Genomic DNA, 115343 nt, shown 5'->3' with positions numbered 1-115343 from the left:
ATCAGGAAAAACATTATCCAGAGCTAGTTGAAAAGCATAGCCCTTTGCATTTGCTGCCACAGCTCGCATCAGTTGAACAATCTGATCTGCATTCACAAACGATAAAGAACCACCGAATAGATCAACGCCACCACACCCAGCTTTCCAAGATGGAGGGACAAAGCTAACTAGGTTTTCATCAAAAATACGCGCTTTGGTGGTCACACGCCCACCCGCAATAACTCCACGGCGTTGTGTCTCATGAATACCCGGTCTGGTTGTATTACTCATTTCGTTGAATAGTCTATCCATCTCGGACTGAAGCCCTTCAGCCGAGGCATGAGTGGCGACGACAGAGAAGATGATTAAACAAGAGGCAGATAGTGTTCTAATGTAAGGGGGAGAGACTCTCATACTGTTGCTCCAATAGGTTTCGTGTCACCCGAAAGCCTACCGAGCAAATGAGTACAAACCGAACTCCCAAACTGTCCAATTTGGGCAGTCCAAATAAAACTTTCACATGTGAAAGTTAATCATTGAATAATGTCGGTAACTTTGTCACGTCAGTACAAACTTATGATTTTTAAAAAGTTTTACTTAACCCTTGTTGCATTTTCACAAACCAATGGCACTCTATTTCTAAAAGAGGAGCTTTAAATGAAAATGAATATGTCAACTTCCGTAAGTTCAGCTACAGCCCTGTTCGCCGCCATTATGCTCGCAGGCTGTGCTACAACCCCAAAATCCTATAATCCAGAGATGTCCAGAGCGCTAAACTTGGCAAGAGCTGGGGGTATTTATGACCAAGATCTGAGAGACTCAGAAGATGGGTGGAACTCATATAAACAGTCTCTATTGATGAAAGCGCTAAATGTCACAAGCCTGGCCTCATCGCTTGATGCACCATTAAGAGGATTGAACGGTCAGCAAACTCTCATGTTTAACACTGCAAGCATTCTTACATCACCGGATAACCCATCCGCTAGGCCAAGTTTGATGGCATGGATGCCTGCATCAATGGCTAAATCCTCAGAAGATGCTTATAGCAACTATATAAACCTAATTGATAATGCCGTTGCGGTAGCCGCGAAATCTATGAACCTGGATTTAACTAAAATAGTGGAAAGTACAGCGCCCAAGATTGATGGAAACCCCTTAATTATGTGGGCAGTAATGGCTCCACAATTTGGCTGTGATGGCTCAAACTGCGTAATTGCATACAACGTTACAATGCCGAATCCTTGGAAAACACCAGCCTTTGTGGGCAGTGGTAATATTGATAGCTTTAATCTGGCCGCTAATAACACAACCAAATATTCTCGATTGATTTTCACCCAGGTCAGCGACGTGAAATCATTTCCAATGGACGATTTTTACAAAAGTACGAGCCGAGCGCTGCCGGAATGGGCAGTCATGTATTTCCCGCCCAATAGTGTGTTCCAGGATGGCAAAGCTTTACCATATCCAGTTATCTATGAAAAAGGCCAGCAATTGCTATTTAGGAAGGCACAATGAGTCTGTGGCATGAAGAACTGGAACTGGCTTTGCTAAATCTGGAGGATTCAAAAGCCAGTTGTGATGTGATGACTTACGTGATCAGCAACATTCTAGCCAAATCAGACATTCCACATCAGTGCAGAGTAGGGTTTGTTGAAACAGTACATAGCAAGACACAAATCAATCCGCATTGCTGGATAGAGCTAAAGGATGGATGGGGTATAGATCTGACTTTACGCCGGTGGTTGGGTGACGAGGACCGATGGCCGCATGGAGTATTTAGGCTTTCAGACTATCCACAGGTTCAATTCTGGGGAACGCCCCTGTTTGCCCCGAAGCTAGACGATGAGGAAATTAACGCTATGTCCGATCATCTAATTGAGACAGTAAAAATACCAGTTTGTTGCTGAATTATTCAGCATTGATAACAGGGCCGTTTAATACACATATATTTATTGATCAGAGCGGTTTTGATTGTGTTTGTTGTATAAATACAAACTTCCGAACGTCACAATGGTAAAAAATGCGAGCAAACTTAACATTGCAATAGTAAAGGCATCCACGGAACTGAACCTCTCTTGTAAAACCTTATATACTTAGAGTCTAACTAAACTAGCGAGATTTACCAGTGGCAAAAACACTAGACCAGATCTTGGAGCAGGAGAAGCCAGAAATTGTAGCCGAGGCCAGACGCAAGGCATCAGAGATGCTCCGCCTCTTGGATGAGCAAGCAACGGCCAAGCAGGATAATGAAACCGACTCAGTAGATTCCTATCCCCATAAGTAGCAAAGGGCCAGACGAGCTGGCCCTTTGATTGTTCCGGTCGAACTAAAGTAGCTATTACGACAAACGTTGTATAGCGTCCTCAAGCTCCCGTTTAGCTTCTTGGATATTACTTACCACTAAGCTTGGTACAAGCTCCAAATCAACATCGGTAAAATTGTTAACAAGGGCGAGGATTGTGTCTTGTTGAACCTGATAATCAGAACGACGTTCCTGCAGGGCTGGGTTATCAGTAAACGACAGCAGGAAAGCATCTACCTCATTTAGCGCCGCAGCGACCAAAGTAGCATCATCCTTACAGGTGTAGACATCAAACGGCAAGCCATTACCAGTGCCAGGATTTCCGTTTTTATCAACAATGACACCAATATCAATAACATCTTCCGATTCAAGTGCTTGAACGACCTGTTCATCAATATCAGCATCAATTGCGCGGTCCAATGCTTGAACAGCTTTCTTCATGTTTTCAATATTAACATGATCACATTTAGTCATTTTCATTCTCCTTTCGAAGGGTTGTTAAATTGGATAAATAATATCAATCCAATTGGCTCTGCAAAGACGCTGGATCTGCCCATTTTGGACAACCCCAGCGTTCTGGTAGAGTTTTTACCGAGGTGCATATCCCGATTCAGCAAGACTCTTCTGCAATGCAGATAAAGCCTCTCTCATCAGATACGCATCGTCGTCATCCGCCGCATTGATCCGAACTTCGTTCCAGCCGATGCGCTTGACGAGTTGAGCCAAAGCCCAGGCATGGCGATCAGATAACTCAGTAGTGATTGTGGCTGTCTCTTCCATTTTTCCTCCATAAATAGCAGGAGGGGAAGCCCCCAGGGCTTCCCCTGAGGGTTTTGCGATTAATGGACCAAGAACGGTTCATCGCTATCACTTTCAGCAATCGTCAAATCGATAGTGAAAGTGATTTCGACGCGGTCCACGGTCAGGTTGAACTGACGTGCATGTTCAACGAGATTGTTTCGAAACACGGTTTCTGCCTCATCATGGGATAAGGCCTCCACCGTTTCTGCCACCAACTCGCCTTCTTTCCCGGTGTAATTAACCTCGCGGTAATACACTCGGCCACACACATCGAATTGATGGATATCAGTTTGATTTTGTCCCAACATTTTAATTCTCCAAGAGTTTAATAGCCGGGACTTAGCCCAACCGGGCGAAGCACCCGGTTGGGTTATTTAATTAGGGATTAGACTTCAGGCATGTTGCGTATAGTGAAGGACTCACAAACACCATGCCCATAAAGCACTGCATTTCCCTGGGGGTTTTGTTCCAAAAACTTGCGCGTGGCTTTGAGAGCTGCCCTATAACCAGCATCAGAAGGCTGATACTCTCGCGTTCGCTTTTTTTGGTTTGTTAGAATCAGTCGATACATCAAATCTCCCTCATCTTTGAGCTGACAATAATTTCCTGGTGGAACCTATTACAGCGCGTTCAGCAACCAGCTCACCCTCAAGCGGAGCGCATTCGACAGCATCGGAGACTCCGGGTTGATTGCTACCGGAGGTAGCTTTCAACCATTCACCACACAATGAACTGCTATTAGTTACCAATGGACTGACGACCCGTACGGGCCGCGTTTTTCTCAATGATCGATATGCAAGAATCGAAGCCTTATTTAGTAGTTTGGCGACAATGGTAGCCCCGAAAGCAATAACGCCCACGGTAACAATCATGATCAAAACGAACGTAGAAAAGTACATAAACACCTCCAATTAGTTGGAATTGAAGGGGTTACACCGCATAACCGGTGAACCCCGGTTACGGGATAAATTGATAAAATGCTGTTTGTTTTTGGCGACCAGCTATCGCACATACTCAGCACGGGGCTGAAGTTGATTCAAATTTAACAGCTCATTTCTGAATCGACACGCGCTGTATTGGCCCTTTTTGGGCACAATTAGACAATACTGGAGCTATTTTATTATGCAGAAGTCCCCATTCCACCTGCTTTTTATCGTAATTACGATAATTATGGTAATACGGTAATTACAAACGGTAATGCGGCGAACGGAAGGTCTGATTAAGGAATATGACATAGGCATAGATGGCTTTTAATCAGCAGAGCCGGTGTTTTTTGGGCGTGGAGGCTCTCCGGGACGGTTAAGTAATTCCCACAAGAGTCGGAACGCATAAAAATGATCCCGTAATGTCGTGGTACTCAATCCTTGATGCCTAGTGTAATACCGGTGGATATGAGCTCTTCCAATTTGCGATGGTGCGTTGACTCCTTTTTCATTGGCGGCAATATCGTTTAGAGCCGCAATTAGCCTTTTCACCATAGCTCGCCGAGCCGTTTTCCCTCCATGCCGCACATAAACATGGCTTCTTTCTCTTACCCATTTTTCCATCAATTACCCCAAATAACTATTGGTCACATCGATGCGACCGTGACCCAATTCCAAAGCCACTTCAGATCTGATTTCTTTATCCAGCATTTTGGCGTGAGCTACTGAGACTCCAAGTTCTTTGGCTAAATATTCATAGTGCTCTCGCCCATGTTTAACACCTGCTTTTACCGGGCAATCAGCACGCATTAAAGTTTTGTAGCGCGTTTGAGCGTAATGATGCCGTTCGCCATGGAAATTGACTGGCTGACGGCCAATCTCCCGGTAGGCTCCTTGCCGGAATTCGCGATAACTCTGCTCGGTAGGAATCATGCTGCGGCCATCCTGTATGGCGGCGGCTCGCTGGAGTGCCGTAATTTGAGCATCACTGGTGATCGGAACAGTGCGCGCCCGGCCCCCTTTGGTGCCATCTTTTATGATCACGGAGCCGGTTTTCTTGGCCTCTTTTAGTGCCCTCGCAGCATCCAGCTTGGCCGATTCCTCGAACCGAAGACCAAAATTACGCTGTAGTTCCAGTAAAGCCCCAAGGCGCTCGGAGGCTGCCTCCATTGCGGCATTATGGGAAGCTTCCGAAACACTTCGGTCGCCAGTGGCGATACCTGAGCGCTTTGGAAGTCCCCCCTCGGAGACAGGATCTACACGTACCTGTCGGTCGCCACGCGCAATCTCCATCACCCGATTCACTGCGCTCAGGTAGTTCTGCGCAGTGGATGGCGCGATTTCTCCCCGCTCGTAGCGATCATTAAGATGCGCCGCATAAGCAACCAAATGAGCCTTTTCTATATCCCGCATATCCTTTATGCCCTGTTCTGACTTAATCCAGGCGCTAAAAACGCTCCATCGGTCATGAATAGTAGCTATGGATTGGAAGCTCCTCATACCTTCCTTCAGTGCGTTAAGGCCTGCCTTGCCCATATCGCGACTTTTGAGGCCGAAATTACGCGCTTCCGGATTGGCTCGCTCTGAGCGCATCGTGTGATCCTCATAATCGTGTTAATCAGTTTGTCGTTGGCCTTTTCGTAAACATTGGTAGGTGATACGCAGTTTTTTATTAGCTCCGCATGCTAAGGCCAACCCAACAACTCACCATAAATTGCTGGTTTCAGGATCTCGCCTGGTCATAGGACAGATAACCCGTTGCCCACGGTCATTTAGTACGAACAGCACCGCTATGGAGCGAAATTCTCGTTCCGTTGGCTGGTTTGTCCCGTCGGAACAAACTGCCAACAGATCCGGCTAGTGTCGTCGTGTCATTCTTTGGAAAGGAAAGCGCGAAGCGCGCCAACCGCCGAAGGCGGTATTGTTCGCGCACATTCGTGCGCGGTGCGAAAGCCTAGAGCCCTTGAGGCTCAAGGCTTCCGTCGGGGGCTCTACCCCCGTCTCTGTTTACGCCTACGGCGACAGAGACGGGGTGGAGCATCGAGCAAGTTGGGTATTCCAACACTCGTCCTGATGTTGAGGGTGGTCCTCTTTGGTTTGGCTGCTCGGAATCGAGTACCAAGGACACGACATTGCTTTGAGCAAAATCGCGGTATGGAAGCCTGTTAACTTGTGCAATACACAAGCACAGGCAGCAGCATAACGCTGCAAGCATAATGATGATAAACATCTGATTTTCCTCCGGGGAGATTGTTATAGACGGAGGAATGCCCATAGGGGGCAGTCCCCCTGAGGGTTAAGAAATGAAGGCAATCGCCTTAGTTTTGCAGAATGCTGTTTGAAGGCCAGCTACCAAAAACACTTTATATATTAATCAAACAGATAGAGGCGTCAAGTACATCGTAAAGTTGCTTTTGGGTTGCTTTTCAGTGCTTGTCTTTGGGGTGCGGTTTGTTCGTTGGGCTCGAATTTAACTCAACGGTCGCTTTTAGGTGGCTTTTCGGTAATGCTTAGAGCGATGACCAAATATTTAGTATCAATAGATTGCTTTTCGATGGGGTTTTAGTAGGTATATCAGATGTCAGTAAACTTTGAATTAGATGAATTGGAAAGTAGAGCAAAAATAATTGTTGAAGATTTCAGCGGTATTTTTTCTCCATACGACGCTTTTTATATACATTCGATAATTTATTCAGCTAGCCGATGTTTGGAAGCTTTTGAACACTACGAATTTGCAAAGGAAAAACAGGCTGATTCAGACTACTTAATTAGTTTGGTACAAGAGGCAATAGGGCATGCGGCGGCTTTATCTCGATACTTCTGGCCGGTTTGGTATCCGGGCAAGCTAAACAAAACCCATCCCTATCAAGCAGCTCTGAGAAAAAAACGAGGCGAAAAGTTAATATCTGCTTTTGGTATGGAAGAAGACTCACCTATTCATAACAGGGATCTACGGAACGCCTGGGAACATTTTGATGAAAACTTAGACGACTACCTTCTGAAAAATGATGCTGGACATTTTTTTCCTGACTCAGCAATTGGCAATCATACTCTTGCTGACGAACCGGCCTATCACTTGTTTAAACTTCTGGACCCAGAAGCAGAATGCCTTGTCCTAATGGGGAAAAAGTACTTTTTTGGTCCAATAAAATCTGAGGTCGCAAGAATTTATGATAGGGCCAATTACCTACAGCAAAATGGATATAACTTGAAACCGTTATAGACCCCTGAGCTATAGAGCAATCATAAAGCTGGCTTACCAAACCAGCTTTATGATTATTATGTCCTATAAAAGCTCTGACAAGATTATAGAACTGCCATCTCTTAGCTCAATTAAATTATCTGGTTCAGAACAAAACCACGCATAAGTTCCCCACGCGAGTTCTGACATTGCTTTTTTGAATGGAGCGGCTGAACGATCTTGAAATGCAGTTACAAAAGCAAGATTCTGGGCAGAGAAGCCAGCTTCAATAGCTATCTCAGTTAGCTTCTGTTTACGCATAGAGTTAATTGGACCATCTGAAGCAACAATTTCAATAAAAACAAATAACATGTCACTACCGTCAGTCTTGGTCCCAAGATCAACTAAAATAACGTCAGGTAACGTTTTTGAAGGGTCAATTTTGAGCTTTAACCTACTCGCAAGATCAATACCAACCTTTTCCCCTGACTGAGACAACCATAATACGGCTGGCGTCTTTAAAAACTTCCGAGCGAATTGTTCGATCACCGCCTTACCTATTACGCCTGACGGACCAGACTCAAGCATTACTAACCCAGAATTAGGTAATGTCGCGGTTATCTGATCTGATGCTGCGGCAGTGGCATGCGCACCAAGTAATCGAATTCGACTTAAAGCGGCAGCATTAAGGTGAGAGTTCTGCCAGCTACGAATTAAAGCCTCTAAATCATCCCCAATTAAATCTACATTGAACAGAGCTGCAAATGCTTTTGACATTGCGTATTTAGGAAGAGGAGTTGTCACAGGCAAACCAGTGCGTTCAATAACGGCACCAAGGGCTATAAACCCATATCGAATAGTCTCATCTCTGACAGGTTCTCGAGAATTTGGAGCATACCAGGTCGTAACAGGCCTATCTTTCTTACTAGATAGCGCCTGCTTAACCCAAGACTGACGCTCCTCGTCCGTCAAGAGAGCAGCCTGAACATCAGACATGTCGGTTACTTGGCTTGGCCGAATCCAACGATCAGCACCTTCGACAGCTCCTGCGTAGAACATAACATAGAGAGTTCTTGCAGCCATTTCTCGGATGACATAATTACGATTTTCTGTCCCTTCAGGGAATATTAGAGGTAAGCGTTCAGCAATCACCTCCAGACTTGGTACATGTGGCCAGCTCAAGTTTGCTCTCTCCATACAATCCTGCGATACACTTCTCGATGGAGAGTCTATCAGAACCTGCTGCAATGATCTTCTCCAGCTTTTTCATATCGTCCAAGCTCGGTAAAGGCACGGCCATAAGCTCATAAGCAGAAACAGCTACACTACCGCTTATGCAACGGTATATACGGTCAAAGACCTGAGAATTAAGTAATCCGTTGATAGTTTCTACGCTCAACTCCCGTATAAGTGTATCTGCGTATACGATATTTAAATGATTTTCTACAACGACACCACCATATCGATCAATAAAGTCTTGTGGTATGACAGCACCGAGAACTCTTCGATTTTGTTCTTTAGATGTGGTTCGCTGCACCAAAACACATGAATCAGTAGTTACAAGATGTCGCTGGTTTTTTTCAATTTGAATATAAGGAACATGGTTTCTCTTCACCGAAGAGAATTTAAAGCCATTTGAAGTTACCGATTCAGCCCAAACAAGAGGTAGTGCCCCTTTTGTTTTTTCAGTACGTAACTGGCTTTTATGTCTATTCCAAACAAGTTTCCCTGTCGAAACAACGTAGCCCAGATCAGGGAGACGGGTCTTCATCTTCTTGAGTCGATTTAACAATGCAGCGTCTTCAGCTACTCTAGGGATTAGCCACGGACCATCACCTTTAATAATTGATACCTTTCCAATAGGCTCTACTCTTGCTTCGTTAAGCCCCTCCGGTACTAACAATGAAACCTTTGCCGGTGTTTTTCTTGCTGACTTTTTGAATGTTGCAAGAAGAGTTTCTTGTAAAACATCGTCAAAAACACCCTCTCTATTTGATATAAAATCAAAAGCTCGTGGCGCAGATTCATCAATTAACAGCTCACGTAATGCCTTGAAATATTGCCCACCCAAAAATGATGTAGGTGTTAAGTAAGCTATTACCCCTTCAGGCTTGGCGAGTCTTAAAGCGAGGTCGGTGAAAAGACCATATAAATTGGCATGACCAAACAGTGAGCGACTAAACTTCTCTCTAACTTCTGTATCAAGAGAAACTTTACCGTATGGAGGATTGCCTATTACCAGATCAAAATCTACAGGTGACTGGTACGTTAGAGCGTCACAAATACTGATAACGCTTTTTGCAAGCCGCCTCCTGGCAATAATGCAATGTTCTATTAATACACACTCTAATAAGACATGCGTCATCCAGGCAGCAAATGGATCTATCTCAACCCCCTTGAGCCTCTTGCCTATTTGCGCAAGCTTCCATTCACTTGAAGCATGTTTGGAACGTTGGAGCATTCGCATAGCGACTGGCGCAAGGAAAGCACCTCCGCCGCATGCAGGATCAATTACCGACGCGGTACTGAAATCAACGCCTGCTTCTTCTGCCAAATCAAGAAGCCTAGATACCAAAGGTGGCGGAGTGTAATAAGCTCCTAAATCAGATCGATAAGCAGTAGGCAACATGGCTGTATATATTGATCCGATAAGATAGCCCGCATCAATATCAGGGAATTGTGCAATCACTTTACCGGTATTTTTAGCAACATCCTCTGCATCGAGAGTAATTTCGGCCAATTCAGAATCAGTTGGGATTGAAAAAATTTTAAGCTTGCTATTGTGCCTAGCGTTAATTTCGTCCCAATAAGATTTTATTAAAGCTGCGCAATAAGACCTGGCGATTTTAAGTCGATACTGGTCATCTATGACAGAGTTAGCATAACCACGAGCCATACCTTTGCAGGCCTCATAACGAACGAGAGGCTCTGCTGACTCACTTAAAAGATCCTGAAAGTGGAAAGCGTTCATATACTTGCCCCCTCACGGTCAGGTTTTATGACCCCGACACTGTTATAAATTGTTGTTCTAGATACACCAAATCGTTTAGCTACATCGGAAACGGGTATGCTTGGATCTTTTAGTAATACCTTAATCTCTCGAATATCCTTTGGTGCGAGCTTCGGCTTTCTGCCACCTTTACGTCCCCGAGCCCTAGCAGCATCAAGTCCAGCTTTAGTCCGTTCACTAATTAAATTACGCTCAAACTCAGCTAAAGCTGCAAATACATGAAAAATCAACTTTCCAGAAGCACTATTGGTTTCAATCTGCTCTTGTAAGCTCAGGAATCCAACTCCCCGTTCATCAATCAAATTAGTCACGACTTTAACCAAATCACCCAGGCTGCGACCGAGTCTATCGAGCCTCCAAACAACTAACGTATCACCTGGCCTGAGAGCCTTTAGACAGTTATCTAGTTCTGGCCGGGCAGTACTTTTACCGCTGGCTTTGTCCTCATAAATGATTTCACAACCGGCAGCAACCAACGCATCCCGCTGGAGATGCAGGTTCTGGTCATCAGTTGATACTCTGGCATAGCCGATTCTTTGATTCATGCACGTTTTATTTACATAGTTTTTTATACGAGTATTTTAACAGATTATTGATTAAAAAACCAATCCATAGGTAAGTGTTCTAACTGTTCAATAAACGGTGGTTTTATGGACATAGACAGTATTAATTGATAAGTTTCAAATTCTTAGATATTGCATATCAAGCTGGTCGCCAGAAAGCAGACTCTCCTGTACTTGCTGCAATCTCCTAGTTAAGGCAGACTAAGTTATTAAATTAGTAAAAATTTAAGGTAATCCTCTCAGCTCATTACATAGAAAGAGGATTCGTCAAAGCGAATTGTAGGCTCAGGGGAATGGGTTATGGAAAAGCTATCTATTAAGTTGAAAAATTGCTTTGGTATATCGGATTTTAATGAGACGTTCAGCTTTGAAAAATCAAACGCACACTTAATATATGCTCCTAATGGGGTAATGAAAACTTCTTTAGCTAAAACATTTGATTGCCTTAGTGTGGACGGCGGAAAGCCAAAGGAAGTTCTCTATAATCTTGAGCCTGAATGGAGCATCAAGATCGATGACCAAGAAATACTGCCAGATGAGATATTGGTAGTTAAGCCCTTTGATGCAGAGTTTGACTCAGACAATTTATCTACATTGCTTGTTAATAGCGAGCAAAAAGCCACTTATGATTCCATTTATAAAGAAATATTAAGCGCACGAAATCAACTTTCAAAAGAATTGAACAAGTTATCAAAAGTACCCCAAGACAAAGTAGAGAAGCAATTAATTGACGATTTCGAAGTTGATAATATTTTTGAAGCGATTGAAGCCGTCCAAAATTTTAACCAAAGAAACTCAGAACTTTCAAAAATTCCATATTCAAAGATATTCGACCCGAAAGTTATTGAGTTGCTAAATGACAAATCTATTCGAGATAATATAGATGAATACAGCACTCGCTATAATGAACTCATTGATAAATCTCCTTTATTTTCTAGGGGTAAATTTAACCCAATAAATGCCGCGTCAGTTTCGAAGTCTCTTAAGAAAGAGAATTTCTTCAATGCTGAGCATAAACTTTTGATGAAGGGGAATGATGAACCTATATGTGATCAGAAGAGTCTCGATGAGCTGCTAAAAAAAGAAAGTGAGTCTATTCTTGGCGACGGTCAACTACAAACCATATCAAATAAAATAATTTCTGGCGTCGCACCAGTTAAAGCATTTCAAGAGATCATTGAGAGTAGCCCATCAGTAACCGCGTATTTAGGAGACCTAGCACACCTTAAGAAACTGCTCTGGTCGTCTTATTATGCGACTGACACGTCAGGATTTGACGGCTTACTTAGCTTATTCCAAAGCAAAAAATCAGAGCTTGCAGAAATAGAAAGGCAGGCAAGCTTAGAAAACACATTGTGGCACGAATCAAAAGAAGTTTTTAAAAGGCGCTTTTACGTTCCCTTTGGAGTCGATATTGAAGATCATAAAAATGTAATTCTAGGAACATCAGCACCAAACATGGTATTCACATTTCCAAGGGAAAATGGTGAACCGGTGAGATTCGACAGAGGTCAACTAGATTCTCTTGATTGTCTCTCACTAGGTGAACGGAGAGCTATGTACTTGCTTTATGTGATTTTCGAGTTCAAAGCAAGATTAAAATCAGGTCAAAGGTCAGTAATCATTATTGACGATATTGCAGATTCGTTTGATTATAAAAATAAGTATGCGATTGTTGAGTATCTGAGGGAGATGGCCGGAGAGGATCTGTTCAGATTAATTATACTGACACATAACTTTGATTTTTACAGGACTGTTCAAGGACGAGTCCTTGATACAGCTCAATGGGATAACTCTTTCATAGCTCAAAAGAGCGAGGGGAAAATTTCACTTCTTAAAGGGGGAAATAAGGATGTATCCAGCCCATTTGATCTCTGGAAAAAGAGTTACGATTCAAATGCTGAAATGTTCATTTCAATGATACCCTTTATAAGAAATCTTATCGAGTACCGAGATGGGTTTTCACCAGATTACAAAAAGTTAACATCAATGCTTCATATTAAAGACAATGATGATGAGCCTGATTATAAAACACGATCATTAAAAGTAGAGGATTTAGAAAATATTATTGCCAAAGTCGTACAAAAAAGAGATGTTGGCCAAAACTTCAAAAAAGATGAGCCGATCCTAGATCTCATTTACAGAACCGCTGACGATTTAGCAAAACCTCCAATTCCTACAGACACAATAGCTTTAGAGCGTAAAATAGCGCTTTCCATAGCTATACGCCTAAAAGCAGAGGAGTTTATGTGGAATAATGTGAACAATAAAACTCCCATCAAGGGTTCACAAACCGGGCGCTTGTTCAATAGAATTGTGAACGAACAGTCAGGCAACGGTGATTTTGAGCAAGTAGAGAGGGTGCTATCTCAGGTTACATTAATGACACCTGAAAATATTCACCTTAATTCGTTTATGTACGAGCCCCTAATTGATTTAGCCATGGACCATCTAATTACCCTATTCAGAGATGTTAAATCGCTCACGTTCCCTGGTGCTTAAGGCTGAGTACTGTGAGCCCAGGCTCTTAACAAAACTTGATCCACATTTACTCCTCAATTAACATAAACTATTGTTTTATAATTATATTTCACTTTCTGTATCGGAAAATAACTAACCTTAATATTATTTCCAGATAAATCAGCCCATACAATATGGGCTGATTTTTTATCTACAACCGAATATTTCCACCCATCCTCATGATTCGACGTGGCGGTAATGATCTTGCATTTGATAGGATCTTGCATAAAGCGCAAACATCAATGCCGCCAAGATGGCAAAACCAGCAAAGAAAAACATCTGAAATGCGGTAATACTGATCCCCGTCTGGGCAATTTGCTCAGTCACAGCCGGACTTTTCACACTGACGTTCGCCAGTAACACCCATAAGTTACCTACGGTCACTGATAGGGTCCAAAAACTCATGATAGTGCCTTTCATGGCTTTAGGCGCTTGGCTGTAGGCAAACTCTAGCCCAGTGGCAGAGACTAATACTTCACCAAAGGTGAGCAAAGCATAGGGCACAATCTGCCAAAATATTGATAATACCGAGCCGCCATCCATCACCAATTGAATGCTACCAACGACTATCCAGCTCACGCCCGTGATGGCAATCCCAGCCCCCATTTTACGCAAAGCAGTTAACTTTATACCCATGCGCTCAATCGCCGGATATAACACAAAGTTATTAAATGGGATCAGTAACATAACTAATAATGGGTTTAAAGCTTGCATCATGGCGGGTTCAAACCAATCAGGTTTAGACATGTCATTGGCTTGCAGTATCCAAGTGGACGCTTTCTGATCGAACAAAGACCAAAAGGGAGTCACTAACGCAAATAAGATTAAGATCCGTAGTACTGAACGCACCCCATCAACGGCGATATCCGGATGGATCCCCCTAGCCCGTTCGAGTTGCAATGAAGCCCCTGCGCCAACAAATCCCATCACAAGCACTAACGCACAACACAAACCAGCAACGATACCTAAGGTTGGAATATTCACTAAAGCATACGCGGCAGAAATTATCCCAACTAAAGCTAACACTAAACCTATGTTGGCTTGACCAGCAATTTTAGTGAGCAATGCGGTACGAATAACGGGTAAAAAACCATGGGGATTTTTCGGTTCGGGTGGCATATGCACATAGCGTTTGCGGCCTAACCAGAAGAACACAGTTGCAATAAACATCAAGACACCAGGGATCCCAAATGCGACCGCAGCACCATAATATTTCAATAGTAATGGCATCGATAACGAGGCGAAGAAGGAGCCAAAGTTAATCGTAAAATAAAACAGATCAAACGCTTTCTGCGCCAATGTTTTATTGGTTTGATCAAATTGATCACCCATAAAGGAAGAAACCAAGGGCTTAATCCCACCCGATCCGAGCGCAATTAAAAATAATCCCGTATAAAACCCTTGAATACTGTGTTCAAAAATAGCGAGAAACGCATGACCAACACAATAAATTAAACTTAACCATAAGATAGTATTGTATTTACCGAAAAAACGATCGGCAATCCAACCACCGAGTAACGGGAAAAAGTACACTCCAATGACAAAGGAATGGAACACATCCTTAGCCATAGTTCCGCGCAGTTCTTCTGGAATAGACAACAAAAGTGCTGTCATCAAGAATGGGGTAAGAATATTCCGCATACCGTAAAAGCTAAAACGTTCACAAGCTTCACTGGCTATGATGTAAGGAATTTGCCGTGGCCACTGGGGCGCATTTACGGGTGTTGTCATGGATTATCCTATTATAATTATTTGATTTTAAATGAAATTAACTTTTTAAATATATTAATTATGTATCAAGAAGCTAAAGGTAACATGTAAGCGAAACCAACCTTATATAAAGGATGCAAAAACTGCAAAAATCACGTATTGCTTCTGTGGTCCTATCCACATTTCCTTTATGATGAACATAATAATAGCCATTCAGCTATCTATTTAATTGAAATTAGTTTTAAAAACAACAACACACAGAGAAATCATAATGGCAAAGATTGAAGTAATCGTTGGTACAACATTGGGCAGTGCAGAGTATGTTGCCGACGAAATGATGGCCCAATTAACGGAGCAAGGACACCAAGTTCAAGTTCATTTAACCCCAACATTGTGCGAAATAGACACCCATGCACTGTGGATTATCGTGTCATCAACTCATGGAGCTGGTGATCTTCCAGATAATATTCAGCCTTTTTTCAACGAAATTACCGAGCAAAAACCGGATCTCAGCCAAGTAAACTTTGCCTTATGTGCAATTGGTGACTCAAGTTACGATACCTTTTGCCAAGGCCCAGAAAAATTAATTTCGGCCATTCAAGACTGCGATGCAAAAGCCTTTGTGGATAAGATCCAGATCGATGTACAGCTTGATCCTGTGCCGGAAGACCCAGCCCTTGCATGGTTAGCACAATGGCAACAGGACATTTAAGATCGCTTATTGGATAAGGTCCCGATCTATGTACAGTTTAGATCCTATTTATCCACAATTTACTTATTTAAAGTATAAACATGTGGATAAGCTATTATTTAGATCTGATCAACCTCTGTACTATTCACAGTCCGATCTGCTTAATGATCCGCCTTGTGGATAAGTAGGCGATCTATCCCCATGTTTAATGACATTAGATCGCGATCAGATCACAGGATCAAGATCGCGCTAATTAATGATTTATATAATGAATTTGGGTTATGCACAGAAAAACGCGATCCTAATAGTAAACATAATAAGAAGATCTATATAAAGATCTTAAGATCTATTAGTCCGGATCATCTCGATCGAACAGCGTAAAATGATCATTCACCTAAGACGAAGCAAATGCTAAAATGCTCGGCTCGTACTGAGTCTCTTAGCAATTGAAGGTAGTGGCATGCATTTTCATGAACGGTTTGATGTTATTGTTGTTGGTGGTGGTCATGCCGGAACTGAAGCCGCGTTGGCAGCAGCAAGAATGGGATCAAAAACATTATTACTAACGCACAATATCGATACGTTAGGACAAATGTCATGTAATCCAGCGATCGGTGGCATAGGCAAAGGCCATTTAGTGAAAGAAATTGACGCCTTAGGTGGTGCAATGGCAATCGCAACCGATTATGCAGGGATCCAATTTAGAACCTTAAATTCAAGTAAAGGCCCAGCAGTACGAGCAACACGTGCACAAGCTGACCGTGCACTGTATCGTCAAAAAATCCAAAATATATTACAAAACCAACCTAACTTACGTATTTTCCAACAAGCCGTAGATGACTTAATTGTTGAAAATCATCAAGTAGTTGGTGTAGTTACCCAAATGGGTTTAGCTTTTGAATCTCCAGCTGTTGTATTAACAACAGGTACATTCTTAAGCGGCAAAATTCATATAGGCTTAGAAAACTACAGCGGTGGCCGTGCAGGCGATCCACCAGCGATTGCTTTAGCAAATCGATTACGTGAATTACCGATCCGAGTCGGCCGTTTAAAAACAGGTACACCGCCACGCATCGATGCAAACACGATCGATTTTTCTCAAATGGCTGAACAGAAAGGCGATTCTCCGTTACCTGTCATGTCATTTATGGGGGATGTCAGTCATCATCCAAAACAGATTTCTTGCTGGATCACTCACACCAATGAAAAAACCCATGAAATTATTCGTGGTGGTTTAGACAGAAGCCCTATGTATTCAGGCGTCATCGAAGGTATTGGTCCACGTTATTGCCCATCGATTGAAGACAAGATCCACCGCTTTGCGGATAAATCTTCGCATCAGATCTTCATCGAACCAGAAGGTTTAAATACCAATGAGATCTATCCTAATGGGATCTCTACTAGCTTACCTTTCGATGTACAGTTGAATTTAGTACGTTCGATCAAAGGCATGGAAAACGCAGAAATCATGCGTCCAGGTTATGCGATCGAATACGATTATTTCGATCCAAGAGATCTGAAAAACTCATTAGAAACCAAAGCGATCAACGGTTTATTCTTCGCAGGCCAAATAAACGGCACTACAGGTTATGAAGAAGCTGGTGCTCAAGGTTTGTTAGCAGGCATGAATGCCTCACTGCAAGTACAAGGCAAAGAAGCCTGGTGTCCACGCCGTGACGAAGCATATCTTGGAGTACTAGTTGACGATTTATCAACTCTAGGTACCAAAGAACCGTACCGCATGTTTACTAGCCGTGCCGAATACCGTTTGCTACTTCGTGAAGATAACGCTGATATTCGCTTAACGGCAAAAGGTCGCGAATTAGGTTTAGTTGACGACACTCGCTGGGCGGCATTTAGTGAGAAGTTAGAATCGATCGAACTTGAGTTACAACGTTTGCGCGCTCAATGGGTACATCCAAATTCACCTTTGATCCATGCGTTAAACCCACACTTGAATACGCCGATCTCTCGCGAAGCATCATTTGAAGAATTACTGCGTCGTCCAGAAATGGATTACAGTAAGTTGATGCAGATCGAAGGTTTTGGTCCAGGGCTTGAAGATCCACAGGCGGCTGAGCAAGTTCAGATCCAAGTTAAGTATTCTGGTTATATTCAACGTCAGCAGGAAGAGATCAACAAAGCTGTGCGTAATGAGAACACAGGTTTACCTTTGACGCTCGATTACAAAGAAGTACCAGGCTTGTCGAACGAAGTGATTGCTAAGTTAAATAACCACAAACCAGAAACCATAGGCCAAGCGTCACGGATCTCTGGTATTACGCCTGCGGCTATTTCAATTTTGTTAGTTCACCTCAAAAAGCGTGGCTTATTACGTAAGAGTGCGTAAAAGCTAGCTTAATCGCTGCTTAGGTCATAGAAGGGAAGCATTCAGGCTTCCCTTCATCGTTTTCGGGCTTCATAATAGCCTTCGCGTTCATAATCGTATCTTTGTTGAGGTTGCTCAGTGTTATCTGCCCAGTTAGAGGCTTATTTAGCCGAAATTAATTTGCCCGCCACCGCCGAGCAGAAAAAACAACTAATTGATTTTGTTGGCATGCTCAACAAATGGAATAAAGCCTATAACCTGACATCGGTGAGAGATCCCGAAGCTATGCTGATCCGTCATATCATGGACAGTTTAGTGGTTTCAAAACACCTGCAAGGTGAACGTTTTATCGATGTAGGCACTGGACCGGGTTTACCTGGGATCCCATTAGCCATTATGAATCCCGATAAACAATTTGTGTTATTGGATAGCTTAGGTAAACGTATTCGTTTTCAAAAACAAGTGTCCTTTGAATTAGGCATACATAACATCAGCTCAGTTGAAAGCCGTGTAGAAGCGTATCAACCGGAGGATAAATTCGACGGTGTATTAAGTCGTGCATTTGCCTCAATCCAAGATATGCTGACTTGGTGTCATCATCTCCCCGCTGAACACGGACAGTTTTATGCACTCAAAGGCCAGTTGAATGATGAAGAGATGCAACATATTCCAAGTGGATTTGTGGTGAAAGAAGTTATCGAGCTTAAGGTGCCTAAACTCGATGAAAAAAGACATTTATTGAAGATAATCAAAGAATAACAGGCTTAAAAGTGATAAATAAATCATTTATAAGCAAGGGCAATAAACCAGCATTTACATACAGGGTGATATTGTGGGTAAAGTGATTGCCGTGGCTAACCAGAAAGGTGGCGTAGGAAAAACAACTACTTGCGTTAACCTCGCCGCTTCGTTAGCAGCAACAAAACGTAAAGTATTATTGATCGATCTCGATCCTCAAGGTAATGCCACCATGGGGAGCGGTGTCGATAAGTATGACGTAGCTAATACAGCCTATGAATTATTGGTTGAAGAAAAATCCTTCGACGAGATCGTCATTAAAAACACTGCGGGTAAGTATGATCTGATCGCCAGTAATGGCGATGTCACTGCGGCAGAAATCAAATTGATGGAGTTTTTTGCCCGTGAGATTCGTTTGCGTAACGCACTCGCACCGATCAAAGATCAATATGATTATATCTTTATCGACTGCCCTCCTTCATTGAACATGTTGACCGTAAACGCTATGTCTGCGGCCGACTCTGTACTCGTGCCTATGCAGTGTGAATATTACGCCCTCGAAGGCTTAACAGCGCTGATTGATACCATCACTAAGCTTGCTGCTATGGTTAATCCTGGACTTGGCATCGAAGGCATTTTACGTACTATGTATGATCCGCGTAATCGTTTGTCTAATGATGTGTCCGATCAGCTAAAACAACATTTTGGTGACAAAGTCTATCGTACCGTTATCCCACGTAATGTGAGGCTGGCAGAAGCACCAAGTTTTGGAGCGCCTGCTATGTATTACGATAAATCGAGTGCTGGCGCTAAGGCGTATCTAGCGCTTGCGGGTGAAATGATCCGTCGTTCAGAACAACAAACTCAGGCTAAGCAAGCGTAAAGGATCACCATGACGTTGAAAAAAAGAGGATTAGGCAAAGGGTTAGATGCCCTACTGAGTAACAGCCATGCCGCCAGTAAAAAGCACACTGACGAAGCTGATGTTGTCGATAAAAAAGAAGAGCTTATCCATCTCGATTTAGACTTATTACAGCCAGGTAAGTATCAACCTCGTAAAGACATGTCCCCCGAAGCGTTGGAAGAACTGGCACACTCTATCCGCAATCAAGGCATTATTCAGCCTATCGTTGTGAGACAAGTGACGAATAACATGTATGAGATCATTGCGGGTGAACGTCGTTGGCGTGCTGCGCAACTTGCTGGCTTGAATAAAATCCCCTGCATTGTAAAGCAAGTAGCTGATGAAGCCGCTGTTGCTATTGCTTTGATTGAAAACATCCAGCGTGAAGACTTAAATGCCATGGAAGAAGCCATTGCATTGCAACGTTTAATGCAAGAGTTTGAACTGACTCACCAACAGGTTGCCGATGTTGTGGGAAAATCCAGAGCGAGTGTATCTAACTTGTTACGTTTAAACGGCTTAAATGAGCCTGTTAAGCGTCTACTTGAGTATGGCGACATTGATATGGGTCATGCTCGCGCTTTGTTGGCAATTGAGGGAGAAGAACAAACAAATCTTGCGAGATTAGTGGCCGCTAAGGAATTAACCGTTCGCGAAACTGAACGATTAATTAATCAAACCTTAAATCCGCCTAAACAAGCCGAAACTACGACTAAAGATCAAGATGTTTGTCGTTTAGAGCAGCAGTTAATTGAAAGATTAGGTGCCAAGGTTTCGATCGCTCATAGCAGTAAGGGCACGGGTAAAATTGTAATTAACTATCAGAATCTGGCTGAATTAGACGGAATTCTTAGTAAAATTCATTAATGTCTGTAGATTAACAGTTTTTAATGTAAATTTGTGACAGATGCTAATCTTACATTTTAACTCGTTTGGCGCGAGATCACGTTAAAAGTGTTGTTTTTCCTTATCTCAAAGTTGCAATGAAGGCGTGAAAAGGTATACTTTCGCAAGCTTTTTGTGCATCGACATAAATACGGGTATTTGTCATCCGGTCATCGAAACAAAAAGTATGAATGCGGAGAGGATGAATTGAGTAAGGTTTTAGCGCGTCGTGGCCGGTGGTCAGCCTATAAATTGGTGATGATGCAGGCGGCGGTCGCTGGGGGTGCTTCAATTCTCTTTTTCGCCGTGTGGGGAGTTCAGTTTGGCTATTCTGCATTAGCAGGTGGTTCAATCGCTGTGCTCCCTAATTTTGTATTCGCAACCCTCGCTTTCTCCCACACGGGAGCAAGTTCAGCTGCAAAAGTCATAAAGACTTTTTACTGGGGGGAAGCGGTAAAGTTGCTGTTAACCATCGCAATGTTTTCGTTTGTGTTTATCAATCTTAAGGTCGCTTTTATGCCGCTTTTTGTTTGTTATGTGCTGACGCTAATCGTGCATTGGACAGCTCCTTTATACTTCAAGCAAAGTTAAGTGGGATGAATCATGGCTGCAACTGGTGAAGCGTTAACACCGCAGGGCTATATCCAACATCACCTTACCAACTTAAGTGTTGGTGAAGGCTTTTGGACATGGCACATTGATTCGTTGTTCTTTTCGGTTGGTCTTGGTGTTCTGTTCCTGTGGATTTTCCGCAGCGTTGGTAAAAAAGCGACTTCCGGTGTTCCTGGCAAACTGCAATGTTTTGTTGAGATTATCGTCGAGTTCGTAAATAACAGCGTGAAAGAAAGTTTTCATGGCCGCAATGCTCTGATCGCGCCTTTAGCTCTGACCATTTTTGTATGGGTATTCATGATGAACTTCATGGATATGATCCCTGTAGATTGGCTGCCTCACGCAGCAAGTTTAATGGGTATTCCCTATCTAAAAGCGGTTCCGACGACTGACGTTAACATTACTTTTAGCTTAGCTATTGGTGTGTTCGTGCTGATTATTTTTTACAGCATTAAGGTCAAAGGTGTGTCTGGGTTTGTTAAAGAATTGACACTACAGCCCTTTAACCATAAGGCAATGATACCCGTCAACCTCCTATTAGAGACTGTTACTTTGATTGCTAAGCCAATTTCATTGGCATTGCGACTCTTTGGTAACTTGTACGCAGGTGAGTTGATCTTCATCCTTATTGCGCTGATGTATGGTACCAACTTGTTATTATCTACCCTAGGTGTGACTCTGCAACTGGGCTGGTTAATATTCCACATTTTGGTTATCACGCTGCAGGCGTTTATCTTCATGATGTTGACCATTGTTTATTTAAGCATGGCGCATGAAGATCATTAAGGATTGCTGAAGAAATTTTAAACTAAATCATCAACTAATATAGATTTAGATACTGGAGATACAGATGGAAACGATTTTAGGCATGACAGCTATCGCTGTTGCTCTGCTGATTGGTATGGGTGCTCTTGGTACTGCAATCGGTTTCGGCTTATTAGGCGGTAAGTTCTTGGAAGGCGCTGCGCGTCAACCAGAAATGGCTCCTATGCTACAAGTTAAAATGTTCATCGTAGCGGGTCTTCTTGACGCCGTAACTATGATCGGTGTTGGTATCGCATTATTTATGCTATTTACCAACCCACTGGGTGCAATGCTGTAAAAAACGCTTCTGTCTTAACTCTAAATAGGAGGCTGTTGTGAATTTCAACGCTACCCTAATCGGTCAGACGGTCGCCTTTATCATCTTCGTGTGGTTTTGCATGAAGTTTGTATGGCCCCCTTTGATGAATGCCATCGAAGAGCGCCAAAAAAGGATTGCTGACGGTCTAGCTGATGCTGATCGTGCGGTAAAAGACCTGGAGTTGGCACAAGCGAAAGCGACTGACCAACTAAAAGAAGCCAAGGTAACGGCTAATGAAATTATTGAGCAAGCTAACAAGCGTAAAGCTCAAATAGTTGAAGAAGCCAAAACCGAAGCAGACGCTGAGCGTGCTAAAATCATCGCTCAGGGTAAAGCAGAAATTGAAGCTGAACGTAATCGCGTCAAAGAGGATCTGCGTAAGCAGGTTGCTACTCTTGCCATCATGGGTGCTGAGAAGATCCTTGAGCGTTCTATTGATCCAGCCGCCCACAGTGACATAGTTAATAAACTAGTCGCTGAAATTTGATAAGGGAGTTGAGTTATGGCTGAATTAACCACCATCGCTCGCCCTTACGCAAAGGCAGCTTTTGACTTTGCTATTGAACAAGATGCAGTGGATTCTTGGGCTGAAATGCTCACGTTTGCCGCATTGGTGAGTGAAAACGAAACCATGCAACCACTGTTAGCTGGCTCTTTAGCCAGCACTAAGCTCGCAGCACTCTTTATTAGTGTGTGTGGTGAGCAAGTCAATGTGCAAGGTCAGAACCTGATAAAGGTAATGGCTGAAAACGGTCGCTTAAAGGTGCTACCTGCTGTATCTCAGTTATTTACTGAATACCGTAATGAGTGGGCAAAAGAAGTAGAAGCCGATGTGGTTTCTGCAACTGAGCTGAGCTCTGAACAACAACAGCAGATTAGTATTTCTTTAGAGAAACGTCTCGCACGCAAAGTTAAGCTGAATTGTAGCACTGACGCCGCGCTCATCGCCGGTGTAATCATTAAGACAGGAGACCTAGTCATCGATGGCTCGGTCCGCGGTAAGTTATCGCGTCTGTCTGATAAGCTGCAGTCGTAATTGGGAGTTTGAGCATGCAACTGAATTCCACTGAAATCAGCGATCTGATTAAGCAGCGGATCGAGCAGTTCGAAGTCGTTAGCGAATCTCGTAACGAAGGTACTATCGTTGCGGTAAGTGACGGCATCATCCGCATCCACGGCCTAGCCGACGTGATGCAAGGTGAGATGATCGAACTGCCTGGTAACCGTTTTGCAATCGCGTTGAACCTTGAACGTGATTCTGTCGGTGCCGTAGTAATGGGTCCTTATGCTGATTTAGCAGAAGGCGTAAAAGTGAAAACGACTGGCCGTATTCTGGAAGTTCCAGTTGGCCGCGGTCTTCTTGGCCGCGTTGTTAACACTCTAGGTGAGCCAATTGACGGTAAAGGACCTATCGATAACGATGGTTTCTCGCCAATTGAAGTTATCGCACCAGGTGTTATTGAACGTCAGTCTGTTGATCAACCAGTTCAAACTGGTTATAAAGCCGTTGATGCCATGATCCCTATCGGTCGTGGCCAGCGTGAATTGATCATTGGCGACCGTCAAACTGGTAAAACAGCAATGGCGATCGACGCAATTATCAACCAGAAAAATTCTGGCATTAAATGTGTGTACGTCGCGATTGGCCAAAAGGCTTCTACTATCGCTAACGTAGTACGCAAGCTAGAAGAACACGGTGCTTTAGCTAACACTATCGTTGTTGTTGCAACTGCTTCTGAAGCCGCTGCTCTACAATACTTAGCGCCATATTCTGGTTGTTCTATGGGTGAATACTTCCGTGACCGCGGTGAAGATTCTTTGATCGTATACGATGATTTGTCTAAGCAAGCAGTTGCTTATCGTCAAATTTCGTTACTGCTCAAGCGTCCACCAGGCCGTGAAGCTTACCCAGGTGACGTATTCTATCTACACTCACGTTTATTAGAGCGTGCATCACGCGTTAACGCGATTTATGTAGAAAAGTTCACTAAAGGTGCAGTAACTGGCAAAACTGGTTCTTTAACCGCGCTGCCGATTATTGAAACGCAAGCGGGTGACGTTTCTGCATTCGTACCGACCAACGTAATTTCTATTACCGATGGTCAGATCTTCCTTGAGACCGATCTGTTTAACTCTGGCCTACGTCCAGCGGTTAACCCAGGTATTTCTGTTTCTCGTGTTGGTGGTGCGGCTCAGACTAAGATCATCAAGAAACTGTCTGGTGGTATTCGTACCGCACTAGCACAGTATCGTGAGCTTGCTGCGTTCTCGCAATTTGCATCTGATCTTGACGATGCAACACGTGCTCAGCTTGAGCATGGTGTGCGTGTTACCGAACTGATGAAGCAAAAGCAATATGCTCCTATGAGCGTAGCCGCTCAAGCTGTGTCTATTTTCTCAGCTGAAAAAGGTTACCTGAAGAGTGTTGAGCTGAATAAGGTCGGTAATTTCGAAGCCGCTCTGCTCTCGTTCATGAACAGCGAGCATGCTCCTTTAATGAAGCTTATCAATGATACTGGCGATTATAGCGCTGATATCGAAGCTGAATTAAAAGCTGGCCTCGACAAGTTCGTAGCAACCCAAACCTGGTAACAATGATAGAGGTGTCTTAAGACACCTCAGGTCCAGATTGGAGAGTAGAGATGGCCGGCGCTAAAGAGATTAAAACCAAGATCGCGAGTGTGAAAAACACTCAGAAGATCACGTCCGCCATGGAAATGGTGGCAGCCAGCAAAATGCGCAGAGCGCAGGAACGCATGGCTGCGAGCCGTCCATATGCGGAAAGCATGCGTAAGGTGATCGGTCACGTCGCGCAAGGTTCTCTCGAGTATAAACACCCCTATTTGGAGGTGAGAGAGGCTAAGCGGGTTGGTTACATTGTTGTAGCAACCGACCGTGGCCTTTGTGGTGGTCTGAACGTTAACCTTTTCAAAAAGGTTATTGCAGACGTGAAAAGCTGGAAAGCCCAAGGTGCAGAATTTGAATTTTGCCCTATCGGTGCACGTAGTGTGCAGTTTTTCAAAAACTTCGGTGGACAAGTGTCTGCTCACGCTTCAGGTTTAGGCGATGCTCCAAAGCTCGCTGACTTGATCGGGACAGTCGGTGTCATGCTAGAAGCTTACAACGAAGGCAAGCTGGATCGTCTGTACGTGGTATTTAACAAATTTGTGAATACTATGACGCAGACTCCTGTGATCGAGCAGCTGCTACCTTTGCCTAAATCAGAAGATGATGAAACTGCTCATCGTTGGGATTATATCTACGAGCCAGATCCAAAAGCACTTTTGGATACTTTATTGGTCCGTTATGTAGAATCTCAGGTTTACCAAGGTGTTGTTGAAAACATTGCCTCTGAACAAGCTGCCCGTATGGTGGCAATGAAGTCGGCAACAGACAACGCGGGTGAGCTTATCAACGACTTGCAACTGGTCTATAACAAGGCCCGTCAGGCTGCGATTACGCAGGAACTGTCGGAAATTGTTTCTGGTGCCTCTGCGGTTTAGGTTAGGTAACGAATACAAGTTTTAGAGGATTAATCATGAGCACAGGTACTGTTGTCCAAGTGATTGGCGCGGTTGTGGACGTAGAGTTCCCACAAGATGCCGTACCTCAAGTATATGACGCTCTGAAAATCGTAGGTGAAGGCCCGTGTAATGGTTTGGTGCTGGAAGTTCAGCAACAGCTAGGTGGTGGTGTAGTTCGTACCATCGCTATGGGTTCTTCTGACGGTCTGCGTCGTGGTCTTGAAGTAGTAAACTCAGGTTCACCTATTACTGTTCCAGTTGGTACCGCCACTCTTGGCCGTATCATGAACGTATTAGGCGAGCCTATTGATGAAGCGGGTCCAATCGGTGAAGAAGAGCGTTATGTCATTCACCGTACAGCTCCTTCATACGAAGATCAATCAAGCTCTACTGAACTGTTAGAGACTGGCATCAAGGTTATCGACCTTGTTTGTCCATTCGCTAAAGGTGGTAAAGTCGGTTTGTTCGGTGGTGCGGGTGTTGGTAAAACAGTTAACATGATGGAACTGATTAACAATATCGCTAAAGCCCACTCGGGTCTTTCTGTATTCGCCGGTGTAGGTGAACGTACTCGTGAAGGTAACGACTTCTACTACGAGATGAAAGATTCTGGCGTTCTCGACAAAGTGGCCATGGTTTATGGTCAGATGAACGAGCCTCCAGGTAACCGTTTGCGTGTTGCACTGTCTGGTCTGACTATGGCAGAGAAGTTCCGTGACGAAGGTCGTGACGTACTGTTGTTCGTTGACAACATCTATCGTTATACCTTAGCCGGTACTGAAGTATCTGCACTGTTAGGTCGTATGCCTTCTGCGGTAGGTTATCAACCAACATTGGCTGAAGAGATGGGCGTTCTGCAAGAGCGTATCACTTCAACGAAGACGGGTTCTATTACTTCTGTACAAGCGGTATACGTACCTGCGGATGACTTGACCGATCCGTCACCAGCAACAACCTTCGCTCACTTAGATGCGACTGTTGTACTGTCACGTCAAATTGCTTCTCTGGGTATTTACCCAGCGGTTGACCCATTGGATTCGACTTCACGTCAATTAGATCCATTGGTTGTTGGCCAAGAGCATTATGACGTTGCTAACGGCGTGCAAACTGTACTGCAACGTTACAAAGAGCTGAAAGACATTATTGCGATTCTGGGTATGGACGAATTGTCTGATGAAGACAAGACTGTCGTATTCCGTGCTCGTAAGATTGAGCGTTTCTTATCTCAGCCTTTCTTCGTAGCAGAAGTCTTTACTGGATCTCCTGGTAAGTACGTTTCTCTGAAAGACACTATCCGTGGCTTTAAGGGTATTTTGAACGGTGAGTTTGATCACCTGCCAGAACAAGCGTTCTACATGGTTGGCTCAATCGATGAAGTCATCGAGAAAGCGAACAAAAAGAAATAACTAAGTATTCATACTTAGTTTTTTAAGGAGAACGGGATGGCAGCCATGACAGTACATCTTGATATTGTAAGCGCAGAGAGCAAAATCTTCTCTGGTCGTGTAGCTTCGCTGCAAGTGACTGGTTCTGAAGGTGAGTTGGGCATAATGCATGGCCACGCTCCTTTGCTTAGTTATATCAAACCTGGCATGGCGCGCATCGTCAAGCAAGACGGCAGTGAAGAAGTGTTTTACCTTTCAGGTGGTATTCTGGAAGTGCAGCCTTCTTCTGTCTCCGTATTGGCTGATGTGGTTATGCGTGCCAAAGATATTGATGAGCAAGCGGCATTAGAAGCTAAGCGTCGTGCAGAAGCCCATATGGCAACTGCTGGCGCTGACTTCAATTATGACGCGGCTATGGTTGAGTTAGCTAAGGCTATGGCTCAATTACGTGTTGTTGAAACCATCAAGAAAAACATTGCCAGATAAGGTTATTGTTTGTGAAAAAAGGCGACCATAAGGTCGCCTTTTTTGTGTCTAAAAATGGGATAGATTGGCATTCTTGCATGTCTTTGATTGATTAGCATCGCTATCTACTTCGCTTTTCGATGTGCTTTCCGTTAAAATTGTGCCACAAAATCGACCGTAATTTTTCACCCTCTTGGGTATTTGTTCAAGGATATGGTAATGGCATTAAATGTAGTGATCTTAGCGGCTGGCAAGGGAACACGGATGCGCTCTGATCTTCCTAAGGTATTACATCCCATCGCCCATAAGAGCATGGTGCAACATGTCATCGATACCGCTAATAAAGTTGGCAGTGACTCTATTCAGTTAGTCTATGGTTATGGCGCCGACAAGCTACAAGCCTGTTTGGGTGAGCAGCAACTTAACTGGGTATTGCAAGCCGAGCAATTAGGCACAGGTCATGCGGTTGCACAGGCTAGCCCACATATAGCCGACAGCGATACAGTGCTTATTCTTTATGGCGATGTGCCGTTGATCCAAACATCGACTCTCGAAGCCTTACTCGCCGCCCGTCCTGAAAATGGCGTTGCTATTTTAACAGTGAATTTAGCGAATCCTATGGGTTATGGCCGTATTGTCCGTGAGCAAGGAAAAGTCATTGGAATTATTGAGCAAAAAGATGCGACAGCAGAACAGTTGCTGATCAACGAAATTAACACCGGCATCATGGCGGTTCCGGGTAAACAACTTAAAACTTGGTTGAGCCGTTTATCGAACAATAATGCTCAAGGCGAATATTATCTAACGGATATTATTGCTATGGCGCACGCTGATGGCGTTGCCATTGATACTGCTCAGCCACAATCGGCCATTGAAGTCGAAGGCGCCAATAATCGCGTGCAATTAGCGCAACTTGAACGTGCTTACCAAGCTCGTGAAGCCGAAAAGCTCATGTTGGCGGGGGCGAACCTTCGCGACCCAAGCCGTATCGATATCCGTGGTGAAGTCACTGTTGGTATGGATGTGATGATCGATATCAACGTGATATTCGAAGGCAAAGTGACCTTGGGTAATAATGTCACTATTGGCGCAGGCGCGATTTTAATTGATTGCGAGATTGCCGATGATGCTGAGATCAAGCCTTACTCTATTATCGAAGGTGCTACGCTTGGCGTTGCTGCCAGTGCTGGCCCATTTGCACGTTTACGTCCCGGCGCAGAGCTTAAGCAAGATGCACATATAGGCAACTTTGTTGAAGTGAAAAAAGCGGTGATTGGCGTTGGATCCAAAGCTGGACACTTAGCCTATTTAGGCGATGCCATCATTGGTGATGGCGTCAACATTGGTGCTGGTACTATTACCTGCAACTATGATGGCGCGAATAAGCATCTTACTGTTATCGGAGATAACGTCTTTGTCGGCTCTGACACTCAGTTGGTGGCTCCAGTGACCATAGGTAAAGGGGCAACTTTAGGGGCCGGTTCAACGATTACCCGTGATGTGGGTGAGAATGAGTTAGTGATCACTCGTGTTAAACAAAAACACCTCACAGGTTGGCAACGTCCAGTGAAAATTAAAAAGTAAGTTTTAAAACTCAACTTAATGTCAAAAAAGCGGCCATGTGCCGCTTTTATCTTTATTGTGTTCAATGTGTTGCACTAAAAAGCCTTTTTATTAAGTAACGCTTAATAATTAAGATTTGCTTCATGTTTTTGTGGTAGGTGCAAATTATTGGTTTTTAAGTTAATTTGATCACTATCACACTCAATTGTAAATTTTCGTAAAGAAGAGAAAATAAAAACACTTCTCATTTATATTGCCTGCAATTCTAAGACGAAAGGTCTATTTGAGGTGTTGGCAATGGTATTTAAATATTCAGTTATAGGTTTAGCTGTAGGCTCGGCATTAATGGCTATGCCGGTTATTGCAGAAGTGGCGAGCGATAAAAATATTGAGCGCATCAATGTGACTGGCCGTACTTTTAATGACTATAAAGTCGGTAGTGCATCGGGTGCCATGCGTGGCGATATCAACTTAATGGATACTCCACAGTCAGTTAATGTGATCCCAGATTTTGTGACTGATGAACAGTTGGCAACCAATCTAGCGGAAGTATTAGTTAATGATTCGAGTGTGACGGCGGGAACCACGCGCTGGAACCGTCAAGTCTTCAGTATCCGCGGTTTTGAGATTGATTCGGGTAACGGTTATCTTATTAATGGCCATCAACAATGGTCTCACTACGTACAACCAATTGAAACTTTACAGCAAGTCGAAGTATTGAAAGGTCCTTCGAGCATGTTGTACGGCCAATCTGGCCCTGGTGGTTTAGTGAATATGGTCACTAAGAAACCGACCTATGATTCAATGTTAGATCTTGGTTTTGATACGGATGGCTACGGTTCAACCCGTGCTCAGCTAGATGCGGGCGGCAGTTTAAATGATGCTCAGAGTCTTCGTTACCGCGGCGTGTTAGTGAAGCAAGATACTAAATACTGGCGTGAATATTCGACCACAGATGAGAACCAAGAGCGTGACCGTTGGTTGGGCTACTTAAACTTAGAATTTGATGTCAGTGATGATGTTCTGTTATCGGTTAAGTACGATCATACCCAAGATAAAGCGGGCATTGATGCGGGTGGGTGGTTAGATAAACAAGGTAATGTTATCGGTGAACGTAAAACAGTATGGGATGCACCTTGGGCCTTTACCGATAACACAGTCTCTAACTTAGGTGCCGATCTAACTTGGCAGATGAGTGATGATTGGAAAGTTAAAGTCGGCTATAACGATCAACAATTTAATCGTCAACGTTTTGATTCTGCTCCCCAATATACGGAAGACCCATTCACTAAGGGGTATAGCATCAAACCATTCGATCGTTACGACGATTGGCAGCATAAAACCGCTTTCGTGGACTTTACGGGTGAATTTACCTTAGCGGGCATGGAGCACCAATTCCTTATTGGTGCTAACTACTTAGACTATTTCTACCAGCAGCAAATTCAGCGTGGGGCAACTCAAACCGTTATTCCTGGGCAAACGGTAATTGAGCCAGATCTTGATTACCACAATGGCAAAAAAGGTACCCCAAGCGAATACAAGTATTACGGTTTTTATTTACAGGACTTAATGACGCTTAATGAGCAATGGAAATTGCTTGCTGGCGTGCGTTACGACGAACAGAAAAAAGATGGTTATGGCGAAAATAGCTATGCCGTATCGCCTAAGTTTGGTGTGATCTACTCGCCAATGAGTAATGGCAATATTTACGTTAACTATTCAAAAAGCTTTACACCACAAGGCGCGGTAAATAACGAATTCGATGTCAACGATGGCCTGAATTTAAAGCCAGAATACGGTATTCAATATGAACTGGGTACTAAGTGGGAATTGTTTGACGATAGCCTGTTATTAACCGCAGCGGTATTCGATATTACGCTCGAAAACATCACAATTTCAGAGAAATTATCAACACCAATTGGTGATTATACCGATATCACTACTCAGGGTGGTGAACAGAAACATCGTGGCTTTGAAATGGGAGCACAGGGTCAAATCGGTGATAGCTGGTTTGTGACTTCTTCCATGATGTATTTAGATGCAGAGTATCAAACGGGAGATGCCCGTGAAGGTAAAACTCCGATTGATGCCCCTGAGTGGTCGGCCAATATCTGGACCCGTTACGAAGTGACTGACAATTTTGCGATGAACTTCGGTGCTATCTATGTGGGTGAGCGTTTTGCCGATCTCGATAACACTATTACTAAAGATGGTTATGTGCGTTTCGATATAGGTGCAGCCTACACTATGGATATCATGGGCAAAGATGTGAGCCTTCGCGCCAACGTGAGAAACCTCTTCGATACCGATTATATCGATGGTGGTCAGTACAATATGGTCACTATTGGCCAAGACCGTAACTTCAGTGTTGCAGTTGAAGCTAAGTTCTAATACTTATTAGGATTTTTAATCCATTTAAAGCAGTTTATCCCTAAAGGATAAACTGCTTTTTTATGGGCTAATTTCCAAGTTGACTGGCTAGACAGATAAAAAAATTGCTTGGATCATGCAAAAGTGTGTTTCGTATGACTAGCAAAAAAGTTTCGTTTCACTATAATGCACCTTTCGAATCGAAACTTAACTGAAAGGTTTTATGAATAAACGAAACACACAGCAGCGTCGCCACAGCATAATCACCATATTGAACGAACAGGGTGAAGTGAGCGTTGATGAACTGTCGTTACGTTTTGAAACCTCAGAAGTGACGATTCGTAAGGATCTCGCCGCGCTTGAGAAAACTGGCCTGCTATTGCGCCGTTACGGTGGCGCCGTGGCGATTCCAGACGAAGTTACTCAACAGTTCTCTGCCAAGATCGCGCCTAATAAACTTTCTATTGCGAAAACTGCCGCGCAGCTGATTAAAGATCACAATCGCATCATTATCGATAGCGGCACTACGACGTCAGGCTTGATTGAACAGCTGAACGATAAGCGTGGGCTGGTGGTCATGACGAATGCGCTACACCTTGCAAATGCCATCCATGAACTCGAAAACGAGCCAACCTTATTGATGACCGGTGGCACTTGGGACCCGCATTCTGAATCCTTTCAAGGTCAAGTCGCCGAGCAAGTGTTGCGTTCATATAATTTCGACCAACTGTTTATTGGTGCCGATGGTATCGATCTTGAACGCGGGACCACCACCTTTAACGAGTTAACAGGCCTAAGCAAAGTGATGGCAGAAGTTTCCCGCGAGGTAATCGTTATGGTGGATTCAGACAAAATCGGCAAGCGGATCCCTAACTTAGAGTTACCGTGGGCCAAGGTCAGTGTGTTGGTCACCGACTCACGTATCGACGAGAGTGCGTTAAAACAAATTTCAGATCAGGGCGTGCGAGTTATGTTAGCGCCCTATGCTCATTAGACAAAATAGCTTAACAACTTCATTTTAATTTATAGGTAAAGACTATGTGTGGAATCGTAGGCGCCGTGGCGCAAAGGGATGTGGCTGAAATTCTGGTAGAAGGCTTACGCCGTTTAGAATATCGCGGATATGACTCCGCAGGCGTTGCCGTTATTCACAATGGTGAACTCAACCGTACGCGCCGCGTTGGCAAAGTACAAGAGTTGTCGGCTGCGCTTGAAACTGACCCATTAGCAGGCGGAACCGGTATCGCGCACACTCGTTGGGCGACCCACGGTGAGCCGAGTGAGCGTAATGCTCATCCGCATTTATCGGAAGGTGATATTGCCGTGGTGCACAACGGTATTATCGAAAACCACAATAAACTGCGCGAAATGCTTAAAGGTTTAGGTTACAACTTTAGTTCAGATACCGATACCGAAGTGATTTGTCACTTAGTGCACCATGAGCTGAAAACCCATAACACTCTACTTGGTGCCGTACAAGCCACGGTTAAACAACTCGAAGGCGCCTATGGCACAGTCGTTATCGACCGTCGTGATAGTGAACGTATGGTTGTTGCTCGCTCTGGTAGTCCATTGGTGATTGGTTTTGGTCTAGGTGAAAACTTTGTCGCTTCAGATCAACTCGCCTTATTACCCGTCACTCGCTCATTTGCTTTCCTCGAAGAAGGTGATGTGGCCGAAGTGACCCGTCGCAGCGTGAGTATTTTCGACTTAAACGGTAATGCTGTTGAGCGTGAAGTAAAAGAATCTGAAATTACCCACGATGCCGGTGACAAAGGCGAATATCGCCACTATATGCTTAAAGAAATTTACGAGCAGCCATTGGCACTGACGCGCACAATTGAAGGTCGTATTGCTAATAAGCAAGTGCTAGACACGGCTTTTGGTGACAACGCTGCTGAGTTTTTAAAAGATATCAAACATGTGCAAATCATCGCCTGTGGTACTAGTTACCATGCGGGCATGGCGGCACGTTACTGGTTAGAAGATTGGGCTGGCGTGTCTTGTAACGTCGAAATTGCCTCTGAATTCCGTTATCGCAAGTCGCACTTATTCCCAAATAGCCTGTTGGTGACGATTTCACAATCGGGTGAAACTGCCGATACTTTAGCGGCCATGCGTTTAGCGAAAGAAATGGGTTACAAAGCCACATTGACGATTTGTAATGCGCCAGGTTCATCACTGGTTCGCGAATCTGACATGGCTTACATGATGAAAGCAGGCGCAGAGATTGGCGTGGCATCGACTAAAGCTTTCACAGTTCAGCTTGCTGGCTTATTAATGTTGACTGCGGTGATCGGTCGCCACAATGGTATGTCTGATCAAATGCAGGCCCAAATTACTCAAAGCCTACAATCTATGCCTGCAAAAGTGGAACAAGCTTTAGGTTTAGATGCTGCGATTGCTGAACTGGCTGAAGATTTTGCCGATAAACACCATGCATTATTCCTTGGCCGTGGCGATCAATATCCGATTGCGATGGAAGGCGCGTTAAAGCTGAAAGAGATTTCTTATATTCATGCTGAAGCTTATGCCTCTGGCGAATTAAAACACGGCCCACTAGCGCTTATTGATGCCGATATGCCAGTGATTGTCGTTGCGCCAAACAATGAATTGCTCGAAAAACTGAAATCGAATGTTGAAGAAGTGCGTGCCCGTGGCGGCTTAATGTATGTGTTTGCCGATGTGGATGCCGAGTTCGAGTCGGATGACACGATGAAAGTGATCCCTGTGCCACACTGTGACATCTTTATGGCGCCACTGATCTACACTATTCCTTTACAGCTATTGTCGTACCATGTTGCATTAATCAAAGGTACTGACGTGGATCAACCACGTAACTTGGCAAAATCTGTAACAGTAGAATAAATAGAGGTATTTAAATGAAAACCGCCTTTATTGGCGGTTTTTTCATTTAGATTCACGACAAAATGACGATTAACTTACAGCAATAGCAAATGCTGGTGGCTTAGCTTTCTATGCTGGAATGGCATCTAGCTCGTGCTGCTTTTTTGCCTCAATGCGTTTCCACACTTTGTCATGGAAGTAAAACACTACAGTGTTAATCGCGGGTTCTACTAAGGCTACTGCGCCACCGACGACCACGCTGCCAGTTAATAAATAGGTTACGGTAAAAGCGACGCTAAAATGTAGTACAGCAAAAGTGAGTGTCTTAGTCATGATCTTGTCCTCTAAATAGGCTCCCATCGGGAATATCTAGATGATAACAATTCTCATTAAAATTAAAAGCTGTGTTTTCAGATTAGTTTAAACGGTTTTATCTATTTATCCGTTGTAAAAAACATAAAGCCCTCACGATGGAGGGCTTTGAGTATTTAAACGTAAATTAATACGATTCTAAAATTAGTAGTGCCAAGGGAAGGCTGAAAAATCTTGATCGCGTTTTTCGAGGAAGGCATCGCGTCCTTCCTGTGCTTCGGCGCTCGCATAGGCTAAACGCGTCGCTTCACCGGCAAATAATTGCTGACCGACCATACCATCATCAGTCATGTTGAAGCCGTATTTAAGCATACGCATAGCCGTAGGTGATTTAGAGTTAATCTCTTTCGCCCACATTAATGCTTCGGTTTCTAGCTCTGCATGGGGAACGGATTTATTAACCATACCCATGTCGAAGGCTTCATCAGCACTGTAGTTAAATCCGCAGAAGAAGATTTCGCGGGCACGTTTTTGACCTATCATTTTGGCGAGATAAGCACTGCCATAACCTGAGTCGAAGCTCGCAACATCGGGATCGGTTTGTTTAAATATTGCGTGTTCTTTCGAGGCTAAGGTTAAGTCGCACACTACGTGTAAACTATGGCCGCCACCCACCGCCCAGCCCGGCACAACGGCGATGACCACTTTAGGCATAAAGCGGATAAGGCGTTGTACTTCTAATATATGTAAGCGGCCCATTCTGGCTTGATCGGCCTTACCTTCTTCGGCGCCTTCATATTTATAGCCATCTTTGCCGCGAATACGTTGATCGCCACCCGAACAGAACGCCCAGCCACCATCTTTTGCCGAAGGACCGTTACCCGTAAGCAGTACGCAACCCACATCAGACCATTGGCGTGCATGGTCGAGTGCGATAAATAATTCATCAACGGTTTTAGGTCGGAAGGCGTTGCGGCACTCTGGGCGATTAATGGCAATGCGTACTGTGCCGTGCGCTTTGGCTCTGTGGTAAGTAATATCGTCGAAATGAAATCCACTGACTTCATCCCATAGGGTGGGATCAAAAATGTCTGATACTTGTTGGGTCATGATTCATAGGCCTTTATGCTGTAATGCCTCAAAGGCTAGGCGGAATCATATATAAGGTCAATCACCTAAGTCTAAACCTTAGCGCTATATAGCAAAATCCCGTTTGCCTATGAGTCTGTAATGATTAGAGGTGATCACATAGATAAAGCTGATTATCTTTGCTAAACACTGGATGTTGAGGTGCCATAGTACCGCAATAGTTAGCCTTAAAGTCGGCAATAGACTCGGGTGTCATTGGAATTTGATTGAAGGCTTCGAGTTCTAATGAGGATAAACGTTCTATTATGTCGGTTCTTACCTTAGTCAGTTTATGGTCGATTTTAATAATTTTTGTTCCTGTCATAGAGTCAACTTTATTCTCTATTTCTTTGATCATCGCCTCAGTCTTTGCAATAGGAACATCTAATTTATCTGTTTCTGTGTATAAGTAATATAAAGCACCCGCGAGTAGCGCCAATATGATCCAACCTTTCATCTTTTAGTCCAACATAAGTGAATAACCATTAAGAATATGGGTATAATAAGCTAGTTTTCGTCCAATATTAAAGCAGTAAAAGGCTGTAACGATGAACTCAGAATCTAACAACAAGGACTATTCGAAAACCAATCGAATTAAGATTCACCAGCCAGATGCGAGTAAAGCCGATCGCTTTAATCCTCGTAATCGGATTTATGTCCGAGCCATAGACGGTTTGTGGAGTAGCGTACGTCGCCGCATGGGCTGGATCGCCATGTTATTTTTCCTGCTTTTACCTTGGATCCCTTGGGGCGACCGTCAAGCCGTATGGTTTAACTTGGGCGAACAAAAGTTTCACGTCTTCGGTTTAACGATTTGGCCGCAGGATCTCACCTTGCTTGCAGCGTTGTTTATGATCGCTGCCTTCGCTCTGTTTTTTGTGACTACCTATCTTGGCCGTGTTTGGTGTGGATACACTTGCCCTCAAACAGTATGGACCTTTATGTTCATCTGGTTCGAGGAAAAACTTGAAGGCGCACGCAATAAACGCATTAAGTTAGATCAAATGCCATGGAGCTTTGACAAACTTTGGCGTAAAACGGCAAAACATACGGCCTGGCTATTGCTCTCACTGATGACGGCGATGACCTTTGTGTCCTATTTTGTGCCAAGTCGTGAAGTCTATGTCGATGTATTTACGCTTAATGCTTCTGGCGGTATCTACTTCTGGGTCGTGTTCTTTACACTTGCCACATACGGCAATGCGGGTTGGATGCGTGAAATCATGTGTATCCACATGTGCCCTTATGCTCGTTTCCAAGCGGCCATGTTCGATAAGAATACTTTTATCGTGGGTTACGATACTAAACGTGGTGAGACTCGTGGTCCGCGCTCACGCAAAGATGACCCTAAAGAGCTAGGGCTTGGCGACTGTATCGACTGTGACTTGTGTGTGCAGGTATGTCCTACGGGAATCGATATTCGTAATGGTCTGCAATATGAGTGTATTAACTGCGGCGCTTGTATCGATGCCTGCGATCAAACCATGGATCGTATGGGATATGAAAAAGGGCTTATCAGTTATACCACCGAGAACAAGTTAGAAGGAATTAAGCAAAAAGTGCTGCGACCTAAACTTGTCGGTTATGGCGTGGTACTGATAGCGATGATATTAGTCTTTATATACTCCAGTGCGACCATAGCGCCTGTGCGTATGGACATCATTCGTGACCGCAACCAGCTCTATAGAGAGAACAATCAAGGTTTGATTGAAAACACCTTCACCTTGAAGATTCTTAATAAGACAGAGCAATCCCACGAATACACTATGAGTGTCGAAGGATTAGACAACTATAAATGGTACGGTCCAACTTCGGTCACTATTGCGGGTGGTGAAGTGTTAACTCTCCCTATTAGCGTGGGTATCGATCCGGTTGAGCTGTCTCGTTCAGTTACTAATATCGAGATAAAAGTGAAAACTCATATCGACGGTGAAGAAGTCGAAGTTGAGCAAGAATCTCGCTTCTTTAGTCCATAGATAACAGTATTTATGATGATCTAGCTGAGCGTGACTCATATAGATTGTCAGACTTAATCGAGATAAAGGGGCTTTTTAGCCCCTTTTTTATACGTATCGTTTGATAAGTAAACGTCTAAACCATTAATCGTTATTTTCCTACAAAAAGCCCTTGCGGACTTTCTTAATCTCCCTATAATGCGCATCCACTGACACGGCAGACGGCGTTAAGCAGCCTGACGAGTTAGGTTGAATTGAGTCGCTTTTAAGCACTTAATTCAAGCGCAGCAAGAAGTTGAAAAAACTCCTTGACGCGAAACGGGAAATGCGTAGAATACGCAGCCCTAGCCAACTGGAAGCGTTCAACGCTCAGTGTGGTACTCAAGTTCTCTTACGAATATTGAGTTGCTCTTTAACAAGATAAAACAAGAAATCTGTGTGGACACTCACAGGTGTTGAGTTAATCGAAACTGCTTAACCTTCGGGTTGGCAGTCAAAAATTTAAATCAATGTAACAATGAGTGTTCATAGTAATATGTACAGTTTGTTTCTTTTAGCGAGAAACAAAAAATCAGAATTCATTGAGCCGCTGAAGTCGCAAGACGGAAGCAACAAAACTTTAATTGAAGAGTTTGATCATGGCTCAGATTGAACGCTGGCGGCAGGCCTAACACATGCAAGTCGAGCGGCAGCACAAGGGAGTTTACTCCTGAGGTGGCGAGCGGCGGACGGGTGAGTAATGCCTAGGGATCTGCCCAGTCGAGGGGGATAACAGTTGGAAACGACTGCTAATACCGCATACGCCCTACGGGGGAAAGGAGGGGACCTTCGGGCCTTCCGCGATTGGATGAACCTAGGTGGGATTAGCTAGTTGGTGAGGTAATGGCTCACCAAGGCGACGATCCCTAGCTGTTCTGAGAGGATGATCAGCCACACTGGGACTGAGACACGGCCCAGACTCCTACGGGAGGCAGCAGTGGGGAATATTGCACAATGGGGGAAACCCTGATGCAGCCATGCCGCGTGTGTGAAGAAGGCCTTCGGGTTGTAAAGCACTTTCAGTAGGGAGGAAAAGGTGAGTCTTAATACGGCTCATCTGTGACGTTACCTACAGAAGAAGGACCGGCTAACTCCGTGCCAGCAGCCGCGGTAATACGGAGGGTCCGAGCGTTAATCGGAATTACTGGGCGTAAAGCGTGCGCAGGCGGTTTGTTAAGCGAGATGTGAAAGCCCTGGGCTCAACCTAGGAATAGCATTTCGAACTGGCGAACTAGAGTCTTGTAGAGGGGGGTAGAATTCCAGGTGTAGCGGTGAAATGCGTAGAGATCTGGAGGAATACCGGTGGCGAAGGCGGCCCCCTGGACAAAGACTGACGCTCATGCACGAAAGCGTGGGGAGCAAACAGGATTAGATACCCACGGTAGTCCACGCCGTAAACGATGTCTACTCGGAGTTTGGTGTCTTGAACACTGGGCTCTCAAGCTAACGCATTAAGTAGACCGCACCGGGGAGTACGGCCGCAAGGTTAAAACTCAAATGAATTGACGGGGGGCCCGCACAAGCGGTGGAGCATGTGGTTTAATTCGATGCAACGCGAAGAACCTTACCTACTCTTGACATCCACGGAATTCGCTAGAGATAGCTTAGTGCCTTCGGGAACCGTGAGACAGGTGCTGCATGGCTGTCGTCAGCTCGTGTTGTGAAATGTTGGGTTAAGTCCCGCAACGAGCGCAACCCCTATCCTTATTTGCCAGCACGTAATGGTGGGAACTCTAGGGAGACTGCCGGTGATAAACCGGAGGAAGGTGGGGACGACGTCAAGTCATCATGGCCCTTACGAGTAGGGCTACACACGTGCTACAATGGCGAGTACAGAGGGTTGCAAAGCCGCGAGGTGGAGCTAATCTCACAAAGCTCGTCGTAGTCCGGATTGGAGTCTGCAACTCGACTCCATGAAGTCGGAATCGCTAGTAATCGTGGATCAGAATGCCACGGTGAATACGTTCCGGGCCTTGTACACACCGCCCGTCACACCATGGGAGTGGGCTGCAAAAGAAGTGGGTAGCTTAACCTTCGGGGGGCGCTCACCACTTTGTGGTTCATGACTGGGGGTGAAGTCGTAACAAGGTAGCCCTAGGGGAACACGGGGGCTGGATCACCTCCTTACCTATACGACTAACTTAATGTTTGTTGAGTGTTCACACAGATTGCTTGTTTAGCTTCTCTTAGGAGAAGTCAGAGCTAAATGCGCCGCGAGCCGGTACGCATTGTTCTTTAACAATTTGGAAAGCTGATAGTATTTAATTGCATGAGTCTGTCATGTGATTAATTACAAAACGTTTAATGCGAAAGCATTGAACATGAGTTCTCAAACACTTTATTAAGTGTCTTGAATATTCAAAAAGTAAATTATTCTTTATTGAATAGTTTACGTCTAAGGCGCGTCCACTTCTTTGGTCAGAAGTGAGACAAGTAAAACCAAGCTGGTCGCAATGCGACTCAGGTGAGTGAAACTCATTTGGGTTGTATGGTTAAGCGACTAAGCGTATACGGTGGATGCCTTGGCAGTCAGAGGCGATGAAGGACGTAGTAACTTGCGAAAAGCGTTGGCGAGCTAGTAACAAGCATTTGAGCTAACGATGTCCGAATGGGGGAACCCAGCAGCATAAGCTGTTATCGCAACATGAATACATAGTGTTGCGAGGCGAACGAGGGGAACTGAAACATCTAAGTACCCTTAGGAAAAGAAATCAACCGAGATTCCCCTAGTAGCGGCGAGCGAACGGGGATTAGCCCTTAAGTCAGTGGGGTGTTAGTGGAATGCGTTGGAAAGCGCAGCGGCACAGGGTGATAGCCCCGTACATGAAAACTAACCATTGATGAAAACGAGTAAGGCGGGACACGTGACATCCTGTTTGAATATGGGGGGGACCATCCTCCAAGGCTAAATACTCCTGACTGACCGATAGTGAACCAGTACCGTGAGGGAAAGGCGAAAAGAACCCCTGTGAGGGGAGTGAAATAGAACCTGAAACCGTATACGTACAAGCAGTGGGAGCGGTTCTTGAGACCGTGACTGCGTACCTTTTGTATAATGGGTCAGCGACTTACATTTTGTAGCGAGGTTAAGCGAATAGCGGAGCCGTAGGGAAACCGAGTGTTAACTGCGCGTTTAGTTGCAAGGTGTAGACCCGAAACCCGGTGATCTAGCCATGGGCAGGTTGAAGGTTGAGTAACATCAACTGGAGGACCGAACCGACTAATGTTGAAAAAATTAGCGGATGACTTGTGGCTGGGGGGTGAAAGGCCAATCAAACCGGGAGATATCTGGTTCTCCTCGAAAGCTATTTAGGTAGCGCCTCGAGCGAATACCATTGGGGGTAGAGCACTGTTAAGGCTAGGGGGTCATCCCGACTTACCAACCCTTTGCAAACTCCGAATACCAATGAGTACTACTCGGGAGACAGACGGCGGGTGCTAACGTCCGTCGTCAAAAGGGAAACAACCCAGACCGTCAGCTAAGGTCCCAAAGTACTAGCTAAGTGGGAAACGATGTGGGAAGGCTTAGACAGCTAGGATGTTGGCTTAGAAGCAGCCATCATTTAAAGAAAGCGTAATAGCTCACTAGTCGAGTCGGCCTGCGCGGAAGATGTAACGGGGCTAAGCTAGTCACCGAAGCTACGGGTGCACAGTTTACTGTGCGCGGTAGAGGAGCGTTCTGTAAGCCGTTGAAGGTGAAGGGGTAACCCACGCTGGAGGTATCAGAAGTGCGAATGCTGACATGAGTAACGATAAAGGGGGTGAAAAACCCCCTCGCCGAAAGACCAAGGGTTCCTGTCCAACGTTAATCGGGGCAGGGTGAGTCGACCCCTAAGGTGAGGCCGAAAGGCGTAATCGATGGGAAACAGATTAATATTTCTGTACTTCCGCTAACTGCGATGGAGAGACGGAGAAGGCTAGGCTAGCGCGGCGTTGGTAGTCCGCGTTTAAGGTGGTAGGTGGTGTTCTTAGGCAAATCCGGGGGACACGTACTTTAATGTACACACTGAGAGCTGATGACGAGGTCCTAAGGGACTGAAGTAGTTGATGCCATGCTTCCGGGGAAAATCTTCTAAGCTTCAGGTTAGTGGGAATCGTACCCCAAACCGACACAGGTGGTCGGGTAGAGAATACCAAGGCGCTTGAGAGAACTCGGCTGAAGGAACTAGGCAAAATGGTACCGTAACTTCGGGAGAAGGTACGCTCCTGTTGGTGATGAGACTTGCTCTCTAAGCTGACGGGAGTCGCAGATACCAGGTGGCTGCAACTGTTTATCAAAAACACAGCACTGTGCAAACTCGCAAGAGGAAGTATACGGTGTGACGCCTGCCCGGTGCCGGAAGGTTAATTGATTGGGTTATCGCAAGAGAAGCTCATGATCGAAGCCCCGGTAAACGGCGGCCGTAACTATAACGGTCCTAAGGTAGCGAAATTCCTTGTCGGGTAAGTTCCGACCTGCACGAATGGCGTAATGATGGCCACGCTGTCTCCAGCCGAGACTCAGTGAAGTTGAAATTGCGGTGAAGATGCCGTATACCCGCGGCTAGACGGAAAGACCCCGTGAACCTTTACTATAGCTTGGCACTGAACATTGAACCTACATGTGTAGGATAGGTGGGAGACTTTGAAGTTGTGACGCTAGTCATGATGGAGTCGTCCTTGAAATACCACCCTTGTAGTTTTGATGTTCTAACCTAGGTCCCTTATCGGGATTAGGGACAGTGCCTGGTGGGTAGTTTGACTGGGGCGGTCTCCTCCCAAAGAGTAACGGAGGAGCACGAAGGTTGGCTAAGTACGGTCGGACATCGTACGGTTAGTGCAATGGCATAAGCCAGCTTAACTGCGAGACATACACGTCGAGCAGGTACGAAAGTAGGTCATAGTGATCCGGTGGTTCTGAATGGAAGGGCCATCGCTCAACGGATAAAAGGTACTCCGGGGGATAACAGGCTGATACCGCCCAAGAGTTCATATCGACGGCGGTGTTTGGCACCTCGATGTCGGCTCATCACATCCTGGGGCTGAAGTCGGTCCCAAGGGTATGGCTGTTCGCCATTTAAAGTGGTACGCGAGCTGGGTTCAGAACGTCGTGAGACAGTTCGGTCCCTATCTGCCGTGGGCGTTGGATGATTGAAGGGAGCTGCTCCTAGTACGAGAGGACCGGAGTGGACGAACCGCTGGTGTTCGGGTTGTCATGCCAATGGCATTGCCCGGTAGCTACGTTCGGAATCGATAACCGCTGAAAGCATCTAAGCGGGAAGCGAGCCCTAAGATGAGTCATCCCTAGGAATTTAATTCCTCTAAAGAGCCGTTCGAGACTAGGACGTTGATAGGCATGGTGTGTAAGCGTTGTGAGGCGTTGAGCTAACATGTACTAATGACTCGAGAGGCTTAACCATACAACCCAGATGGGTTTTACTGAAAATGTTCCAGACATTTTCTAGCACTTCCTCCTTCCATGGAGGTCGTACGAAAGCCTTAGACAGAATACAGATACTTGATAAAGTTTGAACTCAAACAAAGCAAATCAGCTTTCCGAATTATTATTAACGTGAGCCAGAGATGGACACGGTAATAAACAGAATTTGCTTGGTGACAATAGCCTTGTGGAACCACCTGATCCCATCCCGAACTCAGAAGTGAAACGCAAACGCGCCGATGGTAGTGTGGGGTCTCCCCATGTGAGAGTAGGTCATCGCCAAGCGCCTAATTATCTCATTGAGATGTAACCAAGCCAGCTGAATAAGCTGGCTTTTTTGCGTATGCAATTTGTTAAATTGTCATTTAAAGACCAATGCTATCTAGCATTTTTCTATTCATTTTAGTTTTGGTTCTTCTGCTAGTTCTTTACGTTTTTTCCTTCCTTTATTTCAGACTTTTCTACTCTAAGTTGATTATTTACATGAAGATCTCGCTTAGTTTGATAAGTCCTTTTGCTTAGTGGTTAGTTTCCCGTTAGCATACAAAAATATTAATTTTTTTGTTAACGGCCATCTGTTGCCTATGCTTCGTAAGCTTTCGCTCGCGGTACTGCTTCCTCTTTGTATGCTGACCCTATATTTAGTGTTGGTCATAGGTGAGTACCTGTTCGAAAGTGACCAAGTTAGGGCTGAACTTGCGCAGCGACAGTCGGCTTTGATAAAGCAACAGTTGTTCCGCATGCAGAATGTGGTTCAATCGGCGCAAGCTTTACAGGATGTGGAGCGGATTGAGCAGGAAGTTTCCTTGGCTGCACTGGATATGGGCACTATGGTGTATATCTTGGTTGATGCTGAAAGCCGTATTCGTTTTGCTAATCATACTGTGTGGCGTGATAGCAATGCGACTCAAGTCATCGATGGTTATGATGTAGATCTTCACCGCTCTGTGGTTCAAGCTTTTCTTCCGCAGATCCTCGTTAATCTCGACCGTTTAACTATTCAAGCATATTATCCCGTTCTTCCCCAGTATGGTGGGGCTGTTGATTTGATTTATCTTGAAGCCGATTTAGCCCCTTTAGTTGCCGAAGCTTCTGCTAAGTTGCAGCAACGTTTTATGCGGGTTTGGGGCCTTGGCGGATTATTGCTGATTGGCTTTACCTTTATTTTATATTTCCTGCTGATCCGCCCATTCCAAATGTTGAGCGAGGCAGCTAAGCAGGTAGGTACTTCTTCCTTTTCGACATCGATACCTTGGAGTTCATCTGAAGTTTTATCTTTGCAAGCCAGTTTGCAGCAGGCACATGAGCGTTTAAGTCGGGCAGTTAAACAGCTGAATGACAGTGAATTGCGTTGGTTATTTGCTGTGGAAGGTTCGCGTAACGGTATTTGGGATTGGGACATCAGTACGGGGGAGGTTTTTCTTTCTGATCGCTGGAAAGAGATGATTGGTTATGCGCCTGATGAATTGGCTGGAGTATTCCAGACATGGGAGACGCGGCTACATCCCGATGATAAGCAGATTGTGTTAGATGCTTTGCAGGAATACGTTAGCGGAAAGAGTAAAGAATTTGAAAGTGTTCACCGCTTACGGCATAGAGATGGCCATTATGTGTGGGTGTTAGACCGCGGTATGTTAGTTGATTGGGATCCCCAAGGCCGCCCGACTCGCATGATAGGCATTCATATGGATGTGTCAGAAAGCGCGAAGAACCATGCTGCAATTACTGAGCTTGTGGATCAATCTGTTGTCGGTCGCAAGATGTTGCCCGATGTCTTTATGGGGCGTTTATCGCAATTTTTAACCCAAGGTAATAGTTCGGGGCAATGGGGAGCATTGCTGCTCGTTGAGGTGGATCGCTTAGGATTGGTCGCCACTTTAAATTCCCATGAATTAGAGCGCTTGTTAACGCAAATCGCGGCCCGTTTATCGAGTTATTTCACTGAAAATATAACGGTCGGTCGATTAGGGTCTGGTAATTTCGTTTTGCTTGCTAAAGATTTAGCGGCAGATGCGTCAGCCGCTGCTCGTCGTGCTTTAGCCCTTGCGAGTGAGTTAAGGCAAGTGATTGCTCGACCATTCCATTACGGTCATCATCACTTTGAGCTGAGCGCGTGTGTGGGAATCTGTTTACTCGATAGTATAGAAACCTTAGATCCCGCTTTAGTGATGCGTCGTGCCGAGTTAGCAACGTTAAGATCTAAGCAAGCAGGTCAAGCTGGGTGCGCTTTTTACCATGCTGAAATGGACTTTCGCCAGAGCCGTGATGAGCTGTTGCAACAGGAATTACAAACCGCATTACAACAAGATAGCTTAACGTTAATGTTCCAGCCTGTGATCAATGCGACCAGTGAACTTGTCTCGGCTGAAGTGCTCACGCGTTGGTATCGTGCTGATGGAGAGTTTATTCCGCCAGCTGAATTTGTGGCGTTAGCAGAACAAGGGGGAATTATTGCTGAGCTTGATCTTTGGGTGGCTAAGCGGGTGTGTCTGTTTATTCAGAAATCGCGGGCTCAAGGAAGGAGTTTGCCTCCTTTGACTCTCAATATCAGTGCATTCTCATTTGGTCAGGCAGATTTTGTTGATACATTCGTTGGGTTGGTTAAGGAGCATGGTATTGGTGCTAATCAACTGGGTATTGAGCTCAATGAGGCCGCATTTTTAATGCAACCACAGTTTGTGGATGAGCGTGTCTCTAAGTTAGTTGAAGCAGGTGTAGGCATCATCCTCGATCATTTCGGTTCGGGCTCGAGTGCCTTGAGCTGCTTAGCGAATCAGCCATTAGTTGCGGTTAAATTGGATATGAGTTGTATTGATTCATTAACCACAATGCCAACAAAAGTGAATGTACTTATTACCTCTGCGCGGCAATTCAATTTGAGCGTTGTCGCCAAAGGTGTCGAATCATCCCAACAATATCAAGCTTTTGTTGAACTTGGCTGTGATGGCTATCAAGGCTATTTATTCAGTCGAGCCTTAAACCAAGCGGACTTTATCCAGCTTGTTTGTCCTCGTCCTTTATTGCGTAGCGTTTAAAGAAGTCGAGAGCATAGTTTAAGGCTTGGTTTCGGCAGGCGTCTTTTTCCATAAAAATCTCATGGGCAGCCCCAGCGATTACTTTCAATTGGCAATGGGTACTCACGGCGAGATTCTGGGCCGCATTATCAACAATCTTATCTTCACTCGCTTGCAGTATCAGTATCGGAGTGCGAATTTGTGCCGTTGCCAGTACGCAAGTATCTGCCGCATCTAAAGATTCAGTCAACCAACGGTTAGTGGGTGAACCGAGTTGTAACTTAGGGGCAGCATCATACAATTCTCGGTAGGCTTGGTATCGGGTTTGGCTGTGAGTTAGCTCATTCCCTTTGAACGGAACAGGTTTATAGTTTTGTCCTGCAAGTACATAATTAGGCTCGCCGCCATTGAGTGTGGTATCGAGTTTACTGGCTAACCAGCGCACGAACGCTTTTGGCATAGGTAATTTAATGCCATACATGGGCGCTGAAAATGCCGCGGCGGTAAAAATATCGGGATGCTGTTTGAGATACAAAGTGCCAATCGCGCCACCCATTGAATGGCCAAGTAGCATGAGTTGTTTGTCGTTTTGTGGTAACACTATCTTCTGCATAAATAGTGCAAAATCATCAATATAATCATTGAATCTTCGCACATGGCCCATGTGTGGATTGATTGTCATACGATCCGATAGCCCTTGGCCACGGTGATCTATGGCATAAACAGAGTAACCTTGTTGGTATAAGTCGAAGACCAATTCTTGATACTTTAAATAGGACTCGACTCGGCCACTGCTGAGAACGATTGCGGTATGCGCTTGGGGATGTTTGACCATCATATAGGCCAGCGTGACGCCGTCGGCAGAGGCTAGCGTGTCTTGAACAACGCTTTGCCAGAAGGCTTGTTGCTCTGAGGTATTTAAATCGTGTTCAGTCGAAAATGTCGCTTTGGCTTGGCTCATACTCAGTCGCAAATCATTTGGCTTGAATGGTTTGTTAGAGTGTAACAGACAACCATGGGAGTCTGAAAATACCGACTCCCATGAATTTCATTAACTTAGCGTGCCACCTTTTTCGCTTCAATAAAATCATTGATTTGCTGTTCGAGGATCGACATAGGTACCGAGCCATTTTCGAGCACAGCATCGTGGAAGGCACGAATATCAAATTTGTCGCCGAGCTCCTGTTCTGCCTTGGCACGTAATCGTTTGATTGTTAACTCACCAATCTTGTAGGACAAGGCTTGTCCTGGCCACGAAATATAGCGGTCAATTTCGGTAGTGACATTGTGCAGTGATAGTGCGGTATTGCTGGCCATAAAGTCGATGGCTTGTTGACGACTCCATCCTTGGGCGTGCATGCCAGTATCTACGACTAAACGGGCCGCGCGCCACATTTCATAGGTTAAGCGCCCAAAGTTACTATATGGATCTTGGTAGAAACCCGCTTCTAAACCTAAATATTCGCAATATAACCCCCATCCTTCACCAAAGGCAGATATATAGCCATAACGACGGAAATCTGGGAGTGAGGTTAGCTCAGAGTTGAGTGATATTTGCAGATGATGACCAGGTACGGCTTCGTGCAAGGTTAAGGCTTCTAGCTCGTAGAGTGGGCGCTTATCCAATGCATAAGTGTTGACCCAGTAGTAACCGGGTTCATCATCGCTGTTCGATCCTGAATATCGCCCAGTGGTGTATTTCGGTGCAATTTCGGCGGGCACTGGCGCTATGCCATAGGGTTTACGAGGAAGTTTGCCGAAGTATTTAGGCAGCATGGCATCGGCTTTTTTGGCAATAAATGCCGCTTCTTTGAGTAACTGCTCGGCACTGGTGGTGTAGAACTGAGGATCGGTCCGCAGGAAATGTAAGAAGTCGGCAAAGCTGCCTTTAAAGCCTACGGACTTGATGATTTGCTCCATCTCTTGGCGGATACGCTTAACTTCTTTTAAGCCCAGCTCATGCACTTCTGCCGACGTCATATTCAAGGTCGTATAGTAACGTACCCTATTCTCATAAAATTCTGCGCCGTTAGGTAAGCTACTGGCCGCGATATTTTCCCGTGCATTGGGAATGTACTCTTTAGTCATGAAATCATAAAAGTTTTGGTACAGAGGTAGAACTTTTTGCTCAACTAAAGCGCGGCCTTCTTGGGTCAGCTGAGTTTTTTGTGCCTCAGTGAAATAGCTGGGATATTGAGTAAAAGGTTTGAAATAACTGCTCTTTTCAACAGGGACGATATAAGCACTGATACTGTCTTCAAAGCCATTGAGTGTCACTTTTGGCGGCGTTATTCCCTCGGCTAATCCTTGTTTTAGCCAGTGGGTTTGCTGGGCGAAATAGGTCGGGAGTGTATTGAGTTTGGCAATATAGTTGCGGTAATCCTCAAGGGTGTTGAATCTTCCCTGTGCGATTGACGTGATATAAGCGTGGAAGCCGCTTTCCGCCGTAATGGGCAGGTAATAATCCTTGAAACGATATAGGTCGACATCGTTTTGGATCTGCTCTTCCAGTATTTGGGCGTTAATCTTATCTTCTTTACTCAAGCTGCTGCGGTCGAGTGCTTTGAGCTGCGCTAGTACTGCGATTTGACCTTGATTAAGCTTTGCGAGCGCGGCTGGCGAGAGATCCGCTAATTTTCCTGCGGCACTGGCATCGCCCATGCTGTAAGCCATTTCAGGACTCGCACTGAGTTGTAATTGCCAGCTTTGGTCGATAATCGCCTGCAGCGCGGGAGCGATTGGCTCAACTTGCGATTGTGCTGCTGATATTGCCTGTGCCGATGGGGTTTGAATATTTTTTGTGGTTTGAGTGGCACTGCAGGCGCCTAATGCGCATATCAATAAACTGGGGGTTAAGAGTTTATGCATGTTAGATCTCTGATATTTTCGTTGTTATTGAAGTCATTATGCCTGATGAATGCGGCCGTTCCTTGTATGGATATTAAGCAGAATTGTGACTGAATGTGAATTTAAATGCGTTTGGCGCATAAATGCCCCCGAAAATGCGTGTTAAACTTAGTGTCCGCCCGCGACCAAATAACAAAAGCATTGGCTGGGTAGTTCAAATAGGGGTTAAATATGATTGATACATCCATTCCATTGGTGGATCTGCATCGTCACCTAGACGGTAATGTGCGGGTAAATACCATTTGGGAACTAGGACACCAACACGGCATTGCGCTACCTGCCGATTCTTTAGAGACGCTCGCACCTTTTGTGCAAATTCAGGGGAAAGAAACTAGCTTAGTCGCCTTCTTAAAGAAGCTCGATTGGATGGTTGCCGTACTCGCAGATTTGGATGCGGTTAAACGCGTCGCCTATGAAAACGTTGCCGATGCGGCGTTATCTGGCTTAGATTACGCTGAGTTACGTTTTAGTCCTTACTATATGGCGATGAACCATAAGTTACCGATTGAAGGCGTAGTTGAGGCGGTAGTTGACGGCGTTAAAGCGGGCTTAAAAGACTATAACGTGAAGATCAATTTGATTGGCATTATGTCACGTTCATTTGGTCAAGCTGCTTGTACTCAAGAACTTGAAGGCTTACTCGCCCATAAACAACATCTCGTGGCTATGGACTTAGCCGGCGATGAAATGGGCTTCCCTGGCGAGTTATTTAACGATCACTTTAAACGTGTTCGTGATGCTGACCTGGCGATTACGGCTCACGCCGGTGAAGCTGCGGGTTCACAAAGTATGTGGCAAGCGATTCAAGAACTTGGCGCAACTCGAATTGGTCATGGGGTGAACGCGATTCACGATCCTAAGCTGATGGAATATCTTGCTAAGCACCGTATTGGCATCGAATCTTGCCCAACCAGTAACTTGCATACTTCTACTGTGGCTTCTTACGCTGAGCATCCATTCAGAACCTTTATGGATGCAGGCGTGTTGATAAGCCTAAATACCGATGATCCCGGTGTGAGCGCTATCGATATTAAGCATGAGTATCGTATCGCCAAATCTGAACTCAAGTTAACCGATGCTGAGTTAGCGCAGGTGCAACGTAACGGCGTTGAAATGGCATTTTTATCCGATAGTGAGCGTAAAGCGCTGTATGCCGCTAAGGCATAACTAAGCTCTGAGTCATTAATAAAAATAGCTATAAATAAAAAATCCGACTCTAGAGTCGGATTTTTTTATGAGCGTTTACGAGTGCTGCGATAGGCGTTTTAGATCACGCGTGAGAACTGTTGCTGACGCGCTTTTTGACGATAGTAAAGATCGAAGCACATACAGATATTGCGGATCAATAAACGGCCAGTAGGGCTGATAGTGATCTGTCTGTCGACGATTTCAACTAACTTATCATCGATAAATGTCTGCATTAACTTAAGATCTTCAGCGAAATAGGTTTCGAAGTTAATCCCCAGTTTCTCATCAATTTTCGCCATATCCAGTTCGAAGTGGCAAATCAGCTGTTTAATCACTACGCGGCGGATTTCATCGTCACGGTTTAGGCTGCAACCTTTCCACAAAGCATGGCCTTCTTTATCTATGGCCTCATAGTAAGGGCGGATATCTTTCTGGTTTTGCGCATAGCAGTCACCAATCTGACTGATAGACGATACGCCAAGACCTAACAAATCGCATTCTTCTTGGGTGGTATAACCTTGGAAGTTGCGGTGCAGTCTGCCTTCGCGCTGCAACTTGGCTAACTCGTCATCGGGTTTAGCAAAGTGGTCCATGCCGATATATTGGTAACCAGCGCCAGTTAAGGTCTCGATAGTTTGGTGTAGCATTTCGAGTTTTTGTTTTGGCGAAGGTAAATGCTCGTCTTTGATCTTACGTTGAGCGGCAAAGCGCGCAGGTAAGTGAGCATAGTTAAATACCGACAGACGGTCAGGCGATAAATCTAAAACGCGCTGCATAGTGACGGCAAAGGTTTCTGGCGTTTGGTGTGGCAAACCATAGATTAAATCTATGTTGGTTGACACAAAACCCATGGCTTTCGCTTTAGCCATTAAGTCGAAGATAAATTGCTCATCTTGTTCGCGATTAACGGCAATTTGCACTTCTTTATTGAAATCTTGTACACCGATGGATATCCGGTTAAAGCCCGCTTCTTTCAACGTGTCGAGCATTGACAGCTCAATCTCGCGAGGATCGACTTCAATCGAGTATTCGCCTTCTTCCGCAAAGTTAAAGTTAGCTTTAATCAATGACGTAAGTTTAAGAATCTGCTCAGGATTTAAGAACGTGGGTGTACCGCCGCCCCAATGCATTTGGGTCACACTGTAATGTTTGAACAGGGGCGCACGTTTGATAATTTCTTGGCTTAAATATTCAATGTACTGATCGGCTTTGTGTTGGTGGCGGGTGATGACTTTATTACAGCCGCAGTAATAACAAAGCTTGGCGCAGAACGGGATATGAATATACAGCGACAGTTTATCGCTTTTGCTATTTTCAATGGCCGTCAGCAGATTTTGTTCGGTGAATGTATCATCGAACTCTAATGCCGTTGGGTAAGAGGTATAACGGGGACCGCTGTAGTTATATTTTTCGATCATCGACTGATCCCAGCTAATCTGAGTGGGCTGCTTCAAGGCGTGTCCTCCGTGGGTAAATTAGCAACAAGCGAAGTATGCAAGGTTCTTAAGTAAATAACCTTGATCTAGGTTGTAAAAATGACGTCTGTCTTTTTAGAAGTTACGCAATATCTATCAAAAAAGTACGCTTGTCTGTCGATATTTGGCGGTTTTGTGCGCAGGCTCACGGGAGTAAGGAGGGTAAGATTGGTGCGGGTTTTATCGAGATGACCTCAAAACCACAATATAAGTGGTCTTGAGGTATAGCAATGGGCTGGTTTAATGCATCGCTTTGGCTTGGTAATCCGACAGTTTTTTCGCATCATCACTGATGCCTTGCTCTAATGCCGCTTCGGACTTCATTCTGATCAAGTCTAACTTCATTCTTTCTTGCTTAGGCAAGGCTTGACGAGCATCCATGATGGGATGATTTTTAATTAACTCAAAGTGTTTGAATAATGAAGGGTAATCGGGAGCCACACGCTCACTTAATGACAGGATTTCAAATAATCGCCCAATCCTGACCACGCCTTCAGAGATCTCACAGCGGTCTTCAATCATAGCGGTGGCGATATAGCGGATATCATCTAAAACTTGGGCGCGTTTTGCGTTCGCCGTGACTTCACGCTCGGCTTGTTCGGCCTGCTGACGCTTTTTTTGCTGCTTGAGTTTTAGGATTAAGAAGGTGGCGTAGCTACTAAGCGCTACTATGATGATAAAACCGAGAATAATGGTAGCCGTAGACACAGAGACTCCTTATATGAATGGCATAAGGAGCACAGCTAAAAACTGAGTTCCCTATGCCTTAGCACTGAGAGGTTTAGAACTTGTCTTGATAATCTTTCAGTAAGTCAGCGCCTGATTCGAACTTGTCGAACAACTCATCGTCAGACAAAGACTTAGCTGGTGATGAAGGTGCATCATCATCCATATCGTCGCTAATGCCTAGTTTAACCATCAGAGCTTCAATCTTATTTAGCTGTTGATCTAACCACTTTTGGTCAACCTCGTTGAGATCACGGCCTTCTTCCAGCATATCTAACAGCTGATTTAGTCTTGGATCTTCTTCCAGTTTCAGCAGTTTTTGCTCGTCAGTCAGCTTAGCTTGTTTCACTTTTGGCTGAGCGGCTTTATCTGTTACCACTGCCGCAGGAATTGCTAAAGCCACAGGCTTTTTACTGCCATGACGCGGGTCTTTTTTCTTAGCGGCCTGCTGTTGCGGCGCTTGCGCTAAAATTAAGCTTTCGTTATGACGACTACCTGATTTATTGCCAGAATCTTTACGTTTGCCAGTCGCTACAGCGCGATCTTGCTTCTTCACTCTTGGCTGTAACTTAGGGCTGTTCTCGCCGCCCTTGCGTGTTTTCTTGCTACGAGACATGGTCTTCTCAATTATTTACAACGTATGGCCTTGCAGACTAAGGGTGAGCTTGTCTACAAGGTGCGAAATTAGGCCGAGTGTTATACCAGATTATGATGTTTTTTGCATCAAAACGAGGTCCTTTGCGGCAAATAATAGTTCAAAATCGCTATTGTTTGCGAGGTACTCGAAGGTTTGTCGCTGATAAAAGCTCACATGGGTGAGGTTGTTCTTATAATGCCACTTAGCAAAACCATCTAATTCAGTTAGTAATGGTGTGCTTATCGCTAACCAACCACCAGAATGCAGTAGCCGAGAGAGCAAAGTCCACTCTTTTATAGGGTTTTGAAAATGCTCAAACACCCGATAACAGCAGATAAAATCATACTCTAGCTTTAACACGTCATGATTAGGGGCAAAAAAGGGATCATATTGATTTAACTTGTGGCCCGCATTTTCTATGGTCGTCAGGCTCCCATCATCGAGTATGCGACCAAAATTCAATCCTAATAAACTGCCCGCTTGTTGCTGCTCTAATTGCGCTAACAGCGGCAAAATAAATTGCGATAACTGTTTTTGCTTCGACGCTATGCGGGAACGACCGTATCTTTGCTTCTCTGCCGCGGGGGGTAAATGGCTATTCGCATCCGCAAAGGTTAACTCACATGTCTTGCAAACATAAAAACTCCGCTTTTTATCTTGATGAAGGAGTCGTGTCTGACTGTTATGACAAAGAGGGCATCTGGGCATTGAGTCTGCTGAAGTGGTTATTAAGGCTTTGATTGTACCAATTATATTGGTTGAGTGCACATTTTAGACACTAATGGGGTGTTACAAAAGAAAAAAGGCGGCAGTTAAACTGCCGCCTTACAAAGGGTGCTTTAGCACCTTATCCTGATTCCAAGTATCCATACTTGCTATGCGACTTTCCCGGTCGGTATCCTTCTTTTTTTTACTGCTTTCCCTGCATTATTTTTGTTAATGGTCTTCCAGACACTTTATTTTTTTCTGTCGCCATCCTGACTACAGTTTCCGTAGATGGTCTCGCGACACATCTTTTAAAGCATCGTCATCATTGACGTCGAGTTAACCATCCATGTTACTTAAGTACCTTCCTGTGATAACAAGCATCCAGCCAGTGCATCCTAAGCTTATCGCTTCCTTTGCTACAGTTTACATCATGTAAACTATGTCCTGATGGGGCAAGTTACCCTGAGTGTAAGGTGTTTTGCTAGAAGCAAATTGGCGTTATCGGCCATCCCTTACAAAATTGTGCTGACCTGGATTTCAAGTGGAAATCACGACTCTTGTTATTATTAGAGAGTGGTCTTAAGTATATTATTGTTATTGAGTATCTTTATTCTTATATCTTGAACGTTAATTATACCGAAACCTGTAAGTTATTATTAATCTTTTTGTACAAACAGATGGGTTTATCTCGGTACGGGGCTTATTAAACCGAAATCTGTGATCTATGTCAAGCACGAATCTTTGCAGTTTACGTCCACGTCAACTTTGGGGTGTAAAAAAAGGGTGACAATACACCCTTCTTTTCACTCGCGAAGATTACTTCAGGCTAGAAAGATACTTTGATAGCGCGTCGATATCGCTATCATTTAGTTTTTTAGCCACATCTTGCATCATGCCATTCAAGTCATTATGGCGGCCCGCTTCACGGAATTTCGTCAGCTGGATCTTGATGTAGTTTGCGTGTTGGCCTGCCAGCGTTGGAAAACCTGCAAGCTCAGCGCCTTTACCATCTGGGCCATGACATGCCATACAAGCGGTAATGCCACGAGAAACATCACCACCCTTGTAAAGTTTAGCACCTAACTCAGGAACATCTTTTGCTTCAGCCACTTGGATTGCTTGGCTAGAAAAATATGCGCTAATGTCGAGAATATCCTGATCGCTTAGAGGCATTGCCATGCCACTCATGATAGGATCCATACGACCATCTTTACCGCCAGTTTGTGCTGCGCTACGGAAATCATGTAGTTGCTTTTGGAGGTAAGTGGCGTGTTGGCCCGCAATTTTGGGGTACATATCGATCATACTGTTACCGTCCATACCGTGACAGGCCGAACAGACAATGATTTTCGTTTTTCCCGCTTCAGCATTACCTTCAGCAATCGCAGGTGAAGATATGGCGGCAATTACAACAGACAGCGCAAGAGCTAGCTTTTTCATGGCGTTCCAACTTCTGGTTAAATTATTATCCTGAGCTTACTAGGGTGACCCGCAAGCGTGGTAAAATATGATTAATGTGATCGGAGTAATATTTTACACGAAAACGTGGGAAAGTAAGTAATTCTTCATAAATTATGGTATTGCGTAGAAAAATTTCGGAGTAAATAGTGACTGAATCTCGTATAGATTTTCGTAGGGCAAAGTTTTTAATCAGTGCACCTGACATTGCACATTTGGATCAATATCTGCCCGGCGATGTTGGAGTTGAGATTGCATTTGCTGGCCGCTCTAATGCTGGAAAGTCTAGTGCACTCAATGCATTAACTGAGCAAAAAAGTTTAGCAAGAACCAGTAAAACACCGGGCCGTACTCAACTAATTAACGTATTTGAGTTAGATGCTCAGCGTCGTTTAGTTGACTTGCCTGGTTATGGCTTTGCGCAAGTCCCACTTGCGTTGAAAAATAAATGGCAGCAAGCATTAGGTGAATATTTGCAAAAACGCGCTTGTTTAAGTGGCGTGGTTGTCTTGATGGATATTCGTCATCCACTAAAAGATCTCGATATGCAGATGATTGAATGGGCAGTTGCTAGTGAAATTCCTGTATTAGCTTTGCTAACGAAATCAGACAAATTAGCCCAAAGTGCTAAGATGAAAACCGTAAATGAAGTGCGTCTCGCACTAAGTGAGTTTGGCGACTGGGTGCAAGTTGAACCCTTCTCATCACTCAAAGGAACCGGTAAGCCTAAAGTGTTGGCAATTCTTAATGAATGGTGTCATCCACAGTGGCTGACTGATGAGTTAGATGCAGCGAATAACGCTGAATAATATCGCCTGTTTTGGTGTACATGGTAGAATTTGACTGTGTATACCTCCTCTTTGTTTTTACTGCAATTTTTTCTCGTTTGTTCAGTCCAATTCCCATCGGTTCTTCGTTAATTTCAGGCAAAAAAATAGCCGATGATATTATCATCGGCCAAAAATATTAGCTCTTTTGGGGAGAAGCTAAATTCAACAAGACTCAAGCACCATCAAATTAGCTTCAATGGTTCTCAATGAAACTAGCATACAGCCAATTCACTCCTTATTAAAGTAAATACTCTAAAATTTACCTAAAGTCTGAAAAAAGAGCAAAAAAAAGCCTCAGCAAACAAGTTGCTGAGGCGCCAGAATTTGGCTCATCACTATAAGTGAAATAAAGGTCTGAAAGATAGAACATCTTAACCTCTGTACCCTACGCAGAGAATATTACTCTATTTATCTTTAAATGGAAAACAGTTTTTTCAAAAAAGAGGTAATTATGTGCGCTTGATCTCAGGTTGTGAGTGAAAAAGCATCTCAAATTGATCCTAAAATTTCAGTGAAAATGGTTAATTGGCTGATTTAAAGAGAAAACTCGAAATTTATATACAAAAGTGATCAATATTTGAGATTTGATTTTTTACTCTAATCCTGACCTAAGATTTTGGTGTACGCGTGAGAGAACAGCGGTTATTACACTTTCGAACATATACAGCTTATTTAAGTGAATTTGTGATTGAAGCAAAGCGGAACCGTCAGTAGCCATGATTGCGACAGTTTTTTCGATGAACTCTAGTGATCAATGGGTAAGATTGTTTGACTGCTCGTCATGTATTATGTTGCCGGCTAAGCTGTGCCGAACTTAACGCTCTCATTTGTTTTGTGACATTGTAATTAGTTATGGGTGATAAAAGGTACTGAGTATTGATGTGCTTAGAGGCGATTAAGACGGGAGAGAGCTAATCTGAGCTCAAAATATTGAAGTCAGATTAGCTTTATTTTCAGTTAAATCATATTGATAGTGTTCTTCTGGATATTACTGAGATTAGTGGGCTTCATCCCAGTTATCACCAATGCCTGCTTCGGCAAGCAGTTCAACATCGAGATTAGCTGCTTGCGCCATCAAGGTGCAGATTGTCTTTTTAAGTGCTTCAGCTTTATCCGCATCGACTTCAAACACTAATTCATCGTGAACCTGCATGATCATAGTGATTTCGCCTTGGGTTTCTGTCTTGATCCACTGGGCAATATTGATCATGGCCTTTTTGATGATGTCGGCAGCCGTACCTTGCATTGGCGCGTTAATCGCTGCACGTTCAGCACCTTGGCGGCGCATCGCATTACGATCACGAATTTCGGGCAAGTAGAGGCGACGACCAAACAGAGTCGACACATAACCTAAGTCAGCAGCACCCGCCCGCGTTTCTTCCATATAACGTAATACGCCAGGATAACGGGCAAAGTAGGTATCGATATAGGTTTGTGCTTCATGGCGTGGGATATCAAGCTGACGCGCCAAACCAAAGGCTGACATGCCATAAATTAAGCCGAAGTTAACCGCTTTGGCACGGCGGCGTTGTTCTGTGGTGACTTCATCAAAGTCGGTACCAAATACTTCTGCAGCAGTGGCTCTATGAATGTCTTTGCCCTCGGCGAAGGCTTTGAGTAAGCCAGCATCTTGGGATAAATGGGCCATGATCCGTAGTTCGATTTGCGAGTAGTCGGCGGCCAAAATTTTACGGCCTGCTGGGGCGATAAAGGCTTGGCGAATACGGCGACCTTCTTCGGTGCGAATCGGAATATTTTGCAGGTTAGGTTCGCTTGACGATAAGCGACCTGTTGCCGCATTAGCTTGATGATAGCTAGTGTGTACGCGACCCGTTTTGGCGTTGACCATCAGTGGCAGCTTATCGGTGTAAGTGCTCTTTAACTTAGATAGGCTTCGATGTTCGAGGATCACCTTTGGCAGTGGGAAATCTAATGCTAATTCGACCAACACTTCTTCCGCGGTCGATGGCGCGCCCTTTGGGGTCTTTTTGGTGATCGGATAACCTAGCTTTTCATAAAACAATACTTGCAGTTGCTTAGGTGAACCAAGATTGAATTTTTCACCGGCAATGTCGTAGGCTTTTTCTTCTAAGGTATCGATTTTACGCGCCAGTTCATCGCTCTGTTGGCCGAGTAACATACTGTCGATTAATACCCCTTGACGTTCAATGTCCGACAACACTTGGATTAGCGGTAATTCGACTTCGGTAAACATGGCGGCAAGTTCAGCTTCTTTCTCGAGTCTTGGCCATAAATGTTGGTGTAAACGCAGTGTGATGTCAGCATCTTCTGCTGCATAAGGTGCAGCCGTCTCTAGCGGGATTTGGTTGAAGGTCAGCTGTTTTGCACCTTTGCCAGCAATTTCTTCAAAACTGATATTTTTATGGCCTAAATACTTGAGTGCTAAACCATCCATATCATGGCGCGAAGCTACTGAGTTGAAAACATAGGATTCGAGCATAGTGTCGAAAGCGACGCCCTGTAGTTTGATCCCTGCATTGGCTAAGATACTGATGTCGTACTTAAGATTTTGACCGACTTTCTTAAGTTTTGGATCCTCAAGCAGTGGACGCAGTTTTTCTAACGCCACAGTTTTATCGATTTGAGTCGGTGCACCAACGTAATCGTGGGCCAAAGGAAGATAAGCGGCTTTTCCTGTCTCAACGGCGAAGGAGATCCCGACTAATTCGGCCACCATGTAATCTAAGCTGGTGGTCTCAGTATCGATTGCCATTAAGTCGGCTTGTTTAAGCTTAGCAATCCAAGTGTCTAATTCGGCTTCGGTGAGAATGCAGTCGTACTGTGTTTCAATCGCTTCGACTGGAGATGAGTCTTCTTGCGTTTCTGTGGATGCCGCATCAATTGAGGTATTTGCCGTCATTTTATTATCTAAGACTTCAGCTAACCAACGTTTAAACTCCATCTCGCCGTAGCATTTGATCAGTTCATCTTTGTCTGCTGGCATGAGAGTGAGTTCGTGCCAATCTTGCTCAAGTTCGACATCGGTTTTGATGGTGGCGAGTTCGTAAGAAAGCTTGAGTATGTCGGCATTTTCAATGATTTTCGCCGCCATGGTTTTAGAACCTCTAAAGCCGAGCTCGGCGACTTTTTCGGGTTCCGCTAATAAGTTACTCACACTGCCGGCTCCCGTGAGCATAGCGAGCGCCGTTTTCTCACCTACGCCGGGTAAGCCTGGAATATTGTCAGCCTTGTCGCCCATCAGCGCGAGTAAATCTATGATACGGTCTGGACCGACACCAAATTTAGTGACGACTTCTTCTGGGCCCATTATGGTGTCTGTCATGGTGTTGATGAGCGTAACGTTCTCATCCACTAACTGGGCCATGTCTTTATCGCCTGTGCTGATAAGCACGGCACGGTTTTCTAAGCTGGCTTGGCGGGCAATAGTACCGATCACGTCATCTGCTTCGACGCCGGAAATTGAAATCAGTGGTAAGCCTAGTGCGCGAATAATACGATGCAAGGGTTCGATTTGCGAACGTAGATCATCAGGCATAGGTGGGCGCTGTGCTTTGTATTCGCTGTACATGTCATTGCGGAAGGTTTTTCCCTTGGCATCGAACACGACTGCGATATGGCTTGGTTGATAACGGGTCAACAAGCTGCGCAACATATTCACTACGCCATAAACGGCACCCGTTGCTTCGCCCTTTGAGTTTGTCAGGTGAGGAGGCGCATAATAGGCGCGATACAAATAAGAAGATCCATCCACAAGCACAAGTGGGTTTTTAGCGACGGTTGGCATAGGTATTTTTCGTTTATCGATGACTTAGATGGCGCTAAGCATGCCACAGAAGCACTATTTCAGCCATGGCAAAATGACTCCCAGCCTGTGGATAAGTCTGTGAGTGAAAAAGTCAACTGAGAATAATGGCGATGATTACGGCTTAGTGCGATTTTTTTAAGTTGTTGTTTTTTATGTTTATAAAAGATTTGTGTGAGTTCAATACTGTTTCTTAAAAAATCTTCCCAATTTGTGGATTTTTTATTGACTCCGTAAAATACATCTAAGGATTGGCTTAATTTTCGGCACTCGTCAGATTCGACGAATTAAGTTAGCACGATTTTTAATCAGATCAACTAGTTTGTTTATGGTTTGTTAAAACTTAATGACATAAGAAGGATATTTTTAATGAAAAAAGTCGCAGTGTTACTGAGTGGATGTGGTGTTTTCGATGGAACTGAGATACATGAATCGGTTTTAACGCTTTTATGCTTATCCCGATCAGGGGCTCACTACCAGTGTTTTGCACCAGATATCAAACAGATGCATGTAGTAGATCATCTCACTGGTGAGGTCGATGCTGCTGCAAGTCGTAACGTGCTGGTGGAGTCGGCACGTATCGCCCGTGGCGAAGTCAAAGCGACCACAGAATTAGATATCGCCGAATTTGATGCCTTGATCATTCCCGGTGGCTTTGGTGCGGCGAAAAATCTGTGTAACTTTGCGACGAATGGCAGTGAGTGTGAAGTGGAACCGCTGGTGACTGATTTTATCAATGAGTTCATTCTGGCGAAAAAGCCCGTTGGTTTTATCTGTATTGCTCCTATGATGATCCCGCGTTTATATCCCCAGGGTGTAAAAGGCACTATCGGTAATGATAGCGATACTGTCGCAGCGTTTAATTTGATGGGCGGTGAGCATCAAGTTGCGACAGTACATGAGATAGTCGTGGATGAAGCGAATCGCATTGTCAGCACTCCCGCTTATATGTTGGCTGGTAATATTGCTGAGGCGCATTCAGGCATCGAGAAGCTAGTCGTTAAGCTACTAGAAATGACTGATCAGAGTTAGTTTGAGCGGTTTGTAGAGGAGTGAAGCGAGTCATTGAACCAAGATAAATTTCAGGATTTATCTTGGTTCACAATATTAGATTGAGTTATTAGATTGAGCTCGAGGATTTGCGGCTATCAAATAAACCTTGGGCTAAACCTATGAGTAAGCCGCCAATGTGGGCACCATTAGCAACCGAAACCCCTAGAATATCTGTGAATCCCAATGCCAACCATATCATCATAAAGCCCATATATGATGGTGGGAAATCTATTCCAGCTGCGGGTTTACGTATACCCATGATCCAAGTGTAACCCACCACTGCATACACAACGCCGGACAGCCCGCCAAAGTTAGGTCCACCGACATAATATTGGATAACGTTTGGCAGAGTTCCTGCGACAAACAGCAAAATGAGCAATGGTGCAGTACCGATACGGGTTTCGATTTTACCGCCTAAATACCACCACCAGAGCAAATTAAAGATGACGTGCATGGCTGAAAAATGCAGCAGGCTCGGTGTAAAAACACGCCAGAACTGGCTGAACTCTGAATGAGGTACTGCCCCAAAATAGGACAGTGCTTCGTAGGTTTGGTTGGCGAATCCTAAGTTCATCGCCGCAAAAATGAGTACGCAAACCGCAAATACGATCAGCGTGACTGGGCCTGCGCCAGTAATAAATTGGGTGAACAACTGCAGCGAAGGGGCACCATAATCGAGTTTGGTTTGGGTATCGCCGTGTTCCCATGAGGCTTGCAGATATTTATTGTCGTAAGGGTGAGCAATAAAGTGGGCAAACTCTTTGCGTGCTTGCTCCACATCTTTGTCATGGATAACCAGAATGGCAATACCCTGAACCAGCGGCTCAATTTGGCAGTCAATGTCTTCCCCTTTGAGGTAATCGACAAATGCCTGCGCGGCTCTGCTGTTGGGGAGTCTGCCAATTTCTATCATGCATTCGCCTCATGCCAGGCGCTATAGCCGCCGTCTAGGCTGTAAACGTCATCAAAACCTTGTTCGCATAAATATTGCGCCGCATTTTGGCTGCTCATGCCGTGGTAACAAACCACCACGAGTGGGCTATCCATATCGGCTTGGCTAATAAATTGCGCTAGGTTTTCGTTATTCAGGTTAGTTGCACCTGCAATATGGCCGTTGGTGAAGCTATTGCCATCGCGGATATCGACGATTTGCACTGGCTGTGCTTCGGTCATTTGCAGCAATTGATTAACGCTTAAGTGTTTAAAGGAAGACATAATAAAACCTGACAGAGCTAAGAGATGGAAATCAAGATGGGATAAGTGTGCAACAAGGGGCTGCGAGTGTACAGCCCCTATCTAGGTAATGCTCTGGTGGATTAATCCCAGCTGAGGATCACTTTACCCGATTGGCCCGAGCCCATAGCGTCGAAACCTTGTTGGAAATCATCAATCTTGAAGTGGTGAGTGATGATAGGTGAAATATCTAAGCCTGATTGGATAAGACTGGCCATCTTGTACCAAGTTTCGAACATTTCACGGCCGTAGATGCCTTTAATGACCAAACCTTTGAAGATCACTTTGCTCCAGTCGATGGCCATTTCACCACTTGGAATACCGAGCATAGCGACTTTGCCGCCGTGGTTCATGGTATCTAACATGGCGTGGAAGGCTGAGGGTACGCCAGACATTTCTAATCCAACGTCGAAACCTTCGGTCATGCCCAGTTCTTTCATCACGTCTTTTAGGTTTTCTTTTGACACGTTCACAGCGCGCGTGGCGCCCATTTTACGGGCCAGTTCTAAGCGGTATTCGTTGACGTCGGTGATCACCACATGGCGCGCACCTACGTGACGACATACTGCTGCCGCCATTATGCCGATGGGACCTGCGCCTGTGATCAACACGTCTTCACCGACTAAATCGAAGGATAATGCTGTGTGCACAGCGTTACCAAACGGGTCAAAGATTGAGGCTAAATCATCGCTGATATCATCAGGGATTTTAAAGGCGTTAAAGGCGGGGATAACTAAGTATTCTGCAAATGAACCTTCACGATTGACACCCACGCCAGAGGTGTTACGGCATAAATGGGTGCGGCCTGCGCGGCAGTTACGGCAGTGGCCACAGGTAATATGACCTTCGCCAGACACGCGGTCTCCAATCTTAAAACCACGAACTTCTTGGCCGATATCAACCACTTCGCCGACATATTCATGACCAACAACCATGGGGACTGGAATGGTTTTTTGTGACCATTCGTCCCAGTTGTAGATGTGCATGTCGGTGCCACAAATCGCAGTTTTTTTAATTTTGATCAGCAGATCGTTGTGGCCCATCACTGGCTTAGGCGCATCGACTAACCAAATACCTTTTTCGGCTTTTAACTTGCTTAGTGCTTTCATTGTCTTAAGTCCTAAATAATGCCCATTTCTTTGGCAATACGGGTAAAGGCGGTGATCGCTTTGTCGAGTTGCTCACGGGTATGTGCCGCTGACATTTGCGTACGGATACGGGCTTGTCCCTTAGGAACGACTGGGAACGAGAAGCCAATAACATAAATATGTTCTGCTAATAAGCGGTTAGCAAAGTCGCCCGCCAGTTTCGCATCACCAATCATCACTGGGATAATCGCGTGGTCGGCGCCGCCCAAAGTAAAGCCTGCTGCTGACATTTGCTCACGGAAATAACGGCTGTTTTCCCATACGGCTTCGCGCAGGGCTTGGCCTGATTTGAGCATTTCTAACACATGGATAGATGCAGTCACGATTGACGGCGCTAATGAGTTAGAGAACAGGTAAGGACGTGAACGCTGGCGTAACCAGTCGATGACTTCTTTTTTACCCGAAGTGAAACCGCCCGATGCGCCGCCTAAGGCTTTGCCTAAGGTGCCGGTGATGATGTCCACTCTGTCCATCACATTGCAATATTCGTGGGTTCCACGGCCGTTTGCGCCAATAAAGCCTACCGCGTGAGAGTCATCGACCATCACCAGTGCGCTGTATTTATCGGCTAAATCACATACGCCTTGCAGGTTAGCAATCACGCCGTCCATCGAGAATACGCCATCGGTGGCGATCAAGATATTACGGGCGCCCGCTTCTTTCGCGGCGATCAACTGAGTTTCTAAATCGGCCATATCGTTGTTGGCATAACGGAAACGCTTTGCTTTACATAAACGTACACCGTCGATGATAGAAGCATGGTTTAACGCATCAGAAATGATGGCGTCTTCTGCATCTAACAAGGTTTCGAATAGACCTGCGTTCGCATCAAAACATGAAGAGTACAGAATGGTGTCTTCAGTGCCGAGGAATTCGCTCAGGCTAGCTTCTAGCTTTTTATGTATGTCTTGGGTACCGCAAATAAAACGTACTGATGCCATACCAAAGCCGTGGCTGTCTAAGCCCTGTTGGGCGGCTTTGATTAGCTCTGGGTGATTCGCTAGGCCTAGGTAATTATTCGCGCAAAAGTTAACAACTTCTTGGTGATTAACTTGAATGGCAGTTTGTTGCGGTGAGGCAATAACACGCTCGCTTTTATATAAGCCTTCGGCTTTGATGTCTGCAAGCTGTTGATTAATCTGTGCGTAGAATGAGGTAGAGGCCACCTGATATCTCCTTAGTTAACTTTATTCTGATTTTGGGAGTGGCGGCATTCTAACTCTAAACCTAATCGGCCTACAGCCTTTTTTTCATGCAGGTTCGCAAGATAAACTAGTTTAGGGCTAAAGTGGTTTTTACATTATAAAAACTAATGTGCAACATAAGTTTGCCACTGTTTGACTGAGTATTCTTTTAAGCGTTGTAGAGCGAAAACGGGTTCGCACTCAGTACTATAATTGCTTTGAGTTTAGTTCCGAATGCGAGTTCCCAACATAGGTGTTTGGGATGACGTTATAGAGATTCTTGACTCGCTAGCGCGTGGTAATGTTGCTCTAGGCGAGTAAAAGTCGCAACGGAAGTCGGGGTTGCATAGGCTTTGAAAATCATCAGCACCCTTAAAACGCCTTCATAAAGTGTCGCTTTAGTAATGGTGGACGTGCTGGATTGCGTGAGTTGATAACCAATCCAAAAGCTGACGATCATCTTAATGGTATCCGCCAGTGGCGTGATTTTGTCAGCATCGACACACAGAAATCCATCTTGTGTGAGTTTATGCAGCACATGGCTTGAACGCGTTAAGACTTGCTGCTGTGCGTGCAAATAGCGTTTTTTTAGTTCTTCATCGCGGGCGAGAATATCCGCAAGATTGGCGTACATAAAACGGAATTGCCACAAGGTATAGAACATAGCATCGAAGTAGCCGATTAACAGTTCTACATCCACTTGCTTATCCTCATAGGGTTGGAAACCCGATTCGAGATGATTCTCATATAGACTGAAAATACAGCGGATAATGTCTTCTTTATTGCGAAAATGGTAATAAAGATTCCCGGGACTCATATTTAAGTGAGCGGCAATGTGATTGGTGGTGATGTTTCTTTCGCCATGCTCGTTGAACAGTTCAAGACTGGCATAGATTATTTTGTCGCGGGTTTTCATAAGTTATCCAAATTGCTAGTGAACGCCACATCATAGATAGAGTTAACCAACGACCGCCATACTGCTGGTAAATTATCCCTAATTTGGTGCATATGCTAACATTGCCGCTATTCATCAGGCAAAACTCATAAGCACGTTTTTAATGAATCGTTTTCTCTATTCCACGATCTTATATTTATTATCCCCTTTGCTAATCGTCTATTTAGCATTTCGTGCTATTAAAAGCCCTGATTACCGCGGTCGTTGGGGGGAACGTTTTGGATTAACCCGACTTAAATCGACGGATGTACTGGTCCATTCTGTGTCTATGGGCGAAACGCTCGCGGCAATCCCATTGATCCGTTTGATTATGCAATCACACCCTGAGCTAAGCATTACGGTTACCACAACCAGCCCAACAGGGTCTGCAGAAGTGCGCAAAGCCTTTGGTGACTCAGTGCAGCATTGTTATTTGCCCTTTGACTTACCTTGGTGTGTGAGGCGTTTCTTGTGCCAAGTCTCGCCTAAGTGGTGTGTGATTATGGAAACTGAGCTGTGGCCTAACTTAGTTGCTGTTGCTGCCAAACGCGGTGTGCGCTTGATGTTAGCGAATGCCCGCCTGTCGGCCAAGTCGGCGGCGCAATATGCTAAGCGCCCTAAACTCAGTCGACCTATGTTGCAACGACTCGATGTTATTGCGGTGCAGACTCAAGTAGAAGCGCAGCGTTTTATCGAGTTAGGTGTATCGCCGGACAGAGTGACAGTATGCGGTAGCTTGAAGTTTGATCTCAGTATTACGCCTGAGCGTTTAGCCAATGCCAAGCTGTTGCGTCAGATTTGGGGGCGTGAAACCTCGCCGATTTGGGTCGCAGGTAGTGTGCATCCTGGAGAATTTGACGCCATGCTCATCGCCCATAGGCAATTATTAGCTCAGTGGCCCGATGCCTTGCTGATTATTGCACCGCGTCATCCTGAGCAGTTTTCTGCCGTTGCTGAGGTTGTTGCCAGTCAAGGTTTTGAATTAATTCGTCGCAGCAGTAATCTTCCTGTGACGGCCACGACTCAAGTGCTGGTCGGCGATACCATGGGTGAACTTCTGACCTTTTATGGCGCGGCGGACCAAGCCTTTGTCGGTGGCACGCTGATCAATAATGGTGGCCATAATCCCTTGGAGCCTGTTGCTATGGGCGTACCTGTTATGGTGGGGCCGAACCATTGGGACTTTGCCCAAATTACGCAGATGTTGGCGGATGCTGGTGGGTTAAGGGTTGTCGCTTCGGCGGATGAACTTGCCGCTAACTTGATTGAGTATTTTGCTAAACCTGAGTTACGCCTGCAGGCGGTGAACGCGGGATTGGCTGTGGTTGAGGCTAATCGTGGTGCCTTACAACGACAATTTGCTTTAGCGCAACCCCTCATAAATGCTTAATTCAACGGGATAATTTGTTAGGTGGATCAGGCGCTTTGCATCGCCGCTTGGTAGCCCATCATCAGTGATGACCAGTTATCGGCGGTGAAGGCAAGACTTGGCAGTTTGCCTTGTTCTTTATTAAAGGAACGTAAAAGTCTGTCTAGATTCGATTGCTGCCATTGCGGGCTCGGTGTTTTTAACTCGCCGCGGTCGAAATCGATAAGATAAAACCGCTCTGGCGTTAAGGGTTCAGTTTGTGCGGGCTGGAACAGAATATTTTTGGCATTGAGGTCGGCGTGGTACACACCACGCTGGTGGAAATGGGCGATGCAAGCCCCTAATGCTTGCCATTGCTCAGTGCTCATGACCTCTTTGCCGAGTTTAGCGACTAAATCTTCGGCGCCTTCGACCCGTTCGATAATGATATCGGCGCGGTAAAATAATCCATCGCGTACTATGTTGGCGGCAATCGGCTTAGGTACGGCAAAATCCTCGTGATACAAAATGTTTAATAAGCGTAACTCGCCCATGGCGCGGGTATTTTCGAGGCCAGTATAAACGTAAGCGTCTTTGCTGAATTTCTCCATTAAGCCGCCACGCCAATAATGACGTAACACCCAATGACTGTGCTCAAATGCCACAAACCAAGTGGTGTAGCGGCCTTTGGATGAACCGACGACAGCATTTTTAGCCCGCCAAAAATCCACCGAGAACCACGCGGGATCGATATCTGTTGGCGTATCTTGGCAAACTGCCATGTAACCTTGGGCGGTTTTTATGAGCTGTATCTGAGCATTCATCGGAGATTTGTTGACTTAAGCGTGGCACCTAGGGCCATTCTACATTAAGATCCTTAGCTTGCGCCAAATAACCTTAAGAGCTTTTAGCTTCAATCCCAATGAGTTTAAATCCCAATACCATGAATTCTCTTTGTTTGCTTCGCTTATCCGCTATCGGTGACGTCTGTCATGCCGTGGCAATGGTGCAGGCGATTCAGCGGCAATACTCCGAGCTCAAAATCACATGGGTGATCGGTAAACTCGAATATCAATTATTGAAACATTTACCCGGCATTGAGTTTGTTATTTTCGATAAATCTCAAGGATGGCGCAGCTATTTTAATTTGCGTAAGGCCTTAAAAGGCCGACGTTTTGACGTGCTGCTGCATATGCAGGTTGCGCTACGTGCTACCTTGGCTTCATTAGCCATTTCGGCAAAGGTGCGCATAGGCTTTGATCGTGCCCGCGCTAAAGAAGGTCAGTGGCTAGTGACAAATCATAGGGTGGAGCCCTTGGCCAAGCCCCATGTGCTCGAAGGATTTATGGGATTCGCTAAGGCGATTGGCGTTAACGATCTCACTCCTCAATGGCATATTCCTGTGCCAATTGCGGATACTGAATTTGCCCAGACGCAGATTAAAGACAATGAAAAAGTCTTTATCATTTGCGCTGCAGCCAGTAAGGCAGAACGTAACTGGTTACCAGAGCGTTATGCCGCCGTTGCGAGCCATGCGATTGCGAAAGGATTTAGAGTCATGCTTTGCGGTGGCCCAACTCAGCTTGAGAAGGATTTAGCCGAGCAAATTTTGCAGGCGTGTCCTTCTAAAATCGATAATTTAGTGGGCAAAACCAGTCTGACTCAATTATTGGCGCTGCTAAAACGCGCAAGCTTAGTGTTAGCACCAGATACGGGCCCTGCGCATATGGCGGTTACCCAAGGTACTCCTGTCATTGGTTTATATGCCCATTCTAATCCTGGGCGCACAGGTCCTTACCTATCGCAGCAATATGTGGCGAGCGCCTATGATGAGGCAATAGCATCCCAACATAGCGGCGAAGTTAAGTGGGGCACTCGCGCCAAAGGCGAGCATTTGATGGCTTTGATCAGTGTTGAAGCCGTGATTGAGAAGTTTGAGCTGGTGGTTCAGCAGACACTCAGTTAAGGCTTGTTAGTATCAGCATTCTTGTTCAGCACTCTTGATGTATCGCTGCGTTAGCGGTTTGTATTCAGAATATCGTTTAGGAGATAAATCATGCGGATAGCCATTGCCATTGACAGTTTAGCGGGTGGCGGAGCCGAAAAGGTCATGATTACCTTAGCCAAGCAATTTATTCGCTTAGGGCATGAGCCGCATTTTTTAGTCATGGAAGATAATCGCTATTATGAAATCCCAGATGACTTACCCATTCATCAATGTTTTGCCCCTAAGGATAAAGATTTCGACCATTTTGGGCGATTGAATGCTTCGGTTAACAAACTCAGCGCAAAAATCGCGGAAATTGAATCTCAAGTGGGCAAGTTTGATTTGTTTTTATCAAATTTAGATAAAACCAATTTAATGATGACCAAAACCGGTGTTTCACCGCTTTATGTCATAGTCCATTCCTCTGTAGAAGAAGAGTTGAGCCGCCAATTTAAACTGGGACCGTTTGCTTATTTCAAGAAGCTAAAATCCAAAAAAGCGCTCAATGGCCAGCATTTGATTACCGTCTCAAATGGCATAGCAAAGGAGATTAAAGATAAAGGTCGTTTGCATCCAGCATCTATGCAAACTATCTATAATCCATTTGAATTTAACGAAATCACATTTCAATCACAGCAAGATAATCCACAAATCCCTCAGGGAGATTATCTTATTCACGTCGGTCGCTTTGCTAAGCAAAAGCGCCATGATGTGTTGTTTGAAGCCCTCAAGCTCACGCAAAATCAACTTCCTGTCGTTCTCTTGTGTCATAACCACAAAAAAGCGATAAAAGCAGCGAAAAAGTTTGGTATTGAAAAGCGATTAATTATTCCCGGTTTTCAAAGTAATCCTTTTCCATGGATTAAGCAGGCTAAGGCATTAGTGCTCAGCTCTGATTTTGAAGGTTTACCGACAGTCTTGATTGAATCTTTAGCTTGTGGGACTCCTGTTGTGAGCACTGATTGCCCACATGGACCCAGTGAGATTTTAACCGGAAATTTAGTGCCTTATCTCGTGCCGCGTCGTGATCCCAAAGCGTTAGCTAAAATGATAGACGAGGTTGTTAGCTTGCCGCCATCCCTCGAGCAGGTTGAGATTTTGGCCAAAGTCGATGCGACCTTAATTGCCGAACAATATTTAGCGTTGGCAAAATAATTTATTCGTTTGTGTTTTAGGAGCATGCTTGTGGAAGAAGCCAAACAAGCCAAAAGACGTTATTTATTTTACATAGCGCAAAACTATTCCTATGCGATGTTAAGGCCACTTCAACAAGTCATTTTGGAAAGAGGTGATGAGGTTAGCTGGTTCTTAGAGGGAAATGAGGTCGATCCTAAGTTTTTAAAAACCGATGAACTGCGCTTGCAGAGCATCGATGCTGTGAAAGCGTGGAAACCAGATGCGGTATTCGTGCCTGGGAACGTTGTCCCTCATTTTATTCCTGGGGTTAAAGTGGGCGTATTCCATGGATTTAATGCGGGTAAAATGAACCATAAGGGCCGAGAAGATCACTTCGAAATCAGAGATTGTTTTGATTTGTATTGTACCCAAGGCCCTGCGACGACTCTGCCTTTTCTGAAACTAGAGAAAAAGTTTGGTACTTTTACTGTAGTTGAAACGGGATGGCCTGCGCTCGACCCCCTATTTCTTGAGAATAAAGATAATCCCTATATCAAAGCTGATGACACAAGGCCAGTAGTACTCTTTTGCTCAACATTTTCCCCAAGTTTGACCTGCGCACCTGTAGTATTTGAGCAGATTAAAGCCCTGTCGCAAAAGAGCCAATGGCGCTGGTTAGTGCAATTTCATCCAAAGATGAATCCTAAGATTGTTGAGCAGTACAAGGCTTTAGAAAACGAGAATTTACAGTTTGTTGAAACTGATAATGTGATCCCTTTGCTGCAGGCGGGGGATGTGATGTTGTGTGACACTTCATCGATTCTGTTGATGTTTTTAATGCAGCGAAAACCAGTGGTGACCTTTAAAAATCAGTCACCGAAAGATCATTTAATCGATATCAGTCGGGTTGAGGATATTGAATCTGCATTAACGCGAGCACTGAGTCGTCCTGATGATTTGATGGCGCACATCCATGATTATTGCAATCAAATTCACCCTACGGGCGATGGTCAATCTAGCCAGCGAGTTTTAGCCGCAACAGATGCTTTGATTGATAAAGGCACTGATTGGCTAAAACCTAAACCATTGAACCTATTGCGCCATTTTAAGATGCGGCGCAAGCTAGGTTATTGGAAGTTGTTTTAGCTAGTTGTCGTTACTTATGGGCCGATATTTCAATATCGGCCCATTTTGTTAGCCTTGCATTTTCGTTTCTTCAACCAGTTTAAAGATGATTTCTTGCATATTTTTCTGGAAATCTTCAATACTGTGGTTGGCTTTGATGTAGTCAACTGCCTTAACCGCGAGTTCTTGTCTTAGTTGTTCGTTTTCCATCAGATGGCGTATACCATCGACAAATAAATCGACTTTATCAAAACCATCTCCGAGCACTGTACCTGTAAATACGCCAAATTGACTCGTCAGCTCGTCGGGGTCACGGCAACTGACGAGAAGGGTGCCATAAGATAACGCTTCTAAGAAAGAAATAGGTAGAGCTTCGTGAATTGAAGTGTTGACTAAAATTTTAGCATCTTTGATTAGCTGGTTTTTTCGATCGCCTTCTACATGCCCTACAAAATGTAGGTTGGGAATATTTAGGTAGTCATTCATGATGGACTGATTTTTCTTTGACTGCCTAAATGACTGACCTAGCATGAAAAATTCATATTCAGGCATCAGTTTAGCTATCTCGCAAAATAACCAACCACGTTTGACTGACTCAATTCGTCCCAGAAAGATAATGTGATTTTTCTTCGGGTGTGCTTCTACATCGAAATTATGATCGATCTCGATAGGATTGGGTAAATATTTGATTTCTGTCTTGTTGTCGAGATTGTAGAGGTCCCTGGCTTTACGATCTAAAAAGCGTGCCTGAGAAATAAATGAGACTTTCCCTGCCGCCCAAAGGTCATGAACAAACTGATAAATATTACTGTCCCAATAACTTTTCTCAGGGAAAAGTTTTACGGTATTTATTTCATCCCATTCATAATCAGGTCTTGGATCTTGAACCCAAAATAGGAGTTTTTTATCAATATTGGGGATAGTTTTTAGAATACGATATGAGTGGGTTGTCATTTCTATTGACAGAAATATATCGTAATTCTTCTTTTTCAGAAACCTAATATTAAGGAAATCCATAAACTTAGCAGCTAAGCGATAAACTTTAATGCCATCGATCATATAGCGACGAGGTATTAATCTTTGCTTGCTGCAGTCTTTTTTTATCAGCACTTCTACTTCAATATTTTCGTTGGGTAAGTGTTTGGCGATTAAGTGGCGTGCTAGAAAACCGTATCCACCATACACTGTGCCTGTACCACCAAAGTACTCATCAACTAATAAAGCCACTTTAAGCTTACTCATTACTACCCCAAAAAATCATTTATTGCTAATTCTACTTAGGCAGAATTATTTGATGGGAAGTATTTTGATATTTTTCAAATAGACTATCAATGAATTTATTTATTCATAAATACAGAATGGTTAACCTTATAATAAACTGTTTTATCGATGTTCAATAATAGTAATTATACAGGCTAAATGTATTGTATTTCTGTGTGTTATTACTCTTTGTTTGATGCATTTGTTAACGTCTTGTTTTTTTAATCCAATTAAAACGAGCTTTCATACTGTATCAGAGTGTAACGGGTGTTGGAGGTTAAGTAGAAACTCTACTTATATTCAATAGAGTTTCTACTTTTTACCGTATTAAAGATATTTATTCGGCTAAGTTCAAATATTGCTTTGCAATATTTTGACTATCTACGGCTTTAAGAATAGCAAGGTCTTCAAGCGATGGAGGCGATGCCAGACATTCCAGAGCCTTTTGTGCCAACAATGCAGGTTGGCGAACGGGAACCAAATAATTAGCTAAATGTCCGGTAAGGATTTCATTCGGGCCGTGAGGGCAGTCAGTGCTTACGACGGGGGTGCCACAGGCCAATGACTCAATGACTACCGTTGGTAAGCCTTCAAAATCTGAGCTCAGTAGCATTAATTCTGCGTTGGCAATCCAAGCATAGGGATTATGTTGAAACCCGGGTGTGATAATTCGGTGCTCAACACCGTATTTTTTGGCTAATTTACGCGCTTTATTTGGTCGATTACAGAGAAGCACGAGTTTAGGTGCTGTCGGCATATCCCTCAATGCTTTGAAGAGAATGTCATGGCGCTTTTGACGAGTGACTCTACCCACATGGATCATATAAGGCTCATTGGGAATTTCGGCGATGACTTCTTGAGTCTTAATTTTTATTTCTTCTAAGCGAAAAGGGTTGTAGATGGTTTGCACGCTCTGGGGTTTTAACCAAGACGTGGCTCTGAGTTCGTCGGCAATACCATTTGAGACTGTGATGATTTTTTTGCCGATCAGGGCCTTGGCTTTTTTCCATCTGCGCCAGAAGTGTACTGGACCGCGTTTTAACTCCATCAATAACTCTTGTTTTAACGCACAATGACAGAAGTAGTAGCAAGGATCGAAATGACAGCCGGAAACAACAACATCGCAGTCAGTTGAATTACTGAGAAAGAGTGAAAACTTGCCCGTTTTTTCGGCGGCGCTCACTTTAGCTTTGAGTTGTTGTATCTGCTCCTGTAGCAAAGGTTTTTGACCCGCTTCAAACAGATAATGAATGGTCACATTTTGCGGAGGTATAAAATCGCCTTCCCTGTGAAACACAAACAAATGCACATCTTGTCCTGCTTCCTGTAACACTTCTGCCTGCGACAAAGCGACTTTCACTGTGCCGTTGGAGAAAAAGTTATGGCAAAAAATCGCGATTTTCTTCATATATGCTCTTCTGCGTGTCTTCAAACGTCGTTTTTAAACCTAACACTGCTCAGTGTATATCGTTAAATAGGGGAGCAACATTGTATGTGGTCGGTTTTAATTTCGTGCAACATTATACCTGTTCGTGCCTTTACATGGGCTTAATCAATAGCGTTCTTGCTTATTTTTAAGTTTTTTATCGGTATTTAAAGTCGTTTTTGCTGCGATTATTCACTCGCTTTGCTAAAACGAGTAGACTGGCGAGCAATGATTTTTGGCATCCATGTGAGTTGAGTCAGCAAAGTGCATACAAGAGCTATTTATCCGGGAACTTTTGATCCTATCACCAATGGTCATGCCGACTTGATTGAGCGTGCGGCTAAACTGTTTAAACATGTGGTGATTGGCATTGCGGCTAATCCTTCCAAGCAGCCTAGATTCACCCTTGAAGAGCGAGTTGAATTGGTCAATCGGGTGACTGCTCATTTGGATAATGTCGAGGTGGTGGGGTTTTCGGGGTTGCTAGTGGATTTTGCCAAGGAGCAAAAGGCCAGTGTACTTGTGCGTGGGTTACGCGCGGTATCCGACTTTGAATATGAATTCCAATTAGCAAATATGAATCGCAGATTGAGCCCTGATCTGGAAAGCGTGTTTTTAACGCCTGCCGAGGAAAACTCATTTATCTCTTCAACCTTAGTAAAGGAAGTCGCTTTGCATGGTGGCGATGTGAGCCAGTTTGTTCACCCTGAAGTAACTGCTGCATTGGCGGCAAAGCTTAAGTTGGTTAAACCTTAGATTTTACCTGCGAACTAGATAGTTTTTACGTAGGAGTTTTGTGTTAACTTTGAGGCATTGTTGCCTTGTGATGATACTTAAAAGGATGTTATGAAGGCTTTTTTTTCCCCCACGATCCTTGCTACTAGCATTGCCTCTGGCCTGTTTTTTTCTTCAATGCTTGCTGCTGCACCTTGGGTCGATGCCTCTGATATTTATCTTAGAGCTGACATTCAAGCACTTGCTGATGCGGGTGTGATCACTGTGCCAGTGAATACTTATCCATTGATGTGGTCAGGCATTGGTGGTGATTTAGCGAAAATTGAGCCTGAGCTGCTTTCTCCCTCTTTAGTACAAGCCTTTGCACGGGTTAATTTTTATTATCAAAATGCTGTCGATAATCGTGGTAATGCACGGGTAAAAGTATCGGCAGCATCTGATCCTGCTCGCTTTCAACATTATGGTTCTGACTATCGCGAGAAAGGTGAAGTGCTGGGCTCCTACGAGTATTTAGGATCGCGTGTTGCTTATAAGGCGACAGTGGCAGAAACCTATGATCCGCAAGATAATAAAAATTTCCGCCTTGATGAGTCTTATTTTGCCATCATTTTTGGCAATTGGATCGCAACCTTAGGCGCGGTTGAGCAGTGGTGGGGACCGGGGTTTGACTCGGCTATACATCGTTCTAATAACGCCCGCCCTATGTCATCGTTAACCTTGAGCCGTAACAATGCCGCGGCTTTTGAAACACCTTGGTTATCTTGGATTGGCCCTTGGACCTTTAAAACTGGATTTAGCTTAACTGAAGTGGATCGTGCTGTGCCTAAGACGGCTGAGTGGGATATGCGCTTAAGTGCAAGACCGATTAAACAGTTAGAAGTGGGATTGTCTTGGTCGACTTTATTTTGTGGTGAGGGTCAAGATTGTAACTTTGACTCTTGGTGGGATTCGGTTGCGAGTAATGCTGTTTGTATCGATGGTACAAATGATTGTGCGCCGAATGAGCGCCGCGATACAGGCCATAGAACTCAAAGTATTGATATGCGTTATGCCGATACTTTGCAGGATATCCCCGTTGGATTATATCTCGAACATAGTTGTGAAAATGGTAGTGACTGCGGCTCACTTTGGGGTATTGATACCCATTTGGGCACATCGGGTAAGCAGTTTAAGTTGTTCATGGAATATTCGGACACCTATGTAAAATGCGATGGTGATAGTGCCAATTGTTTCTATGAGGATCCTGTCTATCTGAGTGGTGCTCGCTACTATGGTCGTGCTTTGGGTTCTACCTATGATAGTGATGCACAAGTGTTTGTGGTTGGATTAGTTGGCCAGTTTAATAACAGCCGTGGTTTTACCTCGTTGCTGCGTTATGCGAAGCTGAATAAAGATGGCTCCAATGTGGCAAACACTTGGGCGCCACAACCGCCAAAAGAAGATTTATTGATGCTGGAGCTTTCTTACCGTATGCCTGTGTGGAAAGGCATGTGGAGCTTAGGTGGAACAGTATCGAGATCGGAGTTTGAAGTTCAAGAAAATGATACCAATGCCACGCTATTTAGCAGTTTTGAGTATCGTTTTTGACAGATATAATTGATTAAATAACGAAAAATGCCAAGCACTTGCTTGGCATTTTGGCTTATAAATAACGCAATGTTAGCGTGTTTGGCAAATGCCACAAAATACTGTGGTGCGCTGGCCTAAACGGATCTCACTCAGTAGGTTACCGCAGCTTGTGCAGGTTTCACCGCCGCGACCATAGACATGCAGTTTTTGGGCGAAGTAGCCCGGCTTGCCATCGGCATTGGTGAAGTCTTTCAGCGTAGTGCCGCCTTGTTTAATGGCGTGGGCTAAGATTTGCTTCACTTCGGCAACTAAAACGGTCAAACGCTCGATATCGATTTTACCTGCTTCGGCCTCTGGATGAATGCCTGCGGCAAACAGGGCTTCATTGGCGTAAATATTACCCACTCCCACCACTATATGATTATCCATCAGGCAGAGTTTGATGGCCTTTTTCTTGCCCGCTAAAGCTGCCGCTAATTGTGCGACATTAAAGGCATGGGTCAGTGGCTCTGGCCCCAGTTTGGCGAGTAATGGATGCGCTTCTTCTGGGAGTTCACACCATAGCCAAGCACCGAATCGTCTTGGATCGTTAAAACGTAAAATGCGGCCGTTGGCGAGCACTAAGTCGATATGGTCATGCTTTTCCACTGGGGTATCGTGGGGCAAAATCCGTAAACTTCCCGACATGCCTAAATGCACTATGCTAGTGCCCGCGTCAGTGTCGATTAATAGATACTTAGCACGGCGTCGCACTTGGCGTATAACTTGGCCGATAATCTGTTTGGCTATGTCAGGCACTGGCCAGCGCAACGAGCCATTGCGGATCACAAGATCAACTACGGTTTGCTCGACAAGGAAGGGTGCAATACCCTGACGGGTGACTTCAACTTCTGGTAATTCCGGCATGGATTCTTTCTTATCTTAAGTAAAATGGGGCGGCATTAAGCTGCGGGTTTCGCATCGAGGATCGGTTGCAGTTTAGCTCGTAAACTCGGAGGCACTAAATACCAATTACCTGCCGGAGACTTTAAGGCGCCTTCATTGGGAAAATAGATCCACAGTTGAGCATCGCGGATATCTGCAATCTGGATGACTAATTCTTGCGGATTATCCGTGGTTTCTGGCGCGGCGGTTAAGGGGGATACCCGTATGGTTTGCCACGCCTTTGCCCATTCATCACAGTTGAGGACTGTAGTGTCGCACTCCCATTGTGATGCTTGCTTGTGCAGCCATAACCCGTCGAGTTGCAGCTGTGAAAGCGGTGCGTTATCGTCAAACAGTCGCTGAGCATCACTCGGAACATTATTGGTTTTGTTATCCATAAACGTCAGCACGGCGACCATAAAGGCGCAGGCGATTATGATGATGTTATTCCATTGCTTACGAGTTAATGCCATAGAAATGTGTGACGCTAAGTATGGGGTGAGGCTTCGAGTTTATCACGGCCAAATTGAGATGCTAGCCCTTAAGCGATGGAGTGGTGATGCTTAACCGCCTGTGGCGTTCATAAAGCGTAGGATTTGTACCTGATTATTGCCAAAGTCGTGCTGCTTAGGTTTGAGATTAATTCCCGCGAGAATAGCGACTTTTAATCTTTCAATATCAGCCGGAAATTCCCGGACTATGCTTTTGAGATCAACGGCATGTTCATTGCCTAAACACAGCAATAATTGGCCTTCGACTGTGACGCGCACGCGATTACATTCGTGGCAGAAGTTGTGGCTGTGGGGCGAGATAAAGCCGATATGGATTGGGCTGCCGGCCATAGTGTAATAACGTGCTGGGCCGCCGGTACGTTTGTTGGAAAGCTGTAGCGGATAGTGACTATTAATGATGGCTTTTACTTCATCGCTACTGCAATGACGGGCGCGTTTCCGCTCATCCATTTCGCCAAGCGGCATTTCTTCGATAAAGGCGATGTCTAAGTTACGGCCACGACAGAAGTCAACTAAATCAATAACTTCATTATCGTTCTGCTGTTTTAAAATCACCGCATTAATCTTGATACGTTCAAATCCCGCCGCAATAGCCGCATCAATACCATCGATGACTCTGTCTAATTTGCCGTTACGCGTTAGCTGAGTAAACAGTGTGGGGTTTAAGGTATCTAGGCTGATATTGAGGCGCTTTAATCCTGCATCAAACATGGGTTTAGCGAATTTTGTCAGCCTTGAACCATTAGTGGTCATGGATAAATCCGTCAGCCCAGGCAGTTTACCAAGCAGACCCACTAGCTGGTCGCAATCGGTGCGAACTAAGGGCTCACCGCCGGTCAGGCGAATTTTAGTCACACCAAGCTCGGTAAAGGCTTGGGCAATCCAAGCTAATTCTTCGAGGTGGAGTACGTGGTCCTTTGGCAGAAAACAGGGATCTTCCGTCATGCAATAAACACAGCGAAAGTCGCAGCGGTCGGTGACCGAGAGCCGTAAATATTCGACCTTACGGCCAAAGGAATCCACAATTAGACTCATAAAAACTCACTGGATCCTAAAGCAGATCCGCAAAGGGTTGAATAAATACAGTTTCACCTGCATTCACGGCTTCTGCATCATCCCCTATGATGATGAGGCAATTCCCTTTAACCATTGAACTTAACATCCCAGAACCTTGGTTGCCCGTGCTACTCACGTGCAGACGTCCATCTTTACCAAGCTGATAAATCCCGCGAATAAATTCGGTGCGGCCTTGACGGCTTCGTAGAGTTTCATCACTTATTGCAGGGAATAGCTGCGCTTGCCAATTTACTTCACCTGCTAATTTTCGTAAAGCGGGCTGCACAAATTGCAGGAAAGACACCATGACTGCGACTGGGTTGCCAGGTAGCCCGAAGAATAAGCTGTCATTCACTTTACCAAAGGCGAGTGGCCGACCCGGACGCATGCTAATCCGCCAGAAATCAATTTTGCCGAGGCGTGCAAGCACGGTTTTAATGTAGTCCGCATCGCCGACAGACACGCCACCCGAGCTAATGACGACATCAGCAAGGTTGGCGGCTTTAGCGAGAGTTGCTTCAAGGGCGGCTTCAGAATCTTCGATAATGCCTAAATCGATAACATCACAACCGAGACGTTTTGCCATCGCTTTGATGGTAAAGCGGTTTGAGTCATAAATGCAGTTAGCTTTGAGTACTTCACCGGGCTGGCTCACTTCATCGCCGGTAGAGAATACTGCAACAGTTGGGCGGCGATATACACTCAGGTGATTGAGTCCAAGTGAGGCCAGTAAACCTTGTTCGGCGGCGCTTAGGCGAGTGGCTTTTGCGAGTGCGACTTGGCCTTGAGCAATATCTTCTCCTGCGAGGCGAACGTGTTGGCCAGAAAGAATGCGGCCTTCAAAGCTAACAATGCCATCGACTTCCTTGGCAAGCTCTCGGGGCTGCACTGTATCAGCACCTGCTGGCACTGTTGCGCCCGTCATGATACGCACGGTTTCGCCGACTTTAAGCGTGGCCGAATATTGATGACCGGCAAGAACCTCTCCCACCAATTTTAAGGTGATAGGCATTGGGTCTTGATAGACAAAGGCGTAGCCATCCATCGCCGAATTGGTCTGTTGTGGCACGTTGACGGGAGAAATGCTGTCGCTGGCCAGTACGCGGTTATCTAAGGCATCTAACTCAATGTCTTCAATCTCTGCCACAGGTGATACATGGGATAAAATCTGCGCTAAACCTTGGCTGACGGTAAGGTTTTTGTTGTCGCCTATGGCGCAGGCATCCACGGCCGAAATGGGGTATTGGAGTGGCGCTTCCCAGTTTTGGGTGTACTCCATCACAAAATCGGCAATCTGGCTGATATTGTTGAGATCGAGTCGGCGCAGCTCACTCGGGAGTGCGTCGTTTGGCAACTGAGTGTCATCGCAACAGGCGATGGCGAGGATATTCTCATCTTGGGTGTAGATAAAAGGTTTGCCGTGGGCGGCGCGGTGCAATTCAATCTTAGGTAAGGCAAGTTTTTTAAAGCCTTCGACGAGGACGATATCGACTTTGTCGGCTTCGATTTGCTTGAGTAAATGGACTAACTCAGGATCGCCATCGCGCGCATCTTCTGTCATCAGCGCCCAGCGTACATGGGAGGCGACCAGCATTTGTCGCGCGCCAGCCTTGCGCATTTCGTAACTGTCTTTGCCGGGAATATCTACGTCGAAATTATGGTGGGCATGTTTGATTACGGCTAAACGCAGGCCACGTTGATTTAATTCGGGGATCAATTGCTTGAGTAAGGTGGTTTTCCCCGTGCCACTGTAGGCACAAAATCCGAGAACGGGAATAGCGAGCGGATTGACGAAGGGGTTACTCATTTGCACCTCTAATTTGGGTTATTGGAGCCTTTTTAGCTATTGGGTGATTTCTATCGCTAGTCGTTGTTTTTGTTCTGGCGTATTCACATTCACAAAAGCATTGGGCTGGTCGGCGAATGACGCTACGACGAAGTGATGTTTGATATACCAAAAGTCCACTTTACGCTCACCCGCCTCAAGAAACGCTTTCATCGAGTCACGTAAGCTAGGTTTTAAGAGTAAAACAACGGGTTGTTCATACTCACCGTCACTGGCGACAGCAATCTCGGCTTTTTCTGCTTCAATTGCTGCCAACATACGCGGAACAAGGTCAAGTGGCAGGAGTGGGCAGTCGCAGGGCACTACCAATAAGTAGTCTGCATCTGTTTGGCCCATAGCGGTGATCATACCCGCTAAAGGTCCGAGGAAACCACTATGCTCGTCACTTATCACCTTAAAACCGAACTCAGCATAACGTGTTTGGTTACGATTTGCGTTGATCAGGATCTCCTTAACCTGAGGTTTTATTCTATCTATTGTGTGCTTAATCATGGCTTCGCCGTTTAATTCGACAAGACCTTTATCGTCGCCACCCATGCGACGGGCCATACCACCGGCGAGAATAACTGCATCAATTTGCGATGACATACAAAGGCTCCTGTGCTGGCAAAGATTCAGGCTGTTGATAAGAGGTCATCACGCGCTCACCTTCTATGTGCCACTGTTGTTCGCAGATGGCGGTTAGCGCGCAATTCTGATGGCTACTCAGTAACATTCCTGTGCCTTCGTGTTTGAGTTGTTGGATCATTTTTAATACTAGCTCTTGGGAATCCTTGTCCATATTGGAGGTGGGTTCATCGAGCATTAATAGTTTAGGTTGTAGGATCCAAGCGCGCGCAATCGCGAGGCGCTGTCTTTCGCCACCAGAGAGATTACTGGCCCTTTCGTGCAGCAGCGACCCTAGCTGCGCCATCTCAATTGCTTGAGTAATCCGCTGTTTAGCCTTGGCTTTTGTTTCTGAGCTGAAATTCAGCCCATAGGTGAGATTATATTCTACTGTGCCGTCGAACAAATAAGGATGTTGGTGCAGATAAACGGCCTTACCTAACAATGGATTGCGTCGCCACCAAGCATTTTTGGCAAAACCGACAGCCTCAATATGGCCTTTGGTTGGTGGCATTAAGCCCGCCAGAATTTTCATCAAGGTTGATTTGCCTGTGCCATTGTCGCCTTGCAGATAAATCACATCTCCTTGGCAGAGCGATAATACGTCGGCTTTGAATAACAGGCGCGCGCCAAAGGACATTTCTACGTCACGGGCGATCAGTTTGACCTTAGTCATTGCTTAATGGCTCCTTGGCATGGCTTTGCCGCGTAAACTACCTAAGGCAAAGTTGAGGATCAAGGCCAAGATTAGCAGCACTAGCCCGAGGGCGATAGCTTGGGCGAAGTCACCTTTGCTGGTTTCAAGTGCGATTGCGGTAGGAATATTACGGGTCACGTTTAAAATATTGCCGCCGACCATCATAGAGCAGCCGACTTCGGTCAGAATGCGACTAAACGCTGCGACAATCGCCAGCAGTAAGGGCATGCGCAGTTCTCGGCATACTGTCCACACTGCACGGCACCAAGAGGCACCTAAGGTGCGTGAGGTTTCCCAAGCTCTGCGATCAACGCTAGTGAATGCGGCTTGGCTCATTGCAATTAGCACGGGGGCACAGATGAACATTTGCCCGAGAATCATGCCTTCTTGGGTAAATAACCATTTTAGATCGCCCAGAGGACCGTTACGCGTTAGCAGTAAATACACGAGTAGACCGATAACCACTGTAGGGATTGATTGCAGAGTTTGAACTAAGTTAGTGACTATCCATTTGCCGCGAAATGGTGCAAACGCCAACACAAAGCCGAGCACCATGGAAGGAACAAGCGTGATCAGCAGTGCCGCGAAAGAAACCGAAAACGAGATCGAAATGATGGACCAAACGTCAGGGTCTAAAGAAAACAGCAGGCTTAACGCCTGCTGTAATAGTGCTAGCCAGCCGTCGTTCATTCGCTATAAGTTGCCTTGAACAATTGCTCGCCTTCGACTTTGAAGTTGTTGATCATGCTTTGACCTTCTTTGCTGATCAACCAGTCGCTGAATGCTTTAGCGCCTTTGTGGTTCAGATCTGGGTATTTAGCAGGGTTGATGAGAATGACTTGGTATGGGTTGGCTAAGGTTTTACCACCATCGAAATCAACGGCAAGATCGAGCTTAGTTTTATAAGCCACGAAAGTACCACGGTCAGACAGAGTGTAACCTTGCATTTCGTTTGCCATCAGCAGGGTTTTACCCATGCCTTGACCGACTGAAGTATAACCTTTGAAGTTAGGAGTAACATTTGCCGCTTTCCATACTTCTAACTCTTTGATGTGAGTGCCTGAATTGTCACCACGAGAGATAAAAGGCACGCCTGATTTTGCCATTTTAACGAAAGCTTCTTCGGCTGTTTTGCTGTCACGGATTTTTGCTGGGTCGTTTTTAGGGCCAAGTACTACGAAATCATTTTCCATAATGCCACGGGGCTCAACACCAAAACCATCGGCTACGAATTTAGCTTCGGCGCTAGGCGCGTGAGTCATGACTAAATCCACGTCACCTTGCTCACCTAGTTTCAGGGCTTTACCTGTACCTGTGGCGATGACTTGAACCTTGTAGCCTGATTCACTTTCGAACTTAGGTAACAGTTCTTTCAATAGGCCTGAGTTTTCTGTGCTGGTGGTGGTGGCTAACTTGATAATTTCAGTCGAGTGAGCGGGTAAAACAGTGAACATACTGGCTGCAACAACCAGTCCCAGTAATGACTTCATATGAGATTTCATGTTTAGCATGGGTACTCCTTGGCGGAAAATAGGATTCCAACTCAAATGCCTACTGAGTGGAAGGTCTCGTAAATTGTAATACGTTCGGTTGAAAGCAAGTTAGATGCCAAGCTGAGAATGCGGTCATTTTCTTCACAGCTTAACCTAATTTGTGAGCTTGATCCCAAGCTTAACAAATACTCTACAGACAAATTGTCTCAGGACAAACTTCTGATGGTTCATAGTGACCTATTCATCTATTTTCAGTGCTAGAATTGGTCGCAAATGAGTCAAAATGTCCAGAAGCAGACAATATGAGCCAGATAGATAATAACCTCAAGCCTCTTCCATCGGCAGTATCGGTACTGATTGTTGATGATGAACCCGGAATGCGGAGTTTTTTAAATAAGGCACTCTCGAAGAAATTTGCCTTAGTCGAAACGGCGGGCAGTATCGAAGATGCGGAGCAGCTGCGTAGCCGGTGCCATTTCGATTTGCTTATTGTCGACATTCGTCTGCCTGGTCGTTCGGGTATCGAATGGCATGAAGCGTTGGATGAGCAGGGGCGTCGTTCGGACATCATTTTTATGACCGGCTATGCTGACATGGAAGTCGCGATTACCGCGCTACGAGCTGGTGCGTCTGACTTCATCATGAAACCTTTCCACCTCGAACAGATGATGACTGCGGTCGATCGCTGTATCGAACGTCGCTTGCTTAAACGTGAAAACTTGATGCTGCGTCGTGAGGTTTCAATCGGTTATTCATCGACCATTATTGGCAGCAGTGAAGCCATGAAGTCGGTGAAACATATCATCGAACGTGTGGCGCCGACCAATGCCGTCGTCTTGATCCAAGGTGAGTCGGGCACGGGTAAGGAATTAGTCGCACGACAATTGCATTTACTTAGTGGACGTCAGGGACCTTTTGTCCCAGTTAACTGTGGCTCTATCGCCCCTGAACTGCTCGAAAGTGAATTGTTTGGCCATACCGCCGGTGCCTTTACGGGTGCGAAAGGCAATCGTGAAGGTTTATTCAGTTTTGCCTCGGGCGGGACGATTTTTCTCGATGAAATTGGCGAAATGCCACTGAAAATGCAAACGGCTTTACTCCGAGTATTAGAGCAAAAAGCAATTCGTCCTGTGGGCAGCGAGAAAGAAGTGAACATCGATGTGCGAGTGATCGCGGCCACTAACCGGACTCTGATTGATGAAGTGGATGCAGGGAATTTCCGTCGAGATTTATATTATCGGCTGAATGTGCTCGATATTTTAATCCCGCCATTACGTGATAGACCCGAAGATGTCGTGGAGTTAACCCATCATTTCACTCGCCAACTTGCCGCTGAATTAGGGGTAAGAGAAGTCGTGTGGAGCCATGAAGATATGGTGAAACTACAGCAACACGAGTGGCCTGGTAACATTCGTGAACTGCGCAACATGATTGAGCGTTGTATTTTGCTGGGTAAACCGCCTGCGGAATATTGGAAGCAACAGCTGAAGAGTGAGTCTTTATCCACATCGGGTTATCCATTGGATTGGCCATTGAAAGACGTGGAAAAACACCATGTGACCAGCGTTGTGGACTTACATTCTGGCAATAAGTCTGCCGCGGCGAGGGATTTAGGCGTTTCGCGTAAGACCTTAGATCGCAAGTATAAAGAGTGGTTTGATTTTAGTGGCGAACAGGAGTCATAGGGTGTCATTCTTCACTCACTTTTTTGGTGTCAGTTGGCAGCAAATGCAGGCCAAGGTGCGCTATCGCATATTAATCCTGACGTTACTGCCCATTCTACTGACACTGGTGAGTTTAGTGTTTATCACTATTTACTGGAACATCAGTTATACAGGTAAGCAGCTGTTTATGAAGGTTAAAGCTGACTTATCTGTTGCCGAAAACACTTTGCAGCAAGTGCAAGTACGCCAAGAAAAACAACTTGAACGTGTGGTGACGTCTTGGACCTTTCAAAATGACTTTAGGCCACTTTTCAGTGGTAAAGAATTAAGTGGCGAAGTCAGCTACCGAGCCAGTATTGATGCTTTTCTCCTTGAACAGAAAAAACAGCTAAATCTCGATTATCTGCGTTTAGTCAGTGTTGCCGAAGCGGCCGCAGACCCAGATTTACGCCAAATCCTTCCTAAGTTAGACGGTTTATTACCTTACTCCGGCTTGATGGTGCTGCCGCCCGAGCGTTTAGCACGTATCGACCCCGAATTGGCTATCACTGCGAGCATTCCGATAGTTGCAACCTTGCGGGCGCAGAGCCCCGTTAAAACCGTTGAAGAACGTGGTTTATTGAGCCGTAGCTTATTGCCCGTCCCTGATATGGAAGGCAAAGTGACTTGGTATCTCGATGGTGGGATCTTGTTTAATCGCGATACTCGAATTGTCGACCACATTCGTGATCTGGTATACGACAAAGGCACCTTGCCTGAGCGTTCCATCGGTACTGTGACCATCTTCTTAGATAACATCCGTATTTCCACCAACGTGCCGCTGCATTTTTATCCCACAGGCAATGAGACGCTGGGCCGCGCGCTTGGCAGTTTAGTATCGGAGGAAGTGAAAGACAAAGTGTTAACTCAAGGTGAGCAGTGGGTCGATCGCGCTTTCGTATTTAACGATTGGTTTATTTCCGCTTATGCCCCCTTGGAAGATGTTCGCGGCCAACGTGTCGGTATGATCTATACCGGCTTTTCTGAATCGCCATTTATCCATAATTATTTACTCAATATCATAGAGCTAGGCACGATTCTAATGTTAGTGCTGTTGGTCTCTGGCCTGCTGGTTTATCGCGGTGCTTATAGTTTATTGCAGCCAATTGAACGTATTCACCATGTTGTACAAGCTGTGCAGTCGGGGCGCAATATTCGTATCGGCGCCTTAGGATTAGATCGGGATAATGAGTTATCGAACTTAGCCGAGCAATTTGACAGTATGCTTGACTTGCTACAGCGTCGAAATGCCCAAATTCAAGCGGCGGCAGAACAGCTTGAAATGAAGGTTGAAGAGCGTACTCGCAGCCTGCAGGATAAAACCTTAGAGCTGCAACGTAACGTGGCGTTACTAAACGAAACGCGTCAACAGCTCGTCACTAACGAGAAGCTCACAGCTCTTGGCGAATTGACCGCAGGTATCGCCCATGAAATCAATAATCCGACTGCTGTAATTCTTGGCAATATGGAATTACTGCGCTACGAACTTGGTGATAATGCTGAAGTAGTAAAAGAAGAAATTGATCTAGTCATTCAACAGGTTGGGCGGATCAGCACTATCATCCGTAGCCTGTTACAATACAGCCGACCTGGCGAATTCAACGCACCACTAGAAATGCATCCGATGACTCCTATTATCGAAGAAATGTTGGTGTTGGTGCGACATTCGATTCAAAAACAAGAAGTCGTGCTGATCACTGAGTTGAACGCCAGTTGTCCAGTACAGGTTAATCGTCCGCAGTTGCTGCAAGTCTTGATTAATCTTGTAGTGAATGCGGCGCATGCGATGGACGGTAAAGGACGTATTTGGGTGCGAACCTATGACTGGGTGCAGCAAGATATGCCGGTTGGCGTCAAAATCGAAGTGGAAGATGAAGGCTCAGGGATAGCGCCAGAGCAGCTGGGACGGATTTTCGACCCTTTTTATACCACACGTAAGGATGGCACTGGTTTAGGTCTTTCGCTCAGTTACGGCATTATCAAGCGAATTGGCGGCACGATAGAAGTGAGTTCAACTTTGGGTAAAGGGTCTTTATTTACCATAGGTTTGTATCATGAAGCGAAGGAAGATCAGCAAAATAATCCCTACGATGGCTTACACTTTGCGGGCAACTACAGCGATATGTCTGCAGATTAGTCTTATCCCGTTAGATAAACATTGTGTTGTATTTGGCTGATTACGTTTGAATTAAAATATGTCGAGCGATTGCTAGCTTTGTATTATGTGGCTTTGCATTACTGATTTTTAGGCAAAAAAAAGCCGGATGATGAGTCCGGCCACAAAGAGTGTGTGTGAGCAATGTCGTGCTTGCAAACTCAGGAGCTCCATAACAACGTCGATTACCAGTCATCGTTGTTAAAGATGAGTTTTGGAACGCACGCTAACGATAATCATTCTCAATTGTGTTTGCAAGCTATTTATTGCAAAAAGTGCACATCTTTACAAATATCGTTTTGCTCTCATCCATTAACGATTTAGATCGACTTGCACAGATACAGTTTATGATCGACTAAGCTTTTAGGATCGGCTGTCAGTTCAGTAATTAAATATTGATTACAGATCAATAAATTAAGCATCGCAGGAAAACGATTCATCGTTTTCACTTGAATATGATTATAGCCATGGCGGCGTGCCCAAGTTTCTTGATATTCGAGTAGACTCTGCGCTAAGCCTAAACGTCTAAAGTCGGATGCTACCCCACCCAACCAGCTGTAAAATATGGTTTCTTCTTGCTCGTAACCCAGTTTAAAACCCGCAAGTTCACCTTCTACATATGCGACTAAGATCAAACATGTCTTGCCCTGTAAGCGCTGGTCTAACACTTCGTTTGTGAGTGGGTGATCGAGCTCTGGGATTTGTTGGCTAAGTTGGATAAGCTGAGCGGCTAACTCGGGAGTCAAACTTGACTCTGCTTTAATTTCAATAGAATACATAGTTTACTCTCATAAAAAATCAGCCCCACTCGCGCGTTAACAGGAGCAGGGCTGAGCTATTAACTGGTTAAATTATAACAGGTCTGGCCAGTTGGGTTAATTAGGAAATTGATTCTTGCGGATTGGCTCGCAAAATCTTGTCCTGTAAGACTTTTAGCAAAACACCGTATGCCGGTAGGAAAAGGCCTAAGCTCACGATTAGCTTAAAGCCGTAATCGACTGTAGCGATTTCGGGCCAATTGGCTGCCATAAAGCTATCGGAAGAGGCGTAAAAGGCGATACTAAAAAAGACTAAAGTATCGACCAGATTTCCGACTAAGGTTGAGGCGGCTGGGGCGACCCACCAAGAGCGACTGGCTCGAATACGGGCAAAAACCTTAATATCCATCAACTGACCAATCAAATAAGCCGCGAAGCTGGCAAAGGCAATTCGGAACACAAAGGTATTCCACTGTGCAAGTGAATCAGCACCTTGAAAGCTACCTTGATGGAACATCACTCCCATCACGTAGGAAATCATCAAAGCGGGAATCATAGCTTTGAGTATGATGCTGCGTGCGGCTTGTTGGCCAAAAATACGGACAGTGAGATCTGTGGCTAAGTACACGAACGGAAAGCTGAATGCCCCCCAAGTTGTGTGGTAGCCAAACAGTTGAAATGGCAATTGTACTAAGTAGTTGCTGACGCAAATAATCAGTATGTGAAATCCTACTAATAGGAATAAAGCGCGGCGAAGCTGCGCTGTGGTTAACATTAACATATGTGGCCTTTTTAGTTGTGTAGGGCGGGGTGAGGGAACCCGCTAATATTCAATTTATTATGTTTACGACTTTATTGCCGATGACTGCGTGCTGAAATCGGGTCGCCATTATAGTGGTCGAGTTTTAAGATGCAAGTCTGCTGTTTAAATGTGCACATAGAATGAAAACTCTTCTACACTTTGAATACGTCGAAGGAGGATAGCCATGAGACGATTTTTTGCTACTTTTTGCTTATTTTTAGCTGTGTTACCTGTATCTGTTTCCGCCGCTCAGCCGATAGTGGTCAATGTCGCAACGTCAACTTGGGAGGGATTTGCCAATCGTGATAAAACGGGTTACTACTTCGAGTTACTTCAGCGGATTTTCCCTGAGCCAGAATGGCAACTCAATGTACAGTTTATGCCTTTTGCCCGCAGTTTATATCTTGTTGAGCACAATCGTACCGATATCACGCTCAGCGTTTACAAGGGTGATATTAAAAAGGGGCTATTAACAGAGAATATGGTTGAAGTGGACTCTATCGATGTGGCTGTTACTGCCGAGGTGGCGGCAGGATGGACTGGTATTGAAAGCCTATCCCACAAGAAGGTTCAGGCCATGCTGGCCTACAGATACAATATGCTGACACCTGTGCCTATGTATTACGAAGAAAGTAGCGATATGCTGACTATGCTCAATAGCTTAAATGCTGGACGTATAGATGCCGTGCTAGATTACAAACCTAATTTGCTTACGTTTGTTTCTAAATTAAAGGCGCCACAAAATTTTGTGATTATTCAAGGCGTACTCAAGGCCGAAACCTATTTTGTTTTCGCTAACACCGAGAAAGGCCAGATGTTGAAACAACATTTTGACCTTGCACATAAGCGCTTAATCGATTCGGGTGAACAGGACAGGCTTTACCTTGAAACGATTGAAAAACGAAGGGCTGATGGCGCTGAATAGTCTTAATTTTTACTAGGCTTATTACATTTCGAATAGAATCGACATTATGGTTGCGAGTTTATTTTCAAGCTCTTGCCACTCAGCTTCGGGCTCAGAACCTGCAATAATTCCCGCCCCCGCAAATAGATTAATCCGACCGGGTTCGATCAGCGCACTGCGGATCGCTACCGAAAACTCACTCTCATATTTATTGAAATAGCCGCAGGCACCGGCGTACCAACCACGAATATAACCTTCACGTTGACGAATAAAGTTTAGCGCTGAATATCGCGGCAAGCCGCCAACTGCAGGAGTAGGATGCAGGGCTTGCAACAGTTGGAAATCATTCACGCCCGGCTTCAATTCGGCTCGAATTGCACGGTGTAAATGTTGAATATGGTTCAGTTTAAAAATAGTCGCTAATTCATCGGCGCCAACATAATTGCTCAGCGGCGTGAGCATATTCACTATGTGACTGCGAACAAGTTGGTTTTCAACGCTATTTTTGTTGTCTTCTAATAAAGCGTTCGCCAGCGCAATATCTTCTTCTTGATTGAGACCGCGTACCGTAGTACCAGCAAGTGCCTCGGTAAATAGCTCCTGCTGACGGCGGCGGAATAAACGCTCTGGTGAGCAAGAGATAAAAGTGCGATCTGGACTAAATTGAAAGCCAAACTGGAAACTATTGGGATTACGGCCCTGCCAGCAAGCCAGCACCATCCAAGGATCGATAGGTTCGTTGACTTCAAGTTGTGTTAAACGGGATAACACGACTTTTGGGGTATCTTGATTGAACTTAGGATCCACCACTTGCTCGACTAATGTCTTCCAACGTTCAAAATCAGGTTTGTCACTGCGCCCAAGTGGAACGATCTTTTTAGGTGGCGAGAGTGGCTTAGCAGGCATGACGGCTTCGATAGCGCCGATGGCCTTATCTATCTCGCTATGGTGATCATTATCAGCAAAATTAAGATTCACTAATAGGCTAAATTTGTTCCCACTGCGTCTAAATTCAATGCGCGGCAGGATAAAGCGGCTATTACCGAACTCAGGCCAAGACTCTATAGTGCGATCGAAGGCAACACCGCCATAGTAGCGAATATTCTGATTCGTCGATAAGGCTCGCTGCTCTTGGTAGGCCATGGCCAGTTGCTGATCATTGATTCCGGTTTCAAATCTAAAGTCTTTGCACGCCCCTATCGCCGCGACTTCTTCGATTCTGTCGCGCCCATGCCAGTAGATCCTTGGATATTGAGTCTGGGATGCCAGCCATGAAATTAAAGGCATAGCGACAGTGTTTAGTGACAACTGCACTATCGGTTCCGTCGGTGGAACTTGCTTTAATTGAATGAGTTTGTCGATGAGAGACTTAAGGTCTTCAGACAGGGCATGAACGGGCAAATAGAACTCCAAAGATAACGGATGAAGGCGAAAGCTGAAGGTCACTCTGTCAGCGTCAGTAAATTCGACTCAGGTTAATGTCCTCTTTTACAAGCCATTTATCTGTAGTGATTTTAGTCTGTAAATAAGAATCTTTCGCTCAAATTAAAGGCCACGGTCGAGTGTGTCAAGATGTAAGGCCCTATCGTGTGACTTTCGCCATAGTCTCATTTTACGCTGATAAAAAATGTGACTTGAGTGGGTCTTTTTGTCGGGCAAGTCACCCTCGGTGGACATTTTGTCTCTTAGTCGCTAAATGTACTTTCCCTTTGTCGTAATTAGTCGATCTAGGTTGGTTTTTAAACGTTTTTCGGTTGAGACAGAATAATCGCGGTCCACAATAGCTGGCACATCTTAAATTTTCTACGTGACAAGTTAGATGTCTATTAACGTATGACTCGCCGTGGGAATGAAAAGACAAGTAGGGTGAAGCCTTGTCATAGGCTGTTCGTTAGATCTTTATAGGCAGATATAGCATGAAACTCTTAGATCTCGAAGGCGTTAGCTTCAACTATGGCAGCCAGTTACCGACGGTATTGCAGGAAATTAACTTGGCGATTGGCACTGGCCAATGTCATTGCGTGAGCGGTCCTACGGGCTCAGGAAAATCGAGTCTGCTAAACCTACTGGCGGGCGTGTTAAATCGCCCGCATGAAGGTGACATCTGGCGTTATCCTCAATTGGTTACGGGTCTGGTAATGCAAGACCCACAAACTCAGCTACTAAGGCAAACTGTTGGTGCCGAGGTGGCTTTCGCCTTAGAAAACCTCGGTATTCCCGCCGAGCAAATACTACCTAAAGTGCAATTAGCACTGCGGCGCGTGGGCTTGTATTTGCGCCTCGATACCCAAGTCAGCACGCTTTCCCTCGGTCAAAAATATCGCTTAATGATCGCCGCCCAACTAGTATCAGAGCCGCATTTACTGCTGCTCGATGAACCTTGGGCACAACTCGATGATCACGGTGTGAGTGAGCTGCTGGTCGTGCTTCGCAATCTTATCCAAGATGGTATGGCGCTAGTATTGGTTGAGCATAACGCTTCGGCATTCGCCGAGATTATTCAGCATTATTGGCAGTTAGAGGCTGGCAAGTTGTCCGAAGGCATCTATACAGTGAGCGATGCGCCGCAAATTGAAGCGCCTGCGTGGCGAAATCAGGCTAAGTTTGAGCATTTAGGTAAAGTCTTGGTCAGTGCCGAAGCCTTTGATTTTGGGTTCGATGCTTGTCCCACGTTATTTGCGTGTCCACAAGGATTTCAATTGCAAGCGGGGGAGATAGTGACCTTAGTGGGCGACAACGGCTCTGGTAAAACGAGTTTATTGAAAACCATAGCGGGCGTGCACAGTTTAAGGCAGCGTCTTCCCCTTAAAGTGCTAGGGCGAAGGCCTAAATTGGGGATTTATGGCGCTGAATTGGGACTATTGATGCAAAGGCCGAGTCGACAATTATTCGAGTCTAACGTGCTAGCCGAAATGCAGTTTAGCCTTAGGCGCTTTGAGCTCCCCAAAGAGCGAGCGGTGCAAATGTTGGACGAGTTGGATTTATTTAGCTTAGCCCATCTGTCGCCCCACAAATTATCCTACGGCCAACAGCACTTGATTGCCTTAGCGTCACTCGCCTGCCTACGCCCTAAGGTGCTGCTTTTGGACGATCCATTGGCAGGGATGGATAAGCATTACTACGGCAAAGTGTGGTACTTGCTAAAGCGGTTAAGCTCCCAAGGTTGCGCTATTTTGCTCAGCACTCACAGAAGCATTGAACACAGTGCTGTGTCACGGCAACTGAGTTTACGCAATGGTTTATTGGTGGAAGAGTCAACTGAAATGGCTGAGCGTTATGTGGGGTAGTTGTGAGCTTTTTGCGCGTGAGGGTCGCAGGTTTTGAATGCCTAGCCCTTAGGCATTTGTTGAAATAATGAGAGATTGAAATGAGTCTAATCTACGCCTAAGCTCTGATTTCATCGTATCTTGTTTAAGCCCCTTTATTTACCAAGAAAGTCTATGGTGATTTTCTAATCCTCGTCTTAGAATGCCCCTCACGTCTGTTCTATAATAATCAAAAATAACAACAGAACATTTGAGCGTAAGTCGCTTTAATGTCGTATGGTTAAGTTGATATTTTATTCAGGCACATCATCCTTGGGGTTGTAGATATGAGTGAGTCGGCAGAATCAGTTGAACTTATCAAATTACCAGTGTCACAGCTGACATTGGGTATGTTTGTCAGTGCCATAGACAAAAATGATAAAGGTCAACTTGCTATTGCAAATGCAGGACAAATTAAACACAAGGATGCGATTTTAAAGTTAGCTAAAAGCGGTATTAAATTTGTTTGGGTAGACGCTGATCGTTCGGCTGAACATTGTGGGTTAAAGAAAAAAATCACTAACGATAATCAAACCGACAATAAAAAAGCGCTCATTAGCCGAGATAAGCAACAAGCTCAAGCTAAAGTCATGCTTACCGAAGCGAAAGACCTCATTCGTAAAGTCTTATCTGAGACCTTCGAAGGTAAAGCCATCGAAGTTGCCCCCTTCGAAGCGTTGGCCGATACCATGATAGAGTCAGTGATGTTGGATGCTGATGCGCTTAAATGTATGTCTGCACTCCGTTCAAAAGATGCCTATCTACTTGAACATTCAGTGAATGTCGCCTTTCTACTGGTTACCTTTGGTAAATACTTAAAGCTAGATCGCGTCATGTTACGGGAAATGGCGGTCGGCGGGATTTTGCACGATATTGGCAAGATTAAAGTCGACAATAAAGTGCTGCATAAGCCGGGCAAACTGACGCCGGAAGAGTTCGAACATATGAAGCTGCATCAAGTGTATGCGCTTGAAATTATGAACGAAACTACTGGTCTGTCGCAGATCAGTAAAGATATCTGCTTAATGCACCATGAAAAATTAGATGGCAGAGGTTATCCAAGGGGTTTGAAGGGTGATGAAATCCCCCGCCATGGCCGTATGAGTTGTATAGTCGATATCTTCGATGCTTTAACAGCGACGCGATGTTATAAAGAGGCGATGAGCCCTGCCGCGGCCTTTAAAATTTTACTCAGTCTGACGCCATTCCATTTGGATCAAGAATTGGTCTATGAGTTTATTCGTTGTATTGGTGTTTACCCTGTGGGTTCCTTAGTTGAATTGTCGGATGGTCGTGTTGGTATTGTTTGGGCCTCGAAAGATAGGGATGCGCTACATCCAATCGTAAAGTGTTTTTATTCTTTAAAAGTAAAACGTTACACTGATGTCGCTATGGTGGATTTATTAAAATCTGAACTTTATATTGAACGCGGTGTGTCACCGAGTACATTAGATATCGATCCGACTCCTTTCTATTAATCCTCAAATCCTACCTTAAATGCCGGTCATCTGAGTCGATGGCTGGTGTGAATGATTGCAGAGCCTGAGCTAAAAACCGTAAACTGAAAGTATTTCTCTGGTCGAGCAATGCTATGAACAGTGCTATGAAATCTCTATTTCCTATTTTTATCATTATCTTATCCTTGGCTTTGTTAATCCCTGGGGTGACTCAACCTATTTTGAGTATCAGCGGCAGTATCGATAAGGCCAAGCTGGCGGAACAAGGCATAGAGCAAGTTGCCCAAAGCTTTGATGAGGACTCTGGGCGTGACAGTGCCCGCGGCATGTTAAGTATGGTCAGTGGTTTGCTTGGGTTTAATAGCCTTAAAGGTGAAGTCCAAGTGTTGCAGAAGACTCGTAGTATTTGGGGAACAGTGACCGAGCTTTATCACTCTGGTAATGGGCTCGTCGCGGGATTAGTCATGTTATTCAGTGTGATAGTGCCTGCCTTGAAGTTGAGCTTAATGTTGGCACAGCAATGTGTTAGCTCGATTGGCCTGAAACTGAGGATTAATGCTGTCGTCAATGCACTCGCCAAGTGGTCGATGGCCGATGTGTTTGTGGTAGCGCTGATCATCACCTTTATGGCGGGGAACGCCTCAGGTGGCATGGGGGAAATGCTAAAAACACAGGCGCAATTTGAAAATGGTTTTTACTTCTTTACCGCTTACTGCATTTTATCGATCCTGAGTGGTTTTTTAGTGCGGCGTCCAACGCCAATTTTGTAGCTATTTTATAAGGCATCCCGACCTTAGCGATAAGGCCGGATGCCGAGATTTAACGCGGTTAATGGCGCAGTGAGTTAGGACAAAGTGCCATTTTGATAAATGGGCATAATCCAATAGCGACAGGGATTATGTTTGCAGACCAACGCCAGCGCCGCGAGCAGCGCGGCTTGTTGTGCAACGGGGTGCATGATTTCGAATTTGCAAAACTCCCGATAACCTTCCACTTGTTCCTTGATATTAAAATGGCTGTGTTCACGGCTAAAACCACAAATATTCCCTAGGCTAAAACCCGATAGAAACTCTAACTCTATCAAGGTATCGACTATGTCGTCCTTAATATCATTTTGGGCGATCAGTACTAACAGTTGTTCTGTGCTCATTTACGTTTCTCCAGCCAAAAATACAGAATTGGCAGTAAATACAGTGTGGTAATGGTTGAAGTGAGCAGACCGCCAATCACCACAATCGCTAAAGGTTTTTGAATTTCAGCCCCAGGACCTGAGGCAAACACTAGCGGCATAAGACCAAACATGGCCGTTGTCGCCGTCATCAAAATGGGGCGTAAACGCCGCGCCGCACCTTGTTCTACCCGTTCGCGCAGATTACTGAACATGTGCTTGGTTTGTTCGTAATAGCTGACCATTACCACGCCATTGAGCACAGCGACGCCGAGCAGGGCGATAAAGCCAACTGAGGCGGGCACGGACAAATACTCCCCCGATAAATACAGGCTAACTATGCCGCCCATCATAGCGAAGGGAACGTTGGCGAGGATTAAGCCCGCTTTGGCCAGTGAGCCAAATGTGGTGAATAAAATCAAAGTGATCAGTGCGATAGCAATGGGGATCACTAACAGTAAATTGCTGGTGGCTCGCTGCTGGTTTTCAAACTCGCCACCAAAACTCACGCTATAACCGCTCGGGAGTTTGATTTCCTTTGCGATTTTAGCGTTGAGCTCTTCTACAAAACTCACAATATCGCGACCCTGCACGTTGGTGGTGATCACTGAAAAGCGATTCCCTTGCTCACGCTCGATAAGGATGGGGCCTTGCTTATAGCTTAAGGTGGCGACATCACTCAGGCGTTTTAAGGAGTGATCTGGCATCACCAGTAACTGATTTTTAAGCTCATTGATGCTGCTTAAGTGGCTCTGATTATTAGCCATCAGCACGGGCGTGCGCTTCTTACCTTGCAGCACTTCGGTCACGATCACGCCTTCGAGCTGGCTTTTCAGGTAGCGAGCAAACTCCATAGTGCTCATACCAAAGCCACGGGCGAGCTCGTTATCTAAGGTGAGGTTGATAAAAGGACTGCCTTCGATCATCGCCATTTTCACATCGACGCTGCCGCTGGTGGCATTAACGAGCTGTTGGATCTGGCTCGTGAGCTGGCCTAAGGTGTCGATATCATTACCAAAGACCTTAATCGCCACGTCGCCAATACTACCAGTGAGCATTTCGGACACACGCATTTGTATCGGTTGAGTGAAGTTAAAATTAACGCCGGGATAGTCCAATAACACAGTGCGGATCGCATCGATAAGCGCTTCTTTATTGGCAAAGCGCCATTCGCTGCGGGGCAGAAGTTCTAAGAATACATCGGTTTCATTGAGCCCCATGGGATCTAAGCCGATTTCATCCGCGCCAGTACGCGCCACCATTTGTTTGATTTCAGGAACTTTAGCCAGCAAGGTTTGCTGAATTTGCTTGTCGATGGCAATCGAAGCTTCGAGTGAAATCGACGGGGATTTCTCCAGCTGCAGGATAATGTCGCCTTCATCTAAGGTCGGCATAAAGGTTTTTCCCACTAACCCGAACAAGCCTAAGCTGACGATAAGCAAGCTAAAGGCGATCACCATAAAGCGTTTTTGATGGCTAAACGTGCTCTTGAGGCTGGCCAGATAAAGCTGTTTAAGCTTTTCAATCGCCTTAGGTTCCTTGGCGGCTTTTTCGTTGACGAGATAAGAAGCGATAACCGGAATAACAGTTAACGACAACACCAGCGCCGACAGCATGGCAAACACGATAGTGACCGCAACTGGGGTGAAGAGCTTGCCTTCAAGCCCGCTCAAGGTCAGCAAGGGTGAGAACACTATCATGACGATCACTGTGCCCGACACCACGGGAATGGCAACGTCTTTAGTCGCGCGAAAAATCAAATGCAGCCGCGGCAATCTCTGCTTAGTAGCGATGAGATTCACCATGTTTTCGACTACGACCACAGATGAATCCACTAACATGCCGATGGCGATAACTAGTCCGCCTAGGCTCATTAAGTTCGCAGAAAGATTGAAGTAATCCATCATCAAAAACGTCATCAACGCGGCAAGAGGCAGCGAGAGTGACACGACCAATGCGGCGCGCACGTTGCCTAAAAATAGCGCCAGTAAGATGATCACCAACACTACGGCTTCGAACAAGGCATTGGAGATGGTCTCAATCGCGGTATTGATCAGATTCGCGCGGTCGTAAAAGGTGTTGATCTGGCTCCCTTCTGGCAAGGTTAGGCTGATTTGATCGAGTTTTTCTTTAATGTTTTTGACTACTTGTGCGGTATTGGCGTCTTTCAGGGCGATGATCAAGGCTTCGGCGGTTTCGTTACCGTCTTTAGTGACTGCGCCATAACGGGCTAAGTGACCAATTTGAATATCGGCCAAATCCTGCAGTCGATACACTCTGGCATCATCGGCTTTGATCACTAATTGTTTGAGCTCGTCGATATCATCGATGCGACCTTCGGCGCGCACTATGATGGTATCTGTACCAATGGTGAGCTTGCCCGCACCTTCGTTGTGATTATTCTCCACTATCGCCTGTTGCAGCGCCGCAAAACTTACACCTGCGGCCGCCATAGCCGCAGGTTTGGGGGTCACACTAAAGCTTTTGGCATAGCCACCGAGGATATTCACATCGGCGACACCTGCAACGGTTCGCAGTAGCGGACGGATTTCCCATTCGAGCAACTGCCGTCTTTCCATCAGCGAAAGATTGGGATTTTCGAGTGAAAACATAAAGATTTCGCTGAGTGGCGTACTCATAGGCGCTACGCCGCCCGTCACACCTTCAGGGAAACTGTCCCACACGGCGGCGATGCGTTCACTCACCTGCTGGCGCGCCCAATAGATATCTGTGCCTTCGTCAAAATCTAGGGTGATATCGCTGATGGCGTATTTAGTGGTTGAGCGCAGAATCGATTGATGGGGAATGCCTAGCAGTTCGGTTTCAATCGGCACGGTAATTTGCGCTTCGATTTCCTCCGGCGTCATGCCGGGCGCCTTGAGGATGATCTTCACTTGGGTGGGCGAAATATCGGGAAAGGCATCCAAGGGAATGGAAAACCAGGCTCGTGCTCCCGCTAACATGATGATCAGCGCCACAATCAGCACAAATAAGCGCTGCGTAAGCGAAAAGCGGATGACTGAGGTCAACATCTTATTCGCCTCCTAGGCCAAGCATTATGCCTTTGACTGCAGCAACTGACTGGGATAACACTTGGATTTGGCTGAGTTCTTGATCGCTTTCAACGATATATTGCTCAGGGGTTGAGCCAAGAATATCGATTGTAATCGAGGTGAGCGTGTCTGCGGTTTTAGTGAAGACTTGGCTGTCTTGCTCCCAACTGAATACGCTATTTTTAGGCAATAAATACACTGCCTTTTGATACTCGGGTATCACAGTGATTTGTTGTCCTAACAGTAAGTTACACTCCTGCGGTACGGGTGATGACCAAGCGGTCACAAAAGCACCTTCGGCGATGGCCGACACGGACTCAATGGCGATATGGCACTGATTGATATTCACCGCCGAAAGTGAGTGCGACTGACTCATTGGCACACTGACCTTGACGCGAATGCTGTCGCTGGGCACCAGTGAGAATAGCTGTGAACCCGCCATATAAGGCCCATTCACTTGGTTGAGTTTAACGATCCCCGCCACTGGCGTGCCTACCACTAGGGAGTCTGTGGCGGCATCTGTGCTTTTGACTATCTCCATAAAATGCTGCATGTGCTCGTATTCGAGGTGAGTGCTGAAGTAGTCTTGGCTGATCTCGCGCCATTTTTCGGCGCTGATACTGCCATTGTTTAATAAGGGTTTATTGCGCTCATAACGGCTCTTTGCCAGTTGATATAAGCTGCCAGCAGCTTCGACTTGGGCGAGGTAGTGGAACACTTCTGGCCCAGTCAGTTTAACTATTGCTTGGCCTTTAGTGACGAGCTGGCCTTGGCCGACGAGAAAGCTGATCTGCTGGATATTCTCCGGCGTGCTGATCCAATAATCGTTACCGGGGAGGATTTCAACCTGCGCGGGCAAGGGGCTGCCCTCATAACTGGCGATTTTCTGTGGTTGCACGTAGCTCAGGTCTAGATTACCGAGGGAGCTAATTGTTAGGGATTCAGCCTGCACTAAACTAGCAACACTGGCGGATAAACAGAAAAGGCATGCGCCGTACTTGGCCATCATAATGAAATTCCTAAGGCTTGCAGTTGTTGGGAGTGCAGTTGTTGCTGCGCGACTTGGTTCAGTGCTAAGCGGGATTCGGTATCGAGGGCATCCATATAGCGGCGCAGCCAGACTTCGTAGCTAACTTGATTTTGGTCTTTGACCTTGGCCAGCTCTTCAGTGATGGTGCGGCTAAGGTGTAAGGCTTGGGTTAGCAATGTTTGTTGGTCGAGTAAGTTTTGTTGCTGTTGCTCTAGCTTTTTAAGCTGAGTTTTTAGCTCGATATAGGTACGGTCGAGGTTGAGCGTGTGCTCGGTATTGGCTTGTTGCCATTGGGATAATTCGGTTTGTGATAGGGCAGAACCTAAGGTCAGTGGTACAGAAACGGCGATGCCAAGCTGTTGATCATCGACTTGATTATCGGCGGTATTTTTGGCCGTGAGTGAGACTGCCCAAGGATCGTTATTCCCTGCTTGCTGACTCTGGATGATCAACAGCTGTTGCTGCTTCTGCAGGCTCAATAGTTGCCATAATGGATGCTGCGCGAGCATATCATTGGGTTGGTTGTTGGCAGAAAGTGGCCGCGCGGTTTCGGCTATGTTCTGCGGTATTTGCTCTTGTCCGGTTAGTTGTTGATAGAGGGCAAGCGCCTCAGCCTGTTGTTGATTAAGATCGACCCGCTCCAGTGCAATATCCACCAGTTCGCGTTCTAACAAGAGTATGTGGGCAATCGGCAATTCGCCCGCATCTGTGAGTTGCTTTTGCTGACTATGGAGCTTGTCGAGTAATTGGCTCTTGCGATCTAATTGGGCCAGTTTCACTGCTGCAAGACGATGTTCCCACAGGCTTTGTCGCAATAATCCCGATAAATACAGGCCTTGCAGCGAAGCTTGCTGCACCTGAATGCCTTGGGTGAGCTGTTTAATTTGCTTATCGCTACTGTGCAAAGCAGGGGATTTTATTGGCAAATTGAGTGAGAGTTCCTGCTCGTAGCTGTTACCATTATCTAGGTTACCTAAGTGACTCAAGCTAATGCTCGGCAGGCCATTGAGCCAAGATGAGCTGCTTAAGCTTATTTGTGATTGCGGTAACTGGCCGCCCGATTGAGATAGAGAATGTAATCTTGCTTGGCTGGTGGTGAGTGCTTGAGATAGCTCGGAATTAGCGGCGTGGCACAGGAAACTGCTGCTGACTAAGGTCGTCAACAGACATAACTTGATACAAGACGTACTGACAGACATAGGACGATTCTATGGTAATAAAGTGTGCTGTCAGTGTAGGGATTTGTGGGCGAAAGTCGTGGGGGACATGTATCATAAAACCGTCTATGGTACATATGTCCCATAAATTAATGGGTTGATTTTGCTTTTATTTAGGAGTTTTTCGATGAAGGATCTTGTCATTATTGGTCTGTTGGCCTTGATCATATGCTTTAAGCTTTTTGACATCACTTCCGACATTCAATTGGGCATTCCCCAATGGCATATTGCCCAGGAAGCCATGTTATTAGTGCTCACTGTGATTGGTGCCATGTACTTAAGTTATGACCTTATTCGTCGCTCCCGCGAAGTGAAAGCGTTGGCTAAACGGTTGGAGCATGCGGATAAAAAAATCGACAATATGTCGACGCAAATGCGCTCTGCCAGACAAGAATACAGCCAAGCTGTGTCGCAGCAATTCGAGACTTGGGGCTTTACTAAGAGTGAGCAGCAAGTGGCATTTTTATTACTTAAGGGCTTAAGCTTTAAAGAAATTGCTGAAGTGCGCCAGACTAAAGAAAAAACCGTCAGACAACAGGCATCGACCATTTACGGTAAAGCGGCAGTCGATGGACGCCATACTTTTTGTGCTTGGTTTATGGAAGATTTTATTCAAGAACATAATCAAGATCTTGCTGCGAATGAAGCGGCATCAAGCCCTAAGGCGGCTTAATCAACGCAGGATTGGCTTAGCTGTTATAGCTATTTGTTATTGAAAATCGATATTTGCTGAGTTTTTAGTTCTAAACAATAATGAGCATCCCCTAAGTTTGCAGGAAGATGCCATTGAAAAACTGGCTGATTATCGTGTTTTGCCTGATTGCCTTGGTCGCTTCGACGCAAACCACAGGACTCGTGCGTTCACTTATCGAATTCTCCGCCTTTGTTGGCGTCCTCTACTGGGCTTGGCGAATGAAGCCGACGGCAGAGTAGATTGGCTTTGAGTTAAATCTTAGCTATTGAAAATAAAGAATATACACTAAAGACGTGATACCAATCGCTGCCCACAGCATCACCCCAAGCAACAAAGGTTTGGGGCCACTCGCCCGCATTTTCTGCACTGTAATTCCTGCACCAATCAAAAACAAACACAGGACTAATGCCCGTTTCGACACCATAAATAAGGTGTCATAAACAGCGTGGAATTGTGGCAACCAATGGGCCACGGCAATAGCTAAACAATAAAAACCGATAAAATACGGCAGGTTAAGCTTGCGCTTATCGCCACCAAACAACATAGCGCTGACCAATGCGATCGGGATAATCCACAGGGCGCGGGCGAGTTTTATAGTGGTTGCGGTTTTTAAGGCTTCATCGCCGTAGGCCGAAGCCGCGCCGACAACCGACGAAGTATCGTGGATGGCGATGGCACTCCACACGCCAAAATCGTATTGGCTCATATTGAGCAAGTGGCCGAGTGCGGGGAATAAAAATAGCGCGACTGAATTGAGCACAAATACGCAGGCTAACGCAGTGGCGGTTTGATCGTTACGCGCATTGATGGCCGGAGCTACTGCGGCAATGGCGCTGCCACCGCAAATAGCGGTACCAGAGGCGATTAAGTGGCCCGTGACATGATCAAATTTCAGGGCGCGGGTGAGCACAAATCCTAAGCTGAGGGTGAAAAAAATTGAGCCAACAATCAGGCCGAAGTTGTGGGTGCTCGCCTCGATCGCCGCGTTTAAGTTAATTCCAAACCCTAAGCCAATGATCGAATAAGACAGGAGTTTTTTGGTAAGTGCGGCGATATTCCATTGCACTGGCACCCAACCAAGGCTGGCTAAGGTAAAACCGAGCACTAGCGCCATGGGCGATGAGATAAAAGGCGCTAGGCATAACAAACCCGCACAGATGAAAACGATGCGATGAGTCTTATTATCTTGCTGTGATGTCGATGAAGAATTCATAACGCCTTAGGCTCGAGCGATTCGGTTTATCGTTCCAACCACAGATCTTCACATTAAGCGACGGATACAAAATGGCGATCAATTGGATTGATCATGGAGACAGATGCAAGAGGGCATTATAGCTGGGTGTATGAGCCTCAATAAAATCAATTAAACTTATCTAGTTAATCAGTTTTATTGACTCTTAGAAGATTTGGCAAAGTAGGAGGGTAAATCGCAGAAGATGAACTGAGCTCAGTTCATCTTCTTGGCTAGATAATAAATGGCGAGGTTACAAAGCGTGAAATTATAAATTTACGATACTTTTCAAGTTGTAATCGCTGCCATCCTTTGCGGTAAACAACTTATCTTGGGTGTCGTTAGCGCTGGACATACCCGCATGTAATAGGCTGAGCCAATGGCGCGATGCGGCAGAACGTGACTCTGGTGTTCCGACTACCATGTTTAATGACGTTCCGATTTGGATATCTTCCAGATTGGCAACGTCTCTCGCACCTATCATGCCACTGCGGTCGAAACTGAGTTCAACGTGGCAACCTAGGTCCTGTAACACTATGGCGCAAGGCGCATCTTTAGTGCCGTTAAAGGCCACAAACTGTTTTGGCTGACGTAAACCACTGTGGCTGCCGTCGGCAAAAAAGGCCAACAGGTGTTGGTAGTAAACCACATAGCTGCTCACATCTTGGTGTGAACCAGAGTTAAGTGGAAAGAGGCGGTCGAGGAATTGTTTCGCATTAGCGATCTTCTCGTGCTCGGCGACATTCACTTGGGCCACGGCTAGCACTTCTTCTGCGATGAGGCTGTTTAGATTCGGTTGGATCTGGTTGCTCTTGATAATTGACATATTCATCGCTTGTTCCTCTCACTCTTTCAATTTTAAAAAAATTCAGGGTTTTGATTTAACTTTTGGCTTATCAAAGTTTGTCTTCAATTTGGTTTGTCCGCTTTGAGTGCTTAGCCACTTTAAGTGGGAGTGGTTAAACATTTTTTGTACTGGAATGGCTTAGCTTGTTCGCATTAGCCTTTCCTTGATTGCTTGATTTGTAGTCTAGTCTTTTTTTGACTACAATTTCACAATAAAAATTTTACACTGTGAATTTTACAAAATGCGCAATGACCAGAGCTTGATGAGAAAATCACATTTCCTAGGCACAAAAATACGTAACCTACGGAAACGTAATAATTTAACTATGGAAGATTTGTCGGCACGATGCATTCGAGTCGACGCGGGAAGTGCGCCCTCTGTGTCATATTTGTCGATGATCGAACGTGGCAAGCGTGTGCCGAGTGCCGGAATGCTGGCAGTCATCGCCGCGGTTTTTCAAAAAGACGCCGAATGGTTCTTAGACGATGTGCCCGAAGAAAACGCCATTACGCCAGACAAGGGCCGACGTGGCGGCATAAGCGGTATGGCACTCGAACCTAGCTTTTTGTTTTCCAATGATATTTTACAAATAGCGATACCTGAGATGCTGTCGCAGACAGGGATCTCAGGTCGGCAGTTTGCCCATTTATTGATCCGCGCCCATCAAGAACACCATCAAAATCATTTCCCCGATCTTGAACGTGCCGCCGAAGAAGTCGGCCTCAAACGTATGCCCTTATCTCTGGACGATATGCTGGATATCGCTAAGGGAATGGGACTAAAAATCAAGTGGATAGACAGTATGCCGCAGGAAGTTATCGATGAAATGGGCGTGAGTTCGCGTCAGTTGGTCACCTCATTTATTGAGCCGCCGAGCACGATTTATGTAAATAAAATCCTCAAAAATCGCCCCAACAGACTCAAATATGATTTAGCCGTGCACATAGGTCATTGCGTGTTGCACAACAAGGACGGCCTCAAGAGTGTGATGATCTCAGGCCGCAAATTAGAAGTGGATGAAGAGGCGGGTATGCAGTCCAATACCTTGAACGCGCAGGATATCTTGCATGCGTGGCGCGATTTTGAATCGAGCTTCTTCGCCGGTGCGCTGCTGTGTCCTAAAGTGCCTTATCGCCAATTACTCGACCGCCACGGCTATGAGATTGAAGTACACAAGCAACTGCAAGTGTCAGCCTCAGTCGCCATGCGGCGCATGACAGTGGTATCTCCTTATCCTCATTGGCATTATTTCGACGCTTACGCACCAGGCAAGCTCAAGGCGGTTTACCGTGGTAACGGTATTCCACTGCCTTGGGGCAATATGCGACTAGTAGAAGACCCTTGTCAGCATTGGGCCGTCTTTAGGATGATCAGTGAGCCGACGGTCGGTACTTCGGCACAGATTTCGATTTTAAACGTCGGCAACGAACCACGCATTTACTGCTGCGAGTCAATTAAAGTCGAAGACTCGGCAGGCAATCCCCATGTCCTCTGTGCCGGCATAGATTTAAATCCAGCGATTGAAGCACAGGGTAAAGATGCCCTGTCTATCGCCCACGACCTGAAAGATGCCTGTGTCGCCAGCGGCGGTTCAGTCGCTATTCCCAAACACATTAAAAGCGATTTGGTGAGCGTCGCAAAAATCCTCAATATCAACTGGATAGAGCGCGGGATTAAAAACGATGCCCGCCTTATTTGCTCTCGCGGCGCCGTATGTCCACGTCAACCCAGTTGCTATCAAGCAGGTAAGTCACAGTGCGATGGTACTGAATAAAGTATCGCAGATGGGATTGATGTTAAGCACTCTCACTCCAGTGACTCGCCGTAAACTCGTCCCTGAGGGCTCGACGGCGGCATCCATGCCGCCAACGGTCACTTCCATGAGAGTGCTTAACTCTGTGGACTCCTGTGTTTGTCTGTATCGCTCATTTAGTTGATAGTTAAACAAAATAACGACTTTATTCTGAAGTATGAGTAACTGATTAATAAAAAGGGATTTTATGTCTGATGATATTGTAGAGTTTAACTGGCAGAAGCCTATTTTATGCACTGATGGAACAGAATTATTTCCAAAAGACACATTAAATAGAGCAAGATACGCTTCATTTTTGCACAACTATTTGGCAAGTAATGCCATCGATGGTGGTTATGTATTAAACCTAAACGCTAAGTGGGGATCGGGTAAAACCTATTTCATTAACCGCTGGATAGAGAGCATTAAAGAGAGTCACCCTGTCGTTTATATTGATGCTTGGAAGCAGGACTATTCTGACGACCCAATGCTTACGGTGATTTCATCTTTGATAAACGCTTTAAGTGATCAATTACCTCATGGAAATAAAATAGTATCTAATATCAATGAAAAAACTGCTCGTTTTATCAAAGCTGCAGCACCTGCTTTACTCAAAGGATTGGTTAAAAAGGCAACTGGATTGAATTTAGATGACATTTCAATCGAAGACAAAATTACACATGAGCCTAAAAGTGATGACAAAGGTTCATCAGATATTTTTAGTGAGTCTGCTGCAGCTATTGCACAATGCTTAGTGAAAGATCACAACGATAAACTGAAGTCGGTTGAATATTTACGATCCGAAATTAAAGAATTAATTACTGCGGTAATTGCACATAAAAAGGATACTTTAAAAGCACCGGCTTTTATATTTATTGATGAATTAGACCGCTGTCGTCCAAGTTACGCAGTAGAGATGTTAGAAGTCGTGAAGCACTTTTTTGAGCTCGATAATATTGCCTTTATTGTTGCGACTGATACGGATCAATTACAGCATGCAGTGAAAGCTGTTTATGGAGAAGGCTTTGATGCACAAACCTATTTAGGGCGATTCTTCAGGCGCCGTTACTCTTTAACCGAGCTTTCTCGTTATGAATTTGTAAGTCGCATTGCAGAAAGCAAAGTTACTTACAATCCTAAATGGAAAGAATATGTTCCAAGTCTAGCTGAATTGGATGACTTTACTAACGTGGTTTCTATTGTTGCTGATAGGTTTAGACTATCGCTAAGGGAAACTGAGCAGTTGGTTGATAAGTTTTTGGCAGTCCTAAGTAATGCTCCCAAAACGCTGAATCCCTATTTGTTGCTAATTTTATTCGTATTGAGAGACAAGCATTATTCACTTTATGAAGAATGGATGGAAACAGCTAATAAGGAACATAACTTCAACCAGTCGGTAGTTCGCATAGGTTATTCAATAGAGAGTTTTCCTATTTCTATTGAGACGTTGCCCCAAGGTTTCCTGCCAAGAGAGGCAATTACTCAAAACAGTGTTGATTTAAGTAATCGGTGGTATGTCATTTTAAATGATATGAATAAAATCTGTTCAGAATGGAAGCCACGGGACAAAGCTAATTTCATTAATGAGCTGTATAGTGAAAATGATAGATCTAGGTCAAAAAAAGTTGAATTTAGTGTTCATTTTAAAGAGGCCTTACTAGCGCTTACTGCCCAGAAAAAAGACTATAGAAACTGGGTTGAGCTAGCGGTGTCTTTTGATAAATAGAAAGAAGCGCTTATCTATACTCTTAAGTCATTTTAGAGCTATCCATTTATAAAATTTGGATATTAATGTAACAATAGTAAGCTTCAAAAATACACAGAGATTAACGAGATTAAGCACTCGCGTGTAAGTGACCGTTGGCGGCATGGTCGCTCTTTCACATCCATGTGATCGCGACATTCGTAGGTCCTTCTACATCAGATGCCGCCGTCGAGCCTATAGGGATATATTCACGGCGAGTCACTGGAATGAGAGTGCTTAATTAGCGATATCGTCACTCGATGTGTATATGGCTTTAAAAAGAACTCATCTCACAATCCCTACTCTATGATTTTTTATCAATCAGCCTCGCTCATGGTTGACGTAATTTTGTTTTTAAAATCATTGGTTAATACAATAATCCGAGCAAACACACTACGGTGCTGGCGGGCAATGTGGGCTGTAACCAGCGTGGTTTGTAACTGAGTAAAATCACTAGAATTATCGAACTCAAACATACCCAGCCGAGCAGTAATACGCTGGCGTACGCTGGGCCGTAATGACGACAGGCAAGCCAATAGCACAGGACGAGCGTTGCAGTACCAGCGGTGCGAAATCCGCGTGCCTGTGCATCGGTTAACGGGCGGTTACGCACGGCGCGGTGGTGGCTAAAATAAGATAAGGCCAACAGCCCCATGGCGATAAAACAGGTTAACAATTCGCCTGTGGCTGTCATGATTCAACTCCTAATTCTGTCGTCGCTTTGGTTACCCGTGTAACCAGCACTTTTTTAGGGCTACGCAAGCGTTTGGCTGCCATGTAAAACAGCGCTGCAAGTGCGAGCATCATGAGATCAAATCCTGCGAGAACATAGGCTTGGCGCTGTAGATTGCTTATCAGCTGATACTGCGAAGTCATGGCATTGAGCAGGGGTAGCAGACCATAAAGCAAGGCTGTGAGTAAAAAAAGTCGTTGCCATGTTTGTTTATCTCGTTTGAAGCAAGCGAGCAGTGCGACTAACGCCCAACTGATAAAGAAACAATGGATTTCCCAGTTCTCTCTATCCGCAAAGGTGACGGGTAAGAGTCGATTGGCATAAAAATAACAGGCTAGCGCAATGGGTAGGCCAGCAAAGGTGGCGAGATTCAACATGTTCACTAGCGTGAGCCCGCTATGATTCTTATCTTTTTTAAGCTGCTTTTGTGCCAGTTTATCGGCCCACATAATCGCGCCGCTGGCGATCATCACGCAGCCCGTTAATCCCGCCAGTAAATACAGTAAACGTAGGCCTTGGCCAGCAAAGCGACCACTGTGCAGGGCTATCATGGCACTTTGGGTTTGATTCGCTCCCGAAGTCACAGCCGACTGCGCCAACACAGCACCTGTCACAGTAGACAAGTGATACCAAGGCGCTTGCTGATTTAAGCTGTGCTCAGGGGCGATTTTGACTGTTACGCTGGCATTGCTGTCGTTGAGATTATCAAACTGTAAGCCTTCAAGTGGCGACTCACCCACGACACTGTGAATCGCACTGAGTAAACTCTGACTATCGAGCATAGTGGCTGGCGTGCCAGTGGCGGCGGGAGTTTGGTAAATGGGTTTCCATTGCGAATAAAAGGCTTGAGTTTCATCACCATATTGTGTGTTAAGTCCCCATGGCATATACATAAACATCAAAGTCACTAGGCCGGTATAAGTGATCATAAGATGAAAGGGTAATGCGAGAACTGAGCTGGCGACATGGGCATCTAACCAAGAGCGCGGGCCTTTTCCGGGGCGAAAACTAAAAAAATCCTTAAAAATACGTTTGTGGATCACTATCCCGCTGATGATGGCGACTAGCATGAACATAGTGCAAAAGCCGACAATCCAACGCGCTGTGAGCACACTCATATAGTACAAGTCGAAATGCAGTCGATAGAGAAAGTCGCCCCCTCGGCTTTCCCGTGCTTTAGGTAAGGCTTCACCTGTCGCAGGGTTAATAAAGCCTTGATGATAATCACCAAATCGCTGGCCTTCAGCGGCGGGATCGCTCCACGCATAGGTCAGTAATGGCACCCGTTGTGTGGGTAAGTAAATCCACCATGACTCAGCATCAGGCGCTTGTTGTGCCAAGGACGTGAGGCCCTTGAGTATCAATTGTTGATTATCCGCATTGGCATCATATTGGCTGCCGTGGTTTTCGGGTTGCATCCACAGGTTGATTTCAGCACGGTAATAGGCCGCTGTTCCGGCGAAAAAAACCAGAAACAACACCCAGCAGGTGAGCAATCCAACCCAAGTGTGTAGCCAAGTCATTGAACGAAAAAAGGAGTCTTTCATAATCCACTCCCTTGAACACTTGTAACATCAAACGCTTTAGCGGCGAGGTAAGCTAAATACAGCAGACCGCTGAGCGCGAATAAATCCAGCCAGTATCGCCATGTTGATTTAACGCTGAACACCCAAATCACGGCGCAGGTGTACACAGTAAATGACAGCATCATGGCGGTTAACACCCGATCAACCTGAGATAACGGCAGGATTTGTGCGAGCAAAATAGTCGCTACCGCACTTAACAAATAGCCACCAAAGGTTGCTGCGAGGCAGCGATTGCCTATGTGCAGGCTATCGTTCCAGATGGCTGACGTTTTCCAGCGCATCAGTCTTTGTGTTAACGGCGGAGTCATGTTGGTTTTTTCAGTCATTATGGTGTGCCACTTCTGCTGAATTTGTCTTGTGGGTGCGGGATAGCACAGAGATTAACAGGGCGGGTAAAAAGGTTAAGCTGAGTAGCGTTGCCACGATAAGACCTGCCAATACCACTATGCCAACGCCGCGGTAGAGTTCGCTGCCAGCACCGGGGAATAACACCAACGGCAATAAGCCAAACAAGGTCGTCGCGGTAGACATTAGAATCGGTCGTAATCGACTGGCGACGGCAGATTTGACGGCATCAACGACACCAAACTGACCCGATTGCAGGTTTTTACGGCTCTGTTCCACGATCAAAATCGGGTTGTTAACGACAGTGCCGAGTAGGATTAAAAATCCAAGCATAGTAATCATATCAAAGGGTTGGTGCCAACCTTGGCCGCCAAGATACGCAAATAAGCTGCCAGTATAATTAAGCGCTTGTAAGCCGACTAAACCGCCAGCAAGTCCGAGCGGGATAGTGATCAGCACAAATAACGGATAACCCCAGTGATTAAAAATCGCGACTAATAACAAGTAGATGATCAACACGGCGACCAGAAAATTGCTGGAGAGTGCCGCTTTCGTCGCTTCGAGCTGATCGGCTGCGCCCGAAATATCCAAACTGACATCTTTGCCGACAGCACCCTGTTGATAGAGGATGGGGACTAATTCTTCCCGCACCTTAGCCACCGCGGTTTCTAACGCAATGGAACGCGGCGGAATAATGTAAAGAGTCACGGTTCTGCGGCCATCGACGCGGCGTAAACTGTCGCTATCCATTTGCTCGCTAATGTCGGCTAAGGCTTGCAGTGGCAGTACATTACCCTTAGGTGTGACTATCGGCGCGAGTGCCAATTGCGACAGACTCTGTTGATTGCCCGCAAGGCTAAATAGAAAGATATCCACCTTGTTATCATTAAGGAAAAACTCGTCGACATAGGCGCCATCGCTCAGTGCCGAAACTGCATAGCCAAACTCGCTGCCGCTAAAATCTTGTTCTACAAGACGTTGCCAGCGAGGGGAGATCTGCCACAGCGGTTGGTCTAGCGACAAGGTCGATGGGTCAGAATACAGCTGCGGCTCGGCAAATACTTTTTCCGCCGCTTGATACGCCGCTTCGGCAGCACGATAGAGGCTGGCTTGATTCGGGCCAGAAATATCCAAGGCGACAGCGCGGGTGCCACCATCGTTGCTGGAAATAATGGAACCCCGCGATGAATAGGCGCGCATGCCAGGATATTGCTCAAACAAGGCGGTGAGTGAGCTCATCATGGCATCCATATCTTGGCTGCGAACGGGTTCGCTCATCACCCAAATACTGCCGACACCCACGCTGAGGGTATAGTATTTTAGCGGCGGGATCTTTTGCTCACCATGTTCAAAGGATGCCGCCTCGGCATTGACTCTCGCGGATAGCTGAGTCGTTAATTCTTCAGCAATTTTAGCCATTTCCGATAGGTTGTAACCCGGCGGCGCGACCATAGAAGTAAAGGCTTTTGGTTCTTCGCCTTCGGGTAAATATTCGGCCGGAGGCATAAGCCAAGCCGCAAGTCCAATCGTCGAGACGAGTGACAGCACAATCACAAAGGCGCGGCGTCTTGCCGACAGTACAAGTTGGCTGACTAAGCTCAATATGCGTGATGCTTTGGGCGGCTCACTTTGGTTTGTCTGCGCCGAGTGCATCTTACCGAAACCAAAACGGGCAATAGCGGCGGGTACGATGAACACCGCGACCAGCATAGAAGCGATAATGGATGAAGCGATGGCAATTGCGATATCCGAGTACAGTTGTCCCGCTTCTTGTTTGATAAATAGAATGGGTACAAACACCAGCACTGTAGTAAGTGTCGAGGCCAGTACCGCAGGCCACACATCGTAGATACCACTTATGGCTGCTTCGAGACGCTCTAATCCGCGTCTGCGCGCTTGTTCAATGCTTTCGAGCACCACAATGCTGTTATCGACCGTCATGCCTATGGCAAAGGCAACACCCGCCAGCGAAATGACATTAATAGTGCGATCAAACACCAGCAGCCCGACGAAGGCGGCTAAGGTACATAGCGGAATACCGATAACACCAATCAGGGTGGCTCGATTCGAGCGTAAAAAGAGATACATCACTAAGGTTGCTAGTAAGGCACCTAGGCCTAAATTGACCCAGACATTTGCAACCGAATCTTGCACATAGCGCACATCATCACTGAATAACTCTAACTGCATGGCGTGCTGGGCGAGTTGATTTTGATTGATCTGCGCTATCACGGGCATCATGGCATCTTTGATGGCGATAACGTTAGAACCGACATCCCGTTTGACCGCTAAGCTGAGGGTGCGTTCTTGTTCGGCAAAGGACAGTTCTCGGATCTCGGCGTGGTCGAGTTTTATCTCGGCAACGTCTTGCAGCAGAATATTCGTATTACCTTGGCGTTTTAAAATCAGTTGCTTAAGTTGATTTAAATCCTCAAAACGGCCAATTACCCGCAGTAAATAACGTTTTTTACCACTGTCGATATCGCCCGCAGAAGTGTCCTTGTTGCGATCTCGAATGGCTTGGCGCACGTCCATAATGCTGATGCCACGTTGGGCGAGTTTGGCGGGATCGAGCCGTATTTGAATTTGCCGTTCAGCGCCGCCTTGAATAGTGACGGAGGAAACGCCTTTGACGCGCTCCATTTGTGGGCGAATAAAGTCGTTAGCAAAATCGCGCATCATGTCTATGTCTAGATTCAGCGGGTTCCCCGCGACAGGCACGAGGCGGAAATACATGAAAGCGTTGTCTGAATATGAACTGCTGTAAAGCCGTGGTTGGTCGACGTTTTCAGGGTAGGACGATACTTGGCTGAGCGCATTGCTAACACGAATAAGCGCATCGCTTATCTCAGTGCTTTGGGGGAATTCGAGTTCTATCCATGCCGAACCCGTATCTGCCCAAGATGTCATGCGTTGTAAGTTGGGCAGGGTGCGCAGGTAGCGTTCCTGCTCAAGCAGAATTTCTTTCTCGACGTCTTGCGGCGTTGCCCCCGGCCAACCTGTGGCCACGCTGATGGTGCGCACATCTAAGTCGGGGATCATTTGGATTGGGATACGCAGTGCGGCAGCCGTGCCCAATACGCAAAATATCAAGACGATGACCGACAGTAGGGTGCCATGTTTAATTCCAAACTTCAGCATCCCACTAACCTCCTACAGCAGAGTTGAGTACAGAGACTGGCTGTTGGTCTTGTAGGCTCTCGTTACCGCGGATCACCACGGGCGCGTCTTTAGGTAATGGGCTAAGGATTTCAATCCCGATGGCGCTCGTGTGGCCCACTTGAACGGTATGCCGTTGGGCTATGTTGTTTTGCACGGTAAAGACACTGAACTGGCCGTCGGGGTGACGGACTAGCGCATCTTGCGGCACGACAACACTGTGTTGCGCCCGCTGTAAGTGGAAGGTCGCAGTGGCCGATGTGCCGGGCATCAAAAGTCCACTCGCATCAGGAATGGTTAAGCGCACCAAGAAGCTGCGAGCATTGTGGTCGCTCACGGGGACGAGTGCATTCACATGGCCGATAAACTGCTGTTCAGGCAGCATATCTGCGGCAATATCGACTTGAGTTGCTGTGGCTATGTTTTGGAACATTTCCTGTGGGACTTGAATATCGAGCCAGAGCTGTTCTTGGGATACTAAGGTGAAGATTTCAGTGCCGACATTGACCCATTCACCGGTTTCAGTTTGTTTGCTTGAAATCACTCCCGCAAACGGCGCGATAAGTTGGTGACGGGCGACCACCTCTTTTTGGTGTGCTAATGCCGCCGTTAAACTCTGCAGATTAGCTTCTGCTTCGGTTAACGCCGCTTGGCGAATCGCGCGCTCAGTTTCGGGGAATAATTGCTGAGAACTGAGTGTTTGCGCTTCGGTGAGGAGTCGCTGTTTTTCTAGCAGCATGGTCTTAGCGGCCATTACATCGGCCTGACGCTGTGCTAATTGATGTACGGCTAAGGTGTCATCGAGTGCGAGTAGAGGCTGGCCAGCGGTAACGTTAGAGCCCGCATCGACCAGCACTTTGGCAACTAGGCCATCGGTACGTGCAGATAAGCGGGCTACCCGTGCGGATTTAATGGAGCCACTGAGTGGCAAAAGTTCATTGGTACTGCCTGTTTGTGGCAAGGCGACTGTTACAGGTGCTGTGCTTGCGTGGACTGCAGAACACAGCATGTATAAACCTATCATTAAATAACGCACGTTAACTCCATCTCACTATTAAGATTATTACTGAGTGATAAAACTCGTGGTGGTGATGTGTAAAACGCTATCAACCTCGTTGCCTGCGAGTGTTTGTTTACCTTCTGTGGTGTGATTACTGACGAGCAAATAGCGGCCTGCATCTGGGGTATCGAGGGCGAATTTACCTTGGGCATCGGTGGTGAAAGATTTACTCCAAAAACCGGGGCGATAAACTTGTACTGGATGATTCACCAGTGGTGCGCCTTTATAGCTAAGTACAAACTCGGGAGCGCCTGACTTTACTGGCGTAAATTCAAAATCTTGCAGCGCTTTTGTGTGTTCTTGTCCCGTGCGGGCATAGAGTATTGCGGCCTGCAATCCAGTCTCGGTTTTCCATGGTTGCCACGCGGTATCGGCATAGAAACTGATGTCACTCTTGCTATCTTGGGTTTTGACCAGTAAATGATCGGCCTGCGCTGTGGCGGTTAACGGTGTCTTGGCATTGGCGGCGAAAATACGCGCCGTGCTTAACGATGCTAACTCTTCTGCCGAAGCTTGCTCTGAACCCGGTTCGCCAAATTGCACTTTAACCGAACCATCGTTATTACGCTCAAGCCATACTTCATGTGCTTGAGCCGAAAAAGCGATACCGCCGAGTAAAGTGAGTATTATAAGTGCTTGTTTCATTTGATCATCCTTAATGTTATTTCGGGTTAGGGCTATGTTTTAGAGCGTCCAACGTAGTGACAGTGTGGCATTACGTGGCTCGCCAAAGTCGGCGTAACCCCAGAGTGAACGGTTGTAGTTCTTGTCGAAAATATTGTTAATGTTCAATTGCATAGAAATAGAAGGTGTGATTTGGTAGCCAAACATTAAGTCAACGAGTGAGTAGGCGGATTGTGTTTGGCGGTAAGCCACATTCGGCGCGCCATCGACACCCCAAATAGTACCTTGATAGAAGGTGCTGCTCTGCCAGCGCCAGCTCGCACCTGCAGTAATGCCCGGCAGAATATCTTCAAAGTTATATTTAGTGGTGAGTTTGAAGATATCTTCGGGCAGATAAGTTTGACGACGTAGGCCATCTTTATCTTCTGCATTGTTGTGGGTATAACCACCGCTGATATCCCATAAGTCGGTAAGACGTCCGGCAATTTCTAACTCATAGCCTTTGGTGGTAATCCCATCCACACTTTCGTAGATAGAGTCACCGGAAGGTAGCTGACCTTTACCTGCATACTCGGGTTCGTTGTCTTTATTGGTTTCGTAGACGGCGGCTGACATGTTTAGCGTGTCATCGAACAGCGCGACCTTGACGCCGCCTTCGACGTTTGTGCCTTCTGCAGGTTCGAGCAGTTGGCCATCTTCACCAAAATAGGTGCCAGGTT

95 protein-coding genes and 3 rRNA genes (2 of these 98 only partly in view) are annotated in these 115343 nt (G+C 45.5%); 46 read left to right on the top strand and 52 right to left on the bottom strand.

Going from position 1 to position 115343, the window contains the following annotated elements; translation table 11 throughout:
* Positions 1–393: the 5' portion of a conjugal transfer protein TraH gene (locus HQQ92_RS22425; RefSeq protein ID WP_173248483.1), read on the bottom strand. It extends 1032 nt beyond the left edge of the window; the window shows 393 of its 1425 coding nt (coding positions 1–393); it begins with the start codon at positions 391–393; its stop codon lies off the left edge, out of view.
* Between the two features lie 243 nt (positions 394–636).
* Between HQQ92_RS22425 and HQQ92_RS22420 the strand changes: the two genes are divergently transcribed.
* Together HQQ92_RS22420 and HQQ92_RS22415 are read left to right on the top strand one after the other, a co-directional pair.
* Entirely contained in the window at positions 637–1494 is an 858-nt protein-coding gene (locus tag HQQ92_RS22420; RefSeq protein ID WP_010836075.1) for a hypothetical protein, read from the top strand.
* A complete protein-coding gene (locus HQQ92_RS22415) occupies positions 1491–1886 on the top strand; it encodes a hypothetical protein (RefSeq protein ID WP_023888859.1) in 396 nt (131 codons plus the stop codon). The genes HQQ92_RS22420 and HQQ92_RS22415 overlap by 4 nt, the downstream gene beginning before the upstream one ends.
* A 431-nt stretch (positions 1887–2317) precedes the next feature.
* Here HQQ92_RS22415 and HQQ92_RS22410 read toward each other — a convergent pair whose 3' ends face one another.
* The 4 genes from HQQ92_RS22410 to HQQ92_RS22395 form a co-directional block, all read right to left on the bottom strand.
* A complete protein-coding gene (locus tag HQQ92_RS22410) occupies positions 2318–2755 on the bottom strand; it encodes a hypothetical protein (protein WP_010836076.1) in 438 nt (145 codons plus the stop codon).
* A 114-nt stretch (positions 2756–2869) separates the two neighbouring features.
* Positions 2870–3061 carry a hypothetical protein gene (locus HQQ92_RS22405; protein ID WP_023888856.1) on the bottom strand — a complete coding sequence of 64 codons (192 nt, stop codon included), beginning with the start codon at positions 3059–3061 and terminating at the stop codon, positions 2870–2872.
* 59 nt (positions 3062–3120) lie between these two features.
* Entirely contained in the window at positions 3121–3390 is a 270-nt protein-coding gene (locus tag HQQ92_RS22400; protein WP_023888855.1) for a hypothetical protein, read from the bottom strand.
* A 1242-nt stretch (positions 3391–4632) separates the two neighbouring features.
* Positions 4633–5598 carry an integrase domain-containing protein gene (locus HQQ92_RS22395; RefSeq protein ID WP_173248481.1) on the bottom strand — a complete coding sequence of 322 codons (966 nt, stop codon included), beginning with the start codon at positions 5596–5598 and terminating at the stop codon, positions 4633–4635.
* A 985-nt stretch (positions 5599–6583) separates the two neighbouring features.
* Here HQQ92_RS22395 and HQQ92_RS22390 point away from each other — a divergent pair.
* Positions 6584–7228, top strand: a complete 645-nt coding sequence (locus tag HQQ92_RS22390; protein WP_173248478.1) for a hypothetical protein — start codon at positions 6584–6586, stop codon at positions 7226–7228.
* A gap of 63 nt (positions 7229–7291) precedes the next feature.
* On the opposite strand, the gene HQQ92_RS22385 is transcribed toward HQQ92_RS22390, so the two are convergent.
* From HQQ92_RS22385 to HQQ92_RS22375, 3 genes are read right to left on the bottom strand one after another with little or no spacing between them, the layout of a single operon-like run.
* On the bottom strand, positions 7292–8368 hold the full coding sequence (locus HQQ92_RS22385) for a BsuBI/PstI family type II restriction endonuclease (RefSeq protein WP_002015199.1): 1077 nt from the start codon (positions 8366–8368) through the stop codon (positions 7292–7294).
* The gene (locus tag HQQ92_RS22380; protein ID WP_001747920.1) at positions 8328–10157 is read right to left on the bottom strand and encodes a class I SAM-dependent DNA methyltransferase; all 1830 of its coding nucleotides are present in this window, start codon (positions 10155–10157) and stop codon (positions 8328–8330) included. Before HQQ92_RS22380 ends, HQQ92_RS22385 begins: the two co-directional genes overlap by 41 nt.
* Entirely contained in the window at positions 10154–10741 is a 588-nt protein-coding gene (locus HQQ92_RS22375; protein ID WP_011791296.1) for a recombinase family protein, read from the bottom strand. Before HQQ92_RS22375 ends, HQQ92_RS22380 begins: the two co-directional genes overlap by 4 nt.
* 318 nt (positions 10742–11059) lie before the next feature.
* Here HQQ92_RS22375 and HQQ92_RS22370 point away from each other — a divergent pair, with 318 nt between their 5' ends.
* Positions 11060–13261, top strand: coding sequence for an AAA family ATPase (locus tag HQQ92_RS22370; RefSeq protein ID WP_173248476.1), 2202 nt, complete (start codon positions 11060–11062; stop codon positions 13259–13261).
* A 195-nt stretch (positions 13262–13456) separates the two neighbouring features.
* On the opposite strand, the gene HQQ92_RS22365 is transcribed toward HQQ92_RS22370, so the two are convergent.
* A complete protein-coding gene (locus HQQ92_RS22365) occupies positions 13457–15010 on the bottom strand; it encodes an oligopeptide:H+ symporter (RefSeq protein WP_173248474.1) in 1554 nt (517 codons plus the stop codon).
* 250 nt (positions 15011–15260) lie between these two features.
* Here HQQ92_RS22365 and mioC point away from each other — a divergent pair, with 250 nt between their 5' ends.
* From mioC to glmS, 18 genes are all read left to right on the top strand, one after another.
* On the top strand, positions 15261–15701 hold the full coding sequence (gene mioC, locus HQQ92_RS22360) for an FMN-binding protein MioC (RefSeq protein ID WP_105250799.1): 441 nt from the start codon (positions 15261–15263) through the stop codon (positions 15699–15701).
* A gap of 439 nt (positions 15702–16140) precedes the next feature.
* A complete protein-coding gene (mnmG, locus tag HQQ92_RS22355) occupies positions 16141–18030 on the top strand; it encodes a tRNA uridine-5-carboxymethylaminomethyl(34) synthesis enzyme MnmG (protein WP_113941417.1) in 1890 nt (629 codons plus the stop codon).
* Between the two features lie 117 nt (positions 18031–18147).
* The gene (gene rsmG, locus HQQ92_RS22350; protein ID WP_173248472.1) at positions 18148–18768 is read left to right on the top strand and encodes a 16S rRNA (guanine(527)-N(7))-methyltransferase RsmG; all 621 of its coding nucleotides are present in this window, start codon (positions 18148–18150) and stop codon (positions 18766–18768) included.
* 73 nt (positions 18769–18841) lie between these two features.
* On the top strand, positions 18842–19630 hold the full coding sequence (locus HQQ92_RS22345; protein ID WP_105250796.1) for a ParA family protein: 789 nt from the start codon (positions 18842–18844) through the stop codon (positions 19628–19630).
* 9 nt (positions 19631–19639) lie between these two features.
* Entirely contained in the window at positions 19640–20518 is an 879-nt protein-coding gene (locus HQQ92_RS22340) for a ParB/RepB/Spo0J family partition protein (RefSeq protein ID WP_105250795.1), read from the top strand.
* 225 nt (positions 20519–20743) lie between these two features.
* A complete protein-coding gene (locus HQQ92_RS22335; RefSeq protein WP_105250794.1) occupies positions 20744–21127 on the top strand; it encodes an ATP synthase subunit I in 384 nt (127 codons plus the stop codon).
* 12 nt (positions 21128–21139) lie between these two features.
* Entirely contained in the window at positions 21140–21934 is a 795-nt protein-coding gene (gene atpB / locus HQQ92_RS22330; RefSeq protein WP_105250793.1) for a F0F1 ATP synthase subunit A, read from the top strand.
* Positions 21935–21998: 64 nt separating this feature from the next.
* On the top strand, positions 21999–22250 hold the full coding sequence (gene atpE, locus HQQ92_RS22325; RefSeq protein WP_006083840.1) for a F0F1 ATP synthase subunit C: 252 nt from the start codon (positions 21999–22001) through the stop codon (positions 22248–22250).
* Between the two features lie 37 nt (positions 22251–22287).
* The gene (atpF, locus tag HQQ92_RS22320) at positions 22288–22758 is read left to right on the top strand and encodes a F0F1 ATP synthase subunit B (RefSeq protein ID WP_006083841.1); all 471 of its coding nucleotides are present in this window, start codon (positions 22288–22290) and stop codon (positions 22756–22758) included.
* Between the two features lie 15 nt (positions 22759–22773).
* On the top strand, positions 22774–23307 hold the full coding sequence (atpH, locus tag HQQ92_RS22315; RefSeq protein WP_006083842.1) for a F0F1 ATP synthase subunit delta: 534 nt from the start codon (positions 22774–22776) through the stop codon (positions 23305–23307).
* Positions 23308–23321: 14 nt separating this feature from the next.
* A complete protein-coding gene (gene atpA / locus HQQ92_RS22310) occupies positions 23322–24863 on the top strand; it encodes a F0F1 ATP synthase subunit alpha (protein ID WP_168827626.1) in 1542 nt (513 codons plus the stop codon).
* A gap of 50 nt (positions 24864–24913) precedes the next feature.
* Positions 24914–25774, top strand: a complete 861-nt coding sequence (atpG, locus tag HQQ92_RS22305; RefSeq protein WP_006084762.1) for a F0F1 ATP synthase subunit gamma — start codon at positions 24914–24916, stop codon at positions 25772–25774.
* A gap of 35 nt (positions 25775–25809) precedes the next feature.
* Positions 25810–27201 (top strand): F0F1 ATP synthase subunit beta, encoded by a 1392-nt coding sequence (gene atpD, locus HQQ92_RS22300; protein ID WP_105250791.1) that lies wholly within the window; start codon positions 25810–25812, stop codon positions 27199–27201.
* A 36-nt stretch (positions 27202–27237) separates the two neighbouring features.
* The gene (locus tag HQQ92_RS22295) at positions 27238–27666 is read left to right on the top strand and encodes a F0F1 ATP synthase subunit epsilon (RefSeq protein WP_105250790.1); all 429 of its coding nucleotides are present in this window, start codon (positions 27238–27240) and stop codon (positions 27664–27666) included.
* A 198-nt stretch (positions 27667–27864) separates the two neighbouring features.
* Positions 27865–29229: a bifunctional UDP-N-acetylglucosamine diphosphorylase/glucosamine-1-phosphate N-acetyltransferase GlmU gene (gene glmU, locus HQQ92_RS22290; RefSeq protein WP_173248470.1), complete on the top strand. Its 1365-nt coding sequence runs from the start codon at positions 27865–27867 to the stop codon at positions 29227–29229.
* Between the two features lie 276 nt (positions 29230–29505).
* Positions 29506–31599 carry a TonB-dependent siderophore receptor gene (locus tag HQQ92_RS22285; RefSeq protein WP_173248468.1) on the top strand — a complete coding sequence of 698 codons (2094 nt, stop codon included), beginning with the start codon at positions 29506–29508 and terminating at the stop codon, positions 31597–31599.
* A 202-nt stretch (positions 31600–31801) separates the two neighbouring features.
* Entirely contained in the window at positions 31802–32572 is a 771-nt protein-coding gene (locus HQQ92_RS22280) for a DeoR/GlpR family DNA-binding transcription regulator (RefSeq protein WP_007652285.1), read from the top strand.
* 44 nt (positions 32573–32616) lie between these two features.
* Positions 32617–34446, top strand: a complete 1830-nt coding sequence (gene glmS, locus HQQ92_RS22275) for a glutamine--fructose-6-phosphate transaminase (isomerizing) (protein ID WP_105250786.1) — start codon at positions 32617–32619, stop codon at positions 34444–34446.
* Positions 34447–34554: 108 nt separating this feature from the next.
* On the opposite strand, the gene HQQ92_RS22270 is transcribed toward glmS, so the two are convergent.
* The 3 genes from HQQ92_RS22270 to HQQ92_RS22260 form a co-directional block, all read right to left on the bottom strand.
* A complete protein-coding gene (locus HQQ92_RS22270) occupies positions 34555–34758 on the bottom strand; it encodes a DUF2061 domain-containing protein (RefSeq protein ID WP_105250772.1) in 204 nt (67 codons plus the stop codon).
* A gap of 183 nt (positions 34759–34941) precedes the next feature.
* Positions 34942–35847, bottom strand: coding sequence for a 1,4-dihydroxy-2-naphthoyl-CoA synthase (locus HQQ92_RS22265; protein ID WP_113941423.1), 906 nt, complete (start codon positions 35845–35847; stop codon positions 34942–34944).
* Positions 35848–35971: 124 nt separating this feature from the next.
* A complete protein-coding gene (locus tag HQQ92_RS22260) occupies positions 35972–36322 on the bottom strand; it encodes a hypothetical protein (protein ID WP_173248466.1) in 351 nt (116 codons plus the stop codon).
* Positions 36323–36413: 91 nt separating this feature from the next.
* Here HQQ92_RS22260 and ccoG point away from each other — a divergent pair, with 91 nt between their 5' ends.
* The 5 genes from ccoG to HQQ92_RS22235 all read left to right on the top strand — a co-directional run bounded on the left by ccoG (position 36414) and on the right by HQQ92_RS22235 (position 46313).
* The gene (gene ccoG / locus HQQ92_RS22255) at positions 36414–37841 is read left to right on the top strand and encodes a cytochrome c oxidase accessory protein CcoG (RefSeq protein ID WP_105250769.1); all 1428 of its coding nucleotides are present in this window, start codon (positions 36414–36416) and stop codon (positions 37839–37841) included.
* A gap of 599 nt (positions 37842–38440) precedes the next feature.
* Positions 38441–39986: ribosomal RNA gene (locus HQQ92_RS22250) — 16S ribosomal RNA — on the top strand.
* Positions 39987–40349: 363 nt separating this feature from the next.
* Positions 40350–43258 (top strand): 23S ribosomal RNA (locus HQQ92_RS22245).
* 189 nt (positions 43259–43447) lie between these two features.
* Positions 43448–43563: ribosomal RNA gene (rrf, locus tag HQQ92_RS22240) — 5S ribosomal RNA — on the top strand.
* Together the 16S, 23S and 5S rRNA genes form the textbook arrangement of a ribosomal RNA operon.
* A gap of 299 nt (positions 43564–43862) precedes the next feature.
* Positions 43863–46313, top strand: coding sequence for a GGDEF domain-containing phosphodiesterase (locus tag HQQ92_RS22235; protein WP_173248464.1), 2451 nt, complete (start codon positions 43863–43865; stop codon positions 46311–46313).
* Here the strand turns inward: HQQ92_RS22235 and HQQ92_RS22230 are convergent.
* Complete coding sequence (locus tag HQQ92_RS22230; protein ID WP_105250768.1) at positions 46270–47253, bottom strand: alpha/beta fold hydrolase; 984 nt, start codon at positions 47251–47253, stop codon at positions 46270–46272. The genes HQQ92_RS22235 and HQQ92_RS22230 overlap by 44 nt on opposite strands.
* A gap of 95 nt (positions 47254–47348) precedes the next feature.
* Positions 47349–49160 (bottom strand): DUF885 family protein, encoded by a 1812-nt coding sequence (locus HQQ92_RS22225; RefSeq protein WP_173248462.1) that lies wholly within the window; start codon positions 49158–49160, stop codon positions 47349–47351.
* A 210-nt stretch (positions 49161–49370) separates the two neighbouring features.
* Here HQQ92_RS22225 and add point away from each other — a divergent pair, with 210 nt between their 5' ends.
* Entirely contained in the window at positions 49371–50366 is a 996-nt protein-coding gene (add, locus tag HQQ92_RS22220) for an adenosine deaminase (protein WP_173248460.1), read from the top strand.
* Between the two features lie 98 nt (positions 50367–50464).
* On the opposite strand, the gene hemN is transcribed toward add, so the two are convergent.
* From hemN to HQQ92_RS22195, 5 genes are all read right to left on the bottom strand, one after another.
* On the bottom strand, positions 50465–51841 hold the full coding sequence (gene hemN, locus HQQ92_RS22215) for an oxygen-independent coproporphyrinogen III oxidase (protein ID WP_006084752.1): 1377 nt from the start codon (positions 51839–51841) through the stop codon (positions 50465–50467).
* A gap of 261 nt (positions 51842–52102) precedes the next feature.
* Positions 52103–52570 carry a DUF2489 domain-containing protein gene (locus tag HQQ92_RS22210; RefSeq protein WP_173248458.1) on the bottom strand — a complete coding sequence of 156 codons (468 nt, stop codon included), beginning with the start codon at positions 52568–52570 and terminating at the stop codon, positions 52103–52105.
* Positions 52571–52643: 73 nt separating this feature from the next.
* Positions 52644–53204, bottom strand: a complete 561-nt coding sequence (yihI, locus tag HQQ92_RS22205; RefSeq protein WP_173248456.1) for a Der GTPase-activating protein YihI — start codon at positions 53202–53204, stop codon at positions 52644–52646.
* Between the two features lie 90 nt (positions 53205–53294).
* Positions 53295–53933: a class I SAM-dependent methyltransferase gene (locus tag HQQ92_RS22200; RefSeq protein ID WP_173248454.1), complete on the bottom strand. Its 639-nt coding sequence runs from the start codon at positions 53931–53933 to the stop codon at positions 53295–53297.
* A gap of 816 nt (positions 53934–54749) precedes the next feature.
* Positions 54750–55373: a cytochrome c gene (locus HQQ92_RS22195; protein WP_105250761.1), complete on the bottom strand. Its 624-nt coding sequence runs from the start codon at positions 55371–55373 to the stop codon at positions 54750–54752.
* 167 nt (positions 55374–55540) lie between these two features.
* On the opposite strand from HQQ92_RS22195, the gene yihA reads away from it, so the two are divergent.
* A complete protein-coding gene (gene yihA, locus HQQ92_RS22190) occupies positions 55541–56200 on the top strand; it encodes a ribosome biogenesis GTP-binding protein YihA/YsxC (RefSeq protein WP_006079362.1) in 660 nt (219 codons plus the stop codon).
* A gap of 1018 nt (positions 56201–57218) precedes the next feature.
* Here yihA and polA read toward each other — a convergent pair.
* Positions 57219–59987, bottom strand: a complete 2769-nt coding sequence (gene polA, locus HQQ92_RS22185) for a DNA polymerase I (protein WP_173248452.1) — start codon at positions 59985–59987, stop codon at positions 57219–57221.
* A gap of 387 nt (positions 59988–60374) precedes the next feature.
* On the opposite strand from polA, the gene elbB reads away from it, so the two are divergent.
* Entirely contained in the window at positions 60375–61037 is a 663-nt protein-coding gene (gene elbB / locus HQQ92_RS22180) for an isoprenoid biosynthesis glyoxalase ElbB (RefSeq protein ID WP_113940152.1), read from the top strand.
* Positions 61038–61125: 88 nt separating this feature from the next.
* On the opposite strand, the gene glpG is transcribed toward elbB, so the two are convergent.
* The 5 genes from glpG to HQQ92_RS22155 all read right to left on the bottom strand — a co-directional run bounded on the left by glpG (position 61126) and on the right by HQQ92_RS22155 (position 65539).
* Positions 61126–61971, bottom strand: coding sequence for a rhomboid family intramembrane serine protease GlpG (glpG, locus tag HQQ92_RS22175; protein WP_173248451.1), 846 nt, complete (start codon positions 61969–61971; stop codon positions 61126–61128).
* Positions 61968–62273, bottom strand: a complete 306-nt coding sequence (gene glpE, locus HQQ92_RS22170) for a thiosulfate sulfurtransferase GlpE (protein WP_006084745.1) — start codon at positions 62271–62273, stop codon at positions 61968–61970. The genes glpG and glpE overlap by 4 nt, the downstream gene beginning before the upstream one ends.
* A gap of 101 nt (positions 62274–62374) precedes the next feature.
* The gene (gene tdh, locus HQQ92_RS22165; RefSeq protein ID WP_012090660.1) at positions 62375–63400 is read right to left on the bottom strand and encodes an L-threonine 3-dehydrogenase; all 1026 of its coding nucleotides are present in this window, start codon (positions 63398–63400) and stop codon (positions 62375–62377) included.
* An 11-nt stretch (positions 63401–63411) separates the two neighbouring features.
* Positions 63412–64605, bottom strand: coding sequence for a glycine C-acetyltransferase (locus tag HQQ92_RS22160; RefSeq protein ID WP_168826108.1), 1194 nt, complete (start codon positions 64603–64605; stop codon positions 63412–63414).
* A 286-nt stretch (positions 64606–64891) separates the two neighbouring features.
* A complete protein-coding gene (locus HQQ92_RS22155; protein WP_113940155.1) occupies positions 64892–65539 on the bottom strand; it encodes a TetR/AcrR family transcriptional regulator in 648 nt (215 codons plus the stop codon).
* 142 nt (positions 65540–65681) lie between these two features.
* Here HQQ92_RS22155 and waaA point away from each other — a divergent pair, with 142 nt between their 5' ends.
* On the top strand, positions 65682–66947 hold the full coding sequence (gene waaA, locus HQQ92_RS22150; RefSeq protein ID WP_173248449.1) for a lipid IV(A) 3-deoxy-D-manno-octulosonic acid transferase: 1266 nt from the start codon (positions 65682–65684) through the stop codon (positions 66945–66947).
* Positions 66948–66973: 26 nt separating this feature from the next.
* Here the strand turns inward: waaA and HQQ92_RS22145 are convergent, their stop codons facing one another.
* The gene (locus HQQ92_RS22145; RefSeq protein WP_173248447.1) at positions 66974–67729 is read right to left on the bottom strand and encodes a 3-deoxy-D-manno-octulosonic acid kinase; all 756 of its coding nucleotides are present in this window, start codon (positions 67727–67729) and stop codon (positions 66974–66976) included.
* A gap of 98 nt (positions 67730–67827) precedes the next feature.
* Here HQQ92_RS22145 and HQQ92_RS22140 point away from each other — a divergent pair, with 98 nt between their 5' ends.
* From HQQ92_RS22140 to HQQ92_RS22130, 3 genes are all read left to right on the top strand, one after another.
* On the top strand, positions 67828–68871 hold the full coding sequence (locus HQQ92_RS22140) for a glycosyltransferase family 9 protein (protein WP_173248445.1): 1044 nt from the start codon (positions 67828–67830) through the stop codon (positions 68869–68871).
* Positions 68872–68961: 90 nt separating this feature from the next.
* Positions 68962–70047 (top strand): glycosyltransferase, encoded by a 1086-nt coding sequence (locus tag HQQ92_RS22135; RefSeq protein WP_173248443.1) that lies wholly within the window; start codon positions 68962–68964, stop codon positions 70045–70047.
* 24 nt (positions 70048–70071) lie between these two features.
* On the top strand, positions 70072–71154 hold the full coding sequence (locus tag HQQ92_RS22130) for a CDP-glycerol glycerophosphotransferase family protein (RefSeq protein ID WP_217272658.1): 1083 nt from the start codon (positions 70072–70074) through the stop codon (positions 71152–71154).
* Positions 71155–71202: 48 nt separating this feature from the next.
* On the opposite strand, the gene HQQ92_RS22125 is transcribed toward HQQ92_RS22130, so the two are convergent.
* Both HQQ92_RS22125 and HQQ92_RS22120 read right to left on the bottom strand, forming a co-directional pair.
* Positions 71203–72375 carry a glycosyltransferase family 4 protein gene (locus HQQ92_RS22125; RefSeq protein WP_173248439.1) on the bottom strand — a complete coding sequence of 391 codons (1173 nt, stop codon included), beginning with the start codon at positions 72373–72375 and terminating at the stop codon, positions 71203–71205.
* Between the two features lie 355 nt (positions 72376–72730).
* Positions 72731–73801: a glycosyltransferase gene (locus HQQ92_RS22120; protein ID WP_173248437.1), complete on the bottom strand. Its 1071-nt coding sequence runs from the start codon at positions 73799–73801 to the stop codon at positions 72731–72733.
* Positions 73802–74083: 282 nt separating this feature from the next.
* Here HQQ92_RS22120 and coaD point away from each other — a divergent pair, with 282 nt between their 5' ends.
* Entirely contained in the window at positions 74084–74575 is a 492-nt protein-coding gene (gene coaD, locus HQQ92_RS22115) for a pantetheine-phosphate adenylyltransferase (protein WP_105250747.1), read from the top strand.
* Positions 74576–74665: 90 nt separating this feature from the next.
* Positions 74666–76141 (top strand): capsule assembly Wzi family protein, encoded by a 1476-nt coding sequence (locus tag HQQ92_RS22110; protein WP_173248435.1) that lies wholly within the window; start codon positions 74666–74668, stop codon positions 76139–76141.
* Between the two features lie 72 nt (positions 76142–76213).
* Here the strand turns inward: HQQ92_RS22110 and mutM are convergent, their stop codons facing one another.
* The 8 genes from mutM to HQQ92_RS22070 all read right to left on the bottom strand — a co-directional run bounded on the left by mutM (position 76214) and on the right by HQQ92_RS22070 (position 83275).
* Positions 76214–77029, bottom strand: coding sequence for a bifunctional DNA-formamidopyrimidine glycosylase/DNA-(apurinic or apyrimidinic site) lyase (gene mutM / locus HQQ92_RS22105; RefSeq protein WP_071940241.1), 816 nt, complete (start codon positions 77027–77029; stop codon positions 76214–76216).
* Positions 77030–77064: 35 nt separating this feature from the next.
* Positions 77065–77520: a hypothetical protein gene (locus HQQ92_RS22100; protein ID WP_173248433.1), complete on the bottom strand. Its 456-nt coding sequence runs from the start codon at positions 77518–77520 to the stop codon at positions 77065–77067.
* Between the two features lie 90 nt (positions 77521–77610).
* Positions 77611–78594, bottom strand: coding sequence for a GTP 3',8-cyclase MoaA (gene moaA, locus HQQ92_RS22095; RefSeq protein WP_173248430.1), 984 nt, complete (start codon positions 78592–78594; stop codon positions 77611–77613).
* 16 nt (positions 78595–78610) lie between these two features.
* Positions 78611–80422, bottom strand: a complete 1812-nt coding sequence (locus HQQ92_RS22090; RefSeq protein WP_173248428.1) for a bifunctional molybdopterin-guanine dinucleotide biosynthesis adaptor protein MobB/molybdopterin molybdotransferase MoeA — start codon at positions 80420–80422, stop codon at positions 78611–78613.
* A gap of 36 nt (positions 80423–80458) precedes the next feature.
* Entirely contained in the window at positions 80459–81049 is a 591-nt protein-coding gene (mobA, locus tag HQQ92_RS22085) for a molybdenum cofactor guanylyltransferase MobA (protein WP_113940167.1), read from the bottom strand.
* Complete coding sequence (locus tag HQQ92_RS22080) at positions 81033–81743, bottom strand: ATP-binding cassette domain-containing protein (RefSeq protein WP_173248426.1); 711 nt, start codon at positions 81741–81743, stop codon at positions 81033–81035. The genes mobA and HQQ92_RS22080 overlap by 17 nt, the downstream gene beginning before the upstream one ends.
* A gap of 3 nt (positions 81744–81746) precedes the next feature.
* The gene (locus tag HQQ92_RS22075; RefSeq protein WP_105250740.1) at positions 81747–82454 is read right to left on the bottom strand and encodes an ABC transporter permease; all 708 of its coding nucleotides are present in this window, start codon (positions 82452–82454) and stop codon (positions 81747–81749) included.
* Entirely contained in the window at positions 82451–83275 is an 825-nt protein-coding gene (locus HQQ92_RS22070; protein WP_105250739.1) for a substrate-binding domain-containing protein, read from the bottom strand. Before HQQ92_RS22070 ends, HQQ92_RS22075 begins: the two co-directional genes overlap by 4 nt.
* Before the next feature lie 284 nt (positions 83276–83559).
* Between HQQ92_RS22070 and HQQ92_RS22065 the strand changes: the two genes are divergently transcribed.
* Positions 83560–84942, top strand: coding sequence for a sigma-54 dependent transcriptional regulator (locus tag HQQ92_RS22065; RefSeq protein ID WP_105250738.1), 1383 nt, complete (start codon positions 83560–83562; stop codon positions 84940–84942).
* Between the two features lies 1 nt (position 84943).
* Positions 84944–87097 carry a cache domain-containing protein gene (locus HQQ92_RS22060; protein WP_173248424.1) on the top strand — a complete coding sequence of 718 codons (2154 nt, stop codon included), beginning with the start codon at positions 84944–84946 and terminating at the stop codon, positions 87095–87097.
* Between the two features lie 338 nt (positions 87098–87435).
* On the opposite strand, the gene HQQ92_RS22055 is transcribed toward HQQ92_RS22060, so the two are convergent.
* Positions 87436–87894, bottom strand: a complete 459-nt coding sequence (locus HQQ92_RS22055) for a GNAT family N-acetyltransferase (protein WP_173248422.1) — start codon at positions 87892–87894, stop codon at positions 87436–87438.
* A 100-nt stretch (positions 87895–87994) separates the two neighbouring features.
* A complete protein-coding gene (locus HQQ92_RS22050) occupies positions 87995–88654 on the bottom strand; it encodes a 7-cyano-7-deazaguanine/7-aminomethyl-7-deazaguanine transporter (RefSeq protein ID WP_105250735.1) in 660 nt (219 codons plus the stop codon).
* A gap of 205 nt (positions 88655–88859) precedes the next feature.
* On the opposite strand from HQQ92_RS22050, the gene HQQ92_RS22045 reads away from it, so the two are divergent.
* The gene (locus tag HQQ92_RS22045; RefSeq protein WP_173248420.1) at positions 88860–89600 is read left to right on the top strand and encodes an ABC transporter substrate-binding protein; all 741 of its coding nucleotides are present in this window, start codon (positions 88860–88862) and stop codon (positions 89598–89600) included.
* A gap of 21 nt (positions 89601–89621) precedes the next feature.
* On the opposite strand, the gene HQQ92_RS22040 is transcribed toward HQQ92_RS22045, so the two are convergent.
* Positions 89622–90980 carry an isochorismate synthase MenF gene (locus HQQ92_RS22040; protein ID WP_173248418.1) on the bottom strand — a complete coding sequence of 453 codons (1359 nt, stop codon included), beginning with the start codon at positions 90978–90980 and terminating at the stop codon, positions 89622–89624.
* 515 nt (positions 90981–91495) lie between these two features.
* Between HQQ92_RS22040 and HQQ92_RS22035 the strand changes: the two genes are divergently transcribed.
* The 3 genes from HQQ92_RS22035 (at position 91496) to HQQ92_RS22025 (ending at position 95111) form a co-directional block, all read left to right on the top strand.
* Complete coding sequence (locus HQQ92_RS22035; RefSeq protein ID WP_173248416.1) at positions 91496–92866, top strand: ATP-binding cassette domain-containing protein; 1371 nt, start codon at positions 91496–91498, stop codon at positions 92864–92866.
* A 305-nt stretch (positions 92867–93171) separates the two neighbouring features.
* Positions 93172–94362, top strand: coding sequence for an HD-GYP domain-containing protein (locus tag HQQ92_RS22030; protein WP_105250731.1), 1191 nt, complete (start codon positions 93172–93174; stop codon positions 94360–94362).
* Between the two features lie 113 nt (positions 94363–94475).
* Complete coding sequence (locus HQQ92_RS22025; RefSeq protein ID WP_173248414.1) at positions 94476–95111, top strand: paraquat-inducible protein A; 636 nt, start codon at positions 94476–94478, stop codon at positions 95109–95111.
* A gap of 74 nt (positions 95112–95185) precedes the next feature.
* Here the strand turns inward: HQQ92_RS22025 and HQQ92_RS22020 are convergent, their stop codons facing one another.
* From HQQ92_RS22020 to HQQ92_RS22005, 4 genes are read right to left on the bottom strand one after another with little or no spacing between them, the layout of a single operon-like run.
* The gene (locus tag HQQ92_RS22020) at positions 95186–95491 is read right to left on the bottom strand and encodes a DUF3240 family protein (RefSeq protein ID WP_105250730.1); all 306 of its coding nucleotides are present in this window, start codon (positions 95489–95491) and stop codon (positions 95186–95188) included.
* A complete protein-coding gene (locus HQQ92_RS22015; protein WP_173248412.1) occupies positions 95488–98541 on the bottom strand; it encodes an efflux RND transporter permease subunit in 3054 nt (1017 codons plus the stop codon). The genes HQQ92_RS22020 and HQQ92_RS22015 overlap by 4 nt, the downstream gene beginning before the upstream one ends.
* A gap of 1 nt (position 98542) precedes the next feature.
* Positions 98543–99571: a membrane fusion-like protein gene (locus tag HQQ92_RS22010; protein WP_173248410.1), complete on the bottom strand. Its 1029-nt coding sequence runs from the start codon at positions 99569–99571 to the stop codon at positions 98543–98545.
* Positions 99568–100791, bottom strand: coding sequence for a metal transporter (locus tag HQQ92_RS22005; RefSeq protein ID WP_173248408.1), 1224 nt, complete (start codon positions 100789–100791; stop codon positions 99568–99570). Before HQQ92_RS22005 ends, HQQ92_RS22010 begins: the two co-directional genes overlap by 4 nt.
* Positions 100792–100936: 145 nt before the next feature.
* Here HQQ92_RS22005 and HQQ92_RS22000 point away from each other — a divergent pair, with 145 nt between their 5' ends.
* A complete protein-coding gene (locus HQQ92_RS22000) occupies positions 100937–101482 on the top strand; it encodes a LuxR C-terminal-related transcriptional regulator (protein ID WP_105250726.1) in 546 nt (181 codons plus the stop codon).
* A gap of 113 nt (positions 101483–101595) precedes the next feature.
* On the top strand, positions 101596–101742 hold the full coding sequence (locus tag HQQ92_RS21995) for a hypothetical protein (RefSeq protein WP_105253023.1): 147 nt from the start codon (positions 101596–101598) through the stop codon (positions 101740–101742).
* A gap of 23 nt (positions 101743–101765) precedes the next feature.
* Here the strand turns inward: HQQ92_RS21995 and HQQ92_RS21990 are convergent, their stop codons facing one another.
* On the bottom strand, positions 101766–102716 hold the full coding sequence (locus HQQ92_RS21990) for a YeiH family protein (RefSeq protein WP_106648891.1): 951 nt from the start codon (positions 102714–102716) through the stop codon (positions 101766–101768).
* A 286-nt stretch (positions 102717–103002) separates the two neighbouring features.
* Complete coding sequence (locus tag HQQ92_RS21985; RefSeq protein ID WP_011845404.1) at positions 103003–103566, bottom strand: malate synthase; 564 nt, start codon at positions 103564–103566, stop codon at positions 103003–103005.
* 256 nt (positions 103567–103822) lie between these two features.
* On the opposite strand from HQQ92_RS21985, the gene HQQ92_RS21980 reads away from it, so the two are divergent.
* The gene (locus tag HQQ92_RS21980) at positions 103823–105355 is read left to right on the top strand and encodes a DUF3612 domain-containing protein (RefSeq protein ID WP_173248407.1); all 1533 of its coding nucleotides are present in this window, start codon (positions 103823–103825) and stop codon (positions 105353–105355) included.
* A 226-nt stretch (positions 105356–105581) separates the two neighbouring features.
* Entirely contained in the window at positions 105582–107099 is a 1518-nt protein-coding gene (locus tag HQQ92_RS21975) for a P-loop NTPase fold protein (protein WP_173248405.1), read from the top strand.
* A gap of 385 nt (positions 107100–107484) precedes the next feature.
* Here the strand turns inward: HQQ92_RS21975 and HQQ92_RS21970 are convergent, their stop codons facing one another.
* The 7 genes in view from HQQ92_RS21970 to HQQ92_RS21940 are tightly spaced (at most 39 nt apart) and all read right to left on the bottom strand, a layout consistent with a single transcriptional unit that may run on beyond the window.
* Entirely contained in the window at positions 107485–107811 is a 327-nt protein-coding gene (locus HQQ92_RS21970; RefSeq protein ID WP_173248403.1) for a DUF3325 domain-containing protein, read from the bottom strand.
* Positions 107808–109397 carry a PepSY domain-containing protein gene (locus HQQ92_RS21965; protein ID WP_173248401.1) on the bottom strand — a complete coding sequence of 530 codons (1590 nt, stop codon included), beginning with the start codon at positions 109395–109397 and terminating at the stop codon, positions 107808–107810. The genes HQQ92_RS21970 and HQQ92_RS21965 overlap by 4 nt, the downstream gene beginning before the upstream one ends.
* Positions 109394–109762 carry a hypothetical protein gene (locus HQQ92_RS21960; RefSeq protein ID WP_173248398.1) on the bottom strand — a complete coding sequence of 123 codons (369 nt, stop codon included), beginning with the start codon at positions 109760–109762 and terminating at the stop codon, positions 109394–109396. Before HQQ92_RS21960 ends, HQQ92_RS21965 begins: the two co-directional genes overlap by 4 nt.
* Complete coding sequence (locus HQQ92_RS21955) at positions 109755–112922, bottom strand: efflux RND transporter permease subunit (protein ID WP_173248396.1); 3168 nt, start codon at positions 112920–112922, stop codon at positions 109755–109757. The genes HQQ92_RS21960 and HQQ92_RS21955 overlap by 8 nt, the downstream gene beginning before the upstream one ends.
* Positions 112923–112926: 4 nt before the next feature.
* Positions 112927–113976, bottom strand: a complete 1050-nt coding sequence (locus tag HQQ92_RS21950) for an efflux RND transporter periplasmic adaptor subunit (RefSeq protein ID WP_173248394.1) — start codon at positions 113974–113976, stop codon at positions 112927–112929.
* A 27-nt stretch (positions 113977–114003) separates the two neighbouring features.
* A complete protein-coding gene (locus HQQ92_RS21945) occupies positions 114004–114645 on the bottom strand; it encodes a nickel transporter (RefSeq protein WP_173248392.1) in 642 nt (213 codons plus the stop codon).
* A gap of 39 nt (positions 114646–114684) precedes the next feature.
* Positions 114685–115343, bottom strand: partial view of a TonB-dependent siderophore receptor gene (locus tag HQQ92_RS21940; protein WP_173248390.1) — the 3' portion only. Its footprint extends 1528 nt past the window's final position; only the last 659 of its 2187 coding nucleotides appear in the window; its start codon lies off the right edge, out of view; the stop codon is at positions 114685–114687.

Origin of the sequence: Shewanella sp. DC2-4, assembly GCF_013248875.1 — a bacterium.
GTDB classification, from domain to species: Bacteria; Pseudomonadota; Gammaproteobacteria; order Enterobacterales; family Shewanellaceae; genus Shewanella; species Shewanella oncorhynchi.
The sequence above is the reverse complement of the archived record's forward strand: the minus strand, read 5'-3'. Positions and strand labels throughout refer to the sequence as shown.

Excerpts from the sequence above, each read along its gene's own strand:
- mobA (WP_113940167.1), bottom strand. The coding sequence starts at position 81,049 with ATGTCATCGCAAATTGATGCAGTTATTCTCGCCGGTGGTATGGCCCGT.
- HQQ92_RS22145 (WP_173248447.1), bottom strand. The coding sequence starts at position 67,729 with ATGAATGCTCAGATACAGCTCATAAAAACCGCCCAAGGTTACATGGCA.
- HQQ92_RS22230 (WP_105250768.1), bottom strand. The coding sequence starts at position 47,253 with ATGAGCCAAGCCAAAGCGACATTTTCGACTGAACACGATTTAAATACC.
- HQQ92_RS22010 (WP_173248410.1), bottom strand. The coding sequence starts at position 99,571 with ATGATGGCCAAGTACGGCGCATGCCTTTTCTGTTTATCCGCCAGTGTT.
- HQQ92_RS22030 (WP_105250731.1), top strand. The coding sequence starts at position 93,172 with ATGAGTGAGTCGGCAGAATCAGTTGAACTTATCAAATTACCAGTGTCA.
- HQQ92_RS22050 (WP_105250735.1), bottom strand. The coding sequence starts at position 88,654 with ATGTTAATGTTAACCACAGCGCAGCTTCGCCGCGCTTTATTCCTATTA.
- HQQ92_RS22370 (WP_173248476.1), top strand. The coding sequence starts at position 11,060 with ATGGAAAAGCTATCTATTAAGTTGAAAAATTGCTTTGGTATATCGGAT.
- HQQ92_RS21975 (WP_173248405.1), top strand. The coding sequence starts at position 105,582 with ATGTCTGATGATATTGTAGAGTTTAACTGGCAGAAGCCTATTTTATGC.
- HQQ92_RS22260 (WP_173248466.1), bottom strand. The coding sequence starts at position 36,322 with ATGAAAGGTTGGATCATATTGGCGCTACTCGCGGGTGCTTTATATTAC.
- HQQ92_RS22130 (WP_217272658.1), top strand. The coding sequence starts at position 70,072 with ATGCTTGTGGAAGAAGCCAAACAAGCCAAAAGACGTTATTTATTTTAC.
- HQQ92_RS22100 (WP_173248433.1), bottom strand. The coding sequence starts at position 77,520 with ATGGCATTAACTCGTAAGCAATGGAATAACATCATCATAATCGCCTGC.
- HQQ92_RS22410 (WP_010836076.1), bottom strand. The coding sequence starts at position 2,755 with ATGACTAAATGTGATCATGTTAATATTGAAAACATGAAGAAAGCTGTT.
- elbB (WP_113940152.1), top strand. The coding sequence starts at position 60,375 with ATGAAAAAAGTCGCAGTGTTACTGAGTGGATGTGGTGTTTTCGATGGA.
- HQQ92_RS22015 (WP_173248412.1), bottom strand. The coding sequence starts at position 98,541 with ATGTTGACCTCAGTCATCCGCTTTTCGCTTACGCAGCGCTTATTTGTG.
- glpE (WP_006084745.1), bottom strand. The coding sequence starts at position 62,273 with ATGTCTTCCTTTAAACACTTAAGCGTTAATCAATTGCTGCAAATGACC.
- glmU (WP_173248470.1), top strand. The coding sequence starts at position 27,865 with ATGGCATTAAATGTAGTGATCTTAGCGGCTGGCAAGGGAACACGGATG.
- ccoG (WP_105250769.1), top strand. The coding sequence starts at position 36,414 with ATGAACTCAGAATCTAACAACAAGGACTATTCGAAAACCAATCGAATT.
- HQQ92_RS22200 (WP_173248454.1), bottom strand. The coding sequence starts at position 53,933 with ATGCCCAGATGCCCTCTTTGTCATAACAGTCAGACACGACTCCTTCAT.
- HQQ92_RS22235 (WP_173248464.1), top strand. The coding sequence starts at position 43,863 with ATGCTTCGTAAGCTTTCGCTCGCGGTACTGCTTCCTCTTTGTATGCTG.
- HQQ92_RS22055 (WP_173248422.1), bottom strand. The coding sequence starts at position 87,894 with ATGTATTCTATTGAAATTAAAGCAGAGTCAAGTTTGACTCCCGAGTTA.
- atpB (WP_105250793.1), top strand. The coding sequence starts at position 21,140 with ATGGCTGCAACTGGTGAAGCGTTAACACCGCAGGGCTATATCCAACAT.
- HQQ92_RS22080 (WP_173248426.1), bottom strand. The coding sequence starts at position 81,743 with ATGACTAAGGTCAAACTGATCGCCCGTGACGTAGAAATGTCCTTTGGC.
- HQQ92_RS22265 (WP_113941423.1), bottom strand. The coding sequence starts at position 35,847 with ATGACCCAACAAGTATCAGACATTTTTGATCCCACCCTATGGGATGAA.
- mnmG (WP_113941417.1), top strand. The coding sequence starts at position 16,141 with ATGCATTTTCATGAACGGTTTGATGTTATTGTTGTTGGTGGTGGTCAT.
- HQQ92_RS22075 (WP_105250740.1), bottom strand. The coding sequence starts at position 82,454 with ATGAACGACGGCTGGCTAGCACTATTACAGCAGGCGTTAAGCCTGCTG.
- tdh (WP_012090660.1), bottom strand. The coding sequence starts at position 63,400 with ATGAAAGCACTAAGCAAGTTAAAAGCCGAAAAAGGTATTTGGTTAGTC.
- polA (WP_173248452.1), bottom strand. The coding sequence starts at position 59,987 with ATGCCAACCGTCGCTAAAAACCCACTTGTGCTTGTGGATGGATCTTCT.
- HQQ92_RS21965 (WP_173248401.1), bottom strand. The coding sequence starts at position 109,397 with ATGAAAGACTCCTTTTTTCGTTCAATGACTTGGCTACACACTTGGGTT.
- HQQ92_RS22045 (WP_173248420.1), top strand. The coding sequence starts at position 88,860 with ATGAGACGATTTTTTGCTACTTTTTGCTTATTTTTAGCTGTGTTACCT.
- HQQ92_RS22420 (WP_010836075.1), top strand. The coding sequence starts at position 637 with ATGAAAATGAATATGTCAACTTCCGTAAGTTCAGCTACAGCCCTGTTC.
- HQQ92_RS22195 (WP_105250761.1), bottom strand. The coding sequence starts at position 55,373 with ATGAAAAAGCTAGCTCTTGCGCTGTCTGTTGTAATTGCCGCCATATCT.
- HQQ92_RS22280 (WP_007652285.1), top strand. The coding sequence starts at position 31,802 with ATGAATAAACGAAACACACAGCAGCGTCGCCACAGCATAATCACCATA.
- HQQ92_RS22120 (WP_173248437.1), bottom strand. The coding sequence starts at position 73,801 with ATGAAGAAAATCGCGATTTTTTGCCATAACTTTTTCTCCAACGGCACA.
- HQQ92_RS22125 (WP_173248439.1), bottom strand. The coding sequence starts at position 72,375 with ATGAGTAAGCTTAAAGTGGCTTTATTAGTTGATGAGTACTTTGGTGGT.
- HQQ92_RS21960 (WP_173248398.1), bottom strand. The coding sequence starts at position 109,762 with ATGACTGAAAAAACCAACATGACTCCGCCGTTAACACAAAGACTGATG.
- HQQ92_RS22390 (WP_173248478.1), top strand. The coding sequence starts at position 6,584 with ATGTCAGTAAACTTTGAATTAGATGAATTGGAAAGTAGAGCAAAAATA.
- glpG (WP_173248451.1), bottom strand. The coding sequence starts at position 61,971 with ATGATAGAAATTGGCAGACTCCCCAACAGCAGAGCCGCGCAGGCATTT.
- HQQ92_RS22065 (WP_105250738.1), top strand. The coding sequence starts at position 83,560 with ATGAGCCAGATAGATAATAACCTCAAGCCTCTTCCATCGGCAGTATCG.
- HQQ92_RS22020 (WP_105250730.1), bottom strand. The coding sequence starts at position 95,491 with ATGAGCACAGAACAACTGTTAGTACTGATCGCCCAAAATGATATTAAG.
- HQQ92_RS22225 (WP_173248462.1), bottom strand. The coding sequence starts at position 49,160 with ATGCATAAACTCTTAACCCCCAGTTTATTGATATGCGCATTAGGCGCC.
- HQQ92_RS22340 (WP_105250795.1), top strand. The coding sequence starts at position 19,640 with ATGACGTTGAAAAAAAGAGGATTAGGCAAAGGGTTAGATGCCCTACTG.
- atpE (WP_006083840.1), top strand. The coding sequence starts at position 21,999 with ATGGAAACGATTTTAGGCATGACAGCTATCGCTGTTGCTCTGCTGATT.
- HQQ92_RS22295 (WP_105250790.1), top strand. The coding sequence starts at position 27,238 with ATGGCAGCCATGACAGTACATCTTGATATTGTAAGCGCAGAGAGCAAA.
- yihI (WP_173248456.1), bottom strand. The coding sequence starts at position 53,204 with ATGTCTCGTAGCAAGAAAACACGCAAGGGCGGCGAGAACAGCCCTAAG.
- mutM (WP_071940241.1), bottom strand. The coding sequence starts at position 77,029 with ATGCCGGAATTACCAGAAGTTGAAGTCACCCGTCAGGGTATTGCACCC.
- HQQ92_RS22405 (WP_023888856.1), bottom strand. The coding sequence starts at position 3,061 with ATGGAAGAGACAGCCACAATCACTACTGAGTTATCTGATCGCCATGCC.
- HQQ92_RS22135 (WP_173248443.1), top strand. The coding sequence starts at position 68,962 with ATGCGGATAGCCATTGCCATTGACAGTTTAGCGGGTGGCGGAGCCGAA.
- HQQ92_RS22090 (WP_173248428.1), bottom strand. The coding sequence starts at position 80,422 with ATGAGTAACCCCTTCGTCAATCCGCTCGCTATTCCCGTTCTCGGATTT.
- atpG (WP_006084762.1), top strand. The coding sequence starts at position 24,914 with ATGGCCGGCGCTAAAGAGATTAAAACCAAGATCGCGAGTGTGAAAAAC.
- glmS (WP_105250786.1), top strand. The coding sequence starts at position 32,617 with ATGTGTGGAATCGTAGGCGCCGTGGCGCAAAGGGATGTGGCTGAAATT.
- HQQ92_RS22400 (WP_023888855.1), bottom strand. The coding sequence starts at position 3,390 with ATGTTGGGACAAAATCAAACTGATATCCATCAATTCGATGTGTGTGGC.
- HQQ92_RS21985 (WP_011845404.1), bottom strand. The coding sequence starts at position 103,566 with ATGAATATGTCAATTATCAAGAGCAACCAGATCCAACCGAATCTAAAC.
- HQQ92_RS22005 (WP_173248408.1), bottom strand. The coding sequence starts at position 100,791 with ATGTCTGTCAGTACGTCTTGTATCAAGTTATGTCTGTTGACGACCTTA.
- moaA (WP_173248430.1), bottom strand. The coding sequence starts at position 78,594 with ATGAGTCTAATTGTGGATTCCTTTGGCCGTAAGGTCGAATATTTACGG.
- HQQ92_RS22285 (WP_173248468.1), top strand. The coding sequence starts at position 29,506 with ATGGTATTTAAATATTCAGTTATAGGTTTAGCTGTAGGCTCGGCATTA.
- HQQ92_RS21990 (WP_106648891.1), bottom strand. The coding sequence starts at position 102,716 with ATGAATTCTTCATCGACATCACAGCAAGATAATAAGACTCATCGCATC.
- HQQ92_RS21970 (WP_173248403.1), bottom strand. The coding sequence starts at position 107,811 with ATGACAGCCACAGGCGAATTGTTAACCTGTTTTATCGCCATGGGGCTG.
- HQQ92_RS22365 (WP_173248474.1), bottom strand. The coding sequence starts at position 15,010 with ATGACAACACCCGTAAATGCGCCCCAGTGGCCACGGCAAATTCCTTAC.
- HQQ92_RS22025 (WP_173248414.1), top strand. The coding sequence starts at position 94,476 with ATGAACAGTGCTATGAAATCTCTATTTCCTATTTTTATCATTATCTTA.
- HQQ92_RS22155 (WP_113940155.1), bottom strand. The coding sequence starts at position 65,539 with ATGAAAACCCGCGACAAAATAATCTATGCCAGTCTTGAACTGTTCAAC.
- HQQ92_RS22395 (WP_173248481.1), bottom strand. The coding sequence starts at position 5,598 with ATGCGCTCAGAGCGAGCCAATCCGGAAGCGCGTAATTTCGGCCTCAAA.
- add (WP_173248460.1), top strand. The coding sequence starts at position 49,371 with ATGATTGATACATCCATTCCATTGGTGGATCTGCATCGTCACCTAGAC.
- atpA (WP_168827626.1), top strand. The coding sequence starts at position 23,322 with ATGCAACTGAATTCCACTGAAATCAGCGATCTGATTAAGCAGCGGATC.
- atpH (WP_006083842.1), top strand. The coding sequence starts at position 22,774 with ATGGCTGAATTAACCACCATCGCTCGCCCTTACGCAAAGGCAGCTTTT.
- waaA (WP_173248449.1), top strand. The coding sequence starts at position 65,682 with ATGAATCGTTTTCTCTATTCCACGATCTTATATTTATTATCCCCTTTG.
- HQQ92_RS22110 (WP_173248435.1), top strand. The coding sequence starts at position 74,666 with ATGAAGGCTTTTTTTTCCCCCACGATCCTTGCTACTAGCATTGCCTCT.
- HQQ92_RS22270 (WP_105250772.1), bottom strand. The coding sequence starts at position 34,758 with ATGACTAAGACACTCACTTTTGCTGTACTACATTTTAGCGTCGCTTTT.
- HQQ92_RS21980 (WP_173248407.1), top strand. The coding sequence starts at position 103,823 with ATGCGCAATGACCAGAGCTTGATGAGAAAATCACATTTCCTAGGCACA.
- HQQ92_RS21945 (WP_173248392.1), bottom strand. The coding sequence starts at position 114,645 with ATGAAACAAGCACTTATAATACTCACTTTACTCGGCGGTATCGCTTTT.
- HQQ92_RS22070 (WP_105250739.1), bottom strand. The coding sequence starts at position 83,275 with ATGCTAAACATGAAATCTCATATGAAGTCATTACTGGGACTGGTTGTT.
- atpD (WP_105250791.1), top strand. The coding sequence starts at position 25,810 with ATGAGCACAGGTACTGTTGTCCAAGTGATTGGCGCGGTTGTGGACGTA.
- mioC (WP_105250799.1), top strand. The coding sequence starts at position 15,261 with ATGGCAAAGATTGAAGTAATCGTTGGTACAACATTGGGCAGTGCAGAG.
- HQQ92_RS22000 (WP_105250726.1), top strand. The coding sequence starts at position 100,937 with ATGAAGGATCTTGTCATTATTGGTCTGTTGGCCTTGATCATATGCTTT.
- HQQ92_RS21955 (WP_173248396.1), bottom strand. The coding sequence starts at position 112,922 with ATGCTGAAGTTTGGAATTAAACATGGCACCCTACTGTCGGTCATCGTC.
- HQQ92_RS22035 (WP_173248416.1), top strand. The coding sequence starts at position 91,496 with ATGAAACTCTTAGATCTCGAAGGCGTTAGCTTCAACTATGGCAGCCAG.
- HQQ92_RS22380 (WP_001747920.1), bottom strand. The coding sequence starts at position 10,157 with ATGAACGCTTTCCACTTTCAGGATCTTTTAAGTGAGTCAGCAGAGCCT.
- HQQ92_RS22415 (WP_023888859.1), top strand. The coding sequence starts at position 1,491 with ATGAGTCTGTGGCATGAAGAACTGGAACTGGCTTTGCTAAATCTGGAG.
- HQQ92_RS22375 (WP_011791296.1), bottom strand. The coding sequence starts at position 10,741 with ATGAATCAAAGAATCGGCTATGCCAGAGTATCAACTGATGACCAGAAC.
- HQQ92_RS22140 (WP_173248445.1), top strand. The coding sequence starts at position 67,828 with ATGAGTTTAAATCCCAATACCATGAATTCTCTTTGTTTGCTTCGCTTA.